Origin of the sequence: Bacillus sp. ISL-51, assembly GCF_018613535.1 — a bacterium.
In the GTDB taxonomy this organism is placed as follows: Bacteria; Bacillota; Bacilli; order Bacillales; family Bacillaceae; genus Bacillus.
Window position 1 is genome coordinate 1 of the sequence record NZ_JAGGQB010000011.1, and the last position, 115,343, is coordinate 115,343.

General features: G+C 42.9%; 99 protein-coding genes and 10 pseudogenes (1 of these 109 running past the window's edge). 41 read left to right on the forward strand and 68 right to left on the reverse strand.

Annotated features, from left to right (window positions below; translation table 11 throughout):
- The 5 genes and pseudogenes from J7E26_RS14335 to J7E26_RS14355 all read left to right on the forward strand — a co-directional run.
- On the forward strand, window positions 1–6,216 hold a 6,216-nt coding region (locus J7E26_RS14335), incomplete at its 5' end, for an amino acid adenylation domain-containing protein (RefSeq protein WP_214813589.1).
- Window positions 6,217–6,299: 83 nt separating this feature from the next.
- Entirely contained in the window at window positions 6,300–14,159 is a 7,860-nt protein-coding gene (locus tag J7E26_RS14340; protein WP_214813591.1) for a non-ribosomal peptide synthetase, read from the forward strand.
- 50 nt (window positions 14,160–14,209) lie between these two features.
- Window positions 14,210–14,545, forward strand: a pseudogene (locus tag J7E26_RS14345) (glucuronoxylanase); the annotation flags it as partial.
- Window positions 14,546–14,740: 195 nt separating this feature from the next.
- Window positions 14,741–15,448: a response regulator transcription factor gene (locus J7E26_RS14350; RefSeq protein ID WP_214798992.1), complete on the forward strand. Its 708-nt coding sequence runs from the start codon at window positions 14,741–14,743 to the stop codon at window positions 15,446–15,448.
- 2 nt (window positions 15,449–15,450) lie between these two features.
- A complete protein-coding gene (locus J7E26_RS14355) occupies window positions 15,451–16,854 on the forward strand; it encodes a sensor histidine kinase (protein WP_214798994.1) in 1,404 nt (467 codons plus the stop codon).
- A gap of 56 nt (window positions 16,855–16,910) precedes the next feature.
- Here J7E26_RS14355 and J7E26_RS14360 read toward each other — a convergent pair whose 3' ends face one another.
- Complete coding sequence (locus J7E26_RS14360; protein ID WP_214798996.1) at window positions 16,911–17,219, reverse strand: magnetosome magnetite crystal formation protein family; 309 nt, start codon at window positions 17,217–17,219, stop codon at window positions 16,911–16,913.
- 891 nt (window positions 17,220–18,110) lie between these two features.
- Between J7E26_RS14360 and J7E26_RS14365 the strand changes: the two genes are divergently transcribed.
- Window positions 18,111–19,247 (forward strand): alpha/beta hydrolase, encoded by a 1,137-nt coding sequence (locus J7E26_RS14365; protein WP_214798998.1) that lies wholly within the window; start codon window positions 18,111–18,113, stop codon window positions 19,245–19,247.
- 207 nt (window positions 19,248–19,454) lie between these two features.
- Here the strand turns inward: J7E26_RS14365 and J7E26_RS14370 are convergent, their stop codons facing one another.
- Window positions 19,455–20,006 carry a TetR/AcrR family transcriptional regulator gene (locus J7E26_RS14370; protein ID WP_061670834.1) on the reverse strand — a complete coding sequence of 184 codons (552 nt, stop codon included), beginning with the start codon at window positions 20,004–20,006 and terminating at the stop codon, window positions 19,455–19,457.
- A gap of 279 nt (window positions 20,007–20,285) precedes the next feature.
- On the opposite strand from J7E26_RS14370, the gene J7E26_RS14375 reads away from it, so the two are divergent.
- Window positions 20,286–21,230 (forward strand): ketopantoate reductase family protein, encoded by a 945-nt coding sequence (locus tag J7E26_RS14375; RefSeq protein ID WP_214799000.1) that lies wholly within the window; start codon window positions 20,286–20,288, stop codon window positions 21,228–21,230.
- Window positions 21,231–21,680: 450 nt separating this feature from the next.
- On the opposite strand, the gene J7E26_RS14380 is transcribed toward J7E26_RS14375, so the two are convergent.
- The 12 genes and pseudogenes from J7E26_RS14380 to J7E26_RS14435 all read right to left on the reverse strand — a co-directional run bounded on the left by J7E26_RS14380 (window position 21,681) and on the right by J7E26_RS14435 (window position 34,141).
- On the reverse strand, window positions 21,681–21,944 hold the full coding sequence (locus J7E26_RS14380) for a hypothetical protein (RefSeq protein ID WP_214799002.1): 264 nt from the start codon (window positions 21,942–21,944) through the stop codon (window positions 21,681–21,683).
- 347 nt (window positions 21,945–22,291) lie between these two features.
- Entirely contained in the window at window positions 22,292–23,938 is a 1,647-nt protein-coding gene (locus J7E26_RS14385; protein ID WP_214799004.1) for a YndJ family protein, read from the reverse strand.
- Window positions 23,932–24,549, reverse strand: a complete 618-nt coding sequence (locus tag J7E26_RS14390) for a DUF4166 domain-containing protein (RefSeq protein WP_214799007.1) — start codon at window positions 24,547–24,549, stop codon at window positions 23,932–23,934. Before J7E26_RS14390 ends, J7E26_RS14385 begins: the two co-directional genes overlap by 7 nt.
- 4 nt (window positions 24,550–24,553) lie before the next feature.
- A complete protein-coding gene (locus J7E26_RS14395) occupies window positions 24,554–25,366 on the reverse strand; it encodes a hypothetical protein (protein WP_214799009.1) in 813 nt (270 codons plus the stop codon).
- Window positions 25,367–25,634: 268 nt separating this feature from the next.
- A pseudogene (locus tag J7E26_RS14400) lies at window positions 25,635–26,714 on the reverse strand (MFS transporter).
- Between the two features lie 76 nt (window positions 26,715–26,790).
- Window positions 26,791–27,792, reverse strand: a complete 1,002-nt coding sequence (locus tag J7E26_RS14405) for a LacI family DNA-binding transcriptional regulator (RefSeq protein ID WP_214799011.1) — start codon at window positions 27,790–27,792, stop codon at window positions 26,791–26,793.
- 86 nt (window positions 27,793–27,878) lie between these two features.
- Entirely contained in the window at window positions 27,879–28,715 is an 837-nt protein-coding gene (locus J7E26_RS14410; protein WP_214813593.1) for an SDR family oxidoreductase, read from the reverse strand.
- Window positions 28,712–29,714 (reverse strand): annotated as a pseudogene (gene uxuA, locus J7E26_RS14415) (mannonate dehydratase). Before uxuA ends, J7E26_RS14410 begins: the two are co-directional and overlap by 4 nt.
- A gap of 66 nt (window positions 29,715–29,780) precedes the next feature.
- On the reverse strand, window positions 29,781–30,416 hold the full coding sequence (locus J7E26_RS14420; protein ID WP_214799015.1) for a bifunctional 2-keto-4-hydroxyglutarate aldolase/2-keto-3-deoxy-6-phosphogluconate aldolase: 636 nt from the start codon (window positions 30,414–30,416) through the stop codon (window positions 29,781–29,783).
- A gap of 26 nt (window positions 30,417–30,442) precedes the next feature.
- Window positions 30,443–31,380: pseudogene (locus tag J7E26_RS14425) on the reverse strand (zinc-binding alcohol dehydrogenase family protein); the annotation flags it as partial.
- Between the two features lie 66 nt (window positions 31,381–31,446).
- On the reverse strand, window positions 31,447–32,403 hold the full coding sequence (locus J7E26_RS14430) for a sugar kinase (protein WP_214799017.1): 957 nt from the start codon (window positions 32,401–32,403) through the stop codon (window positions 31,447–31,449).
- Window positions 32,404–32,728: 325 nt separating this feature from the next.
- Window positions 32,729–34,141: an alanine/glycine:cation symporter family protein gene (locus J7E26_RS14435; RefSeq protein WP_214799019.1), complete on the reverse strand. Its 1,413-nt coding sequence runs from the start codon at window positions 34,139–34,141 to the stop codon at window positions 32,729–32,731.
- Between the two features lie 385 nt (window positions 34,142–34,526).
- On the opposite strand from J7E26_RS14435, the gene J7E26_RS14440 reads away from it, so the two are divergent.
- Both J7E26_RS14440 and J7E26_RS18485 read left to right on the forward strand, forming a co-directional pair.
- Window positions 34,527–34,880, forward strand: a complete 354-nt coding sequence (locus tag J7E26_RS14440; protein ID WP_214799021.1) for a hypothetical protein — start codon at window positions 34,527–34,529, stop codon at window positions 34,878–34,880.
- 24 nt (window positions 34,881–34,904) lie between these two features.
- Complete coding sequence (locus J7E26_RS18485; protein WP_013352436.1) at window positions 34,905–35,030, forward strand: hypothetical protein; 126 nt, start codon at window positions 34,905–34,907, stop codon at window positions 35,028–35,030.
- A gap of 53 nt (window positions 35,031–35,083) precedes the next feature.
- Here the strand turns inward: J7E26_RS18485 and parC are convergent, their stop codons facing one another.
- The 3 genes from parC to J7E26_RS14455 all read right to left on the reverse strand — a co-directional run bounded on the left by parC (window position 35,084) and on the right by J7E26_RS14455 (window position 40,304).
- Window positions 35,084–37,507 (reverse strand): DNA topoisomerase IV subunit A, encoded by a 2,424-nt coding sequence (parC, locus tag J7E26_RS14445; protein ID WP_214799023.1) that lies wholly within the window; start codon window positions 37,505–37,507, stop codon window positions 35,084–35,086.
- Between the two features lie 2 nt (window positions 37,508–37,509).
- The gene (parE, locus tag J7E26_RS14450; protein ID WP_214799025.1) at window positions 37,510–39,477 is read right to left on the reverse strand and encodes a DNA topoisomerase IV subunit B; all 1,968 of its coding nucleotides are present in this window, start codon (window positions 39,475–39,477) and stop codon (window positions 37,510–37,512) included.
- A 419-nt stretch (window positions 39,478–39,896) separates the two neighbouring features.
- On the reverse strand, window positions 39,897–40,304 hold the full coding sequence (locus tag J7E26_RS14455) for a CoA-binding protein (protein WP_214799027.1): 408 nt from the start codon (window positions 40,302–40,304) through the stop codon (window positions 39,897–39,899).
- 151 nt (window positions 40,305–40,455) lie between these two features.
- Here J7E26_RS14455 and plsY point away from each other — a divergent pair, with 151 nt between their 5' ends.
- Both plsY and J7E26_RS14465 read left to right on the forward strand, forming a co-directional pair.
- Window positions 40,456–41,037, forward strand: a complete 582-nt coding sequence (gene plsY, locus J7E26_RS14460) for a glycerol-3-phosphate 1-O-acyltransferase PlsY (RefSeq protein WP_061521218.1) — start codon at window positions 40,456–40,458, stop codon at window positions 41,035–41,037.
- A gap of 87 nt (window positions 41,038–41,124) precedes the next feature.
- Window positions 41,125–41,412, forward strand: coding sequence for a HesB/YadR/YfhF family protein (locus J7E26_RS14465; RefSeq protein WP_214799029.1), 288 nt, complete (start codon window positions 41,125–41,127; stop codon window positions 41,410–41,412).
- A 33-nt stretch (window positions 41,413–41,445) separates the two neighbouring features.
- Here the strand turns inward: J7E26_RS14465 and J7E26_RS14470 are convergent, their stop codons facing one another.
- The 7 genes from J7E26_RS14470 to acnA form a co-directional block, all read right to left on the reverse strand.
- Window positions 41,446–41,745, reverse strand: a complete 300-nt coding sequence (locus J7E26_RS14470) for a hypothetical protein (protein ID WP_214799031.1) — start codon at window positions 41,743–41,745, stop codon at window positions 41,446–41,448.
- A gap of 13 nt (window positions 41,746–41,758) precedes the next feature.
- Window positions 41,759–42,175 (reverse strand): YbgC/FadM family acyl-CoA thioesterase, encoded by a 417-nt coding sequence (locus tag J7E26_RS14475; protein WP_061521221.1) that lies wholly within the window; start codon window positions 42,173–42,175, stop codon window positions 41,759–41,761.
- 83 nt (window positions 42,176–42,258) lie between these two features.
- Window positions 42,259–42,501, reverse strand: coding sequence for a small acid-soluble spore protein Tlp (tlp, locus tag J7E26_RS14480; RefSeq protein WP_214799033.1), 243 nt, complete (start codon window positions 42,499–42,501; stop codon window positions 42,259–42,261).
- 24 nt (window positions 42,502–42,525) lie between these two features.
- On the reverse strand, window positions 42,526–42,672 hold the full coding sequence (locus tag J7E26_RS14485) for an acid-soluble spore protein N (RefSeq protein WP_003153977.1): 147 nt from the start codon (window positions 42,670–42,672) through the stop codon (window positions 42,526–42,528).
- Window positions 42,673–42,735: 63 nt separating this feature from the next.
- Window positions 42,736–42,861, reverse strand: a complete 126-nt coding sequence (locus tag J7E26_RS14490) for an FbpB family small basic protein (protein ID WP_012117651.1) — start codon at window positions 42,859–42,861, stop codon at window positions 42,736–42,738.
- A gap of 78 nt (window positions 42,862–42,939) precedes the next feature.
- Window positions 42,940–43,449, reverse strand: a complete 510-nt coding sequence (locus J7E26_RS14495; RefSeq protein WP_214799035.1) for a redoxin domain-containing protein — start codon at window positions 43,447–43,449, stop codon at window positions 42,940–42,942.
- A gap of 60 nt (window positions 43,450–43,509) precedes the next feature.
- Window positions 43,510–46,236 (reverse strand): aconitate hydratase AcnA, encoded by a 2,727-nt coding sequence (gene acnA, locus J7E26_RS14500; protein ID WP_214799037.1) that lies wholly within the window; start codon window positions 46,234–46,236, stop codon window positions 43,510–43,512.
- A 229-nt stretch (window positions 46,237–46,465) separates the two neighbouring features.
- Here acnA and sspO point away from each other — a divergent pair, with 229 nt between their 5' ends.
- From sspO to J7E26_RS14520, 4 genes are all read left to right on the forward strand, one after another.
- Window positions 46,466–46,612 carry an acid-soluble spore protein SspO gene (gene sspO, locus J7E26_RS14505; protein ID WP_061521226.1) on the forward strand — a complete coding sequence of 49 codons (147 nt, stop codon included), beginning with the start codon at window positions 46,466–46,468 and terminating at the stop codon, window positions 46,610–46,612.
- 29 nt (window positions 46,613–46,641) lie between these two features.
- On the forward strand, window positions 46,642–46,788 hold the full coding sequence (locus tag J7E26_RS14510; RefSeq protein ID WP_061528808.1) for a small acid-soluble spore protein P: 147 nt from the start codon (window positions 46,642–46,644) through the stop codon (window positions 46,786–46,788).
- 93 nt (window positions 46,789–46,881) lie between these two features.
- On the forward strand, window positions 46,882–47,253 hold the full coding sequence (locus J7E26_RS14515; RefSeq protein ID WP_214799039.1) for an Hsp20/alpha crystallin family protein: 372 nt from the start codon (window positions 46,882–46,884) through the stop codon (window positions 47,251–47,253).
- Window positions 47,254–47,489: 236 nt separating this feature from the next.
- Complete coding sequence (locus tag J7E26_RS14520) at window positions 47,490–47,918, forward strand: DUF2621 domain-containing protein (RefSeq protein ID WP_214799041.1); 429 nt, start codon at window positions 47,490–47,492, stop codon at window positions 47,916–47,918.
- Window positions 47,919–47,945: 27 nt separating this feature from the next.
- Here the strand turns inward: J7E26_RS14520 and J7E26_RS14525 are convergent, their stop codons facing one another.
- The 3 genes from J7E26_RS14525 to J7E26_RS14535 all read right to left on the reverse strand — a co-directional run bounded on the left by J7E26_RS14525 (window position 47,946) and on the right by J7E26_RS14535 (window position 49,668).
- Window positions 47,946–48,437, reverse strand: coding sequence for a CcdC family protein (locus J7E26_RS14525; protein WP_156476313.1), 492 nt, complete (start codon window positions 48,435–48,437; stop codon window positions 47,946–47,948).
- 79 nt (window positions 48,438–48,516) lie between these two features.
- Window positions 48,517–48,879 (reverse strand): response regulator, encoded by a 363-nt coding sequence (locus J7E26_RS14530; RefSeq protein ID WP_214799043.1) that lies wholly within the window; start codon window positions 48,877–48,879, stop codon window positions 48,517–48,519.
- An 84-nt stretch (window positions 48,880–48,963) separates the two neighbouring features.
- On the reverse strand, window positions 48,964–49,668 hold the full coding sequence (locus J7E26_RS14535) for a cytochrome c biogenesis protein CcdA (protein ID WP_214799046.1): 705 nt from the start codon (window positions 49,666–49,668) through the stop codon (window positions 48,964–48,966).
- Between the two features lie 202 nt (window positions 49,669–49,870).
- On the opposite strand from J7E26_RS14535, the gene J7E26_RS14540 reads away from it, so the two are divergent.
- Window positions 49,871–50,038, forward strand: a complete 168-nt coding sequence (locus J7E26_RS14540) for an aspartyl-phosphate phosphatase Spo0E family protein (RefSeq protein WP_214799048.1) — start codon at window positions 49,871–49,873, stop codon at window positions 50,036–50,038.
- Window positions 50,039–50,117: 79 nt separating this feature from the next.
- Here J7E26_RS14540 and J7E26_RS14545 read toward each other — a convergent pair whose 3' ends face one another.
- The 6 genes from J7E26_RS14545 to yneA form a co-directional block, all read right to left on the reverse strand.
- Window positions 50,118–50,336 carry a YneF family protein gene (locus tag J7E26_RS14545; protein WP_003221221.1) on the reverse strand — a complete coding sequence of 73 codons (219 nt, stop codon included), beginning with the start codon at window positions 50,334–50,336 and terminating at the stop codon, window positions 50,118–50,120.
- An 85-nt stretch (window positions 50,337–50,421) separates the two neighbouring features.
- On the reverse strand, window positions 50,422–50,868 hold the full coding sequence (gene sirA / locus J7E26_RS14550) for a sporulation inhibitor of replication protein SirA (protein ID WP_214799050.1): 447 nt from the start codon (window positions 50,866–50,868) through the stop codon (window positions 50,422–50,424).
- Between the two features lie 153 nt (window positions 50,869–51,021).
- Window positions 51,022–53,025 (reverse strand): transketolase, encoded by a 2,004-nt coding sequence (gene tkt, locus J7E26_RS14555; RefSeq protein WP_214799052.1) that lies wholly within the window; start codon window positions 53,023–53,025, stop codon window positions 51,022–51,024.
- Window positions 53,026–53,193: 168 nt separating this feature from the next.
- The gene (locus tag J7E26_RS14560; RefSeq protein ID WP_214799054.1) at window positions 53,194–53,427 is read right to left on the reverse strand and encodes a DUF896 domain-containing protein; all 234 of its coding nucleotides are present in this window, start codon (window positions 53,425–53,427) and stop codon (window positions 53,194–53,196) included.
- Between the two features lie 68 nt (window positions 53,428–53,495).
- The gene (locus J7E26_RS14565; RefSeq protein ID WP_214799056.1) at window positions 53,496–54,146 is read right to left on the reverse strand and encodes a YneB family resolvase-like protein; all 651 of its coding nucleotides are present in this window, start codon (window positions 54,144–54,146) and stop codon (window positions 53,496–53,498) included.
- A 15-nt stretch (window positions 54,147–54,161) separates the two neighbouring features.
- Window positions 54,162–54,473 (reverse strand): cell division suppressor protein YneA, encoded by a 312-nt coding sequence (gene yneA / locus J7E26_RS14570; RefSeq protein ID WP_214799059.1) that lies wholly within the window; start codon window positions 54,471–54,473, stop codon window positions 54,162–54,164.
- Window positions 54,474–54,630: 157 nt separating this feature from the next.
- On the opposite strand from yneA, the gene lexA reads away from it, so the two are divergent.
- The gene (gene lexA, locus J7E26_RS14575; protein ID WP_214799061.1) at window positions 54,631–55,251 is read left to right on the forward strand and encodes a transcriptional repressor LexA; all 621 of its coding nucleotides are present in this window, start codon (window positions 54,631–54,633) and stop codon (window positions 55,249–55,251) included.
- A 369-nt stretch (window positions 55,252–55,620) separates the two neighbouring features.
- On the opposite strand, the gene J7E26_RS14580 is transcribed toward lexA, so the two are convergent.
- On the reverse strand, window positions 55,621–56,046 hold the full coding sequence (locus J7E26_RS14580; RefSeq protein WP_214799063.1) for a hypothetical protein: 426 nt from the start codon (window positions 56,044–56,046) through the stop codon (window positions 55,621–55,623).
- Between the two features lie 148 nt (window positions 56,047–56,194).
- Here J7E26_RS14580 and J7E26_RS14585 point away from each other — a divergent pair, with 148 nt between their 5' ends.
- The 3 genes from J7E26_RS14585 to J7E26_RS14595 are packed head-to-tail and all read left to right on the forward strand — an operon-like array spanning window position 56,195 to window position 57,191.
- Window positions 56,195–56,404 carry a hypothetical protein gene (locus J7E26_RS14585; RefSeq protein WP_214799065.1) on the forward strand — a complete coding sequence of 70 codons (210 nt, stop codon included), beginning with the start codon at window positions 56,195–56,197 and terminating at the stop codon, window positions 56,402–56,404.
- Complete coding sequence (locus J7E26_RS14590; protein ID WP_214799067.1) at window positions 56,397–56,696, forward strand: spore coat protein; 300 nt, start codon at window positions 56,397–56,399, stop codon at window positions 56,694–56,696. Before J7E26_RS14585 ends, J7E26_RS14590 begins: the two co-directional genes overlap by 8 nt.
- A 45-nt stretch (window positions 56,697–56,741) precedes the next feature.
- Window positions 56,742–57,191, forward strand: a complete 450-nt coding sequence (locus tag J7E26_RS14595) for a YndM family protein (protein ID WP_214799069.1) — start codon at window positions 56,742–56,744, stop codon at window positions 57,189–57,191.
- A 29-nt stretch (window positions 57,192–57,220) separates the two neighbouring features.
- Here J7E26_RS14595 and J7E26_RS14600 read toward each other — a convergent pair whose 3' ends face one another.
- The 3 genes from J7E26_RS14600 to J7E26_RS14610 all read right to left on the reverse strand — a co-directional run bounded on the left by J7E26_RS14600 (window position 57,221) and on the right by J7E26_RS14610 (window position 59,118).
- Window positions 57,221–58,051, reverse strand: a complete 831-nt coding sequence (locus tag J7E26_RS14600; RefSeq protein ID WP_214799071.1) for a prohibitin family protein — start codon at window positions 58,049–58,051, stop codon at window positions 57,221–57,223.
- On the reverse strand, window positions 58,038–58,184 hold the full coding sequence (locus J7E26_RS14605) for a hypothetical protein (protein ID WP_167348388.1): 147 nt from the start codon (window positions 58,182–58,184) through the stop codon (window positions 58,038–58,040). Before J7E26_RS14605 ends, J7E26_RS14600 begins: the two co-directional genes overlap by 14 nt.
- Before the next feature lie 109 nt (window positions 58,185–58,293).
- Complete coding sequence (locus J7E26_RS14610) at window positions 58,294–59,118, reverse strand: poly-gamma-glutamate hydrolase family protein (RefSeq protein ID WP_214799073.1); 825 nt, start codon at window positions 59,116–59,118, stop codon at window positions 58,294–58,296.
- A 239-nt stretch (window positions 59,119–59,357) separates the two neighbouring features.
- Between J7E26_RS14610 and J7E26_RS14615 the strand changes: the two genes are divergently transcribed.
- Window positions 59,358–59,543 carry a DUF4177 domain-containing protein gene (locus J7E26_RS14615; RefSeq protein ID WP_214799075.1) on the forward strand — a complete coding sequence of 62 codons (186 nt, stop codon included), beginning with the start codon at window positions 59,358–59,360 and terminating at the stop codon, window positions 59,541–59,543.
- Between the two features lie 321 nt (window positions 59,544–59,864).
- Here J7E26_RS14615 and J7E26_RS14620 read toward each other — a convergent pair whose 3' ends face one another.
- Complete coding sequence (locus J7E26_RS14620) at window positions 59,865–60,299, reverse strand: dUTP diphosphatase (protein ID WP_214799077.1); 435 nt, start codon at window positions 60,297–60,299, stop codon at window positions 59,865–59,867.
- A gap of 202 nt (window positions 60,300–60,501) precedes the next feature.
- Window positions 60,502–60,741 (reverse strand): TM2 domain-containing protein, encoded by a 240-nt coding sequence (locus J7E26_RS14625; protein WP_061528797.1) that lies wholly within the window; start codon window positions 60,739–60,741, stop codon window positions 60,502–60,504.
- A gap of 310 nt (window positions 60,742–61,051) precedes the next feature.
- Here J7E26_RS14625 and J7E26_RS14630 point away from each other — a divergent pair, with 310 nt between their 5' ends.
- Both J7E26_RS14630 and J7E26_RS14635 read left to right on the forward strand, forming a co-directional pair.
- Window positions 61,052–63,472: a peptidase G2 autoproteolytic cleavage domain-containing protein gene (locus tag J7E26_RS14630; RefSeq protein ID WP_214799079.1), complete on the forward strand. Its 2,421-nt coding sequence runs from the start codon at window positions 61,052–61,054 to the stop codon at window positions 63,470–63,472.
- 369 nt (window positions 63,473–63,841) lie between these two features.
- Entirely contained in the window at window positions 63,842–64,051 is a 210-nt protein-coding gene (locus J7E26_RS14635; protein ID WP_214799081.1) for a spore coat protein C, read from the forward strand.
- Between the two features lie 1,153 nt (window positions 64,052–65,204).
- On the opposite strand, the gene J7E26_RS14640 is transcribed toward J7E26_RS14635, so the two are convergent.
- Entirely contained in the window at window positions 65,205–67,106 is a 1,902-nt protein-coding gene (locus tag J7E26_RS14640) for an endonuclease MutS2 (RefSeq protein WP_214799083.1), read from the reverse strand.
- Window positions 67,107–67,997: 891 nt separating this feature from the next.
- Between J7E26_RS14640 and J7E26_RS14645 the strand changes: the two genes are divergently transcribed.
- Together J7E26_RS14645 and J7E26_RS14650 are read left to right on the forward strand one after the other, a co-directional pair.
- On the forward strand, window positions 67,998–69,113 hold the full coding sequence (locus tag J7E26_RS14645; protein WP_214799085.1) for a Rap family tetratricopeptide repeat protein: 1,116 nt from the start codon (window positions 67,998–68,000) through the stop codon (window positions 69,111–69,113).
- On the forward strand, window positions 69,110–69,232 hold the full coding sequence (locus J7E26_RS14650) for a PhrK family phosphatase-inhibitory pheromone (protein WP_061520796.1): 123 nt from the start codon (window positions 69,110–69,112) through the stop codon (window positions 69,230–69,232). The genes J7E26_RS14645 and J7E26_RS14650 overlap by 4 nt, the downstream gene beginning before the upstream one ends.
- Window positions 69,233–69,635: 403 nt before the next feature.
- Here J7E26_RS14650 and J7E26_RS14655 read toward each other — a convergent pair whose 3' ends face one another.
- Window positions 69,636–70,088, reverse strand: a complete 453-nt coding sequence (locus J7E26_RS14655) for a YoqH family protein (RefSeq protein WP_214799087.1) — start codon at window positions 70,086–70,088, stop codon at window positions 69,636–69,638.
- 266 nt (window positions 70,089–70,354) lie between these two features.
- On the opposite strand from J7E26_RS14655, the gene J7E26_RS18335 reads away from it, so the two are divergent.
- The 3 genes from J7E26_RS18335 to J7E26_RS18345 all read left to right on the forward strand — a co-directional run bounded on the left by J7E26_RS18335 (window position 70,355) and on the right by J7E26_RS18345 (window position 71,153).
- Window positions 70,355–70,486, forward strand: a complete 132-nt coding sequence (locus tag J7E26_RS18335; protein WP_311379504.1) for a YrvL family regulatory protein — start codon at window positions 70,355–70,357, stop codon at window positions 70,484–70,486.
- A 68-nt stretch (window positions 70,487–70,554) separates the two neighbouring features.
- Entirely contained in the window at window positions 70,555–70,695 is a 141-nt protein-coding gene (locus tag J7E26_RS18340) for a hypothetical protein (protein WP_251034514.1), read from the forward strand.
- 251 nt (window positions 70,696–70,946) lie between these two features.
- The gene (locus tag J7E26_RS18345; protein ID WP_214985425.1) at window positions 70,947–71,153 is read left to right on the forward strand and encodes a hypothetical protein; all 207 of its coding nucleotides are present in this window, start codon (window positions 70,947–70,949) and stop codon (window positions 71,151–71,153) included.
- Window positions 71,154–71,245: 92 nt separating this feature from the next.
- On the opposite strand, the gene J7E26_RS18350 is transcribed toward J7E26_RS18345, so the two are convergent.
- Entirely contained in the window at window positions 71,246–71,449 is a 204-nt protein-coding gene (locus tag J7E26_RS18350; protein WP_251034504.1) for a hypothetical protein, read from the reverse strand.
- A gap of 422 nt (window positions 71,450–71,871) precedes the next feature.
- Window positions 71,872–72,039, reverse strand: a pseudogene (locus tag J7E26_RS18355) (hypothetical protein); the annotation flags it as partial.
- A gap of 116 nt (window positions 72,040–72,155) precedes the next feature.
- On the opposite strand from J7E26_RS18355, the gene bglS reads away from it, so the two are divergent.
- Window positions 72,156–72,887: a beta-glucanase gene (gene bglS / locus J7E26_RS14670; RefSeq protein ID WP_214799089.1), complete on the forward strand. Its 732-nt coding sequence runs from the start codon at window positions 72,156–72,158 to the stop codon at window positions 72,885–72,887.
- 120 nt (window positions 72,888–73,007) lie between these two features.
- Window positions 73,008–73,397: pseudogene (locus J7E26_RS14675) on the forward strand (response regulator aspartate phosphatase); the annotation flags it as partial.
- 232 nt (window positions 73,398–73,629) lie between these two features.
- On the opposite strand, the pseudogene xynC reads toward J7E26_RS14675, so the two are convergent.
- The 3 pseudogenes from xynC to J7E26_RS18555 all read right to left on the reverse strand — a co-directional run.
- A pseudogene (gene xynC / locus J7E26_RS14680) lies at window positions 73,630–74,721 on the reverse strand (glucuronoarabinoxylan endo-1,4-beta-xylanase XynC); the annotation flags it as partial.
- Between the two features lie 6 nt (window positions 74,722–74,727).
- Window positions 74,728–75,232, reverse strand: a pseudogene (locus J7E26_RS14685) (Y-family DNA polymerase); the annotation flags it as partial.
- Window positions 75,225–75,466 (reverse strand): annotated as a pseudogene (locus tag J7E26_RS18555) (YolD-like family protein). The pseudogenes J7E26_RS14685 and J7E26_RS18555, both read right to left, overlap by 8 nt.
- 1 nt (window position 75,467) lies before the next feature.
- Between J7E26_RS18555 and J7E26_RS14690 the strand changes: the two are divergent.
- On the forward strand, window positions 75,468–75,638 hold the full coding sequence (locus J7E26_RS14690; protein WP_214799091.1) for a hypothetical protein: 171 nt from the start codon (window positions 75,468–75,470) through the stop codon (window positions 75,636–75,638).
- 811 nt (window positions 75,639–76,449) lie between these two features.
- Complete coding sequence (locus J7E26_RS14695; RefSeq protein WP_214799092.1) at window positions 76,450–77,655, forward strand: helix-turn-helix transcriptional regulator; 1,206 nt, start codon at window positions 76,450–76,452, stop codon at window positions 77,653–77,655.
- 111 nt (window positions 77,656–77,766) lie between these two features.
- Here the strand turns inward: J7E26_RS14695 and J7E26_RS14700 are convergent, their stop codons facing one another.
- The 3 genes from J7E26_RS14700 to J7E26_RS14710 form a co-directional block, all read right to left on the reverse strand.
- A complete protein-coding gene (locus J7E26_RS14700; RefSeq protein ID WP_214799093.1) occupies window positions 77,767–77,967 on the reverse strand; it encodes a hypothetical protein in 201 nt (66 codons plus the stop codon).
- Window positions 77,968–78,015: 48 nt separating this feature from the next.
- Window positions 78,016–78,786: an SDR family NAD(P)-dependent oxidoreductase gene (locus J7E26_RS14705; RefSeq protein ID WP_214799095.1), complete on the reverse strand. Its 771-nt coding sequence runs from the start codon at window positions 78,784–78,786 to the stop codon at window positions 78,016–78,018.
- A gap of 1,273 nt (window positions 78,787–80,059) precedes the next feature.
- Entirely contained in the window at window positions 80,060–80,842 is a 783-nt protein-coding gene (locus J7E26_RS14710; protein ID WP_214985418.1) for an NAD(P)-binding domain-containing protein, read from the reverse strand.
- Between the two features lie 1,161 nt (window positions 80,843–82,003).
- On the opposite strand from J7E26_RS14710, the gene J7E26_RS14715 reads away from it, so the two are divergent.
- Together J7E26_RS14715 and J7E26_RS18360 are read left to right on the forward strand one after the other, a co-directional pair.
- On the forward strand, window positions 82,004–82,228 hold the full coding sequence (locus tag J7E26_RS14715; protein WP_214985414.1) for a hypothetical protein: 225 nt from the start codon (window positions 82,004–82,006) through the stop codon (window positions 82,226–82,228).
- Between the two features lie 273 nt (window positions 82,229–82,501).
- Window positions 82,502–82,696, forward strand: a pseudogene (locus J7E26_RS18360) (site-specific integrase); the annotation flags it as partial.
- Window positions 82,697–82,808: 112 nt separating this feature from the next.
- Here the strand turns inward: J7E26_RS18360 and glnA are convergent.
- The 5 genes from glnA to spoVK form a co-directional block, all read right to left on the reverse strand.
- Window positions 82,809–84,143, reverse strand: a complete 1,335-nt coding sequence (glnA, locus tag J7E26_RS14720) for a type I glutamate--ammonia ligase (RefSeq protein WP_214799097.1) — start codon at window positions 84,141–84,143, stop codon at window positions 82,809–82,811.
- Window positions 84,144–84,201: 58 nt separating this feature from the next.
- The gene (locus J7E26_RS14725) at window positions 84,202–84,606 is read right to left on the reverse strand and encodes a MerR family transcriptional regulator (RefSeq protein ID WP_214799099.1); all 405 of its coding nucleotides are present in this window, start codon (window positions 84,604–84,606) and stop codon (window positions 84,202–84,204) included.
- A gap of 109 nt (window positions 84,607–84,715) precedes the next feature.
- Complete coding sequence (locus J7E26_RS14730) at window positions 84,716–85,981, reverse strand: methionine gamma-lyase family protein (protein ID WP_214799101.1); 1,266 nt, start codon at window positions 85,979–85,981, stop codon at window positions 84,716–84,718.
- 15 nt (window positions 85,982–85,996) lie between these two features.
- Window positions 85,997–87,259 carry a GTPase HflX gene (hflX, locus tag J7E26_RS14735; protein WP_214799103.1) on the reverse strand — a complete coding sequence of 421 codons (1,263 nt, stop codon included), beginning with the start codon at window positions 87,257–87,259 and terminating at the stop codon, window positions 85,997–85,999.
- A 128-nt stretch (window positions 87,260–87,387) separates the two neighbouring features.
- Window positions 87,388–88,356 (reverse strand): stage V sporulation protein K, encoded by a 969-nt coding sequence (spoVK, locus tag J7E26_RS14740; protein WP_214799105.1) that lies wholly within the window; start codon window positions 88,354–88,356, stop codon window positions 87,388–87,390.
- A 303-nt stretch (window positions 88,357–88,659) separates the two neighbouring features.
- Between spoVK and J7E26_RS14745 the strand changes: the two genes are divergently transcribed.
- Window positions 88,660–89,418 carry an N-acetylmuramoyl-L-alanine amidase gene (locus tag J7E26_RS14745; protein ID WP_214799107.1) on the forward strand — a complete coding sequence of 253 codons (759 nt, stop codon included), beginning with the start codon at window positions 88,660–88,662 and terminating at the stop codon, window positions 89,416–89,418.
- 44 nt (window positions 89,419–89,462) lie between these two features.
- Here the strand turns inward: J7E26_RS14745 and J7E26_RS14750 are convergent, their stop codons facing one another.
- From J7E26_RS14750 to J7E26_RS14790, 9 genes are all read right to left on the reverse strand, one after another.
- Complete coding sequence (locus J7E26_RS14750) at window positions 89,463–90,083, reverse strand: hypothetical protein (protein WP_214799109.1); 621 nt, start codon at window positions 90,081–90,083, stop codon at window positions 89,463–89,465.
- 47 nt (window positions 90,084–90,130) lie between these two features.
- On the reverse strand, window positions 90,131–91,120 hold the full coding sequence (nrdF, locus tag J7E26_RS14755; RefSeq protein ID WP_214799111.1) for a class 1b ribonucleoside-diphosphate reductase subunit beta: 990 nt from the start codon (window positions 91,118–91,120) through the stop codon (window positions 90,131–90,133).
- A 17-nt stretch (window positions 91,121–91,137) separates the two neighbouring features.
- Window positions 91,138–93,240: a class 1b ribonucleoside-diphosphate reductase subunit alpha gene (nrdE, locus tag J7E26_RS14760; RefSeq protein WP_214799113.1), complete on the reverse strand. Its 2,103-nt coding sequence runs from the start codon at window positions 93,238–93,240 to the stop codon at window positions 91,138–91,140.
- The gene (gene nrdI, locus J7E26_RS14765; RefSeq protein WP_214799115.1) at window positions 93,200–93,592 is read right to left on the reverse strand and encodes a class Ib ribonucleoside-diphosphate reductase assembly flavoprotein NrdI; all 393 of its coding nucleotides are present in this window, start codon (window positions 93,590–93,592) and stop codon (window positions 93,200–93,202) included. The genes nrdE and nrdI overlap by 41 nt, the downstream gene beginning before the upstream one ends.
- Before the next feature lie 260 nt (window positions 93,593–93,852).
- Window positions 93,853–94,065 (reverse strand): hypothetical protein, encoded by a 213-nt coding sequence (locus tag J7E26_RS14770; RefSeq protein ID WP_214799117.1) that lies wholly within the window; start codon window positions 94,063–94,065, stop codon window positions 93,853–93,855.
- A gap of 82 nt (window positions 94,066–94,147) precedes the next feature.
- Entirely contained in the window at window positions 94,148–94,423 is a 276-nt protein-coding gene (locus J7E26_RS14775; RefSeq protein ID WP_214799119.1) for a YmzC family protein, read from the reverse strand.
- Between the two features lie 94 nt (window positions 94,424–94,517).
- Window positions 94,518–94,739, reverse strand: coding sequence for an RNA chaperone Hfq (hfq, locus tag J7E26_RS14780; protein ID WP_003154064.1), 222 nt, complete (start codon window positions 94,737–94,739; stop codon window positions 94,518–94,520).
- 39 nt (window positions 94,740–94,778) lie between these two features.
- On the reverse strand, window positions 94,779–95,723 hold the full coding sequence (gene miaA, locus J7E26_RS14785) for a tRNA (adenosine(37)-N6)-dimethylallyltransferase MiaA (protein WP_214799121.1): 945 nt from the start codon (window positions 95,721–95,723) through the stop codon (window positions 94,779–94,781).
- Between the two features lie 98 nt (window positions 95,724–95,821).
- Window positions 95,822–96,235, reverse strand: coding sequence for a YmaF family protein (locus tag J7E26_RS14790; RefSeq protein WP_214799122.1), 414 nt, complete (start codon window positions 96,233–96,235; stop codon window positions 95,822–95,824).
- 87 nt (window positions 96,236–96,322) lie between these two features.
- Between J7E26_RS14790 and J7E26_RS14795 the strand changes: the two genes are divergently transcribed.
- The 3 genes from J7E26_RS14795 (at window position 96,323) to erbB (ending at window position 97,444) form a co-directional block, all read left to right on the forward strand.
- Complete coding sequence (locus J7E26_RS14795) at window positions 96,323–96,631, forward strand: hypothetical protein (protein ID WP_214799124.1); 309 nt, start codon at window positions 96,323–96,325, stop codon at window positions 96,629–96,631.
- A gap of 129 nt (window positions 96,632–96,760) precedes the next feature.
- Window positions 96,761–97,075 (forward strand): SMR family multidrug efflux transporter EbrA, encoded by a 315-nt coding sequence (gene erbA, locus J7E26_RS14800; RefSeq protein WP_214799127.1) that lies wholly within the window; start codon window positions 96,761–96,763, stop codon window positions 97,073–97,075.
- 15 nt (window positions 97,076–97,090) lie between these two features.
- The gene (gene erbB / locus J7E26_RS14805) at window positions 97,091–97,444 is read left to right on the forward strand and encodes an SMR family multidrug efflux transporter EbrB (RefSeq protein WP_214799129.1); all 354 of its coding nucleotides are present in this window, start codon (window positions 97,091–97,093) and stop codon (window positions 97,442–97,444) included.
- 13 nt (window positions 97,445–97,457) lie between these two features.
- Here erbB and J7E26_RS14810 read toward each other — a convergent pair whose 3' ends face one another.
- Both J7E26_RS14810 and J7E26_RS14815 read right to left on the reverse strand, forming a co-directional pair.
- Window positions 97,458–97,910: an OsmC family protein gene (locus tag J7E26_RS14810; protein WP_214799131.1), complete on the reverse strand. Its 453-nt coding sequence runs from the start codon at window positions 97,908–97,910 to the stop codon at window positions 97,458–97,460.
- A 29-nt stretch (window positions 97,911–97,939) separates the two neighbouring features.
- The gene (locus tag J7E26_RS14815; RefSeq protein ID WP_214799133.1) at window positions 97,940–98,683 is read right to left on the reverse strand and encodes a poly-gamma-glutamate hydrolase family protein; all 744 of its coding nucleotides are present in this window, start codon (window positions 98,681–98,683) and stop codon (window positions 97,940–97,942) included.
- A gap of 539 nt (window positions 98,684–99,222) precedes the next feature.
- Here J7E26_RS14815 and aprX point away from each other — a divergent pair.
- Both aprX and ymzB read left to right on the forward strand, forming a co-directional pair.
- On the forward strand, window positions 99,223–100,551 hold the full coding sequence (aprX, locus tag J7E26_RS14820) for a serine protease AprX (RefSeq protein ID WP_214799135.1): 1,329 nt from the start codon (window positions 99,223–99,225) through the stop codon (window positions 100,549–100,551).
- Window positions 100,552–100,755: 204 nt separating this feature from the next.
- The gene (gene ymzB / locus J7E26_RS14825) at window positions 100,756–101,118 is read left to right on the forward strand and encodes a protein YmzB (protein WP_214799137.1); all 363 of its coding nucleotides are present in this window, start codon (window positions 100,756–100,758) and stop codon (window positions 101,116–101,118) included.
- 38 nt (window positions 101,119–101,156) lie between these two features.
- Here the strand turns inward: ymzB and J7E26_RS14830 are convergent, their stop codons facing one another.
- Window positions 101,157–101,849 carry a YoaK family protein gene (locus tag J7E26_RS14830; RefSeq protein ID WP_214799903.1) on the reverse strand — a complete coding sequence of 231 codons (693 nt, stop codon included), beginning with the start codon at window positions 101,847–101,849 and terminating at the stop codon, window positions 101,157–101,159.
- Window positions 101,850–102,378: 529 nt separating this feature from the next.
- Here J7E26_RS14830 and J7E26_RS14835 point away from each other — a divergent pair.
- Window positions 102,379–103,590, forward strand: coding sequence for a cytochrome P450 family protein (locus J7E26_RS14835; RefSeq protein WP_214799139.1), 1,212 nt, complete (start codon window positions 102,379–102,381; stop codon window positions 103,588–103,590).
- A 138-nt stretch (window positions 103,591–103,728) separates the two neighbouring features.
- On the opposite strand, the gene J7E26_RS14840 is transcribed toward J7E26_RS14835, so the two are convergent.
- A complete protein-coding gene (locus tag J7E26_RS14840) occupies window positions 103,729–111,201 on the reverse strand; it encodes a beta-ketoacyl synthase N-terminal-like domain-containing protein (RefSeq protein WP_214799141.1) in 7,473 nt (2,490 codons plus the stop codon).
- A gap of 13 nt (window positions 111,202–111,214) precedes the next feature.
- Window positions 111,215–115,343: the final stretch of a non-ribosomal peptide synthetase gene (locus J7E26_RS14845; protein ID WP_214813605.1), read on the reverse strand. Its footprint extends 12,182 nt past the window's final position; only the last 4,129 of its 16,311 coding nucleotides appear in the window; its start codon lies off the right edge, out of view; its stop codon occupies window positions 111,215–111,217.

Sequence of the window (115,343 nt, forward strand, 5' to 3'; positions counted from 1 at the left end):
GCACAAACGCCGCAGGAAATCGCAATTCAATACGAAGATGCGGTGATTTCTTACAAAGAGCTGAACGAAACGGCCAATAAACTGGCGCGGATTCTCCGAAAACGGGGTGTGAAGCATCAAGAGCCGGTGGCTGTGATCACCGGGCGTTCACCATCATTAGGAGCGGCTGTCCTCGGCATTTTAAAAGCGGGCGGGGCTTTTGTTCCGATTGATCCGAGCCATCCTGCCGAACGAATCCGCTACATCATGGAAAACAGCGGCTGCGCTCATGTTGTAACAGAGAAAGACCAGTCAGTCCCGGAGGCAACAACGCAGCTTGTCACATACTTAGAAGAAGCTGAGACTGAACCGGACGGAAGCAATGTCCAGACGATAAACACGGCGGCGGATCTGCTTTACGTCATTTATACATCAGGAACGACGGGGAAACCGAAGGGTGTCCTGCTTGAACATAGAAATATGGCCAACTTGCTGCATGACCAATTGACACACTCAGGCATCGATTTCAAAACCAATGTGCTTCAATACGCATCTCCGGCGTTTGACGTCTGTTATCAAGAGCTGTTTACAGCCCTGCTCAGCGGCGGCACGCTTCACATCGTGCCTGAATCGATCAAGCGGGACGCGGCTCAGCTGTTTTCGTTTATTACTAAACATCAGACGGACGTTGTATTTTTCCCGACCGCTTTTGTCAAGATGCTTTTTAACGAGGAGAGCTATGCACATTCATTTCCGCGCTGTGTGAAGCATGTGATTACAGCAGGAGAGCAATTGACCGTCTCCCGTTTATTTCAGCAAGTGCTCCGCACACACGGCATGCATTTGCACAATCATTACGGTCCGTCAGAAACTCATGTCGTGTCGGCGTACACCATTCGTCCGGGAGATGATATTCCTGAGTATCCTCCGATCGGCAAACCGATATGCCATAACAATATGTATATCATCAGCAAGAACAAACAGCTTCAGCCCTTGGGCGTGGCGGGAGAACTGTATATTTCGGGAGCAAATACCGGGAGAGGCTATGCGAATAACCCGTCTTTAACGGGAGAGAAATTTTTGCCTGATCCGTTCAGAAAGGGAGCGGTCATGTACCGCACCGGGGATTTGGCAAGGCTGCGTGCGGACGGGCAAATTGAATACATCGGCCGTATTGACGATCAGGCGAAAATCAGGGGCTATCGGATCGAACCGAAGGAAATTGAGGTGATATTGGCCAATCACCCGGCGGTGAAAGAAGCAGCCGTTCTTATTCAAAAAAACGCTGCGGGTGAAAATGAATTGTGCGCGTACTGCAGCGTATCAAAAGCGACTGATCCTTCAGCATTACGGACAGATCTGGCCAAAGACCTTCCTGACTATATGATTCCCGTAAAATGGGCTTTTGTTGAATCAATTCCGCTCACTGTAAACGGAAAAGTCGACCGCAAAGCGTTGCCAGCACCAGAGGGAGGCGTGCAAACGGGAGTCGAATACGTGGCTCCTCGTACAGCGGCGGAAGCGCAGCTAGCGAATATCTGGCAAGAGGTGCTTGCACTTCCGCGTATCGGCGTGAAAGACAATTTCTTCGACGTTGGCGGTCACTCGCTGCGGGCAACGACTCTGATAGCGAAGCTGCACAAAGAGATGGGTGTCAGCCTGCCGCTGCGGGAAGTGTTCCGATCGCCAACAATTGAAGAAATGGCAGAAATGATTACCGGTATGGAACACACTGCATATACATCTATCCCGACCATTGAAGCAAAAGAATACTATGCCGTCTCCTCGGCGCAAAAACGACTGTACATTTTGAATCAGCTGAAAGGCGGAGAGCTGAGCTACAACATGCCGAGTGTCTTGAGAGTCGAAGGAGCTCTGGATCGGGACCTTGTCGAGAAGGCGATCCGCAAGCTGATTCAGCGCCATGAGACGCTGCGAACCGGCTTTGAACTGATAGACGGAGAACCGGTGCAGCGGATTTATGAGGACGTGCAATTTGCAGCGGAATTCACTCAGGCGGAAGAAGAAAAGGCGGAAGCCCTCGTTCATGGGTTTGTGCGAGCATTTGACTTGGAGAAAGCGCCGCTGCTGCGGGTAGGACTCATTGAGCTTGCAAAAGACCGCCATTTGCTGCTGTTTGACATGCATCATATCATTTCTGACGGCGTATCTATCCGCAATTTGATTGAAGAGTTCGTCTCATTATATGAGGGAAAAGAACTGCCGCCATTGCGGATTCAGTATAAAGATTATGCGGCGTGGCAGCTGTCGGATATCCAAAGCGAACGGATGAAGCAGCAGGAAGCGTACTGGCTGGATGTGTTCAGCGGAGAGATTCCGGTGCTGGATATGCCAACCGACTATGGAAGACCGGCTGTGCGAAGCTTTGAAGGAGGACAAATCGAGTTTGTCATCGGACCGGCCTTGACGGAACAGCTGAAAGGTTTGGCGGTAAAGAGCGAAAGCACGCTGTACATGGTGCTGCTGGCTGCTTATACGACCATGCTTGCCAAATACAGCGGGCAAGAAGACATCGTAGTAGGCAGCCCGATTGCCGGAAGAACGCATACGGATTTGGAAAGCTTAATCGGCATGTTCGTGGGCACGCTGGCGATACGAACGAATCCGGTTGGGGAAAAAACATTTCGGGAGTACATGCAGGAAGTCAAAGAGCATACATTAAAAGCGTACGAAAACCAGGAGTATCCATTCGATGAACTGGTGGACAAGCTGAATGTGTCCCGAGATTTCAGCCGCCATCCGCTGTTTGACACGATGTTCATATGGCAAAACACAGAACGAGGAGAATTGAGCCTCGAAGACGTGCGTTTTACCCCTTATCCGAACAACCATGCGATGGCGAAGTTCGACCTGACGTTCCAAGCGGCAGAGAAAGAGGAAGGAATTACAGGTGTTATCAGTTACGCGGCATCGCTGTACAAGCAGGAAACTGCGGAACGCATGGCAAAGCACTTTATCCAATTGATCGAGGCTATTGCAAGTGATCCGCAGGCGCCGCTTTCATCGCTGGAGATGATCACGGCGCAGGAGAAAGAGCAGATTTTGGAGAGATGGGACCAACCGGCGATAGACTATCCTCGGGACAAAACAATTCACCAATTATTCGAGGAGCAGACGGAGCGCATGCCGGAGCAAGTGGCCGTAGTTTACGAGGAAAGCCGATTAACGTACCGTGAGCTGAACGAACGGGCGAACCGGCTGGCGCGGATTTTAAGAAATAAAGGCGTGCAGCCTGACCAGCCTGTGGGCATACTGGCAGAGCGTTCTCTGGAGATGATCGTGGGGATTATGGCGATTCTGAAAGCCGGGGGCGCGTATGTGCCGATGGACCCTGATAGCCCGAAGGAACGCATCCGCTATATTCTGGAGGATTCAGGAGCAAAGGTGCTGCTGTCGCAGCGTCATTTACAGGAGCATGTATCGTTTGCCGGAGAGCTTTTGCTGCTGGATGGCGAACGAATGAACGGCGGGGATGGTTCGAATCTGGTGACGGCAGCCAGACCGGATCACTTGGCGTATGTGATCTACACATCAGGCACAACCGGCAAGCCAAAAGGCACGCTGATTGAGCATCGCCAAGTTCTTCATTTGATGGAAGGGCTCCGCGGACAAGTGTACGGTGCTTATGATCCGGGATTGCATGTGTCTCTGCTGGCTCCCTATTATTTCGATGCATCGGTAAAACAAATTTTCGCATCGCTGTTAGGGGGACATGCGCTGTTTATCGTTCCCAAAACATCAGTATCGGACGGTCATGCCTTGTCAAGCTATTATCGCAACCACCGCATTGACGTGACAGATGGAACACCGGCACATTTGCAATTGCTTATTGCTGCAGATAGCCTTCATGGGGTAACGATCCGGCACATGCTCATTGGAGGAGAGGCGCTCCCGCGGGCGACGGTGGCGCAATTGCTGGAATTGTTCGCTTCGAACGGGTCAATGCCGGCCATAACCAATGTATACGGTCCGACGGAAACCTGCGTGGACGCATCGGTCTTTCATATCGTGCCGGAGACATTGACATCTGCTGACGACGGTGGTTACGTTCCGATCGGCAAGCCGCTGGGCAACAACCGTGTGTATATTGTTGATTCCCGCGATCAGCTGCTGCCAATAGGTGTAAAGGGTGAGCTGTGCATTGCCGGAGACGGAGTAGGACGGGGTTATCTGAACTTGCCTGAATTAACGGGTGAAAAGTTTGTGGCCGATCCGTTTGTAACCGGAGAGCGGATGTATAAAACAGGCGATCTTGCCTGTTACCTGCCGGATGGAAACATTGAATATGCCGGAAGAAAGGATCATCAAGTCAAAATTCGCGGTTACCGGATCGAACTTGGCGAGGTTGAAGCCGCTCTTCTCAACATCGAGCATGTACAAGAAGCTGTTATCCTAGCCAGAGAAAATGCAGAGGGGCAAAGCGATTTGTATGCCTATTTTACAGGGGAGCAATCAGTGCCGATCAGTCAGCTTAAAGAAAAGCTCTCTAATCAAATACCGGGCTATATGGTTCCTTCATACCTGATCCAGCTGGAGAAAATGCCGCTAACCTCCAATGGAAAAGTGAATCGCAGCGCGTTACCGCTGCCTGAAGCAGGCTTGCAGACCGGGATTGACTATGTTGCTCCAAGGACAAAACCGGAAGAGCAGCTGGTTCACATCTGGAAAGAAGTATTAAAGTTAGAACAAGTTGGCGTGAAAGATAACTTTTTCGATCTCGGCGGGCATTCGTTACGGGGGATGACGCTCGTTACCAAGATCCATAAGCAATTCAACAAAAGCATTTCATTGAGAGAAGTGTTTCAATACCCGACGGTTGAAGAAATGGCGAAGGTCATTGCAGGCGCGGAAACCTGCGGACCGGATGAAATCCCTGTTGCAGAAGTCAAAGATGTTTATCCTGTATCTTCCGTACAAAAGATGGTTTACCTGTCTACACAAATTGAAGGCGGAGAACTAGGTTACAACATGCCGGGGATTTTGACATTGGAAGGCAGGATCGACATGGATCGTTTACAATCTGCGTTCCACAGGCTGATTCAGCGCCATGAATCGCTTCGAACCGGATTTGAAATGATTCGAGGTGAACTGATGCAGGTGATCAAGCCACAGGCTGAGTTCTCTATAGAAAGGTACAAGGCAGCGGATGAGGAGGTCGAGGAGCTGTTCCGCAATTTCGTGCGAACATTCGATCTTAGCCAGGCTCCATTGCTTCGAGCCGGACTCATTGAATTAGAACAGGACAGGCATGTTTTCATGTTTGACATGCACCATATCGTCACGGACGGCGCTTCTATGAATATCTTTGTTGAAGAACTGATTCAATTGTATGACGGCAAAGAATTAGCCCCGCTAAGGATTCAATACAAAGACTTCACTGTATGGCAGCAGCAGACAGAGCAGAGGGAACGCATCAAGAGGCAGGAGGACTATTGGCTGAATGTATTTCATGAGGAGCTCCCCTCGCTTGAGCTGCCGAAAGATTTTGCCAGACCGCGAGTTCGAAGCTTTGAAGGGAAGCAATACAATTTTGTTCTCGATGAGACTGTGGTCCAAGGTATAAAACAGATGGAAGAATTGACCGGATCGACCGCTTATATGATCTTGCTGTCAGCCTATAACATACTGCTGGCCAAATACAGCGGTCAAGAAGATATCATCGTCGGTACGCCTATTGCGGGAAGAATGCATGAAGATTTACAGCATATCATCGGGATGTTTGTGAATACGCTGGCCATCCGTACGGCTCCGGCTGGAGAAAAGACCTTTATGGACTATGTAACGGAAACAAAAGAAACGATGCTGAAAGCTTATGAAAATCAAGAATATCCTTTTGAAGAATTAGTTGAGAAACTGGGAGTGAAACGTGATTTAAGCCGCAATCCGTTATTCGATACGATGTTCGTGCTGCAAAATACGGAACAAACGGATATCGAAGTGGATTCTCTCGCTGTCAGACCATATGAACAAACGAATACGGCGGCCAAATTTGATTTGCAGCTGACCTTCGTGATGAACCCGCATGAGGTTCGAGGAAGCTTTGATTATTGTACGAAGCTATTTAAACAGAAAACCATCGCTACGTTGAGCAAGGATTACGCCATGATTCTGTCAGCGATTATACAAAACCCATTGATTCCTTTAAAAGAAATTCAATTAAGTGAGAAAGTAAACAAAAGTGAACAATACGCAAGCGAAATCGAATTGAATTTCTAAAAACGGCCGGTAATGGCTGTCCCCGGCATGATGTTTTTGCGGGGACAGCCGCCAGCCGGCTTAAATTTACTGGAGGGATATTAATGTCAGAATTTAAACAACAGGAATTATTCTGGAGCAGCATGTTCGATGCGGAAGATCGTCCCATTGCATTCCCTTCGTTTCAAATGTCGGACTCAACAATAGAGCACAATGCGTCGAGTGCCCCTAACTGTATTCACAGTTCATTGAGATCCGATGTATCCCTGCGTATCATGACTATGACGAATAAATCGCCAATGGCCGTTTATATGGTTCTCTTGGTTGGAATCGAATGCCTTTTGTACAAATATACGGGGGAAGAGCGCATTGTTTTAGGTGTTCCAACCTTTGAAGACGAAACGGATGAGAACCTTCGCTTGGATCAAGTCATGTTAATCAAGCAAAACATAATGGCAAACAGCACGTTTAAATCCATATTTAATGAATTCAAACATACGCTGAACGGAGCTATCTTACATCAGCAGGTGCCCTTTGATAAAATGGCCGGTCCATTGAGCCTGAATTACGATTCGAATCATTTGCCAATGATCCCTACGATCGTATCATTAGATCAAATTCACCCCACTCGTTTCAAAGAAACAGTTGCTTCGGATACTTTATTTCAATTTGACATGGGGGATGACTCTATTCATGTAAAGGTAACTTATAATGAGGATGCTTATGATCGTCAATATATGATGCAAGTGATCGAACATTTAAATCGGATTTTTTCGATCATGTTATTTCAACCCGACCTTACGATCCGCCAGCTTAATATTCTGTCAGATTCAGAAACAAATAAATTCATCGCCTATAATCAAACGGCTGCCGAGTATCCAAGAGAAAAAACGATTCATCAATTGTTTGAGGAACAAGCGGAACGTACGCCGGATCAAACGGCTGTTGTATACGAGGATAGCCAACTGACGTACCGGGAACTGAATGAAAAGGCGAATCGACTCGCTCGGACGTTGCAATCAGAAGGCGTAAAGCCTGATCAGCCGGTTGGGATTATGGCCGAACGCTCCCTGAATATGATTGTAGGGATCTTCGCGATCTTGAAAGCCGGTGGGGCGTATGTGCCGATTGACCCGAGCTATCCGGAGGAACGGATTCGATACATATTGGAGGATTCGGATACGAAGTTGTTATTAGTGCAGAATCATTTGCGAGAGAGAGTACCTTTTACGGGGAAAGTGCTGGATATGAAAGATCCGCAAAACTTTTGTGAAGACGGTTCGAATACAGAGCCGGCTGCCGGCCCGAATCATTTGGCCTATGTTATTTATACATCAGGGTCAACGGGCAAGCCAAAAGGTGTAATGGTAGAGCATCGTTCAGTGATCAATCGGCTGGTGTGGATGCAGGAAAAGTATCCTCTGGATGAGCGGGATGTGATTCTGCAAAAAACTGCGATCACCTTTGATGTTTCGGTGTGGGAACTGTTCTGGTGGACGATGGCAGGTTCTAAACTGGCGCTGCTGCCAAGCGGAGGAGAAAAGAACCCCGAGTTGATTTTGGATACGATTGCAGAAAAAGGTGTCAGCACAATGCATTTTGTACCGGCGATGCTGCATGCCTTTCTGGAATCCATGGATCAGAAGCCAAGCGAGATGTTGAAACAAAAGTTAGCGTCATTAAGACATGTGTTTGCAAGCGGCGAGGCTTTGAAGACTGTACATGTGGCAGGCTTCAAACGCATCATCACGTCGGTGAGCCAGGCTCAAATCATCAACTTGTACGGACCGACTGAGGCAACAATTGATGTGTCATACTTTGAATGCCAGTCGGAAGAAAAGTATGCATCGATTCCGATAGGCAAACCGATTTCCAACATTCAATTGTATATATTACATGCCGATTTGGAACATATGCAGCCGACCGGTGTGGCAGGAGAACTGTGCATAGCGGGCGATGGGCTTGCAAGGGGCTACTTGAAACGTCCGGAGCTGACGGCGGAGAAGTTTGCAGATCACCCGTTTGCAGCAGGGGAGCGGATGTACCGGACGGGAGACTTAGCAAGATGGCTGCCTGACGGCAATATCGAGTATTTGGGCCGAATCGATCACCAGGTAAAAATCCGCGGTTATCGCATTGAAATTGGCGAAGTCGAAGCCGCTTTTTTTCATATACCGGCGATCCAGGAAGCCATCGTTATTGCACAAGAAATCGATGGGGAAACATCCTTGTGCGCCTATTATACCGCACAACATGATTTAACGGCAGGCGAGCTCCGTGAACAGCTGTCCCGGCAGCTTCCATCCTATATGATACCTGCTTATTTCGTTCAGTTGAAAGAGATGCCGCTTACTTACAACGGGAAAATAGATCGTCAAGCGCTTCCTTCTCCAAGAGAGAATCTTACAGGTATGAACTATGAACCTCCACGCACAGAACTGGAAAAAATACTAACCGCAGTGTGGGAGTCGGTATTAGGCTTAGAACGGGTCGGAGTCTCGGATCATTTCTTCGAATTGGGGGGCGATTCCATTAAGTCGATTCAAGTGTCCTCAAGATTATACCAAGCCGGGTATAAGTTTGAAATCAAACACTTGTTTAAATACCCAACGATCTCCGAGCTTGTTCCTTACGTAGAGCCGGTAACCCGAATCGCAGAACAAGGAGAAATTAAAGGCCAGGCGCTGCTGACACCGATTCAGCATTGGTTTTTTGCCCAGAAATACCCGGAACTACACCATTATAATCAAGCGGTTATGCTTTATTGGAAAGAGGGACTGGATGAATCGAAGCTTCGGGAAGTCATGAAGAAGATTACAGAGCATCACGATGCTTTGCGCATGGTCTATGTTCCGACAAAACATGGATACGAAGCCCGAAATCGGGGGATCGATGAAGGTGATCTATTCAGTCTTGAAGTGATCTCATTACTCGAAGAAAAAAATGTTTCCCAGGCGATAGAAACGATATCCAATGAGATTCAGCAATCCATTCAATTAGCCGAAGGTCCGCTCATGAAACTGGGATTGTTTCGGTGTCAAGAGGGAGATCATTTGCTGATTGCGATCCATCATTTGGTCATCGATGGCGTTTCATGGAGAATTTTAATCGAGGATATAGCGGCTGCTTATGAGCAGGTTCAAAACAGAGAAGCGATCCGGCTTCCGAAGAAAACGGACTCTTACCTGTTATGGGCTGAACAGTTGAAACGTTATGCAGGAAGCCCGGAATTTGAAATAAAAAATCAATACTGGTTTCAGCATGAACAAGCTCCAGTACAATTATTGCCAAAGGATAACGAGCGGGAAATCGGCCTGGCCGAAGATCGGGAAACGATCATCGTCCAATGGACGGCTGAGGAAACAGGCCGTTTATTAAAAAACGCTCACCGGGCTTATACGACAGAAATGAACGACTTATTGCTGACTGGGCTGGGGATTGCTATTCGTCGTTGGACTGGATATGAAGACATTCTCATTCACCTTGAAGGACACGGCAGAGAGTCTATTATTCCAGATCTCGATATTTCGCGTACAGTGGGCTGGTTCACAAGCCTATACCCGGTTTCGCTCCAAATCAAGGCTGATCAGGATATCTCGCAGCGGATTAAAACAGTGAAAGAAAATTTACGTAAGATCCCCCAAAAAGGAATAGGATATGGCCTGATCAAATATTTGTCCGATCACCCGAAGGCTTCCGAATTTACCGGACATCCGGAAATCAGTTTCAATTATTTGGGTCAATTTGATCAAGATTTCCGAAACGGCAGGATGGAGGTATCTCCTTACTCAAGCGGGAAAACAGCCAGTGACAAGCGCCCCATAACCTATGCACTTGATATCAACGGCATGATTTCAAACGGCCAATTGTCGCTGGCAATCAGTTATTGCGGTAAACAATATCAAAGAGAAACAATGGAAACATGCGCAGATCTCTTAAAAAGCAGTTTGCAGCAAGTCATCGAACATTGTGATGCTCAAGATCAAATTCACCTGACGCCAAGCGATATTTCGTTAAAAGATATAACGATCGGTGAACTAGATCAATTTGTGCAACAAACGCATCATCTTGGTGAAATTGAAAATATATACCCATTAACCCCTATGCAGAAGGGGATGCTGTTCCATAGCCTGATCGATTCGGCTTCCGAAGCTTACTATGAACAAGCCGCTTTTGATCTGAAAGGTGTCTTGGATATCGAGGCATTTAGGATGAGTTTTGCGCAGCTGGCCGAAAGATATGACATTCTTCGAACTACTTTTTATACAGAATGGAAAGATCAGCCTTTGCAGATCGTATTCCGGCAAAAGCCGATTGAAACGGTCGTTGAAGATATTCGCAGCATGAACAGTCATCAACGCAGCGAGTTTATTGCCGATTTTGCGAGAAGAGATAAGGCGCGAGGATTCAATCTCACCCGAGATGCTTTAATGCGCGTATCGATCCTGCGGACAGAGGAAAACCAAGCGCGATTGATATGGAGTTTTCATCATATTTTAATGGATGGCTGGTGTTTGCCTCTTGTTACGAAAGAAGTGTTTGAAACCTATTATGCGATTCTTGAGCGGAGGCAGCCGAAGCGGGGAGCCGTCACTCCATACAGCCGATATATCGAATGGCTGGATAAACAAGATCACAAGCAGGCAGCAGCCTATTGGCGTAATTATTTGGACGGCTATGAAGGGCAAACTGTTTTGTTACAAGAACAATCTTCAAACCAGGAGAAAGGATATGAAAAAGGAGAACGCGCGTTTCGTTTAGGAAAGCAGCTCACAGACGAGATCAAACGGGCCGCAAGCCACCATCAAGTCACCGTCAATACATGGATACAAACCGCATGGGGCTTATTGCTGCAAAGATATAACGGGAGTCAGGATGTCGTTTTCGGCACGGTCGTATCCGGCCGGCCGGCAGAAATTCCGGGAATAGAAACCATGGTCGGTTTATTTATCAATACCATTCCCGTACGTATTTATACGCAACCTGAAATGACAGCTGCACAAGTATTGAAAATGAATCAGGAGCGGGCACTGGCTTCTCAAGCATACGATACATTTCCGTTGTATGAAATTCAGGCTCAAACTGAGCAAAGGCAGCAGTTGATCAATCATATTATGGTATTTGAGAATTATCCGGTCGAGAAACAAATGGAACATATGAAGCAGGATGACAAAGCATTAGACATTATCGATTTTCATATGGAAGAACATACCCATTACGATTTTACTTTTATAGTTATGCCGGCCGGAGAAATTGAAATTCGTTTTGTATACAATCGCGATGTTTATGATCAAGCAAGTGTCGAGCGGATGCAGGCGCATTTCATGCAAATCATTAAGCAAATGGCGGACGATCAGGAAACTCTCATCCAAGAACTGGATATATTAACAGCGGATGAACGATCGCTCCTGATAGAGAAGTTTAACGATACGGCGGCTGATTATCCAAAGGAAAAGACGATTCATCAATTGTTCGAGGAACAAGCGGAGCGAACGCCGGAGCAAGTGGCGATTGTTTTTGAAGATAAGAAGCTGACGTATCGCGCATTAAATGAACGCGCCAATCAGTTGGCCCGAACCTTGGTTGCCAAAGGTCTTCAGGCTGAACAGCTTGTTGGCATTATGGCGGAACGTTCCCCGGAGATGGTGATAGGCATCCTCGCTATTTTGAAAGCGGGGGGAGTTTACGTACCGGTCGATCCGGAATATCCGAAGGAACGCATCCATTATATGCTTGAAGATTCTAACGTCTCTATATTATTATTGCAAAATCATCTTCAAGAATGCACCGCTTATCAAAGTCATGCTGTCTTCCTTGACGATCCGTCATCATACGAAGCCGAAGCAGCCAATCTCAATCGAAGGGCAGCGCCAAATCAATTAGCCTACGTCATCTATACATCTGGAACAACGGGGAATCCGAAAGGAACGCTCATTGAACATAAAAATGTGGTCCGTCTATTATTTAACAACAAAAACTTATTTGATTTTAACGCATCGGACACATGGACCTTGTTTCATTCCTTCTGCTTTGATTTTTCGGTATGGGAAATGTACGGAGCGCTGCTGTATGGGGGCAAATTAGTGATTGTTCCGAAACAAATAGCGCAAAACCCGGAGAGCTATTTGCAATTGTTAAAGTCGGAAGCTGTGACGATTTTAAATCAAACGCCAAGTTATTTCTACCAACTGATGCAGGAGGAGAGAGCAGATCCCGAATCCAATTTAGACATCCGAAAAATCATATTTGGCGGAGAGGCGTTAAGTCCATCCTTCTTGAAAGACTGGAAGCTTAAATATCCTTTAACGCAATTAATCAATATGTACGGCATCACAGAAACCACCGTTCATGTCACATATAAAGAAATCACGGAACGAGAAATCGACGAGGGCAGAAGCAACATCGGACAGCCTATTCCTACCCTCCAAGCGTATATTTTGGATGAATATCAGCGGCTTCAGCCAATGGGCATACCGGGAGAGCTCTATGTTGCAGGAGAGGGACTGGCCAGAGGATATTTGAACCGCCCGGAATTAACGGCCGAAAAATTTGTTGAACACCCGTTTGCCGCAGGCGAAAAAATGTACAAAACGGGAGATGTCGCCCGATGGCTGCCTGACGGCAATATCGAGTATTTGGGAAGAATTGATCATCAGGTGAAAATCCGGGGCTACCGGATTGAAATTGGCGAGGTCGAAGCGGCTTTATTGCAACTGGAATCTGTCAAAGAAGCGGTCGTCATCGCGATTGAAGAAGAGGGCTCAAAGCAGCTGTGCGCCTACTTGTCAGGAGACGAGTCATTAAATACGGCGCAGCTGAAGCGTCATTTGCTGAACAAACTGCCCGCGTATATGATACCGGCTTATTTTGTACAAATAGAGAAGTTGCCGATAACCGCTAATGGAAAAATCGATCGAAAAGCTTTGCCGGCTCCTGAGGGAAATAGGCTCACCGGAACCGAATACGCAGCACCCGAAACGTTAATTGAAAAGCAGCTGGCCGAGATATGGAAGAACATTTTAGCTCTCAGTGACCCGGGAATTAAAGATAATTTCTTTGACGTTGGCGGCCATTCGCTCAAAGTTTTGCAAGTTATTCATCAGATTAACACCAGTATGGGAATCAAAATGCATTATCAAACCGTATACGATTTTCCGACCATCGAAACAATGGCACGCGCCATTCAAGCGGCAGTTTTCGAGTCCAAGACGGATAACGTATTCGTCAAGATGAATCAGAACGGTTCAATCCCTGTGTTCTGTTTCCCGCCTTTAATCGGGTACGGGCTGGTTTATAATGAAATGGCGAAAAGACTTGACGGCCACTGCACCGTCTATGCCGCTGATTTCTTAGAAGAGCCGTCTTACGAGAAAGAGATAGTTGACCGATATGCAGAAAGCATGATAGGCATTCAAGAACAAGGGCCTTTTGTTTTACTTGGTTACTCCTCGGGGTCGAATTTGGCTTTTGAGGTTGCCAAAGCCTTGGAGAAGCGCGGGCGCATTGTATCGGACATTATTATGCTGGATTCTAAAATAGCCGTTTCGGTGACTTATTTATCAGAAGAGGAAACCGAAGAGATCATCCATCGGAATCTGGATATCATTCCGGATTATTATAGAGAATTATTAACTATTCCTTCGATTAAGGATAAAATCAGAAGCTATCTCACGTATCACAATAAACTGATCAATTCCGGCGCGGTTAACGCCAACATTCATCATTTTCTATGCGGCGATTTGACCAATAGAGGATGGACGCAATCAACCGCACAGCATTACCTTGAGTACAAATTAAAAGGAGACCATGTGACGATCTTTGACCCTCACAATATCGAAGAAAATGCGGATGCAATTCGATCTATTATCAAAAGGATTGAAGAACGGCATCAACACGGACTTGTTCTTGAAGAACAACTGTCAACGGGATCGTTTGCTGGTAACACAAAGTTTGACAAAATGTAAATGATCCAGGGCAAAATGCCGCTGATTGCAGTCAGCGGCATTTTTTATTAAAAGGAGATTTTCAAGCTTATGTTTGGTGGTACATCCGCAGATCATACGGTCCTATGAAAGAAGACGGTACAATCAGCAAACGCGGTTACAATATGGCTCATTTCTCGAAGTTTGTGCGTCCTGGCTATGTACGGATTGATGCAACGAAAAATCCCGAACCGAATGTTTACGTCTCAGCATATAAAGGCGACTAAAGTCGTGATTGTTGCCATTAATAAAAGCAATACAGGGGTCAACCAAAGAATGGATCTGCTTCGCAAGTATCTAGATGGATCACGAGCAGCAGCAATCTTCATCCTGGAACGGATCTCAATGTAACGGGCAATCATTTTTAGGCCCATCTTCCAGCTCAAAGCGTGACAATATTTGTCGTAAAGCGTTAAAGGCATCATCATAGCAATAAGCCAATTTTCTCACTCGAAAAAGAAAATTGGCTTATTTTCTGTGAGTAGAAGAGAAGTGTTGATTTTTTTAACTATGCACGGACATTGGGTATAATAATGACAATGACCTCAAGGAGTGAACAATGTATGTCACGACATCACAACAAAGTTTTAATTATAGATGACGAAAAAGAAATTTTGGACCTGATCAAAACAGTATTAATAAGAGAAGGCATTGATCACGTGATCACCGCTTCTACTGTCCGTGATGGATTGGCTCAATTTCATCAAGAAAATCCAGATCTGGTTTTATTGGATATCATGCTGCCAGACGGTGAAGGCTATGATATCTGCAAGCAAATAAGAGATATTTCACATGTTCCGATTATCTTTTTGTCGGCAAAAGGAGAGGAAACGGACAAAATTGTGGGACTTGCCATCGGCGGGGACGACTATATTACAAAACCCTTCAGTCCTAAAGAAGTAGCATACCGGGTCAAAGCACAGCTAAGAAGATCATCTTACTTACAGCCGTCCCAAACTGATACCGTGATAAAAAAAGGGCCCTTTGAATTAAACCAACAACAAGCCGAGCTCACCAAAAACGGAGCGGCTATTGAGTTAACACCGAAAGAACTCATGCTCATGACCTATTTTTTGCAGCATCCCAATCGCGTGATCAGTAAAGAAACACTCTATCAAACGGTATGGGGAGAAGATTTCTTCGGTTCTGACAATACGGTGATGGTTCATATACGCAGACTCCGTGAGAAAATAGAAACCAGCCCATCAAAACCAGACTTTCTCGTCACAGTGAAAGGGTTAGGCTACAAATTTGTTGTAAAGGATGCTTAAGTATGAATTGGCGATTAACAGGTAGATACATGGTATCTGTCATCATAGTGACCATCATTACAGTCTTCATTAATTTATTTGTTTTTATGATTTGGCTCGTTTTCCAAGCGAGCAGCCATCATGATGACGATCAAAATACGCCGGAATCCTTCACGAGATCATTCCAACAATATGTCACCTTATCGAACAATGGTATCACAGTAAACAAAGAGGGACAAAAAGCCTTAAAAGAACAGAATGCATGGATTCAAATATTGGATGAAAACGGACAAGATGTTTATCATGATAGAGAACCTAAAGGACTGAAGAAAAAATATACGCCTATTGAAATTGTGAATTTACATAAATATAAGGATGAGCAATTATTATCAACCATTTACGCCAGCGGAAAAAAAGTGAACGGCAAGGAGTACAGTTACTTTATAGGGTTTAAAAATCCCTCTCTCGCAAAGTATATCCTCTCATATGATACCAAGGAATTAGTGACGAAGTTCAATGTAGGGACCATCATTTTATTATCAATAGATGCAGTGATCGCGTTACTCATTGGGTATCTATTCAGCCGGCAGCTCACAAAACCGCTGAGTCGTGTCATTCAAGGAATCCAACGATTAGCTAATGGAGATTACACGATCAAATTGCCATCCAAAGGCATTTATAAAGATGTGTTTTATAATGTCAATCACTTATCGGAACAACTATCATCAAGCAAAAAAGAAAAAGATAAATTAGAGCAAATGCGTGAAGAATGGATCAGTCATATTTCTCATGACATTAAAACACCATTAGCATCTATTCAAGGCTATGCAGAAATCATCAAAGATCCGAATTATCCTCTTTCAGACGAAGAGATCAGAGATTACGCCCAAATCATTGAGAATAAATCACTCTATATCAAAGATGTGATGGAGGATTTAAATTTAACGACAAGGCTGAAAAACAACGATGTGATGTTAAATAAAGAGCAGGTAAACCTTGTAGCGCTGTTACGGGAAACATTAATTGATATTTTAAACGATTCTAGATATGCGGATAAGACCATTGAGCTTCAAACCAACGAAGAAGAATTGATACTGAATCTCGATGTGATCTTGATAAGAAGAGCGGTCACGAATCTCATTTTGAATGCCCTCGTACACAATGATCCTGATGTGAAAATCGTTGTACAGCTTGAACAAAAAGAACGAACCCATGTGACAATTAAGGACAACGGCAAAGGGATAGAAGAAGAGGAGCTGGAGAAAGTGTTTGATCGCTATTACAGGGGGACGAATACAGGGACGATGCATGCGGGATCTGGTCTTGGGATGGCCATAGCAAAGGATATTATCCAAAAGCACGGAGGGGACATCACCATTCACAGTACCGCGGGGAAAGGGACAACGATAGATATACAATTATCATAATGGCTATACAAAAAAACGGTTCTGTTGATCAATAACAGAACCGTTTTTTTCACCTATTATTCCGAAAACACTTTGATTCCTTTGACAATGTTCCAGATGAAAAAATAGATCGCCATAATAAACGTAACGGCATAAGTCGCAAGCAGGAAAGGCCCAGCATGTCTAATATCATTCATACCAAGTAAACCTGAACCGATGATGCCAATTCCAAAAATCAAATAAGGAATCAGATGCGTCCACAAAGATTTTTTCGCATGATATTTCACATCGTCCTGACCTAAGAAATAGACGATCATCGGAAACAGAAACGGCGCAAAAAATACACTGAAGTAACATAATGAAGACAAAATTTTATTTTCTCTCAAACCTTTTCACCTCTATGATTTATTGAAGGGGAATCCTTTTGACTGAATCCCTCACTGAAGTACAATCTTATTGTACAACTCCAACCTTAACCTGTATTAATCCGAACCTTACATTAACCTTACATTAACAAGTACGGGCAAGGGCTAGTCCTGTTACAGCAACCTTTTAAATATATATATTTTTCTGGTTTCTTACGCCGTTTGAAGAATGCCATATTGAGACTCATCACATGTAGCGTATCTAAATGGAAGAAGACTTAACTGTAGAATATGCAATCATTATGTATGGAGTTCATCACGTCAGAGCTTTCACTAGACCCATGCAGAATAGATAACTCTTGATGATTTTGACTAGGATACGATAAAGTATACCGCCAGAAATCACAAAGCTTTGAATTTCTATAACAAAAAGAGACTTGAAGGCAATTGTAGAGGAAGGAGATGTACAAGGAAGTAAATATAGATCCATTTTATGCGTTGTAAACACTAGTCAAATAAGTATTTTATCATTTAATGGATCCACTTTTATGTTCTCTTTACAGAAAGTAAAAGTGGATCCATTCTGAACGACTGATGCACTATTACTGAGATATTATGAATATTTATAGAAGGGTATTGTAGAACCTTGTCGAAATTTTATAGAAAAATCTTGTTAAAAGAGGTGTGCACATGTATTCGCCCATTAACATTAAAAGAAGCAGCAAGTTTGGAAATAATTATTGGGAATCATATAGTCCTAAACTAAAAAGGAATGTTCGCTTGTTCAGTGATCTAGAATACGATTTTTGGGTTCTTGTTGAAACAGACCCTAAAACAGTTTTGAAAAGCGCTTATAGCGCAATGTATGTATTGCACATTCGCCACTTTTATTAATTAAGGGGGAACAAGAGAATGAAAACTTATGACGCATTTCCAGAACCAATTGGCGGCTATACTGTCGGTCGAACCCAGATGGATTTTGAGTACACGGCATCAGATCACTCAAAAAGAGAACTGACGGCGTTTGTGTACTATCCGTCCGACAGTAGCGAAGGTAAGACTACATCAACGTACATGTTTCCTGAAGTCTACGAGATGTTTAATGAACAGCCACTTCTCACTGCGTTGAAGGATGCTTTCTCTATAGATATCAAGACCCAGTGTTACGACGACCTTGCTCTCTCTGGGAAGGAAAAGCGCTATCCGGTGTTATTCTATGTTTGCGGCGGGGGCGGTTCTCCAGAATGGGGCACAGTGATCTGTACAGATTTGGCAAGCATGGGATATGTTGTGGTAAGCATCGGCCATCAGAATAGCACGATGTATAAGCGTAAAGACGGGCGCCTGTTTAATGTATCAAAGGATTTTTCGGATGTCATTATGGCGTTTTCTGAAGATCCGGAGATGCTGGCGTTGGCTGGTAAGATGGAGATGCGGCCTGACGATGAGACTGCCGTTGAGATGTGCCGTAACGTGCTTACACTCCCGGTACTTGCCAAGTTAACAGAGTATAGTGAGTTACAGGCAGAAGATGTAAGGGCTGTAGCCGATTATCTTTACAAACTGGACTCTGGAGAGGAGAATTCCTTCTTTAAGGGCAGATTGCTCTTTGACATCGGCATGGGCATAGTCGGACATTCTTATGGAGGGCTTACGACGGCGATGGTTTGCCGGGACGACGACCGGTTCGCCTGCGGGATTGGCTTGGATAGCGGTGCGTTCGGCCTTCTCGACAGCGACCTTAAGAAACCCTTCCTGCTGCTGTTTCGTGAACCCAACTATAATATGAATGCGATAATTGGCGCTAACAATAGCAGGGAAACCTATTATTTCTCTGTTGATCGTGTTGCGCATTTAGATTACTGCGACATCGTGTTTACCAGTGTTAATGAGGAACTCAGAGGCGAACGGGATGCTATGGAGATGCGAAATCTTGTTACAGACTATACGAAGAACTTTTTTGATCATTACATACTGCAGAAGGCTGCAAGTGTGGAAAGTCTGGCATACGATGGCGTGGACTTGATCAAGAAGACCAGCAACAAGTGACATAACCGAGAGGTTGCTGTTAAACGCATGTCAAAGAGCTAGCCGTACAGACACAGAGCCGATAACCCTATTACGCGGTTATCGGCTCTCTCATATTTCAGGCATTGTTTTCTATTTGAGATGATAAGCGGTGTTTTCACCGTTGAAAAACACACATGAATTCAAATTCAAAAATGATCAGTATGAATAGCCAATAATGGATACTCTTTATTTAAGTATAATCTGATTTCGTTCTAGTAAAGTCCATAAATGTTCGGTGATTTCTTCTACAGGATAAGGCATCAATTGCGTTATCCACCACTCTATTACACCAATTATTGCGGAGGACCAAAACTGAATGAGGATCTCCTTGTTCATATTTTGATTTATTCCATTTAATTGCAATTGTTCCCTTAACCCTTCTTTCATGACAGTTAATAATTTATTTCGGAAGGTGGGGACCCCTTTATTTGTTAACAATGTATGGTAGATAAAAGAGTGTTCCTCTAAATATTTAAATATCTGTAGTAAAGTTGTTTTAGAAGGGTAGCTTCCAGAACCTTTGGGCAAGCAATAAATAAGCAATTCCTGTATTTCTCTTTCAATGCATTGTTCTAATAAATCGAATTTATCTTTGTAATGTAAATAGATCGTTCCTCTATTTACATCTGCTCTTTCCGCAATGGAGTTTATGGTGATATCTTCAAAATCGTTCTCCGCGATTAAACTAATAAGTGCTTCCTCTATAGCTTTTTTAGATTTTTTAATTCTTTTATCCATAATATCCTCCCTAATAGGATCGTTTAATTAAAGAATAGACCCATTACGTTAATTATAATGAACAAAAGTATAAAAAGAAACAGATGTTTATTTTCTTGTTAATGAACAAATACCTTTAATCTGTTCATTATTAAACAATATCTGTTTAATTAACTATTGAAGCATAGATAGACTGTTGATAAAATTGAAAAAATAGACAGTTGTTGAACAATCAACAACCATCTATTAATATCATAAAAAACTTTAACTATAAAGATTCTATAGAAGGGGAGTTTTACGATGAAAGTATTGGTTTATGGTGCTGGTGTTTTGGGAAGTTATCTTGCCCACTCATTATTACGAGGAGGAAACAATGTTTCCATTTTAGCTAGAGGGAGGCGGTATGAACAATTGAAAGAAGATGGAATTGTTATTCGACATCATTTCCAACGAAAAAATACTGTCGATGCAGTAAATGTAATTGATAAACTACAACCTGAAGAACACTACGATCTCATATTTGTGGTGATGAAATACAATCAATTTTCATCGGTTCTCCCGATTTTAGCTGAAAATATAAGTAACAATATTGTGATTGTTGGGAATAACGCTGATGCTGCAAATATGCAAACATTCCTAAATAAAAATAGCAAAGTTAAAAAAAATATTGCGTTTGGTTTTCAAATTAGTGGGGGGATGAGGGAAGAAAATGGTCGTGTTATTTTTATTCGGGGGGGAGGACAAATGGTAATCGGTAGCTTAGACGGTGGCTTATCATTTAAATCTACATTAGAGAAGGCTTTTAAGGAAGCGAAACATAAACTAAGTTTTAATGAAAATATTGATGGTTGGCTTAAAAGTCACTTCATACCGATTATTGCTATGAACTCAATCCATTATATCAATAACTTTGACTTTAAAAAAATAGTGAAGGATAAGAATGCATTAATGCAGATGATTTCTGTAATGGATGAGGGGTTTATGGTTTTAGAAAAACTGGGATATCGAATTGACCCAGCATTTCAAGTGAATATGGTTCGTAACCATCGAAATTTTGTCTACCACGGTTTGAGAATATTTCACAAACTTCCGATGGCTAAACTTTTTGAGTGCTCCTTTAGCGAGATTAAAGCCTTATATGAAACATTTGATGAATTGAAAAAGGAAGCGAATATATCAACTCCAAATTTGGACGACCTTCAAAAACGATCAACTTCTAAGTATAGAGATGAGGTCAATCGTTAGTAATTCTCATATAAAATGTATATCTACCAAATTACTCATATAAATTCAATATAATATCACGATTGTGAAATAAAACGTATACCCCCGTCCTGTTTTGGATGGGGGTATACGTTTTGGAAGCATTTAACTCTTAACAAAAACAACTCAATTTATGACCCATTTTTACACGTACCCCGGCTGAGGGTGGATAAGGGGGGATAAATTAAATGATGGGAAAAGTAGAGATAAGGGTCTCAACAACAACAGAGGATGAATTTTCGAAATGGACCCTTGTTCATGTCCTAAATGGAGCCTTATCGAAAAGAAATCCAATATGAATTTCATTTTATCTAGTTTACATAATATATATTCTAGGAAGTTATGTTTTGAAATGAAATTCTCGTCTCACTAACTAAGTATACTTAAGAAAATGAGACGAGATTTAAAAAATAGAATTCATTTACGTTTTAATTACTTGTATACATAACAAGTTCCATCGATAATTGATACACATGTATAGGTATCATGATAAGATCTGCCTTCACCGTCTCTAAAGAAAACAGTTACAGTACCGTCACCATTCCATTGGAATTGATAACCGTCTTTGTATTTGTTTCGAATGGGTGTTAAATCTTCGGGCTTGACTGCCGCATTCACTGCTGGCGTTCCAGATACTAGCAAGGCTCCAACTAGTGCAACAGCTCCCACTATTTTTTTGACTTTGTTTTTAAACATCAATATTACCCCCCTTGTCATTTTGTGTCTATTAAATGCTCGTCCATTTAGCAGACAACCCGATTTTATCACTCTAAAGATGAAAAAAATGTCTAATTATGTAGAATCGAGATAAAATTCTAATAAAATACACATTTTTACAAATCATTTTCATCTGTATTTTGATGATTCCGCTAAGTATACATTGAAAGCATGAAAACGATCTTAAAATTGATGTATTTAACATATTTCTTACAGCGTCCTTCAAAATTCATATAAAAAAAGGCTGCCGGCGATTTCCGGCAGCCTAAAATCCCTTAGAGTCCTCTTTGGAAAAACTTCCATATCCCTTAAACGCGTCCCTCTCATCAGCTTTTATACGATGAATTTGGATTGCCGCATGTAATCCGATAATTCACAGTAAGAAATTTCATCCCAAACAGCCACATGCGGTGAACGGCTGTCAATCGGTTGTCGCCCTGTGCTGTTATGAGAAACGTTTCCGACAATGGAAGGCTGCATGTTCCAAATTTCGTTTGCAGATAGATCCCCTCGTCACCCGCTCCGCTTTTTCTTCGTCTGCTTGTCAGCATGAGGCTCTCTTTATGATGATAGGGCTTCAGAATACCTGTCATTTGGCTGAACGGAAGCGGAAGAGAAATATTCATGTATCCCTCCCCGTTTGACCTGTACACAGAATACAGCGCAGTGAATATGGTTTCCTGTTTCTCATTTGTTCTGATCCAGGCACGGACCTTTTTCCTGCCGTCTTTACTGGAATCAACGCCTTTTATTTGACTGTGCATCGTATACCAGTCAGGATTCATTGAGAGATGAATTTGTCCGGTTCTTCTGCTGAACCGTTCATAGATATGTGCAAACGGCCGAAACCACGTACTCCATGTCACTTTTGCTTCTATATCATAATTAATCGTTTTCTCATAAAACGAAAGAATTGCCGGCGTTAGTTTCTCTGCTGAAAAATGGTCGGAATGAAGGTCATTCATTTCATCAACCAGCCCAGTATAATAATCGTTAGTTTCCGCATGAATGTCAGCCAAGAAATCGCTACCTATCGCTCTCTTTCCGTAAATACGGCTGAAAGTCTGTACACAGTGCTCATCAAATGGCCTCGGATTTTCCATTCTCCAGCCTGCCAGAGCCGGCAAAATAACGCCGCATGCATTGACGGTCCCGTGAATCCAAATCATTTGGCTGATGGTAAGTGTCATTTCTTCACGATAAACACCAAAAGAATAAATCAGAGAGAAACAAATCGTAATCATTAATACGGCCGATGAAGTTCGAATCAGCAATTTCCCTGTCTTCGTCTGAAATGGTGCCCTAAAAACGAGATATGCGTTTATATACAGTGCTGACATGTACATTCCGACTGCAATAAGATCAAGTGTCTTTGAGAATGTAATGCCCATTGCGATAAGCAGCGGCGAGAGCAGAATGATTCCCGTGCTCCAGCGGTAAAGACCCCGTCTTTCTCTTATGATTCTGCCGAGTAAGCCGTTAAAGATCGGAATAAGAAAAGCAGAATAATGAAAGTGAACAGCTGTCAGCAATATAATAAGCGGACCGAAATGCATAATATCCATTTGTGAAACATAAGCAAAAAACCAAAATCCTCCGCCAGCCAAATAGATAAGGCCGAAGATAACCGAAGTTTCTTCTATTCTATGTATGTTTGTCTTCCATAGCCTCACCACACCATACACAGCCAATAAAATGGTGTACAGCCACCACAGCAGCGCAAAAAAGCTGATATCCGTAATAAAAGCCAGTGCTGCACATAAAGCTGCTGCCGGATAACACTGTACTAATACGTTTTCAAATGGTTGAACCTCACGATCAGCCGTTTGTTGAAAAACAAGAGGAAAAACACCCGGAACGAAAAATAGAACGGATAACAGGACAAGCGCCTCTGCAGCAGACACATGCGGGGCTTCAGCTGCAAAAAATCCTATAAAACAAATCATGCTGATCACACTGTTTCGTTTCAGCATATATCTCCCCCTTCTTCCTTAAATGTTCCTTGATAATAGAAAAGGGTGCCGAGAATCATATTCTCCACATGCACTTGTATAGTAAAACAATTCATTTCTTCATGATAGCTCTCGTAAACGGAGGATGTGCCGCAAAGCCATTTTGGAAGCGGAATTTTCTTTCCCAATATCAATAACCATTGCCTTCCCGATGTGATGTTAAGCGCCCCGTCTGAGGTTGCTTCTAAATGTAAAACAGACAGCAGAATGTACGGTTTGCCGAAGTAATCAAGAATTCGTTTTTCTTGTTCGTCATATACCATAACTGCGTCAAAGAAACGCTTTTTGCCTTTAAAGAAAAATGTTCGGTTCCATTCCACACCGATATGCTGTTTCGTATAAAAAGTTTTATTTTGAATGGTGAAAGGGATGTCCTTCCCGCTCTCAGAGAAGAAGCATCTAAAGAAGACACCAAACTTCAATAGCATTCTGACGACAAATGAGCCTTCCTTTATGTCTGACATGATTCCTTTTCCGATGAACGTGTGTGATTCGTCTAATTGATAGCGTTTTTGCAGCTGAGGATGTAATAAGTGATAATTAACGATTGATTTTTCATAAATTGAACCCACAACTTCACTTCTTTCTCTTTCGTTTTGTATGCCGGGCGCTCGGGAGCTTAAGACTAAGAATAATTCCCGCAGCCGTAATCGCTCCTAACAAAACAGATAATAATATTCCCGATGGCAAAAATGCTGATACAGAAAAGATACATACCTGTCCGGCATGAAGCAGCCATTTTCTCCCGAAAGGAACCATCCATAAAATACCCAAACCTGACTCTAACGCCCCTGCTATTCTGTTTGCTTCAAGAAAAAAATCTGCAAACCCTTGATGAAACCAATACAAACTGAAAAACAAGCACAACATGACATAGACGAATCCGCAGTAAGCCGATTTCTTCGGGTGTCTGTTCTGCTCAATCCAAAGCCGCAAAGCATCAAAGCTCCACGCCGTGGCCCAGCTTAACAGCGGCCGAAATACAAATCGATCTATCAATCTCCCGGGCAGGCCGTATGCTGTTTTATATTGGTATTGGGTCATGAACGTGATACTCCGGTTATCATGCGGTCTATACTTCCAATAGCCCCTGCCGGTTTCAATCAGAGATAACGGATGATCGGAGTGAAAGGCCAGGGAAGATACCCAATGAGAAGAATGCTGATTGGTGCCTCCAACTGTTTCCCCAGTGCCAGACACCTTTAATCCAAAACCTATCCTTGTCTCATAAAGAAATTTCTGCGGTTCGTTTGGTTTTCGATGAAGGTACGTAATATCTGAAAAACGCAGATCCCATTCCTTATGAAGCGCTGGGTTTTGCGTATATTCCCAAAGCGTATTCAAATCAGATGTTATGTCAATTTCCACATAGATCGGCTCCTGTTTCATACGCCCTCCTTTTTCCCTTCTTTTGTAAACACTCCCTATATTAGCATATTGATAGATTGAATGGCAGTGTGACTCCAGACTTTTGCTGACCCCGAGTCCGGTCTCCGATATGTCATCCCTTGTTTCCCTTTCTTTTCTTTAAAAGATGCCTTGGTTTGCAAACAAAAAAAGACCGGTTATCTGCCGGTCTTCAATCATTTCAGATGTCTTCAGGCCGCCATTTCTCATCTGAACGCCCGCTGGGTTCTCATCCACCGTAAAGGCCCTTTTAATAAGAAACCGTATCTTCGGCATCCGATCCAGCAGATTTGCTGATGATCAGACGGACGAAACGGATAACAGCAAGAGAAGCAAATACAGCTAAGCCGCCAGCCAGCAGGAACGCTCCAGAGAACGTACCGGTTTTGTCAACGATAAAACCGATTAACGCAGGTCCGATAATACCGGCCGTGTTTGCGAGGAAATGCATGAATCCGCCAACGGATTCGACATTTTTTGGGTCTGCCACGTCTTGAATGATAGCCCAGTAGATGGAACCTGTTACATACAAGAAGAAAACAGATAAAGCGACAAGTATGACGGCGCTTACAGTAACGGTGACAAGTCCGGCAAATCCGATGAATACTGCGGAAGCAAACAGACAGGTGACAAGAATCACTTTACGCGAGAACAGCACGCCTTTTTTGGCCGCTTTTTTAAATACATAATCGGAAATAAGTCCTCCGGCTGCCAGACCGATAAAACCCAGAATCTATGGAATAACAGTGACCACGCTCATGAATTCAACACTTAATCCCCGTTCGTCCACCAAGTAGCTTGGGAACCATGTCAGGAAGAAAAATAAGATGTAGTTATAGGCGAAAAAGGCGAAAGCCGTGAATAGTACAGTCTTTTGTTTCAGATAAAAGGTGAGCGGAATTTCTCATGAGGCGCCCCGTCCGCCTTCATTGTTGCCGGCGCATCCCCCATTGGCTCTGCCGGTTTTTCTTTTACGAACTTAAACCAGCACAGCGCCCAGACCAAACCAATGATCATGATGAGTACAAAGGAAACCTTCCAGCTGAACGCAACAGCAATCATACCGACAATCGGACCGGAAATCGCTCCGCCCAGCGGCGTACCGCTGCTTGTCACTCCGATGGCTGATGGATGCTACTCCGCCAACAAAGTTAAAGATAGCGTAACCGACAGAGAAACTGCTGAAGATCAAACCCATTTGGGTTGCAGACAATGTGAGTTCGTCCTGAATAAATGGAGCTGCAATCGACAGTGCCGAACGGTTCAAATAGTTTATGACACCGGCTAAGAATAAAAGAACAATCACTGGAAGCCTGTCTTTTGAAAACATGTAAACCTCCCTACATTTTTAATATTCTGACATTTTTAAAAACCGGCATAAACCGGTTTAGTTTTACTGAGAGGCCTTACCCGGAATGCCTTGCCATAAGAGAGGGCTTATAGCGGTGCATCCACTCTGCTTCTGATTCTTTTTTTTGGATTTGACGGAGAAGAATGTCAGCCGCTCCTTTGGCCATTTCAACCGCAGGCTGGACAATGGTCGTAACCGGCGGGGTAAAGAAACTGGCAAAGGAAACTTCGTCGATTCCGATGACCGCTGCATCCTCTGGAATGGCCATGTTTTTTTCTTTCATATACTTTAAAGCCTCAACGAGCACAATATCGTTTCCTGCCAATATCGCTTCCGGCGGTGTGTTCAGTGCAAACAGCTCCGAAAGCGCTCTTGGAATATCATCTGTATCTGCCGTTTTGATGTACTCTTCACGAATCGGAAGTCCATGCCTTTCCAGCGCCTTCTTGTATCCTTCGATTCTTTCTACCCTGGGACTGATCTTGCGAATAATAGATGTGGTAATGATGGCGATCCTGTGCAAACCTTTCTCCGCAAACCGGTCAACAGCAAGCTTTGCTGCATAATGGTTATCAAGCATGACCGTCTGAATCCCGAGCTCTTCAATCGTTCGGTCCATAAATACAATCGGAAACTCATCGCGTTTCATCTTTTCATACAGTGAAAGATTCTCGCCTGTTGGAAAAATAATAATGCCATCCACCTGCTTGGCACGCAGCATTTCAATATACTTCTTTTCTTTAGCAGGCTCGTCATCCGCATTGCAGACAATAATATGAAATCCTTGTTCATGGAAATAGTCTTCAATTGCCCGGATGACTTGGGTGGAAAAGGTGTGAAGGATATTGGCGACTACTACTCCGACTGTAAACGTTGATTTCTGCTTTAAGCTGCGGGCTACAAAGTTTGGCTGATAATTCAGCTCCTGAATGGCTGCCTCTATTTTTTGTTTCGTTTTTTCACTCATATAATCAAAGCGCCGGTTTAAAAATTGAGATACGGTACTTTTAGAAACGTTTGCATGTTTAGCTACATCAGCGATTGTAATGGTTTTCATAAGTCATCCCCGTCTGCCTTCATTTTTCATTAGTATAAGCCAGAAATAAACTCATTACAAACTAGACAGGGAGACTGGTATATCCGTTAAACTCCGGAATATGCCATAAATCCTCCATCAACAGGGATGGTAATTCCCGTTACAAAACTTGAGTATGATTCATCCGCCAGCCAAAGCAGCGTTCCCAGCAAGTCCTCCGGTTTCCCGAAGCGTTTAATCGGTGTACCGGCAATGATTTTGTTGGAGCGGTCCGTATAGCTCCCATCTTCATTTATCAACAAATCGTGATTTTGTTTGGTGAGAAAGAATCCTGGTGCAATCGCGTTGACCCGCAAACCGGTTTCTGCGAAATGAACCGCCATCCACAATGTAAAATTATTAATTGACGCTTTGGCCGCACTGTAGGCCGGAACCTTCGTCATAGGTGAATAGGCACTCATGGATGAAATGTTGATAATCGACGGTGACTCAGCCTTCAGAAGGTCTTTGCCAAACACCTGAGAAGCGAGAAATGACCCCGTAAAGTTTGTAGAGAATACGGTGGCAAATCCGTTCTCATCCATATCAAAGAAGGATGTTCCTTCCCCCTCTTCTTCATAAGTCTCACAATCAGTGATAGCATCCGGATGGTTTCCTCCCGCTCCATTGATTAAAAGATCGATGGAGCCAAACCGTTCAAGAATCTTATCTTTTGCTTTTTTCAATGATCCGCAATCCAAGACGTCAGCAGAAACAGAAAGAGCAGTTCCGCCGGCCTCCGTAATGTCGTTCACGACGCGCTGTCCTTTTTCGGCACTTCGGTTCACTATCGCGATTTTCATGTTGTGGCGGGCAAGTTCTTTTGCCATCGCTGAACAGAGCACACCGCTTCCGCCTGTTATGACAGCGGCTTTACCGGACAAGTTTTCATGAATCGGTATCATACTTCCGCCTCTTTTTTCACCAAAGACGCATAGGCATCCCACAGTCCGTTCAAGTACATAATCCCTAAAGCGCGATCATACATACCATAACCCGGTCGGCATTGTTCACCCCATATATGGCGGCCGTGATCCGGTCTTACATACCCTTTGTAACCTTGGTTGTGAAGTTCTTCTACTACACCTTGGATATTGATGGACATCCTTTGTCAGATGAGAAGTTTCTACAAAATCACCGGTATCATAAAAATCTTTACATTACGTATGTGTGAGAATGGAGCAATGCCGGCATAGTGTTTTGCGATCTCCGCCATGTCATTGGCGGGATTCGCACCCATTGAGCCTGTGCACAACGTGATGCAGTTGGCCGGTGAATCTGATATCGCCCGAAGCTTTTCGTAGCTTTTTGCCCCGGTCATAGCCAAAAATAGACCAAGGCGGATCATCGGGATGAATAGCCATTTGAATGCCATGCGCTTCAGCAACCGGCAGAATCTCTTCTAAAAAGAATGTCAGATTGGCCCAAAGCTGTTCTTCATCGACCGTTTTGTAGGCTTCAAACAGCTCTTGAATCCGTATCATTTTTTCCGGCTCCCATCCTGGAAGCGTCATATCGGAGGCTTCCGCCACCATGCGGATCAGCTCTTGGGGCTCCAAGCTCTCTACTTTTGCTTTTTCAAAAAACAAAGCGGTTGAACCGTCTTCCAGCGGTCGGAACATATCGGTGCGGGTCCAGTCAAAAATCGGCATGAAATTGTAGCAGATCACTTTTACGCCAAATTCGGAAAGGTTGCGAATGGTTTGCTGATAGTTTTCAATGTACTGGCCGCGTTCTTCATTTCCGAGTTTGATCGCTTCATGAACATTCACGCTTTCTACAACTTCTGCATGAAACCCATGGGATTGAATATATTCGACTTCCGCTTTAATTTCTTCTTTCCCCCACACTTCACCCGGCTGCTTATGGTGGAGGGCCCAGACGACGCCTTTAACTCCTGGAATCTGTTTGACTGGTCAAGTGTTACGGTATCATTGCCTTGTCCGTACCATCGAAACGTGATATTCAAGTTACACCCCCGTATATTCAGACTTCTTGCTGACGTATTCTCTGCTGAGTGACACAGCTGCTTCATATCCGCCCTTTTGATAGGCCTTGGTTAAATCGCTCCCCACACCGACAGCAACCGCTCCGGCACTCAGCCAATCATTCATATTATTCAATGAAATGCCGCCTGTCGGCATGATGCGGACATTGGGCAGAGGTCCATTTACTGACTTGATAAATGAGGGATCAAATGTAATGGCAGGAAACAGCTTCATTACATCACATCCGGCTTCAAGCGCCGATGCCATATCCGAAATGCTCATGCACCCTGGCAAATAAGGAACGCTGTACAGGTTGCAAAGAGACGCAATGTCCTTTACAAAATGAGAACTGACGATAAATGTCGCTCCGGATAAAATGGCATGTCTTGCTGTTTCTGTATCCATCACAGAACCTGCTCCAAGAAGAACATCCATATGACGCAGCTCCTTAAAGACGTCTTCCACTTCAGGAGTTGTATATGTAAGCTCGATTGCATTGATCCCCCCCGAGATGGCCGCTTTTGATACTTGTATCGCTTCATGGCTGTTCTGACCGCGGACGACCGCCACTACTTTTTCTTCCAAAAGCTGCTGGTAAACGAAGTATTTAGGCAGCATGTTCACTCCTCCTTTAATCAAACGTATGAAAACGTATGAGTAACGAGCCCGTTATGCGTTAATCTGCCTTCATTCAGTAACTCTATCACTCTCGGAAACTGATGTGTTTGCAGTCTGGAACCGGTTATCGTGACTTCCTTTTTCGTAATCGGCAGCTGTGAAATAGCTGAAGCATTTTCATCAAATCCAAGAACAACCACATGTCCGGCCGGAGAAACCGCCTCAATGGAAAGTGCGAAAGTGGCTGGGAGGCAAACGGCATCAATGACCACGTTGGCTCCTTCATTTCCGGTCCATTCATGAACTCTCCGAATGATATCTTCTTTTTGTACATTTACGATACGGTCCGCACCGTTTTCTTTGGCAAACGCTAAACGCTCTTCATTTAAGTCGGTCACCATGACTGAAGCGCCCTGCAGCTTAGCCATTTTTAATATGCAGATTCCGATGGGGCCCGCCCCCTGGATCAGAACAGTGTCTCCTTGTTCCACCTGTCCCCTCCATACCGCTTGAGCGCCTATAGTGTAGGGTTCTGCCATGACAGCTTCTTCCCACGGCAAATAGGCTGATACCGCATGCAGCTGCTTTTCCGGCAGCACAACATATTCCCGCATCCCGCCTTCTTCATGAACACCGAAGACAGAAAGCTTTTCACAAACATTCGGCCGCCCTTTTCTGCAGGCATAGCATGTTCCGCAGTAAGATATCGGCTCAACAACTACATGGTCACCTATCTTAAGATGCCGGACACTAGGGCCAATCTCTTTTACTTCACCTGTTACTTCATGCCCAATGACTCTCGGCAGTGAAGCCAATGGATTTGTGCCATGATAAATATGCAGATCTGAACCGCAAATTCCCACCCGTTTACTTGGACGAGAACGTCATCGGCTTGAATGACGGCTGGCTTTTCTGCCTCCGTTATCACCAAGTCATACGCTCTCCGTACTTGAACCGCTTTCATTTTCTCACCTGCTTTTTAAGAATTTATCCCCGCACTGCCGATCGGTTCTTATTTTGATTTTTAACCTTAACGCTCAACCACCGTCTCTTTGTTAACAAATGTTAAAACCTCTTCCAAAAGGGGCAGCCCCTCATTATCACCGGAAACTGTTGTAACAAGCGCACCGACCGCATTGGCAAACTCCAGACGTTTCTCAGGTTCAAATTTATGCAGATAACTGTATAAGTAGCCGGCATCAAAGCCATCACCCGCTCCAACCGTATCAGCAGTTGCTACCGAAAATGCTTCCTTTTCGATCCACTGATTTTCACTATACAGAGCTGATCCTTTTGCTCCGTCTTTAATGACAAGCTGACTGATAGAATATTTCTTTGCAAAAACAGTTAATTCTTCGTTTTCCTCAGTTCCTATGATGTTTTTCATTTCATCACGTCCTGTCAGCAGAATATCAATATATGGGAAGACCGTTTGGTAAGCTGCCCGTGCATCTTCAATCGTCCACAGTTTTAGCCGGACGTTCGGATCAAAGGATATAAGGATTCCTTTTTCTTTCGCCATGAAGAGCACTTTTTGAACAATATCCAAGTTTTTGCGGTCAATCGCCATAAATACCCCGGTAAGATGAACAATATCAATGCCTCTAAACATCTCTTCAGTAATATCTTCCGGTTCAAGTGTTAGGACAGGGGAGTTGTAACGATAATAAAAGGTCTTGCCTGCTCCGTCTTCTCTGATCTCCTTTACATTTAAAGAAGTGGGATAGCCTTCAACATAGGTGACGTCAGTCATATCGACTCCTTCTCCTTTAGCAAAGCTATAGATCACTCTGCCAAACTCATCCTTTCCCAGCCGGCTGATCCACTTTGAATAAAGACCCAGCCTTGCACAGGCAATGGCGAAATTCAATTCTGCTCCGCCTGCTTTTCTTTCAAAATGAGTAACAAAACGCAAAGGTCCTGTACTCGCGGGATTTAAGGTGATCATCGCATCACCTATAGTTAAAATTCCATATTTGGTTGACACATCTATACTCCTTTCATTTCGATATCGAATAGGAACTAAATCGGTTTAGTAAACCGATTTAGCAACACTTTATATGAAAAATCTTACAAATACAAGTAAAAATACTTTAAATTCAGAAAAATCTGTTTGCGATTCTGTAATCCTTCATGTTTCCTTACTGTCAGTGTATCATCGGCAAAAAAGGCACCCCTTCTAAGATTACGATTACAAGAAAAATCCCCGCTTTTTGTGCGGGGATTTTTCTTCAGCATTAAAAGCCCGGAAGATAGCTTTGACATAAGAAAAACCCCTTTACAGGGGTTTTTCAGGTGCAGTTTCATGCTGTTCAATTTGCAGCTTTATGCTCAGAGCCTGTCTGCTCTTCTTCTTCCCATGTTTCAATATGTTTCAGCTCGGGAATGTTCTTCGCTTTAAATACAGGATCAAGGCCTTTTTTGCGCTGAACGGCATAATCTTTATAGACCTTATATGCCACATTAGACAGCAGCAGTATCGCAATCAAGTTAGTCAGCGCCAATAAGCCCATAAACAAGTTTGCCATATCCCATACAATTTGGAAATTGGCTACACATCCGTATACAACCATTGCGATAACAAAAATGCGGTAAATATTGAGCCATGTTTTGCTTGTTTTGATAAATTCAATATTTGTTTCCCCATAATAATAGTTGCCGACAACCGAACTGAATGCGAATAAAAACATTGCAATCGCAATAAAAGTCGGCGCCCAGCTTCCGATATGGTGCTGTAAAGCGGCCTGTGTCACTTGGATGCCGTCGCCTTTAGGCGTTACGCTGTACAATAAAATAATGAATGCTGTCGAAGTACAAACGATAAACGTATCAAAAAATACGCCGAGAGTCTGAATTAATCCCTGCTTTGCCGGATGTGACACGTGTGCAGTTGCTGCGGCATTCGGCGCGCTCCCCATACCGGCTTCATTTGAGAACAGCCCGCGCTGCGCTCCGATAATAATAATGCTTCCTAAACTTCCTCCTGCAATTTGCTGAAGGCCAAACGCATTTTTCACGATCGTCATTAGCAGCTCCGGAACCGCCGTGATGTTCACAACAACAACATATAGGGCGATAATAATGTATAAACCCGCCATGACGGGAACGATTAATTGTGAAACAGAAACGACCCGTTTTAAACCGCCAAAAATAATAAATGCCGTTAGTACAGCTAAAATAACCGCAATAACCGTTTTATTTACATGGAATGCTTCGTCAAAAGCAACGGAAATGGTGTTTGACTGTACAGCATTAAAAATCAATCCGAATGAAACGGTAATCAAAACGGCAAATAAAACACCGAGCCAGCGCGCGCCGAGACCTTTTTGCATGTAGTAAGCAGGCCCGCCGCGGAAATCTTCACCGGAACGCACTTTATAAAGCTGCGCCAATGTGCTTTCCACAAAGCTTGAAGCCATTCCGACAATAGCCACAATCCACATCCAAAATACCGCTCCCGGACCGCCCGTTGCAATCGCTAAAGCGACACCGGTCAGGTTCCCGGTTCCGACACGCGAGGCTGCCGAGATAAAGAATGCCTGCATAGAGGAAACCCCTTTGGAAGGCCTCTCCCCCACAATTCTGAACATCTCAATAAAATAGTGAAATTGAACGAAACGAAAACGGAAAGTGAAAAACAATCCGATTCCTACTAAAATATAAACAAGATACTTCCAAATAAAATCATTTGGAACATTAATAATATCTTTAATAAAAGCCTCCATGTGTAACCTCCCTATACATCTTTTACTGTGATTTTCGCTTCTTATGTTAGATTTTTTAACACAACGAGTATTATTATATCACAACATCATTGATTGAGAAGTTTTTCAACAAAATTATTTGGTTTTTTACGTATCGTTATGCCTCGCTCTGTTTATCTGCAGTCTGAAAAAACCCGTCACATCTCAGCCTTTATTTGCATAAGATAATAAATATAGTCTCTACCCGCTTTCTTCGGCTTGCTGATAAAAAATGAGTGAAGTAACGGCTCAGATGTTATATACTTAACCAGGATAATATTTTTTAATTTATTAAATGAGGTTTACTTTCAGTTTGAATTAGGGTATTATAATAAAAATATTCAGACTTATGAAGGGGGGAGAACATTTGAAAAAGATCCTGTTTTTAAAGGCATCTATCCTATTTTTAGCGATTGCAAGCTTTCATTTGCTCTCCATTCCCCATGCGTTTGACACCGCTCATCATTTTAAAGCAGTAGCCGACCAGCAGGAAATGCACGAAATGAAGGCCGGCCAAAATGTCGATGATGAGAAAAAGTCTTTGACGGGCTCATTTATACTGACGGCGCTTTTTGCCGCTTCTGTCTCACTTATCGTGATAGCAGACAGAAAAAGTCCGTCTTCCAGGAGAAGACAGCGTAAAAAAAGCTTTTTGATCGCTAAATTTTATCAGTCCTCGTATTTCGATGAGCTTCATGTTCAACATCGCCTATCTGTGTAACATAAAATGAGGAGGTTGTTAAACATGTTGTTTATCTTACGAATGGTGATCTTAGGCTTATTCTCATTCACTGCGTTGAATTTATTTGTATGGCAGGGAATTGAAGTTGTTCACGCCATTACCGATTTATTCGGCAGCCACGAAAGTTAAATTGTAAAACCCCCGCTCAAGTAAAATTGAGCGGGGGTATTTTATTTTTATTCTTAAACTTCAGATGACTCTGCACGCCATACATCTGTTACCGGCCCTGACTCATCTTCATCAATAAAGAAGGAACCGTTGCTGTATCTGTCGTTTGCCCTTAATGACTGAACGGCGACTTCGCTTCTCTCGCCTTTTTCTGTTTCCAGTATGATTCTGTCAGACTGGGGACATGCGAATAATCCCGTTACACGATGCGGATTCTTTTTGAGCTCGCGGAGCATGATGACCCCGCGTTTTGCTCTGGATGTTTTATCAAATTCAGAAAGATTCATTCGTTTAACGGCTCCGCGCTGTGTGACAAGCACAAGCGAATCTGTCTCGTGAAGAATCTGGCCTGATACAACAGCATCGCCGTCCTTTAAATTAATTCCCTTTACGCCGGCCGCCCGCGCTCCGACCACATTTACTTCATCTTCGCCAAACCATAAGCCGTATCCGAGGCGGGTCGCGATAAACAGCTGACACTCTCCATTTGTAACATGGACGTCGATCAGCTCATCTTCCCCTTTAAGGTTCAGGGCTACAAGCGCTTTCGAATACCGCTGCGCTTTGTAATGTGTCAGCTCGGTCTTTTTCACCATCCCGTTTTTTGTGAAAAACAATAAGTATGAGGATGGATCAAACTCTTTCACCGGAATGGCTTTCACGATCGTTTCATCCCGGTCAATTGTGATGAGATTTGTCACATGCTGCCCCATGTCTTTCCATCTGATATCAGGAAGCTGGTGAACGGGACAATACACATAACTTCCCTTATTGGTAAACAGCAGCAGGACATCTGTTGTATTCATCTCAAATTGATGAATAAGCCTGTCTGTATCCTTCATTCCGAAATCCTGGCCGTTAGAAGCGGCAAACGAACGCTGGCTTGTTCGCTTCACATAACCGTCTTTAGTGACCGTGACATACACGTCTTCTGATGCGACCATGACCTCAAGATTTATTTTAATTTCCTCAATTTTTTCCTCAATCACTGACCGCCTGCTGTCGGCATAGGTTTTTTTCAGTTTCTTTAAACTGCCCGTAATAACTTTTAACAGTTTTTTGTCATTGTTTAAAATGGCTTCAAGCTCATCGATTTTCCGGCTGAGCTCTTCCGCTTCTACTTTTAACGCTGTAATATCAGTGTTTGTCAGACGGTACAGCTGCAAAGAAACAATGGCCTCTGCCTGAGGCTCGGTGAAAGCGAATTTTGAGATTAAATTGTGTTTCGCGTCCCGCTTATCATTGCTGGCACGGATGACGGCAATGACTTCATCTAAAACTGACAGGGCCTTCATCAAGCCTTCAACGATATGATGTCTTTCTTTCGCCTTTTGCAGTTCGAAAATGGAGCGGTTTGTCACCACTTCCTTCTGGTGGGCAATATACGCGTCCAAAATGGCTGGGAGGCTCATCAGCATCGGCCGGCGGTTATGAATGGCAACCATATTAAAGTTATACGCCGTTTGCAAATCAGTATTTTTGTATAAGAAATTCAGAATGCCCTTCGCATCTGCTTCTTTCTTTAATTCAACGACTACCCGAAGGCCCGTGCGGTCTGTTTCATCACGCACCTCTGATATGCCCTCGACTTTTTTATCAATCCGGTATTCGTCCATTTTCTTCACAAGGTTGGCTTTGTTTACTTCAAACGGAATTTCGGTGATAACGATCTGCTCACGGCCGCCTCTGATGGTTTCCACTTCCGCTTTGCCGCGAATCATGATTTTCCCTTTACCCGTTTCATAGGCTTTCCGAATACCGTCTACCCCTTGAATGATGCCTCCTGTCGGAAAATCAGGTCCTTTGATGACGCCCATTAAGTCATCAACAGTGCAATCGGGCGATTCAATCCGTTTAATGACGGCATCAATGACTTCGCCTAAATGATGGGGCGGAATATCAGTGGCATAGCCCGCCGAAATTCCGGTCGATCCGTTGACCAATAAATTAGGGAACATAGCCGGCAGGACGACCGGCTCCTTACTTGTATCATCAAAGTTCGGAACGAATTCCACCGTATTTTTATCAATGTCCCGCAAGAGCTCAGACGCGATGGCAGATAATCTTGCTTCTGTATAACGCATGGCAGCGGGCGGGTCACCGTCAATGCTCCCGTTGTTTCCGTGCATTTCTATCAGCACATTTCTGACTTTCCAATCTTGGCTCATCCGCACCATTGCTTCATATACGGAGCTGTCCCCGTGCGGATGATAGTTACCGATTACATTCCCGACCGTTTTGGCCGCTTTCCGGAAATTTTTATCAAACGTATTTCCGTCTGCGTGCATGGCGTATAAAATTCTGCGCTGCACCGGCTTTAAACCGTCTCGTGCATCAGGCAGCGCCCGATCTTGAATAATATATTTACTGTAGCGTCCGAAACGGTCGCCGATTACCTCTTCTAACGGTAAATCATGAAATAATTCTGGCTGTGCCACTATTAAACCTCCTCAGCGACCGATAAGTTTTCATTTTCCAAAATATTGCTTTCCTCATCTAATCCAAAGGCAACATTCTTTTCAATCCATTTTCTTCTCGGTTCTACTTTGTCTCCCATTAATGTCGTTACCCGGCGCTCTACGCGGGCTGCATCATCAATTTTGACTCTTACAAGCGTTCGTGACTCAGGGTTCATTGTCGTCTCCCAGAGCTGATCTGCATTCATTTCTCCAAGGCCTTTATAGCGCTGGATCGTATAGCCTTTGCCGACCTTTTTTAACACGCTGTCCATTTCTTCATCGGACCAGGCATATTCAATGATCTCTTTTTTGCCGCTTCCTTTGCTGACTTTGTAAAGAGGCGGCAAGGCGATGAATACCTTTCCGTGTTCAATCAAAGGTTTCATATAGCGATAGAAGAACGTTAACAGCAGCACTTGGATGTGAGCGCCGTCAGTATCAGCATCTGTCATAATGACGATTTTGTCGTAGTTAATATCCTCTACCTCAAAATCCGCTCCCACTCCTCCGCCGATCGCATGAATGATCGTGTTGATTTCTTCATTTTTGAAGATATCGGCAAGCTTTGCTTTTTCTGTGTTAATGACCTTTCCGCGAAGCGGCAGAACGGCTTGGAATCTCCGGTCTCTTCCCTGCTTTGCAGATCCTCCGGCAGAATCCCCCTCTACGAGATACAATTCATTTTTGGCCGGATTTCTGGAGCCTGCGGGAGTGAGCTTTCCGCTTAATGTCGCTTCTGATTTTTTGCGCTTTTTGCCGCTTCTTGCTTCTTCTCTTGCTTTACGGGCTGCTTCACGCGCCTGGCTTGCTTTGATCGCTTTTTTGACAAGCAGAGTCGCCGTGTCACGGTTTTCCTCTAAGAAATAAGCAAGCTTTTCTGAAATGACGGCGTCTACGGCAGATCTTGCCTCACTTGTGCCCAGTTTTCCTTTTGTCTGACCTTCAAATTGCAGGAGTTCTTCAGGGATACGGACGGAAATGATCGCAGATAATCCTTCTCTGATATCCGTGCCTTCAAGGTTTTTGTCTTTTTCTTTTAAAAGCGCCACTTTTCTGGCATACTCATTAAACGCCCTCGTCATTGCCGTTTTAGCTCCCGACTCGTGAGTCCCGCCGTCTTTTGTTCTGACGTTATTGACGAATGACAGGATATTTTCGGAGTATCCGTCATTAAATTGGAACGCAAAGTCCACTTCAATGTCATGGTGCTCACCTTCAAAGGAAACCACTTCGCATAAAGCATCTTTTTCCTCATTTAAGTAAGCGACAAACGCTTCAATTCCGTTCTCGTAATAAAATACTTCCTTCATTTGATTCCGTTCATCAATGAGCTCTATTTTCAAGCCTTTTAATAAGAAGGCAGATTCGCGCAGACGTTCTGAAAGCGTATCAAAATTATAAACCGTTGCGCTGAACATCGACGGATCTGGTTTAAAATGCGTGAGGGTACCCGTTTTTTTGGTCGTACCGACTTTTTCGAGTGAAGTCGCCGGCTTACCGCCGTTTTCAAACCGCTGTTTATAGACAAAGCCGTCCCGCTCAATTGTAACGGTCAGCCACTCCGATAAAGCGTTTACGACTGATGCGCCGACTCCGTGCAGGCCTCCGCTCGTTTTATAGCCGCCCTGGCCGAATTTCCCTCCGGCGTGGAGCACGGTGAAAATGACTTCCGGAGTCGGTTTCCCGAGTTTGTGCATACCGGTCGGCATTCCGCGTCCTCTGTCTTGTACGGAGATGCTGTTGTCCTTATGTATAGTAACGATAATATGATCTCCGTATCCGGCGAGAACTTCGTCGACGGAATTATCGACGATCTCATACACCAGATGGTGCAAGCCGCGTGCGTCAGTCGAACCGATGTACATACCCGGTCTTTTTCTGACGGCTTCCAGGCCTTCAAGCACCTGTATGGCATCTTCGTTGTAATCAAATTGCTGTTTTCTAGCCAAACGTACAAACCCCTTTCAAAAAACCTGCTTAATCATTCTTTTTTTCATGTTTCATGTCTTTGTTTTAAGTATGCGCAAGCTTCGGTCCAATTCTCCTCGGACTCACAATTATAACCAATATGCTTGATTTCGCAACATTTTTGAGCGAATGGCTTATTTTTTAGGCCGCAAGACATACATTCGAATATCTTTTCATCTTTTTGGTGCCCTTTTTGGTAATGTAGAACATGAGTTCGGTTTCTATTATATCGATTTATGCCCGCCATCGCAAACAGACTGTAAAACCCCTGTATGGAAAGGGCTGCTAAAAAAGCTGTTCAAGCTTTATTGTATCTGTTTCACCATAATACGCAAATAGTATTCTTAAAATAAAAAAGCAAAAACCCCTGAACAGCCAAGGATCTTTGCCTTTTTTGTCTCTATTTTGTAACAGCGCGGGCGACTTTTATGCATAAATCCATAATTGCCGTACGTCCTTTGTCTTTAATCATGTCATAAGCTTCTTCATTTGCCAGTCCTTGCTGCGCCCAAAACACAGGAGCGTCTGTTTGCAAAAATTCTTCAGCGACGCCCGGCAGCTGTTCGGAACGTCTGAACACGTTTACAATATCAATCGGCCCTTCTACATCTTTCAATGAAGCGACGGCTTTGACGCCAAGGGCTTCATCAATCGCCGGATTGACAGGAATAATCTCGTATCCATCCTCCTGCATCGCTTTAGAAACCATGTAAGAAGTTCTGTCGGGCCGATCTGAAAGTCCGACGACTGCAATCCGTTTACTTCGGTCGAGAATGTTTTTAATCTCCGATTTTGAAGGGTTTTGCATCTATACCATCTCCTTTTCATTTATTTTACATGACGGGGGAGCCGGAATCAAAAAATGAGGTTTGCCAGCTTAATTCTCAAAAAACTTGTCATCAGACGGAGACAACTCGTGTTAAAATAAAGTGAAGGGACATTGAAAAGGAGAAATGTAGATGTTGATTGCTTTATTGATTATTTTGGCTTATTTGATAGGCAGCATCCCGTCAGGTTTAGTCGTCGGCAAACTTGCTAAAGGGATTGATATTAGAGAACATGGAAGCGGCAATTTGGGTGCGACTAACGCTTTTCGCACGCTTGGCGTAAAAGCGGGATCAATTGTTATTGCAGCCGATATTTTAAAGGGCACACTTGCCGCAGCACTGCCTTATTTACTGCACATTCCCATCCATCCGCTTCTTGCCGGTGTCGCAGCAGTTATCGGCCATGTGTTTCCCGTGTTTGCAAAATTTAAAGGAGGAAAAGCCGTAGCCACTTCAGCGGGCGTTCTGCTGTTTTATGCACCCCTGTTATTCGTCACGATGGTTGCTGTGTTTTTCATATTTTTATACCTTACAAAATTTGTTTCTCTGTCTTCAATGTTAACAGGGATTTATACGATTATTTATTGTCTGTTTGTAAAAGATCCTTATTTATTAATCGTGGTGACGCTTTTAACCGCGTTTGTCATCTACAGGCACAGAGCAAACATTAAAAGAATTATTAACAAAACAGAACCGAAAATCAAATGGTTTTGATAAAACTTCATTTTTGACAGCGAAAAGCCATATGCGTTTATAATAGAGATAATTTCTTTGTGAGTTACAAAAAAAGGAGTGTTCGGCATGAACATGAAAATTAACGAAGACGCGCTGAATTGGTACAAAGAAGAGCTTGATTTAGAAAGCGGCGATCAGGTGCGTTTCTTTGTACGCTACGGCGGCTGCAGCAGTGTACAAAAAGGCTTTTCCCTCGGTGTTTCAAAAGATGAACCGCAGAGCATCGGGATCAGTACGGAAATCGGAGGCATCACCTTCTTCATTGAAGAAAGTGACTTATGGTACTTTGATAACCACGATTTATCCGTCACGTACTCTGATCAGTCAGAAGAGCCGGTATTTGATTACCAATAAAGAAAAAAGAACGCATGCGATATGCGTTCTTTTTTATAGCCGGAATCGAGTCAGATGCTCTGTCAGATGTTCTTCCTCTAAAATGCTCTTTTGCGTCTCTCCAAGCAGATCAAAATGCGGATATTCATCTTTTCGGTGAATCCATTCCGGTTTCAGCCCGTATTCCGCTCCCCAGCTGATCAGTTTATCAATGTCGCTTGAACCGACCTTCGTCACGGTTTTTGCGTCCGGAAAGCGGTCATCCAGCCAATAATGCGTTAAAAAAGCGATCTCTCCTCTGGAAACAGCTTCTTTCCACCGTTCCAGTTCACTGCGTGTAATCCCAAATGCCATTTTCAGCCGCTCCTTATTTTTTTGCCTTTTCGTAAGCGGCATGCCAATCAGGAAAAGCCTTACGGAACTGAATCGGCTTGAAGCTTTGTTTATCGACACAGATATGAGAAGATGACGCTTCGATCGCAAGTTCATTTTGCGGGTTATAAATGTGATAGCCGTACACGGTTTTAAAACCGTTATATTCCTCAATCCACGTATGTACGGCAGCCGTTTCACCGTAACGGAGCGGTTTTTTATAAGAAATGTTAATGTCCACGACCGGTGAAAGAACCCCTCTTTCCTCCATGTCACTGTATAAAAAACCGAGGTCTTTAATTAATGCCGTTCTGCCGACTTCCATCCAGATTAAGTAGTTGGCATGATACACAATTCCCATTTGATCTGTTTCCGCGTAACGCACTTCTATTTCTTTTTTTGACACATGCAACGTTCTCTGCTCCCTTATCATTCAGATTAGCCCTATTTTATCACAACATGAAGGAAAGAGAAAAAACCAGGTTTCCCTGGTTTTTATGACTTGTATCCATTTTCTCTCGCAGCGGATTCATCTTGAATTTCATTGCGAAAAGATTCAATGCTTTCATTTCGTCTGGCGTTTTTTTCCTGAATCCGCTGTTTTTCTTCTTCGGTCGCGAATTCCATTGATTCTTTTGATTCTTCTATATTTTCAATTGTATTTTGCACCATATCCTGCAGTTTTTCAACGTTGTCAGAACGGTCATCAGGATTTGGTTTTCGGTATTGATTCGTCATATTGTCTGTTCTCCTTTTATCGTGTTATTCGCCCTTTGTTTGCATGACAATCGGATGTCCGTTTGATTTGTCATGAAACTTTTCCCCTTTGTTGCGTTTATACTTAACAGGCTTTGTCCCTAAATGGCTGGGAGCGTATTGCGGCTGGCCGTCTTTCTTGTTTATACCCATGTTCATCCCTCCTTAAGAGTATATTTCGCAAAAGGAGGAGCAAACATGACTGCAAATTAAAGGTTATTTTTGTTTGAACCGCTGCTCCAGCTTTTCCTCTAGCTGATTCAAGTATTCCGTGTTGGTCATCAATTCACGCTTATTTTCCATAACCAATTCATGAAAAGAGCGTTTTCTCATTTTTTTCAATCTTCTCACCTCCGTGTTTTCTTTCATTTTTTCCAATTTTTTAAATGATAAGCCTTTCAGCATAAAAAAACTGAATCTCTACTTGAGATCCAGTTTTTGTTTCATTTCTTTTTTTGTCATTGTCCCGACACGGATATGCTTAATGGTGCCGTTTTCATCAAGTATGTACGTTGTTGGGTAAGACAGTACGTTAAAATCCGCGTTCACTCCGATTTTGTCAATCAGGATAGGAAAGGTTAAATGGTATGTGCCGGCAAACGACTTCACGGTTTGACTGTTTTTTTCGGAGGACGTAAAATTCACGGCCACTACCGCAACATCAGGATATTCCTTTTGCAGTTCTTGCATATCTGGCATTTCTTGACGGCATGGCTTACACCACGTCGCCCAAAAATTCAGGAGCACTTTTTTTCCTTTATAGTCAGACAATGAGGTGTTTTCCCCTGACAGTGTTTCAAGCGTAAAGTCAGGCGCCTTCATCCCTTCTTCAATGCCTTCTTTTGGGCTTTTTTGTACGGCATATATATTCCAGCCCGCGTACGCTGCTAATCCGACAAGAAAAATTCCAGCAATCCATTTCATGAGCATCGCACATACCCCCGCATAAAAAGAAGAGAAAGCAGTATTGCTTTCTCTCTTCTGTTTATACTACTGTTTCATTTTATCGCGAAGCACCATTTGTAAAATGCCGCCATGGCGATAGTAATCAATTTCCACTTCACTGTCAAAGCGGACGATAACTTCGAATGTTTTGACTGTGCCATCTTCACTAGTCGCTCTGACTGTCAGCAAGTCGCGAGGACGAACTGATTCATCCACATCCACCTCAATGACTTCTTTTCCGGTTAAGCCGAGTGTATCCGCGCTTTCACCTTGTTTAAATTGAAGCGGCAGCACACCCATAAAGACGAGGTTGCTTCTGTGAATTCTTTCAAAGCTTTCGGCAATAACGGTTCTAATTCCGAGCAGGTTTGTTCCTTTTGCCGCCCAGTCACGCGAAGAACCCATACCATAGTCTTTACCCGCAAGGACGACAAGACCTGTTTTGTCGTCTTTATATCGCATACAAGCGTCATAAATGGATGTCACTTCACCAGTAGGCCAATATGTCGTGTAGCCGCCTTCTGTGCCCGGCGCGATTTGGTTTTTAATACGGATATTTGCAAATGTTCCTCTCATCATGACTTCATGGTTTCCGCGGCGTGAACCGTAGGAGTTAAAGTCACGAGGTGAAACGCCTTTTTCCTGCAGGTATTTACCAGCTGGTGTATCTTTGCCGATCGCTCCGGCCGGAGAAATGTGGTCTGTCGTAACAGAGTCGCCGAATTTACCGACTACGCGAAGGGCTCTTAACGGCTCCACTTTTCCAGGCTCTACAGACATTTCTTCAAAGAACGGCGGATTTTGAATGTAAGTGGAATCATTATCCCATTTATACAATGCTTCGTCCGTTGTTTCGATTTCATTCCAGCGCTGGTTGTCGTCAAATACGGTTTCATATTCTTTACGGAACAATTCAGGAGTAACCGTTTGTTTAACAAGTGAATTGATTTCATCCATTGACGGCCAGATGTCATCGAAGTAAACGTTTTGTCCGTCTTTTCCGACACCGATCGGATCACTTTTTAAGTTAATGTTAACTGTTCCCGCTAATGCGTATGCTACAACAAGCGGCGGAGAAGCAAGGTAGTTTCCTTTGACAAGCGGATGAATCCGGCCTTCAAAGTTACGGTTTCCTGAAAGAACAGAAGTGATCAAAAGGTCATTTTCAGCTACTGCTTCTTCAATTTCAGGAGAAAGCGGGCCTGAGTTTCCGATACATGTCGTACAGCCGTATCCGACAAGGTTAAAGCCGAGCTCTTTCATGTAAGGAAGAAGCCCTGAGTTTACTAAGTAACCTGTAACAACCTTTGATCCCGGAGCAAGCGATGTTTTAACGTAATTTGGCACTTTCAGACCTAATTCAACCGCTTTTTTCGCAACGAGTCCGGCGCCGATTAACACGTAAGGGTTTGACGTATTCGTACAGCTTGTAATGGCTGCGATCGCAATTGCCCCCGTTTTCATCACTGTTTCTTCGCCGTTAAGCAACTTGAAAGAGATTTCTTTATTAGCTTCTGCAGCTTCCAGTCCGAATCCTTGGTTGCCGGCAGGGCTTACGAGATGCTTTTTAAATGTTTCCTGCATCACAGATAGCGGAATTAAATCTTGCGGACGTTTCGGACCTGATAAGTTCGCTTCAATTTTTGACAAATCGATTTCCACGATGTCTGTGAAGCTAGGCTCTTCTGCATCAGGAGTAAAGAATAATCCGTTATTGCGGCAATATGCTTCTACAACGTCGATTTGCTCTTCGTCACGGCCTGTCAGGCGCAAGTAAGCAAGCGCTTCGTCATCAACCGGGAAGAATCCGCATGTCGCCCCGTATTCCGGCGCCATATTGGCGATTGTAGCCCGATCAGCAAGCGGAAGTTCAGCGACGCCCGGTCCGAAAAATTCAACGAATTTATTTACAACGCCTTTTTCACGAAGCACCTGAGTAACTTTCAGCGCTAAGTCAGTCGCTGTTGTTCCGTTCGGCAGTTTTCCGACAAGTTTCGCGCCGATTACCTCAGGAACTGGGAAATATGAAGGCTGGCCGAGCATTCCTGCTTCCGCCTCAATTCCGCCGACACCCCAGCCGAGAACGCCGATACCGTTGATCATTGTCGTATGGGAGTCTGTACCGACGAGTGTGTCAGGGTAGGTTACAAGTTCTCCGTCTTCATCTTTCGTATGAACGACACTTGCTAAAAACTCAAGGTTTACCTGATGCACGATACCTGTTGCAGGCGGAACAGCCTGATAATTATTAAACGCTTTCTTTGCCCAGCTTAAAAATTTGTAGCGTTCTGCATTTCTTTCGAATTCTAAGTCCATATTAATGGCTAACGCGTCTTCCGTACCCGCTTTGTCTACTTGCACAGAGTGGTCAATCACCAGGTCAACCGGGATTTCAGGATTGATTTTGTCCGGGTCTCCGCCGACAGATGCCATCGCTTTTCTCAAAGAAGCCAGATCAACCACAGCAGGAACGCCGGTAAAGTCTTGCAAAATGACCCGTGACGGTTTAAAAGGCACGTCAATGTCTTTTAATTCAGCAGTACCCCATTTTGCTAAATTTTCGACATGTTCTTTTGTAATCACGCGTCCGTCTACCTGACGCAAAACGGATTCCAGCAGAACCCTAATAGAATAAGGAAGTTTTGAAACATTGCCGACCCCTGCGTCTTCCAATGCTTTTAATGAATAATAGTGATATGTTTTCCCGTTAGAAGAAAATGTTTTTTTCGCTTGGAAAACGTCTTGTGTTGCGACTTTTTGCTGATTTGTCATTCTCCAAAATCCCCCTTCAATGATCAAGATCTTTCTTTAGATGAATGTTACATTCCATCACAATTTTCTCACAATTTCATCTTAGTATAAAATCATACATAAGTAAATATCAATGTTTTTATTAAATACAATAAGATCGTCTTATCAGCATATTTTCGGTAAATTTTGTCCGGTTTCTTCCCTCATACTAACCGCCGGAAAAAGCCATATTAATGATGAGGTGATGATCATGGTAAAACGGAAAGCCAATCATGTGATTAACGGCATGAATGATGCGAAAAGCCAAGGAAAAGGCGCCGGTTATATAGAAAATGACCAGCTTGTCCTGACGGAAGAACAGCGGCAGAACAACAAAAAAAGAAAAACAAACCAATAGCCGTCACACCTTAAAAGGAGGCTTTTTTAATGACGAATAAAAACTCAAGCAAAGATATGCATAAAAATGCGCCGAAGGGTCAGAATCCCGGCCAGCCGGAACCATTAAGCGGAAGCAAAAAAGTGAAAAACCGCAACCATACTAGACAAAAACATAATTCAAGCCACGATATGTAAAACAGACCTTAGTGTCTGTTTTTTTGTTACATTCACCCATTTGCCCCTTTTGCATACGTTATAGCAAGGTTTTTAATATGGAGGTATGCTTCCATGAACCACTCAAAAAATGATGAAGAATTCGATGATATGGAAGAATGGCTGCGGCAATTTTACGAGGATCCGTATGCTTGGTATGACGAAACACTGCCGATTGATTTATATGAAACAAGTCAGCAATATATAATTGAAGCCGATCTGACAGCTTTGCAGCCCATCCAGATGTTGACCGTCACGCTTTCAGGCTGTGAATTCATTTTGTCTGTCAAATCTGCTGAACGGACGCTGAAAAAACAAATGATGCTCCCCTTTTATTTGAATGACAAACATATTTACACAGACTTCACAAATCATATTTTGACCGTCTCCATGAATAAGGAAACAAATGAGACCCCCGCCTCTTTCTCCTTTCAATTCCCGCTATAAGACATAAAAAAGTCACTTTCATCCCTCAATGAAAGTGACTTTTTTGTCCGCTCGTTTTTGTCATATACCCTCAAAAGTGAGTCTCCCATGGCCAAATAGCAGAATCACTATACAATAGAATATGATCTATCAATTCATTTGACTAGACGTCTATCATTTTTTTCTATTCTTTTTTTCATGTTCTTCTATTCTTACTTCGTATACAATATGGTTAAAGTAAGGAGGCGGGTAGAACTATGCTGGCAGGTTGGTTTATGTGGTTTATTTTATTTTGGGTCATCGTGATGATCGGTTTATTGTCAATCGGCGGGTTTTTTATGTTTCGGAAATTTTTAAAACGCTTACCAAAAGAAGACGGCCGGTCAGAACTGGATTGGCAGGACTATTACATTGAAAAAAGCAGACACTTATGGAGTCCGCACGACAAAGCATTTTTGGATGAGTTGGTCGCTCCCGTGCCAGAGCTGTTCAGGGACGTCGCGAAAGCTAAAATCGCCGGAAAGATCGGTGAACTTTCTTTACAAGAAGAAGCGGAAAAAATGAACCAGGACTTAATTATCAGAGGTTATATACTGGCAACCCCTAAACGTGATCATCAATTTCTGAAAAAGCATCTTCGTGAAAAACAGATTGACCTCACGCCTTACCGCGCTCTGCTCAAATAAAAAACCTTTCCGTCTGCCGGAAAGGTTTTAATTCATCTGAATATCAGCAGTCTTCAGCTCATTCGAAAGCTTGCGGTAAGAAACGAACATGGCGATCCGCCAAGGCACGATCATTCCGAAGGCTAAAATCCAAAACATCCCGCTTAAAGCTCCGTAATCAATCGTCGTGCTTAAAATGGATTTCATCGCAATTCTGATGACCAATAACCCGATCAGGATAAAGACAAACGCCTTTGACCGCTTTAAGTAGATTTCATTATTTTTAATTTCAAATTTAGAAGTTTTTATTAGAAAAATAGAGAAAATGACGCCTAATGTAATGGCTTCCAAAAACTCTTCGCCAGTCACTCTGAAGAACGGAATAAAAAACATAAGCGCTCCCGTGCTCATAAAGATCGGCGGGAGAATAATTTTTTTCGGTGAAGCTGGCTTGTCGGAGGATTTAATCCTGACAATCATCACGGCAATTGCCATGGCCGCTGCAATAACAGATGAAATTATAATCATCATATTTATCATTCCTTTGCTTGCACGGAGTTTGATACTATATACTATACTCCAAAAACATAAAAAAAACCAATTTGAAAAGAAAACACGTTTAGGCTCCCATTACACGGGCCACGGCCTCCAGGACTTTCGATTCCTCAAACGGCTTGACGATAAAGTCTTTCGCGCCTAATTCAATCGCCTCCAGGACGATCCGCTGCTGGCGCATCGCGGTGCACATGATGACATTCGCTTTCGGATCAAAAGATAAAATATCTTTAAGCGCCTTGATGCCGTTTTTCACCGGCATGGTAATGTCCATTGTCACCAGGTCGGGCCGGAGTTTTTGATACAGAGCCGACGCTTCCTCGCCGTCCGCTGCTTCTCCGGCTACTATGTAATTCGCCGATTCCAGGATTTCTCTGATTTTCACCCTCATGAACTTGGCGTCATCTACAACTAAAACTCGTGTCATATTCCCCTCCAGATATTCAACATTAACTAGTCTTATTGTACCAAAAACGAAAGGGTATATAATAGTTCAAAAGTTATTTATTCCTTACAGTCCTGTGAATCCTCCAAAAAGATTTGACAGAATGATCAGGATAAAGCTCATCCAATTAAAAAACAGCATAACCCCGATCACTATCATGAGAATACCGCCTGCTCTCATCATAAGAAGCTGATGTTTGCGAATCCAATTCATCCTTGTAATAAAAAAAGAGAGAATAAGAAATGGAATGGCAAACCCGAGTACATATAAAATCATGTACGGCACTGCAGAAGAAGGATTTGTACCCGCCAAAGAAAAAACAGCTCCTAAAATAGGCCCGCTGCAAGGCGACCAGCCGGCAGCAAAAGCGAGCCCTATCAGAATGGAACCGACAAATCCTCCCGGCCGGTGCTTAAAATGAATCCGCCGCTCTTTCATCATCATCTTTGGCTGGAACACACCGGCTGTAATCAGGCCGAACAATATCAGCAAAATGGCGCCGAGCTGCCTGATGGCTTCATGATAATGCGTAAACAAACTGCCGATAAACGAGGTTCCGTAGCCCAATGCGATAAAAATCACTGAGAAACCAAGCAAAAAACAAAGCGTATGGAACAAACCGCGCTTTTGTAAAAGTACTTTTTCTGTTTTGACCTCATCCATACTGACGCCCGTTATATATGACAAAAAAGCTGGATACAGCGGCAGGCAGCATGGAGAAATGAAAGACAGGAAACCGGCTCCAAATGTCAGAAAGTAATTAAAACTCACCGTGACACACTCCTTTCAAGTTATGACAAAATCATTTCATTTTTTTAACACTTTTCCTCGAAGGATTACTTTTTATAGAAAAAGCTTATATAATTTAATTTGACATCGAGACATTATACTCCTTCTTATTTGAAAAACAGTATAAATGTGGATATAATAATAACAATCAATGAAAGATTTATGTATGAAAGGATATATCCCTGTGATTAGAGAGCATCTATTAAATGAAATTGAAAAGAAACGGGCAGAGCTGCTTCAAATCGTCACGACGAACGGAATGACATCTCACATTACGATAGAACTCAGCCAGGAGCTAGACCACCTTCTCATACAATATCAAAAGGAACTGCACGCCAGCAGTATGGGGTGAAAAATGATGCCAAAATAAAAAACCCTCACCGGGTTTTTTATTTTATAACCATGTTTCTCTATATCATAATCTTTACGTATTATTTCGTTTGATTATTCATGGCTTTCATCATTTGGTTAATTTTCTTTTGAGAAGGTTTCATTCCCATTTGCATCATCATCATGCGTAACATTTGTTCATTAATAGGCGGATTCTTTTTCAAATAGCTCATCATATATTTACGAGCAATAAAAAACCCGAGTGCAACACCTATGAGCAATGCCACAACGCCCACTAGGATGCCAACCCATAAAGTCATTTTATTTCCTCCTTCATGTTGTCTAGTTTAAAGTGTACTAAACCAAATGCTATTATACAACATTTACATCTCTTTTTCCTCGGTTTTAGACAAAATTTCTTTCCTTGACCGGATTTAACCACCCGTACCGCCGCGTTCTAAAATCCATAGCAAGAAAGCACGGACTGATTTTACGGAGAATCTCAAAGAAAATCGTTTCTGCCTCATAATCTCCGGATGCCGCAATCTCAATCAAGTTTTCTTTCATCATAAAAGAGGCATGGCCCTTTGCTTTCGGCAGAGTCAGTCGGTAAATCGAATCCAAACGGCTGTAACTCACACGATTTAAATGCAGCTGCAGGCGCTGATGCATATGTAATACCGGAATCGGTTCTGTTATATATTGAATTTGCTTTTCAATCATTTGATATTGCTGGGGTGTTAGATTCGTCCAATGATAGTCTTGAAACAGCTCAAACATAGCGGTTTCCCGCCCGAAGTAGTGGTTCGCAAACTCATCCTTGATCAGGTACGTATAGTAATGACGTTCCATTTCCTCATCCCCTTTTACAGCGCTTCATTTATTGCTCTCTATTATACAAAAGAAGAAAAGAAAGTATTGTCTATTACTGTTACGGCGCCCCTTCTATTTTTGTCGTATATACATGAAAAAGAGAATGATTTGACTCATCCTCTTTTGTCAGCATTATTTGTTTACTAGTTTCTTCACGCGGTCAGCCACGTTTTCTGCTGTAAAACCGTATTCCTTCATAATTGTTTCTCCCGGAGCGGAAGCGCCAAAGCGGTCAATTCCGAGAACCTCTCCGTCAAGGCCGGTGAATTTGCCCCATCCGAATGAAGAGCCCATTTCAATCGCAAGACGTTTTGTCACATTCGGCGGAAGCACGCTGTTTTTGTACTCTGCAGATTGTTTTTCAAAACGATCCCAGCTCGGCATGCTGACAACTGATACTTGAATGTTTTCTTCAGCAAGCTTCGCCTGTGCTTCAATCGCAAGCCCGACTTCAGATCCTGTAGCTAAAAGAAGAGCATCCGGTGAATCCGTTTGAGCTTTAGATACGACATACGCTCCTTTTTCTACTCCTGCTGCCGCTTCATCAGCCGACTGATCGATGGTAGGCAGATTTTGACGTGTCAGCACAAGCGCCGTCGGATGATCTTTGCTTTGAACTGCGAGCTTCCAGGCAGCCGCAGTCTCATTTCCGTCAGCAGGTCTGATAACGGAAAGATTCGGAAGCGCTCGTAAAGAAGCAAGCTGCTCAATCGGTTCGTGAGTAGGACCGTCCTCACCTACTGCAATGCTGTCATGTGTGAAAACATATGTCACAGGGAGTCCCATTAATGAAGCAAGACGAATCGCCGGTCTTAAATAATCGGAGAATACAAAGAATGTACCGCCGAAGACGCGAAGGCCGCCGTGAAGAGCCATTCCGTTTAAGGCTGCTCCCATGGCAAATTCACGAACACCGAACCAGAAGTTTTTGCCGGAGTAGTCTTTTGCCGTACAGTCTCCCGCATTTTTTATTGTCGTTTTGTTTGAGCCTGCTAAATCCGCAGATCCCCCGACAAAGAAAGGAACTTTTTTAGCGATGCCGTTCAGCACCTCACCAGAAGACGCCCGTGAAGCAAGGCTGCTTCCTTTTTCATAAACCGGAACCTCTTGATCCCAGTCTTTCGGAAGTTCGCCTTTGATGCCGAGTGACAGCTCTTCCGCAAGCTCAGGATATTTTTCTTGATAAGCGGAGAACAGCTCATTCCATTCCTGTTCTTTTTTCTCTCCGGCTTCTTTAACAGCTTTACGGAAATGCTCATACACTTCTTCTGGAACATGGAAATCCTCTTCAAATGTCCAAGCATATGCCTCTTTCGTCAGCTTGCTCTCCTCTTTTCCTAGCGGAGCGCCGTGAACGCCTGATGTGCCCGCACGGTTTGGAGAACCGAACCCGATTGTTGTTTTCACTTCGATTAATGTCGGTTTTGTATCATTTTGGCGCGCTTTTTCAATCGCCGCCGTCAATTCGTTAATATTGTTTCCGTCCTCTACATAAAGGACTTCCCAATTCATAGCTTCAAAACGCTGTTTGACATTTTCAGAGAAAGAGCGGTCTAAATCGCCGTCTAAAGAAATGTCATTAGAATCGTATAGTACGATAAGCCGGCCTAATTGAAGATGGCCTGCAAGCGAAGCAGCTTCAGAAGAGATGCCTTCCATCAGATCGCCGTCACCGCAAATGCCGTATGTATAATGATCAACCACGTTGAATGAATCACGGTTATATGTTTCAGCCAAATGGCGTTCAGCCAGCGCCATGCCGACTGCCATAGCGATACCCTGACCAAGAGGCCCAGTCGTTGCGTCTACACCTGCCGTATGTCCGAACTCCGGATGTCCCGGTGTTTTGCTTCCCCATTGGCGGAATTGTTTGAGATCGTCAATGCTGAGATCATATCCGCTCAAGTGCAGCATGCTGTACAAAAGCATTGAACCGTGCCCAGCAGATAATACAAAGCGGTCTCGGTTAAACCAGCTCGGATTCTGCGGATTCACATTCATAAAATTCGTCCATAATGTGTAAGCCATCGGCGCAGCCCCCATCGGCATGCCCGGATGTCCGGAATTTGCTTTTTCAATAGCGTCTATAGATAGTGTACGTATGGTGGCAACTGATTTCTTTTCAATTGTATCCATCATAATCCCCTTCCTTATTGTTGTACCCTTTCATCATAAAGTGATGCCGACTTTTTCTCAACTCTTTCAGCTTAAATTTGAGATAAACTTGTTGAATTTTGTCGTAAAGCAAGGTCTGGTATTAGTATATACGAAAAAAGAATACGATATTGCCGTATTCTTTCTTTTTTAATGAAGTTTATTATTTTTTTGTTCTCTTTTTAATTTTTCTGGAGTGACGTCATTGCCTTCCGGATCAATGATTTTTACGCTTTTTAATGTATTTTTCATTGAAGAGCGGAAGCCTTTCAAATACTCCTGGCGCAGCTTTTGCTGTTCCGCTTTTTCCTCATCTGTTATCGTGTTTGCCTTGGCTTTTTGAGCCAGTTCGTTAATTCTCGCAATTTTTTCTTTAGAAATCATAATAATCTCCTTTGGTGCGTGTTGATTATATACTACTAAATCATGGTGTGTTTTACAACTGATGCACGTCAGCTTTCCTCTTTGTCCTGTGTATATTCCTGAAAGCGCCGGTGAACCGTGGCTTTTGACACATCATAGCCGAAACCTCTTAAGGTGGCTGCGATCTCTGCAAAGGTGAGCTTATTGGCTCTGAGCCGGACAATTTCTGAAACGGGGACCTCTATCTTTTCTTTCCCGCTGTTTTCATGTCTGTTTTTTAAGTTCCGCTCAGGTTTATAGCCGTTTTTGACCGCTCTTTTCATACCGCGCCTGATTTTCATATTGTGAATCTTTCTTTGATATTCCTCAACAATACTGACTATTTCAAGCACCATCGAATCGGCTTCTGAAAGTTCAAGTTCTCCTTTATGGGCTGTCGTATAAATTTTTACGTTTTCTCTATAGATACAGTGCAAAAGCGCGATTTTGGCATTTCCTCTGCCGAGCCTTGTTTCGTCCTGCACCAATATCGCGTCAATGTCTGATTTTTTAATTTCATCCAGCATTTCAAATACCCCGTCACGGTCCATTTCATAACCGCTGGCTTTTTCAGAAATGACTTTTACGACTTCCATGCCGTTTGCTGCTGCGATCTCACTAAGCTCCTCTTCTTGTCTTTTTAAAGACGTTTGCTGCTGTTCTTTGTTTGTGCTTACACGGGCATAAATGAGCGCCTTCATTTCTCTCTGTCCTCTCTATTTGACGATTGCCAGCTGATACGCGGCCGGATGCTCCTTCTTCAAAGGAAGAATCAGCTCGTCTCCCGGTTTTATATCAGCGGTTTGGAGATGGTTATTCTCCGTCACCCACTCAATGAAATCCTCTTTATTAATCTTTTTCTTCTCAGCCACATGATCCGCAAGTGACCACAGTGTATCGCCGTCCTGAACTTTTATTTTAACATACTGGCTAAGCCCTTGATCGCTGCCTGCACAAGAGACAAGTAAAATAGCAGCGCCTAAAATCGCAGTGAACAGACCGACAAATATGATAGATTCTTTAGCCATCAAAACAACCTCCAATAAGAATGTTTGTTCGCTTTTCATATCACTCAGTATATACGAACAAACGTTTCTGTCAATCGTTTTTTTTCGAACCTATGTTTGTACTGTCAGGAAAATCATGCTATAATCTACTTAAAATCGACGTTTTGAGGTGCGAAAAATGACGAAGCTATCAAAAAGGCAACTTGATATCCTGCGATTTATTAAAGAAGAAGTCAAAACTAAAGGGTATCCGCCTTCTGTAAGAGAGATTGGAGAAGCTGTAGGGCTGGCCTCCAGTTCAACCGTCCACGGGCATTTGGCGCGGTTGGAGACAAAAGGTCTGATCAGACGGGATCCTACTAAACCGAGAGCGATAGAGGTATTGGATGAAGAAGAAGTTCAAATACCGAAAAGCCAGGTCGTAAACGTTCCCGTTATCGGAAAAGTAACAGCTGGAATGCCGATTACAGCCGTTGAAAATATCGACGAATATTTCCCTCTTCCGGATCGTATGGTTCCCCCGGGTGAACATGTGTTTATGTTAGAAATTATGGGTGAAAGTATGATTGACGCCGGCATTTTTGACAAAGACTACGTCATTGTCAAACAGCAAAATACGGCGAATAACGGAGAAATCGTCGTGGCTATGACTGAAGATGATGAGGCAACGGTCAAGCGCTTCTATAAAGAAGAGAATTACGTGCGTCTGCAGCCGGAAAATCCGACGATGGAACCGATTATCCTGCAAAATGTAAGTATTCTCGGAAAAGTCATCGGCGTATTCAGAACCGTTCATTGATTCTATTAAACTTACATTATTTTAAAAACCCCTTTTTTGAAAAGGGGTTTTTTCATTGTATAAAAAACAGGTTCGTCCTGGCTTGGAAACGAACCTGCTGCTAAGGAGGAAAAACTTACATCATGCTTACATCCTTATTATCCAACATTTTGGTTTTGAAATCAACTAATAGTGTTTCTTCAAGGAAACTTTTTTACCGAAGCGCAGTCTTTATTGATTTGATCGGGGGAAATCATCATGATTTATCCAGTTTTTATTGAGCGGGCGATACTTTTTAAATATGAAAATTTAGTACATAGTACAATAAGTATCTAATAAACACAACATTATTTACTTAAAAAAACCGCTTTCACAGCGGAGTTCGTTTTTTTAATCAAAATGATAATACCCTACGCCGTAAAATCCTTTTATATGTGCTGGTTCACAAAGGTTTGAAGCGCTTTCGATTAATATTCTGTATTTATGGTATGGATCAATCGATTTTTTATCCTGAGCACTGAGGTTTAACCAGCTGCCGCTGAAGTTTTTAGTACTTAATGTATAAAAGTTTCCGTTCAATGCCGTTCTCTGGAGCTTCACATTTAACCCGCATGAAGAGTTATTCAAAATTGTGAACTTGTATCCTAAAAAATAATCGTCAGCTGGAACAGTCCCGGGGTCATCAATATAAAACTCTTTAGCATCTCCATCCAATGTAAAACTCGTTTTCAATTCGAAGTCAGTTGTTGCGGCACTAACAGACTGTATTCCGCAAAAAGACAAAAAAACAGCAATTACTATCCATATTTTTTTCAATGTCCATCCCCCTTTTTACAAATTTTAACTTCCGGTTTTTAACATGTCTATTCACATTTTACAAAAAATACACCATCCACCCACAAAATACCAGTTTAAACCATTCGGTTTTGCTTACAATACGTTTTAATAGTGCTAAACGAAAGGGATGAAGGTTTTGATTGGGCTTCATGAGACATTAGAGCTTCACGAACTGCTTGTTTTTAAAAATCTTTGCCTGACAAAATCGTCCACGATGACCGGGCTTGTTCAGGATGATGCTTTAAAAGCGATATTAAAACAGGATGCTGCGAAAACAAGAACACAGATTGATCAGCTGAAGCATTTATTGGCCGGAAGAGGTGAGACGCTTGAATGAGTTTTTTCAGAAACTTGTCGGTATGGGCAGCATGACTGAACAAGTGATTGCAACCGATTTTTTAATCACGGCAAAGGCTGCCGTCAGAAACATTGCAGCCGCCATAACCGAATCTGCTACTCCTGAAGTGCGGGAAACGCTCCAGCAGTATTTACATGATGCCATTGATACGCATGAGCAGATTTACAATTATATGACTGAAAAAGGTTTTTATCAGTCATACGATATAACACGGCAAATCGGCCTTGATATGCAGGCGGCGGAAACCGCAAAAGACTTGCCGCAAATATAAACGAATCGGCATCTCAGCCGAAACCTCATAACGAAGGTGGTTTAAATGAAACACTTGATTGCTTTCGCCTCTAAAACGACATTCACTTTAGCATTGCTGTATGTAATTTTGGACCGTATGTACCAAGTATCCTTTTTAAACGTTCTGTTTATTACATTGCTCTTAAGTTTAATCACTTATTTTGCCGGTGATTGTATGGTTCTTCCGAGAACAAACAATTTCACCGCAGTTATCGCTGATTTCGGCATTTCATTTATTATATTGTGGATTTTTCTCATGAACGTAAGCAGCTACGGCGTGTCTCCGGCCGCGGCATCAGTTATTTCTGCGCTTTGCATCTCTGTCTTTGAAGCTTTTTTTCACCGGTATTTAAGCCATTATGTGCTTCCGGAAGATTACCAAGACACAAAAGAGACAGAAAGCCCTTTGTTACGCTACCAAACGGAGGCTTCTGAAGAAATAATGCCGGAAAATGATCATCAAGAAAAAACATAAAAAAGGAGGTCTTCGCCTCCTTTTCCCTTTTATTTTTTCTCTTGGTCATCTAACGGCAGCTGCAGTAATGAATCTGTGCCTGTCGCTTTTGGAGTTTTTCCGTCCCATTTTTCAATCCATTTATATTTGATCATTTCATCAGACATTGATTTCTTTATGATTTTGTTATAATCAGCAATTCCTTCCGCCTCAATTTTTTTCTTTTTCGCCTCTGCTTCCGCTATTTTAATCTCAGTTTGGGTGCGTTCAAGCTCCTGAGACGATTTCACCCTGGCATCAATTGCCTCCTGCGTCGCTTTATCCGGCTTCGGTACACCGAGTGTTAAGTCATCAATTAAAAACCCAAGGCTCTTCATATCATCTGCAAAGGTTTTTTGAACGTCCGCAGCAGCTTCTGCCGATTTTTGCCCGTATGTATCAATGACGGAGTATTTGCTGATTGATTTTCTTGCCGCATCCCACAGTCTTGTTTTTAAATATGTATTTTCAATCGTTTCAACGTCAACTGCGCCGAATTTATTAAACAGATCAACAACTTTGTCAGGCTGCACGACATAGTTATAAGCAATGTCCATTTCAATATTTTTTCCGTCAGAGGTTGCTACTTTTATATTTTCATTATTTACCGTTTGCATACGCACCGGATATTCCGTTACTTTATTAAATAATCCGACTAGATGCCAGCCTTGGTCTAAAGTATCTGATTTTACTCCGCCATTCGGTGAGTAGACGACTCCGACATAGCCGTTTGGTATTTTTTCAATGAATAATGACGCTGTGACGCCTGCAATCAAAAGCGCTGCACCTATAATTACACCGCCGATTATTTTTTTTGTGCTTTTCCGCTTATTTTCGCTCATGCTGATCTTCCTCCCACGACTTTTTGAATTTTTTTGCTCCGCTTCCAACCTGCTTAAAGATAGGACTCAGCATCAGCCATAAGCCGAATCCGATAATGACAAGAAGAATAATAGAACCGATAATAACTTTCATTCGCACACCTCTTTTCCGCTATCATGTTCTCTCTTATGTATACGATCTTAAGAACTTAAAGTTTCATGATTTTCAAAAGAAAAAGCCCCATCAGCAAATTGTGAAGAGCTTATTTGTAATTGTTATTAATGAAATCAGATATTGTTTCTGTAAATTGATAAAATGTTTCGTTTTGGGTGAACATCCTGCTTTTTAATGTAAATGTCCCGAATAAAGATTTTCTGAAGCCCGTACTCATTTCCATTTGAATACTAAGTCCCGATACGGATTGATTCGCCAGATTGTTCGGACTGATACCGGCGTATTTATCAGTCGGGCTCAGCAAAACCGCCGGAAATCCGTGCAGCTTAAGAACATCAACCAGTTGTTCGGCCCGTTTTCTGTCTGTACCGCCAATTTCTATTTTTTTATCATCGCTCCCATAACCATGTAATGAAATGACGCTTGTATGCTCTTTCACCATCTGAATGGCCTCAGGTTCGTCAAAATGGGAGCTGGTTAAATGGAGGCTTGCGTTTCCGGCAGACTTTAACCCTTCAAACAAATACATGCTGCGGTTTTTTGCGATTTCTCTTGCTAACTCACTGGTCCCGGGTTCTATCCCCCCGCCGTGAATAACCAATATTAAAATGGAGCGGTCACGTTCTTTTGCAGAAATTGAAAAAGCGGACGGCTCCTCATTTTGCTTTAATTCCGCGAAGCTGCCGTAAGCATCTGCTTTGGCATCAGCTCTTAAAAACGGCAACAGGAAAAACGATAAAATTAAAACCAAAATTCCTTTTTTGGTTATTGATGGAATTTGTGTGTTTATGTTACAATACAAATGCTTCAGCCTTTGAAGCGAACGGCAGAACAGGGTTACTTTGGTCGGTTTCTTCTGCTCTGCCTCTTTGTCAGACCCTTCATTTATTGTTCCTCGGACCCTTTTTTCCACAACAACACCCTTTCTTTTGTTTACACTTTTGTCACAATATTATATACGTTGGACAAGAGTTCCGTTCATCTTGAAGAATAAAAAACCGCCTCATTGCCGGCACAGTCAAAAGTGACTTGTTCCCTCAACAAGAAGAGAGCGCAAAAAAGCCTTTCCGATTAAGAAAAGGCTGCAGTTCGATCAAACAAATGAAACCTCTCCCCATTTGTTTCGTATGAAAACAAAAGGAGGATTTGAATATGAAAGAATATGAATTCGTAAAAGTTGAACTAAGCACGATGAGAAGAAGACCGAAAGAAAATTATCAGGAAATCATTCACCAATATGCAAAGCAAGGCTGGCGCCTCGTTCAAATATTTGCTCCCAGTATTGACGGGTACGGGGCAGCGGCTTACTTTGAAATTATTTTTGAACGAGAGGCGTGACATTTTACGCTTTTATAAAGTCAAACGCAGTGTGGTTTAACTTTGCGGCTGTCTCCTCAGACGGTTTCTTGAAAACAACTGCAAGTCAGAAATCGATTTATTTCGTATTTGTCTAATTGCCAATTTCCCTTCTTGAACTGTATCCATTTTTGGATTCAGCCCTGTTTGGATCAAAGCCCCTATCATTATAAAAGTATGGTCTTTTGATAACAGCATTTACTTTCGGTGTTTTTTCTGTATCCCTCTTTTATCCAAATTGTAAGCGGAGCGTTTATATGTAAAAAAGACTGCTCTTAAGCAGTCTTTTTTCGCCCTAATTGTTTACTTAGTCCCCGTAGAACCTAATCCGCCTCGGTCATCATTTCCCAGCCGTTCTACTTCAATCAGCTCCACATGCGGCATCTTTTTCATCACTCGGAATTGGCAAATACGATCTCCCTTAGTGATTTCCGTGTCACGCAATGCGTAAGCAGGGAAAAACCAGAAATCATTATCTCCTTTATAAGACTCATCAATGACGCCCATTGAATTTGTTTGAATGACGCCGAAATGTTTATATGTACTTGAGCGCGGCACAACATGGGCTTCATAGCCTTCGGGCAGTTCCATTGCAACTCCTAACGGGATGAGTTTGAATTCATCTTTTTTTATTGTTACATCTTCTGCGGCCCGCAGATCAATCCAATCGCCCTGTTCAATTTTGCTGATTCTGGTTTGTGTATCGTCTGCGTATTTAATTTTAATCTGTAATGTCATATTCGTTACTCCTTTTGATTCCCTATTTCGGTTATTTCAGTCGTATGATGATCATTTCCCTGAACAATCATACCATTTAAATTATACAGGAATTCGGCCTTTTGTGCGGGTGTGACCGGAGAAAGGTTTTGTAAGCAGAAATGAAAACGGGGTGTTGAAAGACGAGCCTCGAGAAAGGGGAATTGCTCCCCTTCTTTTGTTGTCAGGCTTTTGATTGCTGCTGAAAGTAATAAAAATTATACTTTTGATCAAATGCTTCTTCGCTTCCGCACAGATAAATAATAAATTCAATAAATGCAATAATCGAGGGAATCGAAGTCCAGCAAAACAACAGATAAAGTATCCCTTGTCCGACTCTTCCTAAATAAAACTTATGAATACCGAATCCACCTAGAAAAAATGCTAATAATGCAGCAACAATCCTGCTTTTCTTGCTTACCATATCGTCCTCCTTATTCTTTTTATCACAACTTTCGTTACGACAGGTCTAATTATAATACAATTTCTCTATAAAGTGCAGAAATTATAGAATATCAACCAAATTTCCCCTTACTATTTTATCATTCTTAAAACCATTCATGTTAAAAGAGGAAGAATGAATTTTCGGGATGACATTTCTCAAAAATCGGTCTGGATTTAAAAGGAATTTGAGTTGCAGATAAAGAATTTGAAGAGTAAGCGCAAACGGCGGCAAGGCTCTTTCCAATCCTGTCCGCCCAGCGCCTATATCAAAAGAAAGAGGTGTCTTTAGAATGGTTCAATTTAAAAACTATCCTGATCCGTCTTTAAACGCCAAAATGCAGTCTCTCCCAGAGCATTCTTCTGAATTTGAGCATCTCAAGGCAAGGATGCAGAATTTTATTAAGCATTCTGTTACTGATCAAAATCTTGAGATCGCGGATGCACGGGTGACGGCGGAAGGAGTGGTCACCTCACTTTTAAAAGAACGGCTTGATAAAGAATACGATAAGCTGATGAGTAAAATCACCCGTGAAGTTAATGTCGAAGATTTCGGGGCTGTTCCTGACGGCAGGGACAATACGGAAGCCTTTCAGAGAGCCATCGGAAATGGACGCGTCAAAGTGAACGTTCCTGCCGGAGAATTTTTGGTTCAGGGCATTAAACTTCCATCCTGGACAACAATTTCCGGACAAGGCAAAGGGATTACTATTATTAAACTTCATGAAGATACCCCCGCATATGAATGGGTAATCACAAATGATGATTATCAAAATGGGAACCGCAATATTTTTGTTCAAGAGATGTCATTAGATTGGAACCCGGATAGACAATGCGGTGTAAAAAACCCCGGAGGACAATTTTCCAGCTGTTTAACGTTTGCCAAAGTTGAATATGGCTGGATTAAAGATGTCGAAGTCATTAATGCAGGCCTTCACGGCATTGACATTACTTCGCCGACGTACGACCATTTGCCTGATACCGACTGGACAAAAGACGGCTGCCGCTATATATGGATTGATAACTGTGTGGCATACGGCGCCGGCGACGATGGCATTACCACCCATTACAGTGAGTACATCTTTATTTCTAACTGCCATTCCGGAAACCCGCGCGGCACAGAGCACGCAGAAGGCAGCGCAAATTCTAACGGGATTGAAATTGATGACGGTTCTAAGCATGTATGGCTTTTGAATAACTATACGAGCGGAAACATCCGCGGAGTAGAAGTCAAAGCTCACAGTCTATGGCCGGCCTCTCAAAACGTTCATATCATCGGTCATGTTTCCTACCGCGATGTACGCGCATACGATATTCGGCATATCGGCCATCACCAAGCCTCAGACCCTGAAAGCACCACAGCTTACGATGTTACACTTACCGATTGCTCGGCGATTGAACCCGTCTTCAACTCTCTATACGATGGCGTGACACCGAGAGCACTGGTGATTTCAGCATATAAAAATGTCAATGTAAGCGGATTCACAGCAATCGGCGATCCCTTATATGACTATGGAGGAAATCCTGTCGTAGCGCTGCAGTACCGCAGCCAAAATATTTCGATCAACGGTATTAAAATTCGCGGATTTAAACAGGCCGGCGTCGATATTAATTTATCAGGCGGATCGAACAAGACTGATTATGTTAAAATTTCCAACTTTGATATTTATCAATCTTCTCCTAAAGGAATCTCGATCGGCGGCGGTCTCTATAACGTTAATATTATAAACGGAACGATGATTGCAGACGGAGGTTCGGTCGGAATCCAGTCGCCTAACAGTCAGGCCGTCATTCTCGGAGTGCACGCAGAAGGATACAGCGCCGCGGCATCTGTTAAAGGCCAAACCTACCAGCAAGTTCCGGTCAACTTAAAGGGAGGCGCCCAGCTTGCAACAAGCTCCGGATTTGCGTTTGATCCGACAAGCGCAGTGATCGCAGGTACCGGCGACATTATGGCGAAAGGAGAAAGAAATGCGATTATCAGCACTTCAGGAGGCTCCAGTACAGAGGGTTCCAGAGCCTTAATCGCTTCTTCAAACAACGCCCACATTACAGGCAGTAAAGTATCCAGAACGATTCTTTCTTCTGAAAGCATAACTCTGGAAGAACCGTATACAGTAGCCGGAGGCCATCAGTCCATCAAATGGAAACTTGACTCTGCCGGAGGAAACGGAACATTTGCCGGAGCAATCACCTCCTCCTTAACAGGCTACGGAGAGTATTTTGAGAGTTCAACCGGGCAGTTCATCCCCGCGGGAACCATCGTCACAGTAAGGGGCGAAAAAATTGAACCGGCTCACGTCGGAGACTATATGCTTGGGGTGATTTCAGAAACGGCGGCTTTCGTGTCAGGCGCATCCAGCTTTGTCTGGCAGGGACGCTATTTAACAAATGAGTTTGGCGGCTTCATATATGAGAATGTGATTGATGAGGAGACCGGGGAAACGATACGCATGCCGAAAGAAAACCCTGACTACGATCCGGCGCTTGAGGCTGATTATCATTCACGCGCTCTAAGAGACGAGTGGCACATTGTCGGGCTTATCGGCCGGCATTATGTGCGGATCGACCAGACAGTCAGTCAAGGAGATTATATTACGGCCCATAATGGGATCGGAACAAAAGCGTCTGAAGGAGACTGGAAAGTGATGAAAATAACTGCCTTATACACTTCTGAAAAAGGATACGGAATTGCTCTTGCGGTTATCAGATAATGGTTAAATTTCAGGCTCATCACCCATTCATCTGGGCTGTGCAGCCTGTTTTTTGCGTCATTTTCAGTATGAAATATATTCTCATCTCTCACATCTCTCATTCTGTAAAGTGATCTTAATAACTTTTCCTCCTCTTTTTCGAGAGTATAAATCGCCCTCGCATCCTGAGCAATGCTAAATGCTATTAAAAGCAATAGAAGATGTATCTGCCAACTGCCGGATATTCTGTAGATCCCCTATTGAGATGGGTTATGAACGCCCTTTCGATTTATGAGACAGCCCTTTTTTGTCTTTCCATTACATTGCTCCATGCTAATTACTCCTTCATTCATATAATAATATCGATTAGGAAGAAAAGGAGGGATATGTATGGGCAAGTACAAAAAGTATAAAGAAGTGTATTTCACTGGTAAAATAACGTATTATATGAAGCACAATGATGATAACAAAAAGTATTATGAGCATGATAAGAAAGATTATTATGATCATCAGATGGACGCGGCCCGTAACAAGCATGATGATAAGTACGATTATATTGTTGAATATAAGAGGAACTGTAACCCTAACAAATGTAAATAAGCTCCCTTTCATAAATCATCATGACGCTTTGACCCGGTTAATCGCCGGGTTTTTTCTTTAATCTATTTCATAACGCAGTCTCTCTGGTTTCAACTTCACTCGAAGTCCCGGATGTTTGCTTTCCGTATCCCCAAAACACATACCCCCATAAAAATAAACTTCCCTTAAATTATTTCACTTTCATTTGATTTCTGTATGCGAATGATTCGATACAAATTTGTAAAATAATAACCGCAAATAAAAAACCATATTTTGTAAATCAGGTTATAATTAACTTGTTTCACCATAATAGGAGTGTTTTGATTATGAAAAAGGTGTTACAAAGTTTAATGGTTCTTTACTGGTTTTAAGCGTTGTCTTCTTCTTTGGTTTTGGTGAAAGAGCAGGTGCTGCAGGTTTGTCTTCAAGTACTGATAAGACATCTGTTGATGGAGCCCCGGAACAGTTGAAAAGTTTAACAATGGCGGGAACGTTTTTGTTTTTTCTGGGAAACAAAAATTCGAAGAGCACATCAAAGCGAAAACAAAGGTATCTCAATCTAAAGATGCAGGTGTCCTGTCAGGAGCCGATTATTTCTTTGATCACCCTGATCAAGGAGGATACTATACGGGTATGGCTTCCGGGACTTCGGTGCCTAGTATAAGCACATATTGGGGAAATTTTAAATTCCAGATAGCTCCTTCATCCTATGTTACACTTTATCAATATGATTATTATAGAGGGTACTCTCTTACACTTAGCAATTACTCAAGTAATCTGTTGACAACAATTTGACTAACTATTATATGGAAAACGGCAGTTCATGGAGCGGACAAGTTTCCTCCATTACTTCCGGAAATTACTAATCCCCGCAGAGGTATTCCGAAAACCGGACAAATGGAAAGCTTCCGTTTCTACTGACCGGTTCCTTTTGTCTGAATCACCAAAATAAGCCCTATCCTTGGATAGGGCGTTTACCTTTCAAAGAATTTCTCACTTAATTCTATTACCATAAATGTTTCGCCCGTCTCTTCAAATGGTGATTCTATCCTCCATGAACGCACTGGGTAATAATCTTTATGGCTTGATAAAATGACAGATTGAAAACCAAGTTTTTTCATTTAACGCAGCGGTGATGAATAAACGACCGATTTCTTTTTATCGTAATACCCATTTAACCTTTCTTCTTTCGTATTTCCTTCTGTATCTTCTTTAACGCTTTTTTCGAACCTCGTTCTATATCATGGTGCATTTTTCGGGTACTATAATCTGTAAACAATGTTTCCAGGTCGTATCCTTCTGGATATAATTCTTTTGCTGATGCTTCCAGAGCAATACGCTTAACATTTACTTCAATAAATTCTCCTCTATAAAACAAAACAATATTGTAGAAATGATCCATTTCCTTATATACAAGACCGAAGTCATCATGGTCTAATAATTTCACACGGTCCCCTTTTTTATATTCATACCTGTCTTGATTTTTCTCTTTCATTATCTTAGGCTTCCTTATTTTATTCTCGTTTACACGGTCTAAATGATATTCTTTGTTTTCCATGTAATCTTTCGCTCTTTGCAGAACATTTTCACGCACATTCACTTTTCTGGAAATCCAAAGGGCATTGCTTTCCCCTGATTTACCGATCATTAATGTATACAGCGGTTCCAATGTTTCGCTATTAAATCGCATTGCTGCATTCATAAAGTCAGTGTGCATTTCTGAAAAACGTTTAATCTCTCCATAATGAGTAGTTGCTATTGTAATACATCCCATTCGGTAAAATTCTTCTAAAATTGAAATGGCAAGAGCTGCTCCTTCATTCGGCTCTGTACCGCTTCCTATTTCATCGAATAGTAAAAGGGTATTATTATTTGATGCTCTCATAATATCTGAGAGGTTTTTCATATGTGATGAAAATGTACTTAGCGCATTTTCAATACTTTGATTATCTCCAATGTCTACAAAAATATTTTCAAATACCGCTATTTCCGTTTCCTTATCTGCGATAATGTGAAAACCTGAAAGTGCTGCTAATGTTAATAAACCAATTGTTTTTAGAACAACCGTTTTTCCCCCAGCATTTGGGCCAGTAATGATCAAGCTGCGGTAATCTTTTCCGATTTCAAAATGAAGCGGTACCGGCTCCCCAGTTAAAAGCGGATGTTTACAATTAACCAAATTGATATATCCATAATCATTTAACTTTGGTTCTATCCCGCCAATATGTTTGCTGAATTTTGCCTTTGCAAACACCATATCATATTGACTGATAAGATCGATGTTTATCTTAATTTCATTAATGCTCTCTAAGATCATTCCTGATAAAGTCGCTAATATTTGATATTCTTCCACTGCTTCTTCAGATTTTAGACTTGCAAGTTCCCCGTTTAATTTTGCAACTGTACTTGGCTCTATAAATACTGTCGAGCCTTTAGAAGAAACTTCAATTATTGTACCTGAAACTTGATTTTTGTAAGAAGCCTTAATCGGAATGGTGTATCGGTCATCTTTCTTACTGACAAAGAATTCTTGTATATATTTTTGATTTGTACTGCTCTTTAAAAATTTATTTAAGCGATCATTAATTTTTTCTTCAACCGCTTCTATGCTGCTTCGTATCCGTTTTAATTCTTTGCTTGCAGCGGAATCTACCCTGTTTCCCTTAATTGAAAAATGAATTTCTTCTTCCGTACTTTCAAATTCCGTCATTGAGTTTGCATAAGATGCTAATACCGGTGCAAAAAACTCCTTACTCAACATAAATTTTTTAATTTTTCTACAGCCTCTTAAAAAATCCGCTACACTTACAAGCTCACTTGGACCTAGAATGATACCTTTTTCAAGATTTTGTATTGTATTGCCAATATTGGAGACTCCTAAAAACGGTACATGGCTTTCTGTATCTAAGATTGCTCGTGCCTCAGTTGTTTCATTTAAACGGTTTTTAACTTCTTTTATATTCGTACTTGGCTTCAATTTATCCAATAATTGTTTACCTAATCCGCTTACACAATAAGATTTAACGATTTGTTTCAACTCGTTATATTCTAACTTTTCATAAGTTATATTATTCAAGTTCTCTTCTCCTCACTATGATTTATTCATCTCATAACTGAAGATACCTGCCGATTAGATTTCAATCATACTTTAACCGTAAAACAGAATCGTTTTTAAAATAAACGCAAAAAAGCTGCGGGGATACCGCAGCTTTTTTACAAGGCATGTACAAATATGCATAAAGAAATAAACTATAAAAATATAGCCATCTCCTTATGATTATTACACGCTTTATAAAGTACTGTAGGTATCTTCATAGGTCACAAAATAAATCCATAACAAAATACAGGCATAGATGTAAAGCAAGCCTCTATTGTTATCGTATTTATTTCATTAAATTTTCCTATTTAGTACCTACCGCACTCATAAAAAGCACCTCTCATTAATTTATAATTACTTTCATTGAAATCTAATTGGTACAAATTATGGTACCATATGGCAATTGAGATGTGAAGAGGCTATTGTTCCATAATTGAAAATACTGGGTGCCAGTAATCACCCTCTAACTAAACTTGCCGCATCTGGCCATCAGCTTCCAAAATCATCAAACAGCAAAAAGCCCGCCCCAAGTAAATTGACTTGATACATCATTTTCTGAGGCAGCAAAATCAGAATTGTTGGTGCAATGATAATGAACAAACCTTACAGTAATTAAACAAAGAACCTATGCACAGTGAAGCTTGACGGCACAATCAGCATTTCTGATTCAGTTAAAGGATCAAATAATCCTAAGTACAAAGAACAGAGGGGGTTAAATGAGGTCGTTTTTTGGTGTCTAAAAGTGACCGCAAATACCGCAAACATTGCCGTATTATATCGAAAAATCTTTAATTGCCTTACATAAATTGTTATCATTGTGCTACAGTGACAGCCGAGTATTTCAAATTTTCCAGAAAGAGGGGTTATTTAATGAGCAAGATCGCTTCTGAGATCGTAGCTACTGCTTTAAATGATTGGTATATAGCAATAAAAAAGCAAAGGGTTGAAGAGTCAAAAGAGTATTACTCAAAAATTAAGAATTTGTTTGATGATATGGAAGAAGATCAAGAAGTCCTTGCGTATTATAGCTTACTCGAAGAGAGACACAAAATGTTATTGCACTCATCAAGAGGGGAGCCGCTGCATCGCCATACCTATTTTACAGAAGACAACCAAGAATTCATAAAGAAAACAAATGATAAGCTTGAGTACAATTTTTATTTATTTGAAGCTATGTATGAAGCTTATAATAAGAACTACGACCGAGCAATCAACCTGTATGGACTGGCAGAGAAAAAACTTGCTGATATCCCTGACGAAATTGAGGCTGCTGAGTTTTACTCAAAAATATCTTACCTTTACACACTTATAAAGCAGAGCATTATTTCTCAGCATTACATAAAAAATGCAATAGCTATCTATAAACTGAGACCTGATTACAAAAGCAAGCTTGCTGTATCTACAATGATTGCAGCAACTAACTATGCTGACATGGGCAAATTTGAAGAAGCTGAAGATTATTATTTTGAAGCAATGGATCTTGCAAAGGAACTGAACGATGACTTCTTCGCAGCCCAATTGCAGCACAATTTAAGCATCCTCTATTCAGACTGGGGAAAATCTAAAAAGTGTATCGACTCACTTGAAAAAGCACTCAAAAATGAAGATTGGAGAAATTCCTCGTATTTCATTCATTCAATGTTCATGATTATAAAAGAACTGTTCAAAATTGGCGAAAATGAAAGTGCACTAAATTTTCACAATCAGGCAAAGGAAAGACTGGCTTATATGGAGAATAAAATATATGAAGCCAAAATAAGCATCCTTATTAATCTTTATTGCGGCAACGCAAGAGATAACTTTAAAAAGTGTATGGACGAGCTATGTTATCTTAAACAAGAAAATGATTTAGAGAGTGTTGATGAGTTATCTTATGTGGCTGCAAAACGGTTTGAGTCACTGGGTGCTTTTGAGGAAGCTGCTGCGTTCTTCAATCAAAAAATTTGGGCTGAACACAAAATGAAACAGGTGGAGGGAATTTTATGAAAAAATTTGTTCTTTGCGTGTCTATCTTAACAATCCTTGTGAGTGGAGCAGCGTTATTGCAACAAAGTTCAAATTCACCATCTAACATCCAGGTAGCTGAAAGGCCAGTCGGAGGCTGAACATGTTTTTATTTATCCGCCCTTCTCCAATGAGATGGGCTTTTTTGTTTAGCTTTATGCACCTGTCAAACCTGATCTTTACAATGCTGTTCCCGCAGGTGTGTATGATGTAATATCGCCTTTAACCACTCATCCAAATAAATCAAAGCTATCTATTCATTACCCTTTTCAAACAGGCTTGGCTCAATTAATATCTTCTTTTATATGGAACAAAGACGAAACGCAGCGTCATTAAACTCAAAAAAGAGACTGAAGAGACATTCAGAACCTGATCTTTTTTATGATAACGCCTCAATCACTTCGCGGATCTTTTAGTTTCGCAAAATTGTCATTATCCAGCAAACTGCTGCCATCAGAAAAGTGTATCCAAAATGCTTTCACTGGTTATTGTGCCCTTAAGCAACTAATTACAAGATTGAATATTATTCGTTAAAACACTTGGCCCCAACTTTTGAGTTCTAGAATTAGAAGGACGTACTTGAATTTTAACATTCTTTATTTCGGCTGAAATGGAGTCAAGCCTTCCCGCCCAACTAGAGCTCTCTTCTTCGGGAGTAGGATAAAGTTTAAACCGCCAACTAATCTCATCTGGTTTAGAGGCAACCCCTTCGTAACTGTCGTAGTTTCCATAAGAAGATGGCTGGGGAAGGTGGACAGCAATAATGCTTATATTCGTTCTGGCAGCACTCGGCGGGTATAATTGCACCTTATAGATTAATGCGGCACCTTTGGCATTTTTTAGGTTTTTATTCACCGGTTCCAGTATTACACTGCAAGGCATTGTACTCGCATTTGTTTGAATGGGGTAGGTAACCACAGCAGCCAATAAGGATAGAACTAAAAGAGCTCGTTTCATGATAATATTCCTCACTCACAATTTTTTATAGTTAAATTCCCTTCTTTTCGGATTGGTTATTCATATATTTTTAAATGGATTTAATTTAGATTACTTTTATCTAAACCTTTCCATCTTGCACAAATCCCCGTATTAAATAAATTCTTAGGAGTGTTTTCATCTAATGAGTAAGGAAGATTTGCCGTTCAAAAAATTAAATCTTAAAACCAATAATTATTGGGATCAGCTTAATCTTACTCGCAGCATTTATAATTTTTGCTTTCCCAATTTTCTTTGGTGTGACCGGCTTTTTCAAGTTATTCGGTGTTACATATGAATCAAACACTTCCATCCTTCTCTTTATCTTATTAGCATTCTTAATTGGCAGCATTTTTGACTTCATCGGGAAAATCTTATAACCATGACATCAATAACAATTAAGAACAAAATGGTATACCAATTTGTAAAGTTTGTTGTCGATTTCCTTATGAACTTAATCACCTTAAACATTGTCGACAGGATAATGAGCAGTGTTTTCATCCCTCAAAATGTCCTTCTGATCGCCGCTGCTTTACTTGCTTTAATGGAAGCCGCATTCGACGAACAGAAGTCTAGAAAAACACCATGATACATTCATTTGAGCCTGTTTGTTTGTGCCCCTTTTGCTGTCACATAGTTGTTCAGTTCTTAAACCACGCTGGCAACGTTGTGTAGATTGTAAAGGCTGCCGATCATTAAAAACTTAGACTTCTCTGCTAAAACAGATGAAGAACTCTTCGGAGAAACCAAAACGTATGAACCTAAAAGAAGGATATCATCGGCTCTTCCCTTTCTGCATCTTTACAAAAACATAAGAAGCGGTAATTTGAGAATAAACAAATGTCGCAGGATGATTATAAGCATGAGCTTAATTTAGTTTTTTGTCGAGTCGAAGGAGACAAAGGTGATACTGGCGCAACTGGATCCAAGGGAGCTACAAGTGCTGCTGGTAAAGATGGTTTATCTGCATATGAATTAGCTGTGCAACAAGGTTTTACAGGCACATTAGATGAGTGGCTTGCCTCTTTGAAAGCAACGGCTAATTGATTACATTACATACCCTTCTCTAAACCGAGGAGGGTATTTTTATCTAGTTTTAATCTGATTAGACAGGATAAGTCAAATATCGACAAAAAAGATTATGACCACAAATTCAAAGCAAGAGTCGAAAGCGCCCATGCCATTATGCCGAACGTCACAAAGAATCTAAGAAAAGTTTCATATTTTGTAAGTCTTCGTTCTCTTTTTGTTTTACCTAATCTCCAATAAAGGGCGTAGCCGGAGAACAATAAAATTATTTGTCCAAGTTGCGACACAGATTCTAAAAATTCTATACCGTTCATTGATTTTATTCACCTCGTTTATTTATGAGAAAAAAATAAAGTAGACTTGTGGAGAGTCTACTTATAGCGCTTATCCAAAGTACCCATTTTCTTCGGTTTAAAAACAGCTTGAGGAATTTATTTATGATTTGGCTTGGACGCCAGTTAATAAAGTAAGGCTTAATGCCATTGTTTTAAAATGCCCCATCCTTATTCCCCTCCATTTATCCATCACAGTTTTATTATCGCAGATGGAAAGCCCATTTCCAACAATTATGAAAAAATGAGTAACCTGCAATATGTCTAATGGTATAAGAAATGATGTTTCTTTTATTCAGCATAACCATGAGACCATTATAAAAGAAAAAAAGAGCCAATTTCATTCACATTGAAGCTTTATCATCTTATTTTTATGATCTGTGTCCACCAGTCAAACCTGATCTTTACAATGCTGTGCCTCCAGGTGTATATGAAACAGCTCGCAAGATCGCTTTTGATCCGTATTTGATTCTAATCCCATCCATTAACCCGTGCTTTCTTCTTTCAAATAGGCTTATTTGCTGATTAGAGTCATCTTCAATATTAGACAGAGTAACTGAGATACTTCGTACTTACAGGATTCTAATAAGAAGATTCGTTATTATCATTATTTTGACCGATGTTCCCTTTTAAAAGAATCATGTATGATCGATAAGGAAAACGCTTTCAAAGAAAGGGGGATGCCAACATGTCTTACCCTATGAAACGAGTGTTGTTGCTTCTTGTCACTGGATTGTTTATGAGTTTGTCTGCAGTCACTTCTACTGCCTCGGCTCAAACAGGTGGATCGTTTTTTGACCCTTTTAACAGCTATAACTCCGGATTATGGCAAAAAGCAAATGATTATTCGAATGGAAATATGTTCAACTGCACTTGGCGTGCAAATAACGTATCAATGACATCATTAGGTGAAATGCGTTTGGCGCTAACAAGTCCATCTTATAACAAGTTTGACTGCGGGGAAAACCGCTCTGTTCAAACATATGGCTATGGACTTTATGAAGTCAGAATGAAACCAGCTAAAAACGCAGGGATCGTTTCATCGTTCTTCACTTACACAGGTCCAACGGATGGAACTCCTTGGGATGAGATTGATATCGAATTTTTAGGAAAAGACACAACAAAGGTTCAATTTAACTATTATACAAATGGTGCAGGAAACCATGAGAAGATTGCGGATCTCGGATTTGATGCAGCCAATGCCTATCATACGTATGCGTTCGATTGGCAGCCAAACTCAATTAAATGGTATGTCGATGGGCAATTAAAACATACTGCGACAAGCCAAATTCCGACAACACCAGGAAAGATCATGATGAACTTGTGGAATGGTACGGGTGTCGATGAATGGCTCGGTTCCTACAATGGTGTAACACCGCTATACGCTCATTACGACTGGGTGCGTTATACAAAAAAATAATGTCACATGTGATAAGAGCCTGCTGCCTCAATGTAGCCAGGCTCTTATGATTGTAATGAGAAGTTGTTGGCATGAATATCTTCTATTCACTAAAAATATCCTTATGATTTAGCAGCGACAAAGATGAATCATTGGTATGTGGCTATTAAAAAGAGTTGGGTCGGCAGAGCAGAAGAAATGCGTAAAGAAGTTATGCAGGAAATAAAAGGTATGGAAGAAAACCAAGATGTTTTACTATACTACTCCCTACTTGAGTTTAGACATAAGCTAATGTTGGCATATATGTACCCTAACGCTATAAAAGACATTGAGAAAAATTATGGCGAGCTAAAAGAATACGAAGGTCATGGGAATTTAACAGGAATGCTGGAATATTACTATTACTTTTTCATGGGCATGTTCTGTTCCAGACAAAAAAATGGGTACGGAAGAGCAGCGTTCAAAGGTCTTTTGGATCGTCGTCAGAGAACGGCAAAGCAACTTGATCGGCACCCTGCTTTTCTATGTTGAATTTCAGCAAATGTTTTGCTTAACGAGTCTCCTGGTTTTTGTACCACCATTCGCTCCATTTTATTTTTTGTTCCTGTTCAGCCATACAGAAGATACCATTCTACTGTATGGCTGAACAGGAACAAGGCAAAGGCGGCACCCCCGGTACTCGTATAGCCCCGGATCGGCGGTTATGTATACGGCGTTTAAATCCGTATCCGCTCCAACGCGGTACCGCTTGTCTTAGGTGCCCTTAACGATTTACGACAAATGTTGTCACGCTTTGAGCTGGAAGATGGGCCCAAAAATGATTGCCCGTTACATTGAGATCCGTTCCAGGTTGAAGATTGCTGCTGCTGCTCGTGATCCATCTAGATACTTGCGAAGCAGATCCATTCTGCAACACAAAGTTTTGGTTGACCCCTGTATTGCTTTTGTTAATGGCAACAATCACGACTTTATTGTCGCCTTTATATGCTGAGACGTAAACATTCGGTTCGGGATTTTTCGTTGCATCAATCCGTACATAGCCAGGACGCACAAACTTCGAGAAATGAGCCATATTGTAACCGCGTTTGCTGATTGTACCGTCTTCTTTCATAGGACCGTATGATCTGCGGATGTACCACCAAACATAAGCTTGAAAATCTCCCTCTACCATTGAATGGTGAATATGCTCTGAAACACCTAATGCCTCGGGCCAGCGATCCGCTGAATTGTTGTCACTATTCGGATAGTATACTTCCGTCATCCATAGCTCTTTCCCTCCTCCTTTTTGTTTGAAAAGAGGATAAGGAAACTGACTGATCTGCGTACCGTACAGGTGAGCGCCGAGAATATCCATATTCCTAAGCGCCTGCGGATCGTTCAAAATCGGGTCCGACATATTTTTCAGGTACTGAAATGATTCCGGTGCGATGACACGGGCATTAATCAAGCCGGCATTTTCTCTCATGAAACGAAGCATTTCTTGCGGCGTCCACCATGTCCATTCGTGTGCATAATCAGGCTCGTTTTGCACAGAAATCGCATAAAGATTCACACCATTATTCTTCATGTAAGTCACAAAGTCGTTAAGATGCTGAGCATACGCAGCGTACTTATCGTATTTGAGCCGTTTTGCCGATGTATCACCATTACGATTGAAGGTCTCAACCATGTCACTTGGAGGATTCCATGGCGAAGCAAAAACTAATACTCCGTGCTCTGTCGCTCTTTTGGCAGTGGCTACTTCTCTGTACCAATTATTTCTGTTATCGTCTACATTGATTCTGAGAATAGAAAAACCTAACTGATTTTTTCTATTGCCAAAGGCGGTTTCTCTTTGAGCTGCTGTCAAATCTCCAATCCTCTTCGTTTTCTTGCTCTCTAGATCAAGAGCTAACTTACTCAGCAACATGTTGTCTCCAATGCCAACAGTGCAAACTAAGCCAAATTCTTTCTTCATGCAATCTTGAATTGCTTTTCGCCATTTCTTCTGGATTTTGTTTTCCTGCGTCTAAAAAAGATTCATCTACACTGTAGGTGTGTACGCACTTCTCAGGAACAAACCTGTAAAACAGCTTAGTAATTTCAGTTGAAACTCTGATGAAAAGTTTCATTTGTGGATTTACTGCATGTATTCTTGGATCATCTGGGATCTCGAATAATCCAGACCCAGTTTTGATTCCAAAATCTTTTTTAAGCGCAGGAGATGCAGCTTAAACTACACTTCCCTGTCTATCCGTGTTTCCGACTACAGCCAGATAACAAGTCATTGGATTCAACCCCATAGTGACTGCTGAAACCGAAGCATAAAAGGATTTCATATCAGCACAAAGTATATTTTTACGCGGAAACTGTGAGTAATCAATCATTATAAGCAACTCCTATGATCTATTCATGGTGATGCATACGGTTTGTCTTCTTGATCCTTAACATGTAGCTTGTGTTGTTCGTAATTGAGATAATGAACTTTACCAATCAAGTCTTCAGCACTTCCCTCTTTATAGAGCTTAAATTTTAATTCCTTGTTCATCTAAAGACGGCTTCTCAATTTTTGATACATCTAACAAGTCCTGTTTTAGCTGCGTTAAATGTTCTGGAAGCATCATGGAAGTCCATTTGATCGCTGCTCGATCCCTGAGTGGTAAACTTCCTTTTTCAAAAGAATATTCAACATATGTCCCCTATGCACTTGAAAATCAATACGATTCAAGTTTGGTCGGTATATTAACAAAAGACAGCGAAATCGTTTTTAATCCTACTTTTGGCGCGCTTTAAGAACTAAAGGGATTGAGGTAATCGAATTACCCCGGAGCAGTAAAGGAGGAATGATTAAATTGTTAAAAAGCTAAACCAACTTACACAACCTACAATGGGTTCATATTGGCTATAACATATTAGTAGATTCGTGTAGGTTGTCAGTATATTACAATGAATCAGCCTACACGAAAAAAATCGCTAATTAAACGATGGTGTAAGTAAAGTTGCCAAAAGCTACAAAAGGTTTGGGAAAAGCGACCAAGAAACAGCGGATATAATAGGAGTGAATAGAGTTACTGTAACAAAGTGGCGGAACTATGACCTTCATTTTAGAGCAGAATTGAATAAAAGACGAAAAGAAATATGGGGTTCATCCATTGACTTGGATGATTATCACGAGCTTTTTGAAGAGAAACCACAACTATTACAAGAATTAAATAACAATAAACGCGTGGGAAGGGAAATTCGTTCATCATTATATAAGTGGATGGCACCTAGACGAAAAACAAAATAAGATTCCAATCTAGAGAGGAGCATGAGGAACAACTGCAAGTGCAGCAAGAACTATTTGGTCATAATTGTTTTATTATGCAGATCGATATTTGTCACCCGTTTTCCCTAGTTACAAGTGCAATCCAATTATTAGCTGCTAAAGTGAGTATTTTAACTATCAGGACAATTCTCAATTAAAATGCAATTGAAAGGGGCCATGCTATCATCGTATGTAAGATTAATCTTTTTTCTTATTAAATAATATGTAAATTTATATATTTTTATAGCAAAATATACGAAAGCGCTTTATTTTCTAAAGAATTAAGGAGTGCCAATAATGAAACAAAACTTAGAATTCATCTCTAAAATGATCTCTGATGCATATAATGTTCCAACTTTTGTTTTAAATAATAAAAACAATCATATTTTTAGCAGTGGAGATCATCTGAAACATCCTCTTTTTCACTCAATAGAAGAATTTATAAACCGGCTCATTCAACCTGAAGATCAGCAAAACGTTCCTTTAATCAGAACAACAAACTATCTGGAGACGTTCATTGTATTTCATTTATCTTCAATCGAAACTATAATAATCGGACCTTTTTCTTCCTACGAGGTTACGGAGAACATAGTAAATGGTATTATGCATGACTATCAAATATTTTCTGCTTATCAGCAAGAGTTGTTTCTTTATTACAGTCAATTAGAGTGGTTAAACCAAAAACAAATTTTGTCTCTTTGCTCCCTTACTTATTATTTAATATGCCAAGAACCACTTGAAGAAGAGTTAATCAGATCTCAAATAATGAATTCTGAAGAAATTGAACCAACCCATATTGAACAAGTGGTACGCCACCGCCGTCTTGATGCTTCTTTTCATATGGATTATCGGGTCGAACAGAAAATCTGGCAATGTGTAAAAGAAGGAGATAAGGAAAAGCTGCTGCAACATTTGGATACGATCAAAATTGAAGGTGTGGGTCTGCTTTCGAAAAGAAGCCACCTTCGTAACATTAAAAATCAAACAATTATCTCTATTGCACTTGCAACAAGAGCAGCAATTGACGGTGGGCTTTATCCTGAAATTGCTTATACGATGAGTGATATTAGCATTCAAAAAGTAGAAGAAACTTCCGAACTACAAAAAATCTACTTGATTGGGGATGACTTCTTATATTCATTAGTTGACCGTGTGAATGAAACCAGAGAAAATAATCACTCTAAAGCTGTACAAATTTGTAAAAACTATATATTCAATCATATTTTTGAGCAAATTTCTATAAAGGATCTGGCAGACATGGTTCATTTAAATCCCGTTTATTTGTCACAGCTTTTTAAAAAAGAAACCAACAAACCGCTTGGAAAATACATTCAAGATGAAAAAATAAAAGAAGCTCAAAAATTACTTATCCAATCTGAACATTCTGTGGCGGACATTTGTATGCTTCTTCACTTCAATGATCAAAGTTACTTTTCAAGCATATTTAAAAAGTATACTGGATTAACACCAATTCAATACCGGAAAAATCCAGTCATTCATTAATTAGTTCTCATTCTTTACTCAATCTTGCATTTACATAAAAAGTCGCTAATCCATTAGGAATTAGCGGTTCTTTTCATTGAATCAGTTTCAGTGGATTGATTGTAAAGGAAGTTAAAAATCAGCTAAATCTGCCTGTCTTCTAACACTCACTATTTGCTGATTTTTTATAGTTTTGAAAGCCTTTGAAATAACGAGTTCCCCTAAAGCCTCCCTATTGATTAAAGATACATTAGAAAAGCTTGTTAACTTTTTATAAAGTGATTTAATCGTTTCGAATTGATTGGCATCTTCAGATGAAATGGGTTGAAACATTTGATTATCCACCCAAATAATAGGAAGTCCTTCACTCTATTTAAGTATCTATGCATGAATGTTGACGCCGCCATCCACATTTAGTGTTTGCCCGGTTATGTGCCTGGAATCTTCACTTGCCAGAAACAGTACTGCCGGTGCAATATCCTCATACGGAGCTCCAAATCTCCTCAGAGAGGTTTGCTCGAAGCCTAACTTTGTTGGATCACGTTCCTCTTCTGGTAAATGATCGAGGTACGCTTGTATAACATCTGTGATTGCTCCTGGATTTATCACATTTACATTGATATTATCAGGACCCCATTCACGGGCAGCTACCCTGGAGAGACCACGGATTGCTTCCTTAATAGCTGCATAAGCTGCATATCCCTCCTGGCCTTGATCACCAGATCCCGATCCAAAATTAATCACTTTACCGCCTTTTTCTTTAAGATATGGGTAACACAGCTTCATAAAGTTCCATGTTGAAACGAGCCCAGTCTGGTAACTTATATCAAGTGTTTCTCTCGTGTGATCCAAGAATGAATGAGGCGTCTTAATAGCAATAGCCAAATTCACCAAAATATCTATTGTCTGATAATGTTCTACCGTAGCAGAAACAAATTCTTTTGACTGGTCAAGATCGGAAGCATCAAAAGCGTTTGCAAATACGGCAGCGCCTTTGCTTTTACATAATTCGGTTGTTTCTTTAAGTCCTTCTGTATTGATATCGCATAAGGCGAGTTTGGCCCCTTCTTCCGCGAAGCGAACTGCAATATACTTACCTAACCCGCCGCCTGCCCCTGTAATAATGGCAACTTTTCCAACTAGTTTTCCCATTCTCTCTTCTCCTTCTCTTCCTAACAAGTGCTTTATTAAACGTGGGTAAAGCAGCTTGTAAGTCAGCTAAATAAACAAGATTTATATTACGGCTTAATTTTAATCGATTTCGTTATAAGAAAATATGTACTTTTAAAGATTTTTATAATAATTTATAGGATATTTATTTTTTATCATTTTAAAAACTCTAATTTATTTTACCCCGGCTACTATCAATCTATAAATTGAATAAAAAATAGTCAACCAGATTTCTCTGACTGACCTTATAATACGAAAGGGTGCATTCGTTAAAGAGGAACGTAAGTGATTTTAAGGCAGAAGCCATATTTCAGTTATTCCATTAAAGGGCGCGTTTGTTGAAGAAGGATTGTTACTGAAGAGGAAAGAGCCCTACTCAATTGAGAAGGGTTTTATGCTTTATTACATCTAAATTGTCCTCTGGTGTCCTCCAATTTGTCCTTCGATGTTTTATATCACATTTAAAATATTTAAGTCGAACTTTTAAAAAAGTTGATTTACATTATTTCTTTCTATTATATATGAAAATGAATGGGGGGCATGATGTAATATAAAAAAGCACTCTTAAACCCGGCTAAATATGGTTTTGTACGGTAAACTTTCGTGCCGAAATGATTTTATTTTGCATTTTAATCTATTTTAAAAAAATCGGTTAACACTTGGTATAAAGCTATTTCTTTATAAATGATTTCAAGCTGTTTACGTACAATTAATCAATCTTAAAACAGATGATTCACATTGGTAATTTATTGTGAATTTTTAATGACAAGTTCATATTTGTATTATTACCCTACTTATAACCATATAAAAATGGTATTTGCAATACTATTGCTTTATGGTTAAAACCATTATTTTATTTGGAATGTGGATGTTTACTCGGACAAGCAACAATACTTTTATATTTTGTTATTCGTATCAGCATCCGTATCCAACTAAAGCCAACAGTACAAATACTCAGTCAGAAGTATCAAGTTAAGCTTATACAAAGTCAATTTTAGGCGAGATTGTTTCCAAATCATCTCTATCTCTAAATAATTACCTAATCAGTTATCTTTTTCAACAGTAGGTATCACTGCAATTAATAACTATTATACAGCAGTTGGTATATTATTTTCAGTCTCAGGGGAAGTCATTTATGTAAGCTCAAGGATGATTGAAAAAAGATTCTTTATTTCAATAATTGAGTAATTGCTGCTTCAAAATCACATTTGCCATATCCAGCATCAATAGCTGCCTTCATCTGTTTTTCCATAATTTAACATACGCTGATATCAATGTTATTTTCCTCTAATGTTTTCATTATCGTTTGGAGTTCATGCGTATGAACATCCAAGGATGCGACGGTAGCATCTTGGAATTTGCCAGTGTAGTTTTCTAGGTTATCAGGCAAGTGTGTAACAAGTTGGTGACCCACCACCGGAAGTGCTGCCTTGATATGTTTGCAATACTCGGAGACAGGCAACTTGTTTCGTATGCAAAGCGCTGAACCTAGCAGGGCAAACCAATAAAAACCGAATTGCAGAGCAGACGTGCTCACCTCAATGATTTCTGAAAAGCGAATGTCTGTCCCCACAAAATGCGGCTGCGAAAGTGCCGCAAGCTGGTCTTCAATTTGGTCAAAAGCCTCCTTGGGGCCAGAATATACAAGATATGCCCGATGTGAGCCAATATCGTGAGGATAACAAATAATCACACTTTCAAGGGAGATAGCGCCTTTTTCTTTAATCATTTGCTCAAAGATTTGGGCTTGGGCTGGGGTTGTGGTAGTAGTGTTTACAATGATTTTACCTTTGATATCTTGCGATTTACATTGTTCGATAACCTGCATTGCTATCTTATGGTCTGGTAAGTTTAACAGAACGAAATCGCAATTCAGAGCGTCATCCAATGATGATTTGAACGTAGCTCCTTCAGCTACAAGCAGTTCCGCTGCAGCGGGATTTTTATCGACTATAGTAATAGTGTGACCTGCTTTCATAAACGCGCGAATCAGAGCGCTTCCCATAACACCGCAACCAACAACAGTAATTTTTGACATAAGCAACCTCCAATATGATTTATTAAGTCCACTTGGACTAAATAAATCACATTACTCTTATCATGCCTCGTCAATATTTTTTGAATAATTCAAAAAAATCACAGCGTGATATTTGCTAGCACAGCATCTATTCTTGATTCATCTATCTTTTCGTGAAGTGAATAAATTAGAAGACCATCGATGATGATTAGAACTGCTTCTGCCTTATATACCATGTGGTCACCTTCACCTCGATAAATCTCCTCCAAAACATGTTTGATGGAATCTCTCCACTCGTTATAAACCTTTTTGATTGCAGACCTTATTTCCGTATTGTATTGACCCACAGTGCTTATTTGTGTGAATGCCCACGATTGGTTTTGATGATTTATCAAAACCATATCTTTGATGAAATTTTTTACTATCGTTTGTGAACTTTCGTTGAGATCGTTGCTATTTTGTTTTGTTTATACTTTATGTACCAATGCTCAATCTCTGTTTTATATGAAACAGCAAAAAAGTCGATATAAGCCAGTAGAAGTTTCTCTTTTGTATCAAAATAATAGTTTATTTTTGAATGAGATTTTGGCCTTTGCTGCGATGTCTCGCATAGAGACCTTTATAAGAGGCTTTTCCTCTAAACATTGCTGAAGTGCATGCAGTATTTCTTGCCGTACCTTTTCTCTGTCAACAATAAGTGGCATATCCTTCCTTCTCCTTTCCTTATTTAGTGTGCCTGATATCTTTTTACAAACGATGCCTCACCACATGAGATTATAGTACATTATTGATCTGCTTTACCTTGAGTACTTTTAAGTATTTCTATTACAAATTGATTTATTATTGCTTTGAGGTTGATGCCAAATTGTTGTAAATCTCATTATTTTAAAAGTGAAAAATCTAAAAAAGCTCCCTTAACGAGAGCTTAAAACATTATCTTTACGGGGATCATACTATTGAATTGGACATATCCTCTCTTCGAAAAGCAATACGCTCTGGTGAACTGAAAGGGGTCGCCATCCTTAACCCTAAACAAATTGAGAGACTTATAAAAAATGATACGAGACAAACAGACAATTGGAAAAATAAAGCCCTCAAATGGACAAATAGAGATACTGAGTATTTTGTTAAAGGTGAGATACCAAAAGAATACTTCAAAATGTTTACTAAGGAGTGACGCTTATGTTTCTTTATTATCAAAATGTGTGTTTAGGTAAAATTGAAGGGGCTGCGATAGAAGGACCTTGGGCTTATGGGAAGATCATCCCTAATGAGAAGATGGAAAACTTCAAGGACTTTTTTAGAGCTGTAGTAGATGAAGATGATTCCTCTGCAATTGAGAAGTTTGACAATGATCTATTAGACGATGATAATTGGTTTATTGTTGATGACGAGCAAAAAAAGTAGGCATTTCCCTGCCCGGTATCTATGAAGAAGATAACGAAATAAATTGGAGATGGAGATAAATAGGATATTAGGGCCCTCATAAAGAGATGCTCCCTTTTTTCATTTCATTAAAATTTTTAGTATCGCTTTCGTTTGTTGGCCATAATTATAATCATTATCAAAGTCTTTACAAAGCATAGAAATGAATCCTCATTTGCTTTAAAAAGTAAATGTTGTTTGATTAAGAGGAGGATTTTATGAAAAAGTTTGTTTTTTTATTATCCATTTTTCTTTTATGCTTTGGTATATACACATGCAGTTTTACTTTTAGAGTCAGGCGCTGATATGAAATACATCCAAGAACGTTTAGGTCATAAAAGCATGATGGTAACTGCCGATGTTTATTCACATATTAGTAAGAAGCTTGACCAAAACCGAATAAAGGATTACGAGAAATACGTGTCCTCAATTGTGGAGTTAGATTCATAACTTCAAATTTTTTTGGTCATATTTTGGTCAAGGATCAAAAATATTGATTCATTAATCTTTTGACCAAAATATAAAAACCCCCTGACACCAATAGTGCCAAGGGATTGAGAGATTAATACTGAGACATATACTGTTCGCGCTCCCAAGGGTGAACTTGTGTGCGGAACATATCCCATTCGATTTCTTTTGCTTCGATGAAGTGTTCGAATAGGTGCTCTCCAAGGGCGCTGACCATGACTTCGTTTGATTTGAATTCGTCGAGGGCTTCCGCCAGTGTTGCCGGAAGGTCTACGATTCCGTTTTCCATACGCTCTTCTTTGCTCATGACGTAGATATTGCGGTCAATTGGAGCAGGCGCTTCGAGTTTGTTTTTGATTCCGTCAAGCCCTGCTGCAAGCAATACGCTTAACGCCAGGTATGGGTTTGCCGCAGGGTCTACGCTGCGCACTTCAACTCGTGTGCTGATGCCGCGGGAAGCCGGAATACGGATAAGCGGGCTTCTGTTTTGCGCGCTCCATGCCACGTAGCAAGGCGCTTCATAACCTGGAACGAGACGTTTGTAAGAGTTCACTGTCGGGTTTGTGACAGCCGTAAAGCTTGTCGCGTGTTTCACGATACCGGCAATGAAATGCTTTGCCGTTTCGCTCAGCTGAAGTTCAGCGTCTTTATCAAAGAATGAGTTAACGCCATCTTTGAAGAGTGATAGATTACAGTGCATACCTGAACCGTTTACGCCGAACAGCGGCTTCGGCATGAATGTCGCATGCAGGCCGTGCTTGCGGGCGATTGTTTTTACAACGAGCTTGAACGTTTGGATGTCGTCGCAAGAACGGATGGCGCCGGCATATTTAAAATCAATTTCATGCTGTCCGGGCGCAACTTCATGGTGAGACGCTTCGATTTCAAAGCCCATTTCTTCAAGTTCCAAAACGATATCGCGGCGGCAGTTTTCTCCCAAGTCAGTCGGAGCTAAATCAAAGTATCCGCCTTTGTCGTTTAATTCAAGTGTCGGTTCGCCTTTTTCGTCTAATTTGAATAAGAAGAATTCAGGCTCAGGCCCAAGATTGAAATCACTGAATCCAAGTTCTTGCATTTCTTTCAAAATCCGTTTGAGGTTGTTTCGCGGATCACCTTCGAACGGTGTGCCGTCCGGATTATAGATGTCACAGATGAAACGTGCTACTTTACCTTTTTCAGCCGTCCATGGGAAGATGACAAATGTATTTAGGTCAGGATATAAGTACATGTCAGACTCCTCGATGCGAACAAAACCTTCAATGGAAGATCCGTCGAACATGCATTTATTATCGAGTGCTTTTTCAAGCTGGCTCACAGGAATTTCAACGTTTTTAATTGTTCCGAGAATGTCTGTAAATTGAAGGCGGATATACTTAACGTTTTCCTCATTTACTAATTTTACGATATCTTCTCTTGTGTACTTTGCCATTTCGTAAAACTCCTCCTCTAAAAAGGTAAATGTATATAGCAAAACAGTTGCTAACGGATTAATGAAAGAATCGGGACATATCACCTTGGCGGAAGGTATTGCCTCTTTGGAAACGGCCTGCCTGCATCAGTTCATTCTTCAGAAGTTTTCTGAGTTCATCGTCAGACAGATTGTGTTTCATCGATTTGGCTGTTTTTTCGGATTTTTCTTCCGGCTGGGCAGATGCCTTATCCAGAATTTGCTTAATCCCCGCCATATTGACACCTTGTTCAATCAAGTTCTTAATTTCTAACAGTTTATCTACATCATGGAATGAAAATAATCGTCTATTCCCTTCGCTTCTTGCCGGAAATATCAGTCCATTTTCCTCATAATATCGAATTTGCCGGGCAGACAGTTCTGTTAACTGCATGACAATTCCTATTGGAAATAAAGGCATTGAGCGGCGAATGTTATCACTCATCTCAATTTCCTCCTTTTCTTATCTTAGTCTCATTATAGGTGATGTTATATTTTGTGTCAACATAATGTAAGGAATCTTAACATGAAATTCTTTGAAAATTTCAAATGGCTTATATCAGACCTTTTACCATTAAAGCATTTACTGCGCTGCAAATCGCATTTTTGACGTGCGCATAGGTTAATCCTCCTTGGACGTAAGCGACATAAGGAGGTCTGATTGGGCCATCCGCTGATAATTCAATGCTCGCCCCCTGCACAAACGTGCCTGCAGCCATAATGACATCATCCTCATATCCCGGCATATAGCTTGGATACGGCGTCACATGCGCATTAATCGGAGAAGCATATTGTATCGCCTGGCAAAAGGCGATCATTTTATCAGGGTCGTTAAACTCGACCGATTGGATCAGATCCGTTCTTTGCGTGTCCCAAGCAGGATTTGATGTGAAGCCCAGTTTTTCTAGGAAACGGGCGGTAAATACGGCGCCTTTCAAGCTTTGCGCCACAACATGCGGGGCAAGAAAGAAACCTTGGTACATTTCCTGAAGCGAATAAAGCGATGCTCCGGCTTCTCTTCCGATTCCCGGTGAGGTCATCCGGTATGAGCAGGCTTCAATCCACTTTGCTTTGCCGACAAGGTATCCGCCCGTTTTGGCAAGGCCGCCGCCTGGGTTTTTAATCAATGAGCCGGCCATGAGGTCTGCTCCGACGTGACAAGGCTCACGCTCTTCCGCAAATTCCCCGTAACAATTGTCCACAAAAACAATTACGTCTTTTTTTATTTCCTTTACGAAACGGATCATTTCCTCTATTTCTTCTATACAGAAGGACGGACGGTTGGCGTATCCTTTTGAGCGCTGGATGCCGATCACTTTCGTATTCGGACCGATTGCAGCGCGTACCGCTTCAACATCCACTTTGCCTTCTCCTGTTAAATCAACCGCATTGTAGCCGATGTTAAATTCCTTGAGCGAGCCTGAATGCTCTCCGCCTCTAACCCCGACGATTTCTTCGAGCGTATCGTAAGGCTTGCCCGTGATATAAAGCAATTCGTCTCCCGGTCTCAGCACACCGAATAGCGCAATTGAAATCGCATGTGTTCCGGAGATGATTTGCGGTCTCACCAGCCCCGCTTCTCCCCCGAATACATCGGCATAGATTTCTTCCAGTGTATCTCTTCCGATGTCATCATATCCGTAGCCGGTTGACGGGGTAAAATGAGTATCGCTTACTTTATGCTTTCTGTAGCTTTGCAGCACTCTCCATTCATTTCGTTCACTGATTTCTTCAATTTTTTTATGAACGGCGGTGATTTCTGCTTCTGTTTCTTCGGCGGTCTTTTTTAAAAGGGCGCCGTGTGTCAGTGTGTCAAACATTTTGTGTATCCTTCCTTACATGAATTTCTTCAGCTCACCGAGTATGCTTTGTTCCGCTTGAACGTATCCGGAGATCTCGTAGCGCTCACTTTCTTCATTAAAATAAAGGCTGTCGATCATGGTCTCTGATTTGATTCGCGAAATCAGCCTGCCTTCCGCAGCCGGCACATGCGCCTCATACGGTGTCAGGAGCTCTCGACGCAAATAGGCTTCGATTTCCGCTTTTAATTTCGCTTCATCGCCTCCTATTCTGGCGCTGATCATAATGTGTTCGTTTCCTGAAGTCGGAATAAACTCCGGATGTGTTTCGTCCCGTTTGTTATAGGCGGTTAAAACCGGAATATCATCTGCCTCCAGCTCTTTCAAAAGACTGAGAACGGTATTTTCATGCCCTGCGTAATCCTCATTCGAGGAATCAATCACATGGATGATTAAGTCTGCTTCTTTTACTTCCTCGAGCGTTGACCTGAAAGCAGCAATTAAAGTCGTCGGCAGGTCTTGAATAAACCCGACCGTATCAGATAACAGCACACTGTAGCCGCTCGGAAGCGCCATTTTTCTTGTCATCGGATCAAGCGTCGCAAACAGCAGATCTTCCTCGTAGCTGTCAGAGCTTGTTAATCGATTAAACCACGTTGATTTGCCCGCGTTGGTATAACCGACAAGCGCTGCCTGAAGCACACCGTTTTTCTTCCGTCTTTCCCGGTAACGGCTTCTGTGGCGAATGACCGTTGACAGCTGCACGTTAATTTCGTGAATGCGGTTTCTGATGTGGCGCCGGTCGGTTTCAAGCTTTGTTTCCCCCGGTCCCCTCGTTCCGATTCCCCCTCCTTGTCTTGAGAGATTAATCCCTTGGCCGCTCAGCCTTGGAAGCGCATACTGAAGCTGCGCTAATTCGATTTGAAGCTTTCCTTCCCGCGTTTTCGCTCTTTTCGCGAATATATCCAAAATGAGCTGCGTACGGTCAATGATTTTTGCCTCAATTGCAGTCGCAAGTGATTTGAGCTGGCTCGGTGACAGCTCATCATTAAAAATGATCAGATCCGCTTCAAGCTCTTCACATAACGCCTTCAGCTCTTCTGCTTTCCCTTTGCCTATATATGTAGCCGCATCCGCTCTGTTCCGCTTTTGCGTAATCCGTGTCAGCACCGTTCCGTCAGCTGTTTTCGTAAGTGAAGCAAGCTCGTCCATCGAATGGTCAAAATACTCGTCCGTCATGTGCGGCAGCTGGCAGCCGACCAATATGACCGTTTCCTTTTTTACTTCCTGTTCGTTCAAATGGATGTTCCTTTCTGTGTCGTATTGGGCAGTAGTACTATCATACCAAACCCGCAGGGCGTATACCACACATCCAGAGGGTTTTAAAGAGAGATATGAAAAAAAGACCTCTCAAGCAGGTTGAGAGGTTATTCGGGGCCCGCCGTTTCGTCTTTTATGGATAAATCCTGGCTTTTAATCGTCATCAGATCGCTCTTTAAGTACTGGTCTCCCATTAAAAGTCTCATCGCCTGAGCGCGGATTGATTTTTCAATCACATTTCTGACAAAACGGCCGTTGCTGAATTTAATGGGACTGGTTGTGCTTTTTACTGTCATTAAGTAATCTTTCAACTTCCATTCGGCTTCCTGGCTTAATTGGTATTCCCGTTCCAAAATCATACGCTTTGCAATATCCATCAGCTGGGTTACCGTGTAATCCGGAAAGTCGATACTGATGGGAAAACGCGATTGCAGACCCGGGTTTAATGAGAGAAAATGTGTCATTTCTCTCGAATATCCCGCAAGGATGAGAATAAACTCATGCTGTTTATCTTCCATATGCTTAACAAGGGTGTCAATCGCTTCTTTTCCGAAATCCTTTTCCCCGCCTCTTGCAAGCGAGTAGGCTTCGTCAATAAATAAGATGCCTCCGAGCGACTTTTTAATTAAATCTCTCGTTTTTTGTGCCGTGTGCCCGATGTATTCTCCAACAAGATCAGCTCGTTCGGCTTCAATCAAATGGCCTTTGGAGAGAACGTTCATTTCAAAAAACAGTTTGCCGATCAGTCTCGCGACGGTTGTTTTGCCGGTTCCCGGGTTTCCTTTGAACATCATATGAAGGGCTTGTTTTCCGACTTTCAAACCTTGTTCGGCCCGTTTTTGATTGACGAAAATCCACGCGTAGATTTCTTTAATGTTTCGTTTCATTTCTTCCATACCGACTAACGTGTTCATTTCCTTTTCAATTTCTTTCAGAATGCTGTGTTTGGCTTCGTTTTTTTGCAGAGCAGCCTGATATTCCGCCTCCGCTTCAGCATTTGTCAGCACTTGCTTTTGACCGTTTAGAATAATGTTAATTTGTCCGTTATTTTTATAGGTTACAGCGCGCTCCAACATGCTCACCTCTCTGTTCTCTCTTTATCTTATTCATGAAAAGGGCGTTTGTGACATCCGCCTATCATGAGGGCCATTTTTTCATTTCATCTGTCATATTTTCCGTTCTCTTCGGGAATGGTGTTGAATTCTGCGCTTTCCCGAGAAATATTTTTCATTCCCTATTGTATTCAGCATAAACGGAAGGACAAACCATTTTATTTTATTTTCCGGGAAATGGCGGGCGTTTTTCTTATTTTTTTCAGCAATGACAGTCGTACAAGCACATTTTATATTCCATCATATGCTGTAATGAGGTGATGGAGAATGGTTAAAATTTTTATAGATCCCGGACATGGCGGCACTGATCCAGGTGCAGCCGGGAATGGCCTTCAGGAAAAAGCAATCACTTTGGAGATCGCGCTGGCATTACGCACGATTTTGACAAATGAGTATGAAGGGGTTTCTGTCTCTATGAGCAGGACAAGCGATAAGACGGTCAGTTTAACTGAAAGAACTGATGCCGCCAATAGCTGGGGCGCAGATTACTTTTTATCCATTCATGTTAATTCAGGGGGAGGCACCGGGTTTGAGAGCTATATTTACCCGGATGTCGGAGCACCTACCTCCACTTACCAGTCAGCTCTTCATTCACAAATAATAAAAGCATCCGGCTTTGCGGACCGCGGTAAAAAGTCAGCCAACTTTCATGTGTTACGAGAAACAATTATGCCGGCCTTGCTTACGGAAAATGGTTTTGTCGACACGGCGGCAGACGCGAATAAGCTGAAGACATCCAGCTTTATTGAAAGCTTGGCGAGAGGATATGCTAATGGCTTGGAGCAGGCTTTTAATCTAAAAAAAAAGACTAGCTTATATAAAGTCCAAATCGGCGCTTTCAAAGTAAAGGCGAATGCTGATGCGCTTGCTGCCAATGCCAGATCAAAGGGATTTGATGCGATTGTGCTGGCAAAAGACGGCCTATTTAAAGTGCAAATTGGCGCATTTTCTTCTAAAGGCAATGCAGACGCGCTTCTGGCAAGAGCCGAAAAAGCCGGGTTTGACGCGGTTCTCATTCAAGACTGATCAAAAAACCCTGTTCTCCCGCTTGGGCGAACAGGGTTTTTCGGCTATTTCAGGATATCGGCGACAAACTGGGACCATGTTTCAAGACGCTGATACACATCTTCCTGTTTTAAGTCAGAAATGTTCATCCAGCGGCCAGCAATTTGTTCTTTTTCTTTCACTTCTACGTGCGCTCCCGGTGCTAATTGAAGCGCCGAAAGAATACCGATATGCACCTTTCCCACACTGTTTTCGTCATCATTGATTAAACCGAGTGTGACTATGTTTTGTTTATCGTCCTCATTGATGTGCAGCTCTTCGGCAAGCTCGCGGTCTGTGTTCAGTTTCAGCACTTCAGAAAATGAAGCGGCGCCTTCAATCTGATTCATGTGGCCGCCGAAGCCGAGTGATAATTTATTGTGGAGGCGCGCTTCCCCTCCTCCTGCCAGCCGTTCATACACAAATACCTCATCATCGCGGCGGATGACGACATATGGGATCGGCTGCTTAAAACGCGGGTCCTCTTCCGCGTCGCCTCTTCTCATTTCATGATAATGCGCCTCCATGTGAGACATAATGTTTACAATACGTTCATCTTCACTGTTGACTCCCTGGAATGTTAACGTTTCTTTTTGAAACACATCTTCCCTCGGGGCAACCAAGATGATTTCATCCATTTTCTCCATGTCAGTTCCTCCTTTTTAAGTCTCCGTCAAGCCGAAAAGAGCAGATATTATATCTGCTCTTCGTCTTGATCAAAATAAAAATCGTCGTCTTTAATCGGTTCTACCGTAGCCTTTTTATAGCCGTTCCCCTTCATGGAGAAGAAGTCGTGCGATTTCGTTTTTGTATTTAAACCGTTTAAGACGATCGGATTAATGTCTTCTTCTTCAAAGTGAGATTCGAACCCTAAGTTCATCAGCGCTTTATTGGCGTTATAGCGGATAAATTTCTTTACGTCATGAGACAGCCCGACTTGGTCGTACAGATCCTCGGTATACTCGAGCTCATTATGGTAAAGCTCCTCTAAAAGCTCAATCGAAAATTCGCGAAGCTCCGCTTTTTTCGCTTCTGTTTGTTTGTTGTATATTTCTTGGGCAAGCAGTCCGACGTATACGCCGTGAATCGCTTCATCACGCAAAATAAGGTTGATAATTTCACCGCTTTGCATCAGTTTTCCCTGGCCGTAGAAATATAACGGATAATAAAAACCGCTGTAGAAAAGGAAACTTTCCAAATAAACGGAAGCAACCATGGCTTTAAATAGAGAAATCTCGTCATCTTTTTTAATAGCGCGGTAAAGGCCGACAACGGTTTGGGCTTTTTTCTGCAAAAATTTGTTTTGCTTTACCCATTCGAATACTTCGTTTATCGTTTCAGTCGGCGCCAGCGTCATAAAAATATTCGAATATGACTTTGCGTGCACCGCGTTTTCCATCATCGCCATAAAGTTGAGCACGGCTTTGCGCTGGTGGCCTTCTACATGTTCAGCCACAATCGGCATGCCCGTGTTTCCCTGCTCTGTATCAAGCAGCGTCAGTCCGGCAAGCACCTTCATGTACGTGTCCTGCTCATTTTTACCTAAGTATTTCCAAGTGAGGAGATCGCCGTTTAATGCGATCTCTTCCGGAAGCCAGAACTGCTTCACATTTTGGTTGTAAAACATCTGGGTGAAATCATCTTCATGCTTTGACCAGTTTGCTGCGTCATAAATTTTTGTCACTGTAAACTCTCCTTTAATCAAACAACACAAGAAAGACAGCTGTCCTGCCCGGTATCTTTCGTTCTTGCATAGTAAATGGTTTTAATGCCTCTATGGTGGGCATACAGATCAATACGGTTCAGATCACGAGTGGTCATCGTATCTTTCAAGAACAGGGTAAAACTGATTCCCTGATCGATATGCTGCTGGATTGTCGCGATCATATCCACCACTTTGAACATATCCATGTCATAGGCCTCTTTGTAGAAGAACCAGTTATTTGACGCTAATCCCGGCATTGGGTAATACGTTTTTGAGTTTCCGTATGTTCTTTCTTCGATCCGTTCCATAATCGGCATAACGGATGCCGTGCTGGATTGAACGTATGAAATGGAGCCGGTCGGCGCAATGCACAGTCTGTAGCTGTGGTACATGCCGTTTTCGGCCACGAACGCTCTCAGCTCTTTCCAGTCTTCAATGGTCGGAACGTGCATGCCTTCAAACAGCACGGCGATTTTTTCGTATTTCGGCGAGAAATCATTTTCTACGTATTTATTGAAGTATTCTCCCGTTTCATAAGAAGAGCCTTCATAATGCTCAAACGTCTCTCCTTTTTCTTTCGCAAGCTCGGCCGAACGCTTGATGGAATAAAAGTTCACCATCATAAAGAATGTGTTCGCAAAGTCTCTCGCTTCCGGGCTTTCATAGGCGATGCCGTTTTGCGCAAGGTAGCCGTGAAGGTTCATCGCGCCTAAGCCGATCGACTTCATCGCTTTGTTCGCGCGTCTTACTGCCGGCGCGTTGCGGATATCCGTCGTCTCGGATACATGCGTCAAGGAATCCGTCGCAAGTTTCACCGTACGCTCAATCGATTTATGCTTCATCACATTCAGAATGTTTAAAGAGCCGAGGTTGCAAGAAATATCCAAGCCGATTTCATCTTCCTCATCATAGTCGGTATAAGAGGAGACTTGGGATGCCTGAAGGACTTCTGAACACAAGTTCGAAAATTTCACTTTTGAAACGTGATTGTTCGCGTGCTCTTTGTTTACATTGTCTTGGAACATAATATACGGGTAACCTGATTCAGAGCGCAGGACTGCAAGCTTTTCAAGCAATTTGCGCGCATTGACTTTTTCTTTTTTCACGCGCGGATTGTCCACAAGCTCCTCATACATCGCCGTCATGTCCATTTCGTCCATGTGCTGGCCGTATTCTTTGTAAATGGTATGCGGATAAAATACATAAGCCGCTTTGTCTTCTCTGGCAAGCTCAATGAACTTGTCCGGAATCACGACGCCGATAGAAAGGGTTTTAACGCGGACGTCCTCATCGGCCGAGATTTTTTTCGTATCGAGAAAATCATTAATATCACGGTGGAAGATGTTCAGATATGCTGCTCCTGAACCTTGTCTTTGTCCCATTTGGTCAGCATAGCGGAACGCGTTATCGAGAAGCTTCATGACGCCGACGACGCCTTTTGTGGCGTTTTCTACGTCTTTAATCGCTTCACCTTTCGCACGGAGCTTCGACAGGTTAAGGGACACGCCTCCGCCGAGCTTAGAAAGCTGCATGGAGATGTCAATCGCTCTTGAAATATCGTTCAGCGAGTCATTGACTTCGAGAAGGAAGCAGCTTACAAGCTCTCCGCGGCGTTTGCGTCCGGCATTTAAAAATGTCGGCGTGCTCGGCTGATATTCCTGATTAATCATTAAACGCACATAATCTTTCGCTTTTTCTGCGTCGCCGTTTGCAAAAAACAGCGCCACAATTGAAATTCTGTCCTCATAACGCTCAAGGATTTTTTTCTTGTCATTCGTTTTCAACGCATAATCGTTATAAAATTTAAATGCACTCATGAAGGATGGAAAACGAAATTTCTTCGCGTAAGCTGTCTTAAACACTTCTTTTATCTCTTCTAATGAATAGAGGCTCAGAAACTCTTCTTCGTAGTATTGATTTTCAATCAGATAATCCAGCTTCTCTTTCAAATCGTGAAAGAATACTGTGTTTTGATTGATATAGTCAACAAAATAGCTATGTACAGCCTCTTTATCTTTATCAAACTGGAATTTTCCATCTTTTTGGATCATAATTTCGTTATTTAACTGAATCCATTTTGGCACTTGGTTTTGTGACAACTTTTTCTACCTCCTGAGTAAACAATTCAACGTCTTTCGCTGTGCCGCTGAGTTCAAATTTATGCAAGACCGGCACCTGATACTGCTTTGAAATCGTGTCGGCGCTTTTGGCAAAGTACTCGCCCCAAACCTTGTTGCCGCTCGCAGCGACTCCTGTCAGCAGATGGGCGTTTTTTTCGAGAAATGCCTGTGTTGATGCCGGCACCTGTCCGAAGTTTGTCGTGTAGGTCACCAGTACAAACGGAGTGTACAGATCTTCAATCTCGTCCACTTTTCGGATCAGCTGGAAGCCTGTTTTATTCACAAAACGCTGAACATTCCCTGTCTTCGAATCAAATATGATTTGAACCATCCTTATCACGACCTATCAAAAATAATGAATCTCTTAACACTATATATAGTATACTAACCTATCAGAAAAACACAACATATTGAGATGTATTTATAAAAAGTTCATATTTTTGAAAGAGCGGACTGCGGCTCTGGCCCGTTTAGCGCCCAAAAAAGAGAGCAGAACGAGAATCATCTCTCATCCTACTCGGGGTGTCATTTTTTAAGCCGATGTCTATCATAACATGAAAAAAAACTGCTTAGTAGTCTAGACTTTTTTTCTTATTTTTTGTAAGAATCGCATTTTTCGCTTTCAACGGTTTCTTCTATCTCCACGTCAGCACCGATTTCTATCAGCACGGTTTTGAGAGCGCTCGTAATCGATGCTTCTCTGATTAACTCTTTGCCGTCTACGATGATGCTGGTTCCATATTCATAGCAGGAATCATCTTCACAGGTTTCTTCCCAATGGTTGATTATCACCTTGTGTTTCAATATTCTCACCCTCTGCATGATCAATGTCAGTACCTAGTTTAGCTGGTGCTGCCCGCTTTGTAAATTCGAATGCTTGTGAAATTTATTCAAGCTCATCCAGTGACGATTCTTTTTTCAGCTCGATTTTATTGGTTTTTTCCTCGTACCGGTAGATTTTTAAATAGCCGTCCTGAACCACACCGAAATGATTATTTTCAAGCGGCACCGTGCCTTCTGTCTGCGGCTGGGCATCTGATGAATCGCTGTCATCGGTCGTCACAACGGTCTCGTGATTGCCGCATGCCCCAAACAGCAAAAATACCGCAATCCAAACAAGCGTAATTCTGATACGTCTGAGCTCAGACTCACTTTCAAACAATATTCCCCCAGCTCCTTTAGTCTTTCGGATATATGACCATCAATATACATATCAGCATAAAAAAAGACCATTTCTCATGGTCTTTATTGAAAGTCTATTCAAGCTCAAGCTGCACGTTTTTTTGCGGAGCGAAGGTGGAGATGGCATGCTTATAAATGAGTTGCTGCTTTCCTTCCGTTTCAAGCAATACCGTAAAGTTATCAAAGCCTTTTACCTGGCCGCGAAGCTGAAAGCCGTTGAGTAAAAAAACTGTGACGAACGTATTGTCTTTTCGGATTTGATTCAAAAACTGATCTTGAATATTAATCGGTTTCATGTTTCGTCCTCCTTGGTTCTCAATACCATACAGTTTCGATTAAACTTCCAGTTTTCCTGCTATATACTCGAAAATTTCCTTTTTTTTCAGTTCAATATCCACAGGCGGCGTCATATCTGTCCATATGACGGGCATTTTATTGCGAAACCAGGTCAGCTGGCGTTTCGCGTAGCGTCTTGAATTTTGTTTTAATTGACTGACGGCTTCAGACAGCGTCACCCTGCCGTCAAGATATTCGTAAAGCTCCTTATAGCCGATTGCCTGAATGGATTGGCTGCCCCGCAAATCCCGGTCATACAGCCGCTTCACCTCGTCAAGAAGTCCCGCTTCCATCATCATGTCGACCCGCTCGTTAATTCGGTCGTACAGTGCCTGTCTGTCCATCGTGAGCCCGATGAGAACGGCATTGTACAGCATTTCCCGTTTTTGGTCTTTAAGATGCTCAGACATCGTTTTTCCTGACGAATGTAAAATTTCCAGCGCGCGAATAACTCTTCTCGTGTTGTTTTCATGAATGGCGGCTGCAGCTTCCGGATCGGCCGCCGCAAGCTTGGCATGGAGAGCACCTGCTCCCTCTTCGGCCGCCAATTTCTCCATGTTCTCGCGGAAGACCGGATCACCGGAGTTTTCTGTAAATGTATAGTCATACAGCACAGACTGAATGTATAATCCCGTTCCCCCGACAATCATCGGCAGCTTTCCTCTGTTTGCGATCTCACTGATTTTCGCTCTCACCATCGTTTGATAATCCGCTGTTGAAAATGAGTCAGACGGTTCCAAAATATCAATCAGGTGATGGGGAACGCCCTCCATTTCCTCTTCGGTGATTTTGGCGGTTCCAATATCCATCCCTTTATACACTTGCATGGAATCCCCGCTGATGATTTCAGCATTCAGCATTTTTGCAAGCCGGATGCTTACATTTGTTTTTCCAACTGCCGTCGGTCCGACCAGAATGACGACAGACTGTTTTGAATTATTCACTATGTATCACTCTCTTTTAACAATCTCCCTCCAATTATAGCACTCATTTCTCTATCCACCTATCCATTTTGCCCTTTTTCCGAAGCGCTAAACGTCGGTTACCATCCGAGCGGCTCATTCCCGACAACCTCCCTTGTTTTCCCCTTCAGCTTGTGGCGGTGCGTTTTTCTGCCGTCGTTTCGCGGATCGTAAACGACGCCTCCGTATCGGATTTCAATCGGCTCGTTGTAAGCGGAAAATGTGGTTTCCTCGAGCTCGTGGTAATGGGTTCCGTCGAGCCTTGGAATCGCCGGCCCGGAAATGCCGTAGTATCTGTGAAAATGGCCGTTTTCAAAAGAGGTGATTCCCGTATAGTAATGTGTATGCTGATCTGTGTTGCTTCCGTTCTCGGGCTGTGAAAAACCTTCAATCAAATGATAATGCCCTTGCTGAACGTCCGTTTTCGCCTGGTAAGCGTGTGTGTGCGGAGGTTTTTTTGACCAGTCAGACTGATACAGGCCCACGCGGCTCACTCCTTTTTTTTACAAACGCCCAATCAAAAATTGATGGGCTGAATACTCTGTTATCATCTAAAATTTATTCATGGAGGTACCTTGATTATGAATGAAGAACACACTTATGCAGAAGAAAGTGATATGAGACCGTTCGGGAGACCGGGATTTGGGTTTGGCCGTCCGGGATTTGGATTCGGGAGACCGGGATTTGGGTTCGGCCGCCCGGGCTTTGGCTGGGGATTTGGCCGTCCGTTTGGTTACGGGTTTGGCCGTCCATTTGGTTTTTACGGAGGGCCGTTCTTCGGCGGGCTTGTCGGCGGACTTGTAGGAAGCGCTTTATTCAATCCGTACCTGTACGGCGGTTACGGTTATGGCTACGGTTATCCTTATTACCCGTATCCGTATTTCTATTAAGCAGAAAAGGCTCCATTTGGATGGGGCCTTTTTATATAGGCCAAATGTCTTGACTTGACTGGCGCAGTTCAGATATTATTTTACTGCCCCAGAGAGAGGCAGCTGATTATAAAGAGAGGGGGATTTGATATGATTGCAGGTTATATCTTCCTCACAATTGCTATTTTATCTGAGTCAATGGGTGCCGCCATGCTGAAAATCTCCCGCGGTTTTACGCGCTTTTGGCCAAGCGTGATGGTAGTGGCAGGCTATTCATTGGCATTTTATATGCTCTCACTTACCCTGAACCTCATTCCGCTCAGCTTATCCTATGCGACATGGAGCGGAGTCGGAACGGTGCTCGCAGCCATTATCGGCGCAAAGTGGTTTCATGAAAAACTGGACAAGCAGGCTGTGATTGGGCTGATCTTATTGCTGGCCGGTGTCATCCTGATGAATTGGTAGAAAGGAGGCAGAAAGATGAAAGGGATTTTATATTTGGCAGCCGCCATTGTGTCAGAGGTGTTCGGAAGCACGATGCTGAAGCTGTCAGACGGTTTTACGCACCTGTTGCCCGCTCTCGGGGTCATCGCCGGAATCGGCGCTTCCTTTATGTTTTTGAGCTTTTCATTAAAAACCATCGATTTATCAAGCGCATATGCGACATGGTCAGGTGTCGGGACGGCTTTAACGGCAGTCGTCGGCTTTTTTGTTTTCAAGGAAGCCATGACAATCAAGATGATTATCGGGCTCATTTTGGTCATTGCCGGGGTGGTATTGTTAAATCACTCAAAATCACAAAAAGCAAAAAAAGATCAAACGGCCCGCAGCTGACCGTTTGAACTTATTATGCCCGGGCTGCTTTTACCTCAGCCTCCAGCTCCATTTCCACATTTCCTTGAATAGCGCGTGAAATCATACAAGAAGACTCCGCTTTCTCCGCTAATTTCCTCGCCAAAGCAAAATCCGCTTCTTTCGCATCAGGCTTTAATAAAATAAACGGACGGTGAATGATTTTCTGATACGTAAACACCCCGTTTGTCACATCTACAATTCCTTCAGACTCCATATGTAAATCCGCTTTTTCCAATCCGCTTCTTTCCATCATTGCCGCAAGCGTAATGATATAACAAGTCGCGGCCGCTCCAAGCAGCATTTCATCGGGATTTGTCCCTTCTCCCGGCCCCTCCATTTCCTTAGGAATTGAAACAGCGGTTTGTAAATGGCCGCTTTTGATATCGCCGACATCATTGCGTTTTCCGGGCCAGTTTGCTTTTAAATAAAAATGATGTTTTGCCATGGTGCCATCCTCCTTTTTTTCATCTTTTTTCAGTCTGCTGATCTTTCACTCGTTTGCCTTGTTTTTTGCTCAGAATACCCTTGATTGATCACTCTTTTTATCGTACGGACGAAACGGTAAAATTCATCTGTTTTTGTGTATTCTCTTTCACGGTAATCAAAATTATCAAAAAATGCTTCTCTCTGTTCTCTGCTGATTTCAAGCTGTATGCTCAGGCCTGTTTTCCCCTGATTGTTAATATTTTCGGCATGAACTCCGGCCAGCCCGCTTTTAGAGGATGCCAGTTCAGCAGAAAAACCGCTTCTTTCGAGAGCTTTTACCAGTTTTGCCGCCCGTTTTCGGTCGCTTCCCCCTACAAGAGTGTTCTTCCCGTCCCCTTTATAACCGTGGACAGCTATGACATAGCGATGCTGCTTAATGCTTTTGAGTGCGGCCGGCTCGTCAAAATTGGTGCTCGTAATGTGGAGAGTCTGATTATCATGCGCTTTTAATCCTTCAAACAAATAGGTTGAAAAATCATCACTGAAAGAACGGACGATCTCGCTTACCCCGCCCTCAATTCTGCCTCCGTGCGGCGACATGATTAATACCTGGCTTCCCTCTTGCCTGTTGTATGATATATGATAATCATCGGGATCTTCATGCTCCGCGAGACTTTTAAAATCTAAATATGTATCAGAAGTAGAGGGCTCAGGTTCTGACGCATAATGAACACATCTGATTAGTAAGACCATTGCTACAATTATGATGACATTAAGTAAAATTCTTTTCATCAGTTCTCCTTTCTATAAAAATGGAATGTTCATTATATGATTTTTGTCAATAGGTCTTATCTTAACATTCTATTCACATTATCATCAGTGAAAAACTTCCCGGTTTCAAAAAATCAATTGATTGTCACAGTTCAAGCTGTTTCACACCGGGCATCAGTGAAAAAAGGTTGAGAGAGGGTGAAATAAAAGGGAGAAATGCCCGAGATTTATGAGGGCAGCAGGTTTACAGCCGTGCAGTTTTGCTGAAAATGCATCCTCAGAAATGAATAACGCAGGAAAAAATAGATTGTTTTTCGTACGGCACAACGCCTTTACTCCCTTTTCAATCCCTTTGCCGTCTTTTTATATATAATATCAATCGAAAGCAGGAATGTCTTCTTTGACTATTTCCTCCTTCGTTTCAGCCGAATATTTGTTTCTCACTATCTCTCTTAAAAACCGCGTTTTAACCATTGCTATGAAGGACAAACAAACTGACCAAACATACTGCCTGTTCATAAGGTATAAAGAGAATCGCCAGAATGGGAGGAAACATATATATGTTTGGTTACTCGATGGTTCAAATGGTGCGGTCAAATGCTCACAAGCTTGACTGGCCGCTCAGGGAAAATGTATTACAGTTATACAAACCCTTCAAATGGACACCTTGCTTTTTACACAGCTTTTTCGAAGCGAAGTTAAAAAACAGAAAGAAGATGTCGGTCATTATTGAATTTGAAGAAGGCCGCCATGAAACCGGTTATCATGCAGCCGGACAGGTTTTATTGAATGAGAAACGCTCCAAAATCAAAAAGCGGTTTCATAAAATCAATTGCTGCAGCGCGGATGTCACTCCAACCGCTCTTCATATGCTCCTTTCACAGTGTGAGGATATCCGTAAAGTTTATTTAAACCGGGAGGTAAAAGCGCTCCTGGATACAGCAACAGAATCAGTCCATGCAAAGGAAGTCAAAAGAAACGGAACCGCCTTAACAGGGAAAGGAGTCAACATCGCCGTCATTGATACCGGAATCTATCAGCATCCTGATTTAGAAGGCAGAATTACAGCGTTTGCGGATTTTGTTAATCAAAGGACGGAGCCATATGATGACAACGGACACGGCACACATTGCGCGGGTGATATCGCAAGCAGCGGCGCTTCATCTTCAGGGAAATACCGGGGGCCGGCGCCTGAAGCAAACCTTATCGGGGTGAAGGTGTTAAACAAATCAGGGTCCGGAACATTAGCTGACATCATTGAGGGTGTAGAATGGTGCATTCATTACAATGAAAAGTACACCGAGAAACCGATACACATCATCAGCATGTCTCTCGGCGGTGAAGCGCTTCGTTATGACAAGGAAACAGATGATCCGCTCGTCAGGTCTGTCGAAGAGGCATGGAACGCAGGGATCGTCGTCTGTGTCGCCGCCGGCAACTCCGGTCCTGAGGCACAAACGATTTCAAGCCCGGGTGTCAGTGAAAAGGTCATAACCGTCGGTGCCTGCGATGACAACGGGACGGCAAGCAATGAAGACGATACAATTGCTGCCTTTTCGAGCCGCGGCCCGACTGTATACGGGAAAGAGAAGCCTGATATTCTCGCACCCGGCGTGGATATTATTTCCCTCCGTTCCCCCCGGTCATACCTTGATAAATTACAAAAATCAAGCCGCGTGGGGTCATTATATTTTAGTTTGTCCGGTACATCCATGGCCACGCCGATCTGTGCCGGCATCGCCGCGTTAATCCTCCAGCAGAATCCAAAGCTTGCACCTGATGAAGTAAAAGCACTTATGAAACAAAGCCCGGATAAATGGACAAACGAAGACCCGAACATTTACGGGGCGGGTGCGGTGAACGCAGAAAATGCCGTTCCGAAGGAGTAAGCTTTTTAGCATGCAAACACGGAATCGCCTGCATCAGCAGATGGTTCCGTGTTTTTGCCATTCAGATCAATATCGAAAAACAATTATAATGAAAAAACTCGGAAAATCCTTAGAACCTCGGGCTGAAAAAAGAAAAATATCAAACGGTGTAATTCTAAAAAGAATAGGGAATAAGTATGGTGTAGAGCAAAAGGAGGAATAGCAATGGCACTTACAAACACCGAACTGTCTGAATGGCTGAAACAACAAATCGGGCAGACGCTTAATATCAGAAAAGGCGAGCTGACAGACAGCCGGAACGAGATTTCCGACTTGGATCAAATCATGCTTCACCTTGATGACGTGCTCATCCGCAAAACAAATCATCCTGATGATTATGTAGCAGAGGAAGAACTCGTACTGAAAGGTCAGGGAACGACCTATACGGAAGAAGGTAATGTCCCCCTTCCTCAAGACGCGTATGAAATTCCTTTACTCGGCGACATGAAAATACAGCAGGAGCATGACGGATTAAAGGTACATACGGACCGCGCCGTTTATACAATCGGCACTTATCGGCAGCAATAATAAAAAAACGCCGCTTATTCAGGGCGTTTTTTTCGTTATTAGGCTTTTTCTTCCGTATAAGCGTGGAACTTTGTGATGGCGCAAATGATAATTCCTAAAATGATGACGATCGGAAGCCAGATGATCGCAAATTTATAATCCGGTTCGGCAAAGGCGCCGATCACTGCCCCGAAGCAATACAGCACAAGGGCAAGCGCGCGTAAAACAGCATCTCTTGTAAAACGTCTCCGGTCTCCCGCTTTATAGAATCTCCCGGTGAGATCTTCAAAGAAATTGGCAAGCGTCCCGGTTAAGACCGTCGTGGAAATACCCGCTACGCCAAGCTTTCTCGCAGCAGTCGTCTGCATTCCCATCGCAAAACTGAGAAGCACGATCAGCACATATACTGATACATCGCCCGCGAAAAAATAAGAAAACAGAGCGAATAAAAGCAAAACAGCCCCTTCAATCGCCAGAGCAGCCGTCACGGCAGGCGGCCAGAATGCTTTCTGTTTATTTCCGACAAGCGCAGCTGCCGCAATAACCCCGAGAATAAATCCGATTAAGGAAGCGAGAGATTTGAGTACCGTCAGCTGCAATGAATTGCCGATCGCTAAGCCGAGAAGCACGATGTTCCCTGTCATATTGGCAGTAAATACATGTCCCAAGCTTAAGTAGCCAATCACATCCACAATTCCCGCAGTCATACAAAGAAGTAAAAGCGTAATATTTCGATATGCAGAGACTGTCAATGTGATCCAATCCTTTCTCAGCCGATTCCAACATATAAGTTTACTCTTTGCCGTTTCTAATGTCCAGCTGACATAAAAAATCTCCGGCAATGCCGGAGATTTGATTACTGAACGATAAACCATACCTTTGTACCGCCAGATTGGTTTCCTGCCCACGTCCCCCATAAAATCGAATTGAAAAGAGATCACTAAAAGCAGACATACCATCCATTTTTTAAAGCCATCATTTACAGCCTCCTCAAATGTTGACATGAAGCTAAATATGTATATTAGGCGGCCATGTTATAAATGATTACATACCAGAATAAATTTCATGTTTTGTTGATAATCAACGAAAATGGAGTCTTTATGATTTGTCTATTGAATCCCTCTATCTTTCCATATATAGTTTTAGACATACTCATGAGCCGATGTAACCAGATTTTAGGTTTCCGGCATGTAAAGGAGGAATGTTCACCCGGGCACGTGTGTTCAATGATTGAGACTGCTTGGTGATGTCTTTTAAAAACAGGAAGGCGGGGAAGTCAAGATGGAAAAGTTAATGTTTCATCCACAGTCATCTGAGTTTAACGAAAACCCTTTTGCGGTATTAGGCAGGTTCAGAGAGCAAGACCCTATACATAAATTCGAATTACACCGTTTCGGCGGCGCATTTCCGGCATGGTTAATTACGCGTTATGATGATTGTATGGCATTTTTAAAAGACAGCAGAATCACCAGAGATGTGAAACGCGTAATGACGAAGGAACAGATCGCAAAGCTGAATGTCAGCGAGGATATTGACTTTGTTTCAGATCATATGCTCGCAAAGGACCCGCCGGATCACAGCCGGCTGCGCTCTTTGGTGCACCAGGTGTTCACTCCCCGGATGATTGAACAGCTGCGCACAGGCATTGAACAGATCACGGAAGAGCTATTGGATGACATGGAAAAAAAAGCAGACGCCGATATCATGAGGGATTTCGCGGCCCCGCTTCCGTTCATTGTCATCTCCGAGCTGATCGGTATTCCTAAAGAGGACCGATCCAAGTTCCAAGTGTGGACCAACGCGATGGTCGACACGTCAGAAAGCGGACAAGAAACAACCAATCAGGCGCTCAGAGAGTTTAAACAATATATTAAAACACTTATCCAAGAAAGAAGAACCAATCCGGCGGATGATTTGACGACCAAGCTCATTCATGCGGAAGAGGACGGCCAAAAGCTGAGCGAGACAGAATTATATTCCATGCTGTTTTTATTAGTTGTAGCCGGACTTGAAACAACGGTTAATCTTCTCGGCTCAGGCACTTTGGCGCTTCTTTTGCACAAAGACCAATTGGAAAACGTAAAGCGGCAGCCCGAGATGATCAATACGGCGGTCGAGGAGCTTTTGCGTTATACCTCCCCTGTTGTAATGATGGCGAATCGCTGGGCAATTGAGGATTTCACTTATAAAGGAGCCTCTATTAAAAAAGGCGACATGATTTTTATCGGAATCGGTTCGGCCAATCGAGATCCGGAATACTTCGATGATCCCGAGACGTTAGATATAGCGAGAACGCCGAACCGCCATATCTCTTTCGGCTTCGGCATCCATTTTTGTCTCGGGGCTCCGCTGGCCAGAATGGAAGCGGCGATCGCGTTTGCCGCGCTTTTAAGGCGGTTCCCGAATATAGAGCTGAACATTGCCCGTGAGGATATCAAATGGAGAAAAAATGTGTTTTTAAGAGGGCTTGAGACCTTGCCTGTTACACTATAAAATGATAATCCCCCGTATTGGGGGTTTTTCATTTCTTAACGACGAATCAAATGTTTATCATGAATATTTAGTACATGATACATTTAGTTTATTTTGAATGAAAAAAGGCCGCCGGCATCCCAGCGGCCTTTTTTCACATTAACGCTTCACTAATTCATTTGTATCTTCGAACTTTTTTCTGAACGATTTGAGGAAATTTGCACTTATTGCGCCCTTATTCGCATACAGCTTTTCACAAAAAGCCTTTATGGCGTTTTGCGGCTTTGTTTCTGAAAGCATCACCACATGGCTGGACGAATGGACATCTAATAGATGAAACTGTTTCATCTGCCGTTCCCATTCTTCCCAATAGGCCTCATGGTCTAATGAGATTTGATCATCCTGAATCGTCAAATAGCGTTCAAGACCGCCTAGAAACAAGCCGCTTTTATTACGGAAATAGTAGCATTGCGGCGCTTCGGGATGAGGCAAAGGCTTAATGATATACTCCTCCATTCCGTAAGCGAGCTGAGTGTTTATCATTTGCTCAACCTGGATACGGATGGTTTCTTCTGATTTGGGCAATCCGCGTTTTTTCGCCAGCCCTATCAGCTCTTTCAAAAAATCTCCTTCCTCTGCCTGTACACTGATTTCTTCCCGGCTGATCAATGCTTCCTCCGGTTTTTCCGGTTTGAGAAATGCCGTAAGCATCGTATTCACCGTTTGCAGCATAACTGATTTTAATGAAGGTTTTGTTTCTTTCCACTTTGTGCTGTACGGTGTATCGACCATGACGATGCTTTTCACCTCATGCCCTGCTTCCTGCAGCAGGCGGGCCGTTTCATATGCAAGCATTCCGCCTAAGGAATATCCGCCGAGATCATAAGGGCCTTTCGGCTGTACGGCTTGAATGATGTTCATATAATAAGCGGCCATCTCTTCAATTCCTTCCAGCGGGGCTTCCCCTGTCATAAAACCTTTTGCCTGGATGCCGTAAAAAGGACGCTGGCTCTTTTTGGCGAATGGCTGATACGCTTCAACGCCGCCCGTTCCGCCGTGAAACCAAAAAACGGGCCGGCCTTTTTCCCTCTCATTTAAATGAACAAGCTCAGAAAACTGCCTGTGCAGATTTCTTGATGAGGCCTGCTGATGCTCCGCTGCTGCCAGAACGGTCATTTCCTCCAGCGTGCTGCACTTCTGAAGCGCTTCTAGACTGATACGCCGATCAGCAGACGCCTCCAGCTTTTGCAGCAATTGAATACAAGAGATTGAATCAAAACCGTATTCAGCCAAAGGCTTTTGCGGATGGATGTCTGCCGTGTCCATCCCTAATATGTCGGCTAAAATGTAACGCAGATCTCCGTTTTTGGAAACAGGCTCTTTTGCAGCAGGAGAAACTTCGATCTCTTCCGTTTCAAACCCGCGCCAATATTTGTTTTTTTCAAACGGGTACGTCGGCAGCGAGATTCGCTGAACGTGTCTGCCTTGATGAAGCCGTTCCCAAGGGATGTCCGCACCTCTGACCCAGCAAAATGCCAGTTTTTCTAAATTGGTTTCTGCTAAGAGTGTCTCCATAACGACATTGCCGAGGGTTCCTTCTAATAAGGCGCCGATATCCCCTAATCCCGTTTTCTGACTGCCGATAAAGGCGGGAACAGAGCTTCGGAGCACATCGTTTTCATCAGATGCTTCTTCGTAATCTTTCAGCCCCTGAAGCAGTTCATCCTGATTGCGGACGACCAATGCCAGCCGGCAATTCATAGCATCGCGGCCGGTTTGGAGTGTATAAGCGAGATCCCGGAATGAAGGGACTTCCTCTTTCTCCGCAAAATCAGCCATTTGACGCGCAGCTTCTTTGAGCCGTTCTTCACTCTTGGCAGAAAGTACGACAATCTGAGGCTCAGGCTTTCGTTCCGCTTCTTTTGGAGATGAACTGTACTGTTCCAACACCACATGCGCATTTATGCCGCCGAATCCATAGCTGTTAATAGCGGCCCGGCGCGGAATTTGTCTGCCCTTATGATCTGTCAGCTGTCTCCATTCATGATTTTCTTCAGTGAGACGGAATCGGCTCTTTTGAATCGGCATTTGATTATTTACGGCAGTAAATCCGGGAATGCCCGGTATGATGTTTTCTTTCATCGCCATCGCCACCTTCATGAGAGCGGCCATCCCGGAAGCAAGTTCGCCATGACCGATGCAAGGCTTCAGACTGCTGATATAACAAGGCTGGTCTTCTTGATTGCTTTGCTCCGCTCCTTCAAGCTCGCTGTATCCCGTCTTTAAGGCATTGAACTCAATCGCGTCCGCAAGCTGGGATGCAATGCCGTGGGCTTCGACATATGTGACGGTTCGCGGATCGACGTCAGACCCTTCATACGCTTTTTTCATCGCGGCCTTCATTCCGGCCGGGTTTGGCGCGTGAAGCGACATTCCCTTACCGCCATGAGACACGCCGGTTCCTTTAATGACCATATAAATGCGGTCGCTGTCTTCGATCGCTTTTTGCAGCGGTTTGATGATGAAGACGCCCGCACCTTCGCTTCTGACAAAACCATCAGCGTCATTTTGGAAGGATTTAGCTTGTCCATCCTTGCTTAAATACCCCATGGAATCAAAGCCGAGAAAGCCCTTCGGCGAAAGCAGGATATTGGCGGCGCCGACGACTGCTTGCTCACATTCATTATTGCGGATGGCTTGAATCGCCCTGTGCAATGCAACAAGCGTTGACGAACAAGCCGCTTCGTAATATTCGCTCGGGCCTTGCAAATTCAGGGCATACGAAATCCTGTTCGGAATGATGGACGGGATTGCCGCACCATTGTTCGGATCGCTGTTGCCCGCGGCAACGAAAACGCCAGTCGGCCGGTTTGATAATGCCTTACTGGTCAGTCCCGCATCCTCCATAGCCTTCCATGTATGTGTCAGCAAGAGAAACTGTTCCGGGCTCATTTGTGACGCTTCTTTAGGCGATATCCCAAAAAACAGCGGATCAAATTCGCCTATACCGTCAATAAAACCGCCCCAGCGAAGGCTTGATTTACCCTCACCCGCACCGTACCGGCGCCAATCCCAGCGCTCCTCCGGAATTTCCGTAACACAATTGTCTCCGTTTACGACATGTTCCCAAAATGATTGGATATCAGATGATTGCGGAAACTGTCCTGACATGCCGATAATTGCCATTCCGTTCTTCTTATGGGCTTCATTTTGTCTTACTTGTTTTTCCTCCGGCAAAGCTTTTGTTTGCGATTCCATACGCTCTTTTGCCTGCTGCTTGTGATCAAGCAATTGAGAAAATTCAGCCTCGTATTCGGATGCAAAGTAGCCTGTCAGCTCTTCTATCGTCGGATACTCGAAAAACAATGTCGGGTTGACATCTATTTTTGCGTCATGTTCGATCTCTTTCGTCAGGCCGATTAAACGGGCTGAATCAATTCCCAAGTCCATCATATTGGCATCAGGACGCGGGGATGCAGCCGGATCGCTCATCATTCCCGCAAGCTTTCCGATAACGTAACGGCGGATATCGTCTGTCAGACTTCCCGTACTCAGTCTGCCTGTATTGGGGTCAGCCAGAACCGGCTGTTCTGTTTGATCCGCGGCCGTGCGGAACCGTTTCAGAGCATAACCTTCATACCGGATCACGGTCTCAGATGCATCGCTGATGACATCCGCGTTAAACAGGATCATCTCCCCCGTATGTTTGGCTAACGTGATGTGCAGCCAGCAATCCGTCAATTTTGTCTGACTGCCGAATTGAATGGAATTAATGCCAAATGGCAAGAAACTGCCTGCATCTGATTGATCCAATAAAGATAGAATAGCCACGTAAGCGCTGTTGGCGATGAATGGGCTGATGGCATAACCATGCGCCCGGAGTGATTCGTTTTGCTTCAGACTCAGTCTTGCCAAAACGGCGCCGTCTCCTTTGAAAAGGCGGGTGACGGTTTTAAATTCTTCTCCCCACCTGACGGCGCCGGTTCCGTCTCCATATAAGTCTTCTATATGATCCATTTCACGATACGACTGCTGAAGGGCCTCTATATCTATTCGTTTTTTCTGAAATTCATATGGACTGCACTCGGCGTAAGCGGCCTGTTTCCAATCGCGTGACGTATGACTGCGATACATTATGTTCAGTTCAACAGACGGGCCGTTTTGCCTTGATTCTGTTTTAAGCTCGATACGATCGCCTTTGTTGACGGTGACAGGACTGACATAATTTAATTTGCTGATCTGACCTCCTTCCGCTTCAGGAAAGATATCATAAAACGCATCGGCGGCCAGGCTTCCGTATGTAGCCCCGACAAGCACTTGTTCGCCGTTAAACTGATGCCCTTTCACATACGGTTCATCGTATCTATAAACATCTGACTCGCTTTCTGCATCACCGAAGTGAAAAGCCGTTCGGCGGTCAAAAGCATAGTTTGGCAGATGGATGGAGTGCTCTTTCTGTTCCTGATAAAAGGTAACCGTCCCTCCCGCTGCCCATTGGCGCGCCCGGTTGCCGATCTCAGAAGAGGAGGTAACGTCAGCCGCGGAATTCATCCGGTAAGCTGTCAGCTTTTTCACCAGTTCCTGAACCGAACCGGCAGTAAACGCTGCGCGATGTTCGGTATGGTGCGTTCTCTTTTGTAAAGCGGATGCGATACCGGCCAGATTATGTGAAGGTGACTTTTCTAAAAAGGCCAGTAATTTGTCTAGAAATGCTTCAAGGCTCCATTTTGTTTTCGCTGAGACAGGAATAAGGTATTCCTCAGGACCGATGTATGCTTCATGAACAGAATCCGGGCTGATATATTCTTCTACGATAAGATTCGCATATGCCCCGCCCGCGCCAAATGAGTTAATCATGCTTCTGCGCGGCAGGGTTTCGCCTGTTTCAGTATCCTTCAGGCGTTCCCAATGCTCAGTTTGTTCCTGAAGATAAAAAGCCGTTTGGTCAAGAGTAATATTCGGGTTTTGCGGGCTTGCATTAATCGTCGGGACTAAAGTTTCTCTGTCCATCTGCAGCAGCACCTTAGTAAGCTGAGACATGCCCGAAGCCGCCTCCAGGTGTCCGAGATTTGATTTAACAGAGCCAAGCGCGCAATACTGCTTTTTATCGGTATATTGGGAAAACGCATTTGTTAGGGCTATGACCTCAATCGGGTCTCCTAATACAGAGCCGTTTGCCGCAGATTCAACATAGCTGATCGTTTCCGGGTCAATACCGGCTTTGTCAATGGATGCAGCCATCAGCTTCGCCTGCTGTTTCGGATCCGGGGCCGTGTACATCTGCCTTCCGCCGCTGTGGCACAAAGCACTGCTTTTAATCACGCCGTAAATATGATCATTATCGGCAATCGCTTTAGAAAGCGGCTTCAGCAGCACCGCGCCGACTCCTTCTCCCGGCATGAGCCCCGTGCCGGTTCCGAAGCTTTTACTTTCACTCCCTTTTTCCAGCAAATTCGCCCGTTCGAGCGCATCATATTTGGACGGTTCAAGCGTCAAGTTCACTCCGCCGGCGATGGCCATTGAGCAGCTGTTGAGCTTCAGGCTTTCACAGGCGAGATGAATGGCGCTCAGTGAGCTGGAGCATGCGGTCGTAACTCCCATGCTCGGACCCGTTAAATTGAAAAAATGAGAGATACGGTTTGCGATATGCCAATCCCCCCCGTTAGAGCTGAGGGCGGCTTGCTCCAATGAAGGGATATTCCAAAAATATTGGTTGTACATACTGCCCATAAAGACACCAATGCCAGATTCCGTTTTCTGCCATTTATTCAATCTCTCTAAAGAGTAGCCCCCGTTTTCAAATGTTTCCCACACCGTCTCAAGGCTTAATCGAAGCTCAGGCGTCATTTCCATCACATGGGCTTCATTCACTTCAAACAGGTGATGGTCAAAAGCGTCGATATTTTGCAGGAATCCGCCGTACCGCTTTTTCCCGTCAGCTTGGGAGGATTCTTTCGCCAATGCTTTCAGAAGCGATGTCTGCCATCTTTTTTCAGGTGCTTCGGTGATACAGCTGTCTCCGGCTTTTAAGTGCTCCCACAGCTCATCAAGCGTATCAGATAACGGGTATCGGCCGCTTATGCCGATAATGGCAATGTCCTCACGATTTGAGCGGGCGGCAGGAACCGATGCCGGTTCCTGCTTGGGCGCTTTTGGCTCTTCTTTTATAAATCGCCGTGTTTCAATGGCAGGAGGAGCTTCTTTCTTGATAACCGGTTCCGTTTTCTCTTTTTCAGAAAGCGCTTGTTCTGTAACAAACGCCTTTTGCAATTTATCCGGAACGTTTTCAAGTAAATATGCGGCAAGCTCTCTTGTATTTGTGTGTTCGAAAAGAATCGTTTTCGGAAGCTCGCCTGTCAATGTTTCCAGCTCACGGATAAAATTCACCTGCAAAATGGAGTCGATTCCGTATTTTTCAAAGCTGGTTTCATCGTGAATACGTTCTGGAGAAAGCTTTATTGATTTTGCTAACGTTTCTTTTATAAATTGAATCGTTTGGTCTGTGACTGACAGACCAGGTTCAGAAGATTGGACCTGATCAGCGGAGGCTGCGATTTCTTCAACCGCCTGCACACCCGGCTGCTTTTGCCTAATTACCCCGTCACTTTCAGCGGCCACGATTTGCTGGCCGAGCTGGTGCGACGATTCTGCCATAAATGTAACGTACCGGAATCCCTCGCTTTCCAGCACCTTTTGCCAGGCTTCGGGATATAAGCCCGGGCATCCGGGAATGCGCAATTCACCATCTTCATAGAGCCACCAGCCTTCTAAAAGGCCGAATGTCAGGTGAGAATAGACCGAATGGCTGCTGATTTCGTTCAAGAGCAAAACACCGTTCTTTTTTAACACTGCTTTGGCATTGCGCAGCGTCTTACGGATATTTTTCGTTGCATGCAGCACATTTGCCGCGATCACCGCGTCATATGCCCCCGCTTCTATTTCCTGCAGGGCGGGAGGCTCTTCCACATTAAATCGCTTATAGGTCAAATACGGATTATCAGGGCCGTATTCTTTTTCAGCATGTATCAAAAAGGCCTTAGACAAATCGGTATAGCAATATTCTTTTACATGGTGTTTGTATTCTTTTAATCTTTGGAAAACGGCTGCGCTTGTTCCGCCCGTCCCCGCTCCGATTTCTAATATCCGAACTTCAGCCGCCGGGTCTTCCTTCACCCGTTCTTCAATGAAGGCAGTCAGTGTGTCGGCAAGCACTTCATTAAAATAATCTGCGGTTGTGTTGTTCTTATAAATTCCTTCTACTAAATTCATAGAGGAATCGGGAAACAGAATATCAGTGGCAGAAACTCTGCCGGATAAAATATCCGGCAAAGCTCTGAGGGCTGTCTCTACTAAAATGATCATCGCCTGTTTATTACTGTCCTTGAGTAAAGGAGTTTTCTTTTCATCCCATTCTTTCCACAGTACATCCGCACGTTCTATCGGTTTCGTTAAAACGTACGTATTCTCGGACTGTTTGAGAAAACCGTTTCGCACTAAGATTGAGATGCTTTCTTCAAGCCATCTTCCGTAAAAATCCTGTAAGACCGGCTGAGTATTGTTTTCTGTAAAAAATCCGATAGATTTCAGCTGGCCTGCTAATAGTTTGTAAAGAAGATCTTCAGTGTTTTGCAAAGCCGTCTCCTCCTTAACTCAATTGTTGTACATGTCTTGTTACTTTAGGCCGATAGCTTCGCAGTTTTTGCATCGCCGAGCCGTGGTGTTCCGGATATACTTCAATGATTTCATCAGGCTGTTCATCAGGTTCTTTCTCAGGTTTCATCATGACAAGCTGGTTCAGCGGCCCGCCGAGCAATCGTTCCAGCGCCGCCATCGCTTCAGGCGCTTCAATTGAACCTACACCGGCCTGTTTCATTCTTTCTTGATATTCAGACGATGACACGATTCCGACGCTGCCCCAATAGCTCCAATTCATCACGGCTGCCGTACACGGCCAGACTTGAGATAAATGAGCGGCAAAGGCGTCCTTAAAGCTGCATCCGGCGGCATAATTGCTTTGTCCGGCCGCCCGTGCGAACGATTGGACGGACGAGAAGAACAAAGCAAAGTCCAAAGGCTCTTTTTGGAAAACACGAGCCATGTTCACGCTGACATCGACTTTTGCGGCAAGCACGCTTTTGAAGCGGCTTTCCGGCATATTAGCCAGACTCTGATCCTCTAAGACGATCGCAGAATGAATGATTCCGTTAATCCGCGGGTGCATGCGTTTGATCGTTTCATACGCGTATCGGAGCTCGTCTAGATTTGCCGCGTCGGCTTCGATATAAACAGGAGCAGGGCCTATTTGCGCAAGCCTGTCGATTTTAGCTTGGATGGCGCTGTCATGTTTTCGCCTGCCGATCCAAATGACGCGGGCTTGATAGGTTTTAACGGCGTATTCACTCCATGCTTCGCCGATACCGCCGGCGCCGCCTATGACGACATATACGCCGCCTTTTTGATATGCTGGCTGACCTGATACTTGCTGCTGCACAGGAATGAGACGCTGTTTGTACCAGCGATTGTTTCGATATGCCCATGTGTGTCCCTGCGGGTCAAACGGCACCGAGAACAGCTCAGCGTCTGATACATCACCCGGATCTTCGGCGTCGATCAGCCTTGTTTTCCAGTTTGGAAATTCTTTTGCCAAGGAGCCGATCAAACCGTGAAGCCCTGCATGAACAGGACTGACGATATCATCCGGCAGAACGGATTGGGTCATCACCGTTACCGCAGTCAGGCTCACTTGCTGACTGTCATAACCTAAAGCAAGCATCGCCTTTATCACTCTATACATCTGAATGACGCCCTCGTCCTGAGCTTTCACTATATCCTCATAGCCTCGGGAAGGGGCGATCCAAACGATGTGGTCAAACGGCCCGGCAGCTTTCATTTCAGCTGTAACAGCCTCTATTTCGTCACCGGGGGCTATGCAGAGCCTTTTTGCAAACGGATGCTGCCTATGAAAAGCCGCGCCCTCCTCGTCTCCCGCGATAAAGAGAACTTGATCTTCACGAAGCGACGGGCTTTTTTCACGGATGTCCTCATGGTCCCATACAGGGGCCAGCAGGTTCGCCCCGTTTAATGATTTTTCCGGAGCCGTTTCTTCCATCATTCTTGAAGAAATCCCCTTGATTCTGACACAGACACGCCCGCTTTCGTCACATAAGTCGATGTCAAGGCGCTGTATTTTCCCCTCTGCTCCCCGGGAGTTGACATATGCCCACATGCGGGATGTGCACGGACTGAAAATGTCAATCTCCTCAAGGGCGAACGGCAATGACAGCTGATTGTCATCGGCGTGAAGTTTCAGCCCGAGTGTGGCTTGCAAAGCAGAATCAAGCATACACGGATGCAGAACATATTGATCTGCCGTACCTTCAAGGATTGAAGGCAGCATAAGCTCAGCTAATGCTTGATTGTTCCCGATGTAAATTGTTTTGATTCCCTGTTGTCCGGGACCGTAATCAATTCCGATTTTACTGAATAAGCCGTAACACTCTCCGGAAGTCAGCATATTTTCTTCGCATTGAGCTTTCAGCGCGGCCAAATCTCGGCGCGGAGCCTCTGCAGCGCCGAGAATGCCGGCCGCTCCCTGACAGTGAATCTGCCGGCCGTTTGATGCTGTCTGTGATTCGGTATAGATGTCATAAGCGATCTCGCCGTTCTCCTTCGGAACAAGGCTGATCTCAGCTTCTATCGGCTGGCCGGCCGCTTCTATCGGCTGGACCCAAACGATATTTTTGAGACGGATGACAGATGGATGTTCCTTTTGTCCTTTGACTGCCTGAGTAACGGCTGCACGAGCCATTTCCAAATATGCCACACCCGGCATGACCGGTTTGCCTTTAATCATATGGTCAGTAAAAATCGTCTCTTGTCCCGTAAATACGGATCGGAACCGCTGCTCAGTCAAATCTGAGATATTTTCGTGCAGCAGCGGATGCAGCACCCGAGCCGCCGTCACATCGGCTCTCGGTTTCTGCGCTTTTGGCCGGTTATCTGTGATCCAGTACCGCTCTTTTGCAAACGGATAGGTCGGCAGACTGACTCGCTTAGGCTGCGTTTCCTCGTATAGGCTATCCCAATTCATATCGATTCCTTGCACCCACAGTTCAGCAAGCTTGTCAATCTCGCGGCGTTTTTGCCACTCTTCTATATTCTCTTGGACATTTCCGTTTGCCATCATTGCTTTTATTGCTGCTTTATCCGTTTTACCTTTATAGATGCCGGAAATGTTATAGCGTCCTTTGGCACAGCTGTTCAGCTTGTCCCGCAGCTCTTCGGCCGAGGAAGCGATAATGGCCGCTCTCTCTTCCATGGCGTCACGGCCGGCCTGCAATGTATAGGCCATGTCGAAAAGCTGACCGTCTGTAAAGGAGGTATCCGCCAGCTGCTGCGCCTGTTCCTTCAGACGTTCCTCATCCTTTGCCGATAATACGAAAATGTGAGGCCTTTTTGGTGTAACAGCTTTCTCAGCTTGTCTCGGTATATATTCTTCAATGACAACGTGCGCGTTTACTCCGCCGATGCCAAATGAACTGATTCCCGCGCGGCGCGGTACATCATTGCCTTTTTCGTCTTTCAGCGCGTTCCATTCTCTCTTTTCCTGCACGATGTAAAACGGGCTGTCCTTCAGCTTGATGTACGGGTTGATCACCTCGCTGTGAAGGCTTTTCGCAAGTGTTTTATGCTTCATTTGCATTAATACCTTGATGACACCCGCGACACCCGCAGCAAGCGACAGGTGGCCGATATTCGTTTTTGCCGATCCTAAACCGCAATGGCTTGTATGCACGGCCGAATCTCCGGTTTTTTCGTACAGCTTTTGGAAAGCGGCTTTCAGCCCGTTAATTTCTACAGGGTCGCCAAGCTCAGTCCCGGTTCCGTGGGCTTCAATATAGGTGACGGTTCTCGGATCGATGCCCGCCTTTTCGTATGCCGTTCTGACAACTTCGGCCTGCGCTTTCGGGTTAGGCGTAGTCAAGGAGTTCGCGCGTCCGCCGTGATTGACCGCACTGCCTTTGATGACGCCGTAAATATGATCGCCCGCCTTTTCTGCTTCTGATAGTTTTTTCAAGAAAAGAATACCCGCGCCTTCACTGACGGCAAATCCGTCAGCCCGGTCTGAGAACGTTTTGCATTTTCCTTCTTTGCTCAGCGCTCCGGCTTTGTCATAGGCGATATGTCCTTGCGGGGTGACGACAGTATTGACACCGCCCGCGATTGCCATATCGCAATTCCCGTTTTCAATCGCGCACACGGCGTGATGAATGGCGACCAGCGAGCTTGAGCAAGCCGTGTCGATCGGTTCACTTGGGCCGTGCAGGTTCAGCATATAGCTGACACGGTTCGGTCCCGCTGACGGGCTCATATTAGCGGCAGACGCCCCGCCGATGTCCAGATCCGAAAATAACGAGCCGTAGCCTGTATTCCCCGTGCCGATATAAAGACCCGTTTTTGTGCCGGAAAGGCTTTTTGCAGAGTATCCCGCATCTTCTATCGCTTTCCAAGCGTACATCATTAACAGGCGCTGCTGGGGATCCATCTGCTCGGCTTCCAACGGAGAAATTCCGAAGAACAGCGGATCAAAATCCGCGACTCCGTCGATAAATCCGCCCCATTTTACGTTTGTTTTATTTGCTTCATACAGCGGGTCGCCGTAATACTCACGCCAATCCCAGCGATCAGCGGGCACCTCTGTAATGCAATCCGCTCCTTTTTCAAGTTTTTTCCAGTATTCATCAATATTTTTTGCTTTCGGGAACACCCCGCTC

Bases quoted from the DNA above. Each gene is read 5' to 3' on its own strand.
- J7E26_RS14340 (WP_214813591.1), top strand. From the start codon at position 6,300: ATGTCAGAATTTAAACAACAGGAATTATTCTGGAGCAGCATGTTCGAT.
- J7E26_RS14350 (WP_214798992.1), top strand. From the start codon at position 14,741: ATGTCACGACATCACAACAAAGTTTTAATTATAGATGACGAAAAAGAA.
- J7E26_RS14355 (WP_214798994.1), top strand. From the start codon at position 15,451: ATGAATTGGCGATTAACAGGTAGATACATGGTATCTGTCATCATAGTG.
- J7E26_RS14365 (WP_214798998.1), top strand. From the start codon at position 18,111: ATGAAAACTTATGACGCATTTCCAGAACCAATTGGCGGCTATACTGTC.
- J7E26_RS14370 (WP_061670834.1), bottom strand. From the start codon at position 20,006: ATGGATAAAAGAATTAAAAAATCTAAAAAAGCTATAGAGGAAGCACTT.
- J7E26_RS14375 (WP_214799000.1), top strand. From the start codon at position 20,286: ATGAAAGTATTGGTTTATGGTGCTGGTGTTTTGGGAAGTTATCTTGCC.
- J7E26_RS14380 (WP_214799002.1), bottom strand. From the start codon at position 21,944: ATGTTTAAAAACAAAGTCAAAAAAATAGTGGGAGCTGTTGCACTAGTT.
- J7E26_RS14385 (WP_214799004.1), bottom strand. From the start codon at position 23,938: ATGCTGAAACGAAACAGTGTGATCAGCATGATTTGTTTTATAGGATTT.
- J7E26_RS14395 (WP_214799009.1), bottom strand. From the start codon at position 25,366: ATGAAACAGGAGCCGATCTATGTGGAAATTGACATAACATCTGATTTG.
- J7E26_RS14405 (WP_214799011.1), bottom strand. From the start codon at position 27,792: ATGAAAACCATTACAATCGCTGATGTAGCTAAACATGCAAACGTTTCT.
- J7E26_RS14410 (WP_214813593.1), bottom strand. From the start codon at position 28,715: ATGATACCGATTCATGAAAACTTGTCCGGTAAAGCCGCTGTCATAACA.
- J7E26_RS14420 (WP_214799015.1), bottom strand. From the start codon at position 30,416: ATGCTGCCTAAATACTTCGTTTACCAGCAGCTTTTGGAAGAAAAAGTA.
- J7E26_RS14435 (WP_214799019.1), bottom strand. From the start codon at position 34,141: ATGGAGGCTTTTATTAAAGATATTATTAATGTTCCAAATGATTTTATT.
- J7E26_RS18485 (WP_013352436.1), top strand. From the start codon at position 34,905: ATGTTGTTTATCTTACGAATGGTGATCTTAGGCTTATTCTCATTCACT.
- J7E26_RS14455 (WP_214799027.1), bottom strand. From the start codon at position 40,304: ATGCAAAACCCTTCAAAATCGGAGATTAAAAACATTCTCGACCGAAGT.
- plsY (WP_061521218.1), top strand. From the start codon at position 40,456: ATGTTGATTGCTTTATTGATTATTTTGGCTTATTTGATAGGCAGCATC.
- J7E26_RS14465 (WP_214799029.1), top strand. From the start codon at position 41,125: ATGAACATGAAAATTAACGAAGACGCGCTGAATTGGTACAAAGAAGAG.
- J7E26_RS14470 (WP_214799031.1), bottom strand. From the start codon at position 41,745: ATGGCATTTGGGATTACACGCAGTGAACTGGAACGGTGGAAAGAAGCT.
- tlp (WP_214799033.1), bottom strand. From the start codon at position 42,501: ATGACGAATCAATACCGAAAACCAAATCCTGATGACCGTTCTGACAAC.
- J7E26_RS14485 (WP_003153977.1), bottom strand. From the start codon at position 42,672: ATGGGTATAAACAAGAAAGACGGCCAGCCGCAATACGCTCCCAGCCAT.
- J7E26_RS14495 (WP_214799035.1), bottom strand. From the start codon at position 43,449: ATGCTCATGAAATGGATTGCTGGAATTTTTCTTGTCGGATTAGCAGCG.
- acnA (WP_214799037.1), bottom strand. From the start codon at position 46,236: ATGACAAATCAGCAAAAAGTCGCAACACAAGACGTTTTCCAAGCGAAA.
- sspO (WP_061521226.1), top strand. From the start codon at position 46,466: ATGGTAAAACGGAAAGCCAATCATGTGATTAACGGCATGAATGATGCG.
- J7E26_RS14510 (WP_061528808.1), top strand. From the start codon at position 46,642: ATGACGAATAAAAACTCAAGCAAAGATATGCATAAAAATGCGCCGAAG.
- J7E26_RS14515 (WP_214799039.1), top strand. From the start codon at position 46,882: ATGAACCACTCAAAAAATGATGAAGAATTCGATGATATGGAAGAATGG.
- J7E26_RS14520 (WP_214799041.1), top strand. From the start codon at position 47,490: ATGCTGGCAGGTTGGTTTATGTGGTTTATTTTATTTTGGGTCATCGTG.
- J7E26_RS14525 (WP_156476313.1), bottom strand. From the start codon at position 48,437: ATGATAAATATGATGATTATAATTTCATCTGTTATTGCAGCGGCCATG.
- J7E26_RS14530 (WP_214799043.1), bottom strand. From the start codon at position 48,879: ATGACACGAGTTTTAGTTGTAGATGACGCCAAGTTCATGAGGGTGAAA.
- J7E26_RS14545 (WP_003221221.1), bottom strand. From the start codon at position 50,336: ATGACTTTATGGGTTGGCATCCTAGTGGGCGTTGTGGCATTGCTCATA.
- sirA (WP_214799050.1), bottom strand. From the start codon at position 50,868: ATGGAACGTCATTACTATACGTACCTGATCAAGGATGAGTTTGCGAAC.
- tkt (WP_214799052.1), bottom strand. From the start codon at position 53,025: ATGGATACAATTGAAAAGAAATCAGTTGCCACCATACGTACACTATCT.
- J7E26_RS14560 (WP_214799054.1), bottom strand. From the start codon at position 53,427: ATGATTTCTAAAGAAAAAATTGCGAGAATTAACGAACTGGCTCAAAAA.
- J7E26_RS14565 (WP_214799056.1), bottom strand. From the start codon at position 54,146: ATGAAGGCGCTCATTTATGCCCGTGTAAGCACAAACAAAGAACAGCAG.
- yneA (WP_214799059.1), bottom strand. From the start codon at position 54,473: ATGGCTAAAGAATCTATCATATTTGTCGGTCTGTTCACTGCGATTTTA.
- lexA (WP_214799061.1), top strand. From the start codon at position 54,631: ATGACGAAGCTATCAAAAAGGCAACTTGATATCCTGCGATTTATTAAA.
- J7E26_RS14585 (WP_214799065.1), top strand. From the start codon at position 56,195: ATGAAGGTTTTGATTGGGCTTCATGAGACATTAGAGCTTCACGAACTG.
- J7E26_RS14595 (WP_214799069.1), top strand. From the start codon at position 56,742: ATGAAACACTTGATTGCTTTCGCCTCTAAAACGACATTCACTTTAGCA.
- J7E26_RS14600 (WP_214799071.1), bottom strand. From the start codon at position 58,051: ATGAGCGAAAATAAGCGGAAAAGCACAAAAAAAATAATCGGCGGTGTA.
- J7E26_RS14605 (WP_167348388.1), bottom strand. From the start codon at position 58,184: ATGAAAGTTATTATCGGTTCTATTATTCTTCTTGTCATTATCGGATTC.
- J7E26_RS14615 (WP_214799075.1), top strand. From the start codon at position 59,358: ATGAAAGAATATGAATTCGTAAAAGTTGAACTAAGCACGATGAGAAGA.
- J7E26_RS14620 (WP_214799077.1), bottom strand. From the start codon at position 60,299: ATGACATTACAGATTAAAATTAAATACGCAGACGATACACAAACCAGA.
- J7E26_RS14625 (WP_061528797.1), bottom strand. From the start codon at position 60,741: ATGGTAAGCAAGAAAAGCAGGATTGTTGCTGCATTATTAGCATTTTTT.
- J7E26_RS14630 (WP_214799079.1), top strand. From the start codon at position 61,052: ATGGTTCAATTTAAAAACTATCCTGATCCGTCTTTAAACGCCAAAATG.
- J7E26_RS14635 (WP_214799081.1), top strand. From the start codon at position 63,842: ATGGGCAAGTACAAAAAGTATAAAGAAGTGTATTTCACTGGTAAAATA.
- J7E26_RS14645 (WP_214799085.1), top strand. From the start codon at position 67,998: ATGAGCAAGATCGCTTCTGAGATCGTAGCTACTGCTTTAAATGATTGG.
- J7E26_RS14650 (WP_061520796.1), top strand. From the start codon at position 69,110: ATGAAAAAATTTGTTCTTTGCGTGTCTATCTTAACAATCCTTGTGAGT.
- J7E26_RS14655 (WP_214799087.1), bottom strand. From the start codon at position 70,088: ATGAAACGAGCTCTTTTAGTTCTATCCTTATTGGCTGCTGTGGTTACC.
- J7E26_RS18340 (WP_251034514.1), top strand. From the start codon at position 70,555: ATGAACTTAATCACCTTAAACATTGTCGACAGGATAATGAGCAGTGTT.
- J7E26_RS18345 (WP_214985425.1), top strand. From the start codon at position 70,947: ATGTCGCAGGATGATTATAAGCATGAGCTTAATTTAGTTTTTTGTCGA.
- J7E26_RS18350 (WP_251034504.1), bottom strand. From the start codon at position 71,449: ATGAACGGTATAGAATTTTTAGAATCTGTGTCGCAACTTGGACAAATA.
- bglS (WP_214799089.1), top strand. From the start codon at position 72,156: ATGTCTTACCCTATGAAACGAGTGTTGTTGCTTCTTGTCACTGGATTG.
- J7E26_RS14690 (WP_214799091.1), top strand. From the start codon at position 75,468: ATGGAAGTCCATTTGATCGCTGCTCGATCCCTGAGTGGTAAACTTCCT.
- J7E26_RS14695 (WP_214799092.1), top strand. From the start codon at position 76,450: ATGAAACAAAACTTAGAATTCATCTCTAAAATGATCTCTGATGCATAT.
- J7E26_RS14700 (WP_214799093.1), bottom strand. From the start codon at position 77,967: ATGTTTCAACCCATTTCATCTGAAGATGCCAATCAATTCGAAACGATT.
- J7E26_RS14705 (WP_214799095.1), bottom strand. From the start codon at position 78,786: ATGGGAAAACTAGTTGGAAAAGTTGCCATTATTACAGGGGCAGGCGGC.
- J7E26_RS14710 (WP_214985418.1), bottom strand. From the start codon at position 80,842: ATGTCAAAAATTACTGTTGTTGGTTGCGGTGTTATGGGAAGCGCTCTG.
- J7E26_RS14715 (WP_214985414.1), top strand. From the start codon at position 82,004: ATGTTTCTTTATTATCAAAATGTGTGTTTAGGTAAAATTGAAGGGGCT.
- glnA (WP_214799097.1), bottom strand. From the start codon at position 84,143: ATGGCAAAGTACACAAGAGAAGATATCGTAAAATTAGTAAATGAGGAA.
- J7E26_RS14725 (WP_214799099.1), bottom strand. From the start codon at position 84,606: ATGAGTGATAACATTCGCCGCTCAATGCCTTTATTTCCAATAGGAATT.
- J7E26_RS14730 (WP_214799101.1), bottom strand. From the start codon at position 85,981: ATGTTTGACACACTGACACACGGCGCCCTTTTAAAAAAGACCGCCGAA.
- spoVK (WP_214799105.1), bottom strand. From the start codon at position 88,356: ATGTTGGAGCGCGCTGTAACCTATAAAAATAACGGACAAATTAACATT.
- J7E26_RS14745 (WP_214799107.1), top strand. From the start codon at position 88,660: ATGGTTAAAATTTTTATAGATCCCGGACATGGCGGCACTGATCCAGGT.
- J7E26_RS14750 (WP_214799109.1), bottom strand. From the start codon at position 90,083: ATGGAGAAAATGGATGAAATCATCTTGGTTGCCCCGAGGGAAGATGTG.
- nrdI (WP_214799115.1), bottom strand. From the start codon at position 93,592: ATGGTTCAAATCATATTTGATTCGAAGACAGGGAATGTTCAGCGTTTT.
- hfq (WP_003154064.1), bottom strand. From the start codon at position 94,739: ATGAAACCGATTAATATTCAAGATCAGTTTTTGAATCAAATCCGAAAA.
- J7E26_RS14795 (WP_214799124.1), top strand. From the start codon at position 96,323: ATGAATGAAGAACACACTTATGCAGAAGAAAGTGATATGAGACCGTTC.
- erbA (WP_214799127.1), top strand. From the start codon at position 96,761: ATGATTGCAGGTTATATCTTCCTCACAATTGCTATTTTATCTGAGTCA.
- erbB (WP_214799129.1), top strand. From the start codon at position 97,091: ATGAAAGGGATTTTATATTTGGCAGCCGCCATTGTGTCAGAGGTGTTC.
- J7E26_RS14810 (WP_214799131.1), bottom strand. From the start codon at position 97,910: ATGGCAAAACATCATTTTTATTTAAAAGCAAACTGGCCCGGAAAACGC.
- J7E26_RS14815 (WP_214799133.1), bottom strand. From the start codon at position 98,683: ATGAAAAGAATTTTACTTAATGTCATCATAATTGTAGCAATGGTCTTA.
- aprX (WP_214799135.1), top strand. From the start codon at position 99,223: ATGTTTGGTTACTCGATGGTTCAAATGGTGCGGTCAAATGCTCACAAG.
- ymzB (WP_214799137.1), top strand. From the start codon at position 100,756: ATGGCACTTACAAACACCGAACTGTCTGAATGGCTGAAACAACAAATC.
- J7E26_RS14835 (WP_214799139.1), top strand. From the start codon at position 102,379: ATGGAAAAGTTAATGTTTCATCCACAGTCATCTGAGTTTAACGAAAAC.